This is a genomic window from Thauera sp. JM12B12 (assembly GCF_039614725.1).
GTDB lineage: Bacteria > Pseudomonadota > Gammaproteobacteria > Burkholderiales > Rhodocyclaceae > Thauera.
In genome coordinates this window covers 225,766-338,890 of the sequence record NZ_CP154859.1, presented here as the reverse complement: position 1 = coordinate 338,890, position 113,125 = coordinate 225,766, and the positions used below count along the sequence as shown (strand labels likewise).

Genomic DNA, 113,125 nt, shown 5'->3' with positions numbered 1-113,125 from the left:
GGCGGTCGATCGCGGCGTAGGCGCGGCATCGACGGATTTCGATGCGCCCGTGGTCCTTGATCGTGGTCTCATGCGTCGAGCTCGGCGTCAGCGGCCCGCGCGCATCGATGTCGGCAAACAGGATCGAATCGTGCAGGTTCGGATGGTTCTCCTTCACACACAGCACGTAATGCGCGCCGCGCTCGCGGATCGTGCGGGCGATCTTGGTCTGGGTGCCCATTGCATCGATCGTCACCACGCAGCCCTCGATCGCCAGCTTGGCGAGCAGTTCGGGAATCGCGGTGATCTCGTTCGACTTCTCGGCGGTCGCCGTCTGGCCCAGCACGACGCCCATGCCAGCCGCGAACGCGCTCACCAAGTGCAGCGGGCTGGCGTCGGTCTTGCCCTTGCCGCCCGAGCGCCTGCTGGTCTTCCCATCGATGGCCACGACCGTATCTCCGGCCAGCGCCGGCACCACCATGCCGACCCAGCGCCGGAACGCCGACTCGAACTCGTCCGGCGCGATCAGGCCGAACACGCGTCCGATCGTGTCGTGAGACGGGATGCCGTGCTCAAGCTTCATGAAGCCTCGCAGCCAGTCGATCTTGGCCTCGGCCCACAGCTCGATGTCGACGAAGTCGTCGACACCCGACAGCACCGCGCATACCGCCACCGTCAGCAACTCGGCCAAGTCGTGGCGCGCATGCCGCGCGCTGCGCGGGTCGGAAATCGAGACGAACACCTGCGTCAGCGGCATGACGTTTCCTGCCTTCATGGGATGCCCAAAAAGGTAGGAAACTACACAATTTATGACAATGTGAACAGGGGTCTCGCAAGGTCATGAAAGTTAACGAGTTATTGCATTAGCTTATGCGAAGTCGGTGCGATTGCCCTGGCCGTCGCCCAACCCATCATTCCACCGGACCTGCGCGAAAAACCGCGCAGGCCGGTGAATTCAGACGTTGGGCCGCAGAAATAGCGGAGCGCCATGCATTCTGAGCTTTATCAACGGGTCAGCCCGGCTTGCTGCTACATCACCGTCTTCTCTGGAGATGAAAAGATCAGCGAAGGAACAGGATTCGCTTTCAGTACGCAGGGTGAGGTGCTTACCGCCGCCCACGTTGTCACTGGTCGCTGGCCGATTCGCAAGAGTGACTACCAAGATCCGTCACAGAGAATTTTCTGCAAGTTCCCTGGTCTGCCAGTTCTGGAGTACGCCGTATTGGTTTGTGCAATTGACCTTGAAGTTTCTGCGTTCAAGAGCCCCGTGCAAATCGACTTGGCGGTGCTGCTCCTCAGATCGGACAACGCGACGATTCCGGCTGTGCCGTACATCCCTGCAAGAACCGCTGCACCACGCCTTGGCGAACAAGTTTTTATGGCGGGATACTCTGAAGAGCTGGAGCTTCCCTTTCGGGTGAATACATTGCTCCAGCCTGACTTCCCCGGAGTCGATCAGTTTCACATGGCCATGAGCAAGGGATATATGGCCGACATGATGGGCCCGCTTTTCAAACGCGGGGTTGTGGGAAACATCCGGAGCGTGGTTGCGGAGAACACGGAGGCTGGGGATAGGGTTCAGTGTGAGGTCATGTATATAGACAATGCTATGCACCCTGGTGCCAGTGGCGGCCCACTGTTCAACGCAAACGGGGAGGCAGTCGGTGTCGTGTCACAGCGTGCCGTGACGTCTGTGGACTCTGGGGATAAAGGAATGTTGCCCATCCCATCAGGGTGCACTGTTGCAGTGAGCCTTGCACCCATGATCCTTGTTGCGAAGCGAGCAGCAGAAGCGGGAATCAAAAGTTGAGTGGGCACGCTGCGGCCTAACAATTCCTATATGGACTCCCCCGTAAAGCAAGACGAATCGTGGTTTTGACTTTCCGGGGTGAATCACCTGCAGTCGTATATCCGGCATCTGTGGTGGGTTCTGAATGACCCGTGCCGACATGGAATCTGCCCGCGATGCGCCAATCGTTACAAGCGGCTGCTGGAGAGCCGGAAGAGTTATCGGCGTTCTGTCGCGTGGGTGTGACCCGGTTTGCCATGATGAGCGATCAGTCTCGGCGCAAGGGTCAGGGCAATCGCACCTTCATGTCATAACCCCAAGCAGCTCGGCGCGAAATTCGTCGATCGTCGCCGCCAGCATGCGCTTGGACTTGATGCTCGCCTTGCGGGTCGTGTTGAGCCGCAGCAGGTTCATCACGATGTGGCGAACGATGGCGAAATTGTTGGCAGCGTAGCGGGTGCGAACGCGTGACTGATCCTCGTTGAACTGTACATCCAGACACCAATGAAGCCGATTCTCGATCTCCCAGTGGCTGCGTACGGCCCGAGCGATGCGCTCGGCGTCGGCGGGCAGGCTGCTGATGTAGAAGACGCGCTCGGTGCTGGTGTGCTCGCCCACGGTGCGGATGCGCTCGACCGCCGCGAAGGTGGCCAGGTCCTGCCAGTCCTCGGACTTGTAGAGGCGGTCGATCGCGGCGTAGGCGCGGCATCGACGGATTTCGATGCGCCCGTGGTCCTTGATCGTGGTCTCATGCGTCGAGCTCGGCGTCAGCGGCCCGCGCGCATCGATGTCGGCAAACAGGATCGAATCGTGCAGGTTCGGATGGTTCTCCTTCACACACAGCACGTAATGCGCGCCGCGCTCGCGGATCGTGCGGGCGATCTTGGTCTGGGTGCCCATTGCATCGATCGTCACCACGCAGCCCTCGATCGCCAGCTTGGCGAGCAGTTCGGGAATCGCGGTGATCTCGTTCGACTTCTCGGCGGTCGCCGTCTGGCCCAGCACGACGCCCATGCCAGCCGCGAACGCGCTCACCAAGTGCAGCGGGCTGGCGTCGGTCTTGCCCTTGCCGCCCGAGCGCCTGCTGGTCTTCCCATCGATGGCCACGACCGTATCTCCGGCCAGCGCCGGCACCACCATGCCGACCCAGCGCCGGAACGCCGACTCGAACTCGTCCGGCGCGATCAGGCCGAACACGCGTCCGATCGTGTCGTGAGACGGGATGCCGTGCTCAAGCTTCATGAAGCCTCGCAGCCAGTCGATCTTGGCCTCGGCCCACAGCTCGATGTCGACGAAGTCGTCGACACCCGACAGCACCGCGCATACCGCCACCGTCAGCAACTCGGCCAAGTCGTGGCGCGCATGCCGCGCGCTGCGCGGGTCGGAAATCGAGACGAACACCTGCGTCAGCGGCATGACGTTTCCTGCCTTCATGGGATGCCCAAAAAGGTAGGAAACTACACAATTTATGACAATGTGAACAGGGGTCTCGCAAGGTCATGAAAGTTAACGAGTTATTGCATTAGCTTATGCGAAGTCGGTGCGATTGCCCTGGCGCAAGGGTGAGGAGAAAGGGTGAAGCGATCAGGCGGCAATGGCGAAGGCGGTGCGTTCGAGCTTCTTGTTCGGGCGCGGTTGCGGATTGCCATAGCCGGCATGGTCACGCAGTACGGCATAGCAGATGCGGGCAAGTTTATTGGCCAGCGCGCAGGCAGCCTTGTTGTGATTGGTGCGCTGCTGGACCTCGGTCGCCCAAGTGCGCAGGCCGTCCAGCGCCCTGCTCGCATTGCGGGCCAACGCCGCAGCCCGCAGTACGGCCCGGGCGCCATGGGTAAGCAACATCCGCAGATAGCGATCTCCGCGTTTGGAAATTCGACCGAGCTTCCGGGTGCTGCCCGAAGAGTATTCCTTGGGTGTGAGCCCGAACCAGCTCGCGAAATGGCGCGCATCCTTGAAGTGCGTGACGTCACCGCCGGTGGCCGCCACCATCGCCGTCGCGGTCAGCAGGCCAATGCCCGGTACCGACATCAGTTGTGTGCACGCGGTACTATGTCGTGCCATTTCGGTGAATTCGCGCTCCAGCTGCGCGATGCGCTGTTCGAGCAGGCGGATCTCTTCGATGAGCAGCCGCATCGTTTCGCGGATCAGCGCCGGCACCGGCGAGCGCGGGTCGGCCAGCACGCGGCTCATCGTCTCGACACCGGTGCGCGCACCTTGCGGGATGCTCAATCCAAACTCCCGGCAGAAGCCACGCAGTGCATTGATGCGCGAAGTACGCGTACTCATCCACAGCGAGCGAATCCGATGCAGGCCCTGCAGCGCCTGTTGCTCGACCGACTTCACGCGCACCGAATCGATGTCGGCCGCACGGGCCGCTTCGAGCAGCGCACGGGCATCGGCCGCGTCGGTCTTGTTGCGGCGGACGTAGGCGCGAACATAGGCTGCGGGGAGCAACCGCACCTCAATGCCAAGAGAATTGAGCCAGCGTGCCCAGTGATGCGCAGAACCGCAGGCTTCCATGATGACGAGCGCGACTTCGCGATTGGCGAACCAGCGTTCAAATTGAGCGCGGGTGAGACGATGGCTTTCGGTTACGCGCCAGGCCGAATCGGCCACCGCCAGTTGAAAGACGCTCTTGGCCAGGTCAACGGCAACGGTAGTAGCATGCATGACGGACTCCTCCTTCTGAAGACCGATCCCCATCCCCATGAGCACCGGTGGCGCCAATTGAGCGCCGAAAAGGAGGGGGAGTCCATCCCATCACTCAACCGGACCCATTGCGGCATGCGGCTAAAGGCCCGCCATTTCATTCTTGGCCTTTAGCCGCATTCCGCGATGGTCCAGTTGGCTCAAACGTTGAACGACAGCTTTCCCAAAAGCTCTACGGCTGCTCTGGGTCGCTCACGGAAGTCGGGGAACCGCGGAAACGGTCATTCCATATCGGTAATGGTGCTGCGGGCCGGATGACCGCACCGGCCGAGCTCCTTCCGTAGCCCTTCCGGCAGGTTTCAGGGCGCAGCAGCCGTTCAAGTGGCGGATCTCTTCAAAGGACGAATTCCCGCTCCTGCCCGAACTGAGCCGCCCCCCGCCGCCAACGCCCCATCCCCCTGCGGAACCCACCCGGCCGCCCAGCGCTCCATAGGCGACGCCTCAGTTCCTTCCCTCCAACAATGACCACCCTGCGCCTCATCCTCGGCGACCAGCTCAACGCCGCCCACTCCTGGTTCCGCGCCCCGCGCGCCGACGTGCTCTACCTGATGATGGAGGTGCGCAGCGAGACCGACTACGTACGCCACCACGCGCAGAAGGTACTGGCGATATTTGCCGCGATGCGCGCCTTCGCGGGGGCACTCGAGGCCGCCGGCCATCGCGTGCGCTATCTCAGGATCGGCGACGCGGACAACCGCCAGTCCTTCTCCGCCAACCTCGCACAGGTGGCCGCCGCGTGCGGCGCAACGCGCTTCGAACGCATGGAGGCCGACGAATGGCGGGTGGAGCGCGCGCTCGAAGCGGCCGCGGACGCGCTCGCGCTGCCGCATGCGGTGGTCGGCAGCGAGCACTTTCTCGCCGACCGTGCCGAGCTCGCCCCGCGCTTCGCCGCCAAGGTCCCGCGCATGGAGTTCTTCTACCGCGACATGCGCCGCCGCCATCGCATCCTGCTCGATGCGGAGGACGGCCCGGTCGGCGGGGTGTGGAACTTCGACGCGCTCAACCGCGAGAAATGGCCGGGCGATCCGCCCGCGCCGGAGTGGCCCTGGGGCGGCCACGACCTCGCCGCGCTGTGGGACGAGATCACCGTCGCCGGCGTGCAGACGATCGGCGCGCCGCATGCCGACTGCGTGCGCTGGCCACTCACCCGCCGCGAGGCGCGCGCCGGCCTGGCACACTTCGTCGAGCACGCCCTGCCCTGGTTCGGCCCCTACCAGGACGCGATGAGCACGCGCTCGACCACGCTGTTCCACTCGGGCCTGTCGTTCGCGCTCAACGTGAAGCTGCTGCACCCGCGCGAGGTCATCGACGCCGCGGTCGCGGCCTGGCAGGCGGGCAAGGTCGAGCTGGCGAGCTGCGAGGGCTTCGTGCGCCAGATCCTGGGCTGGAGGGAGTTCGTGCGCGGGGTGTATTGGGCGCGCATGCCGGGCTACGCGCAGACCAACGTGCTCGACGCCCACCGCCCGCTACCGGCCTGGTACTGGAGCGGCGACACGAAGATGGCCTGCCTGCGTCACGCGGTTTCGCAATCGCTGGACACCGCCTACGCCCACCACATCCAGCGTCTGATGATCACCGGCAACTTCGCGCTGCTCGCCGGCTGCGACCCGGACGAGGTCGACGCCTGGTACCTCGGCATCTACGCCGACGCCTTCGAGTGGGTGGAGATGCCCAACACCCGCGGCATGAGCCAGTTCGCCGACGGCGGCGTGATCGCCAGCAAGCCCTACGCCGGCGCGGCGAGCTACATCGGCAAGCAGTCGGACTACTGCAAAGGCTGCGCCTACGACCCCAAGCGCCGCCATGGGGCCAGCGGCTCGAAACCCGCCTGCCCCTTCAACAGCCTGTACTGGGACTTCCTGCTCCGCCACGAGGCCCGCTTCGCCCGCAACCCGCGCATGGCGATGCCGTACAAGGCGTGGGCCAAGATGGATGAGGCCGAACGCGCGGCGACCCGCAGCCAGGCCGCGACCTACCTGGCGCAGATCGACACCCTGTAGAACGGCGGTCGGCTGGAATGTGGCAGCGGCTCTTGTGGGAGCGGCTCTTGTGGAAGCAATTGTCTGTGGGAGCGGGCTTGCCCGCGAATGCCGCAAGATCAAGCGCCACTTTCGCGGGCAAGCCCGCTCCCACGGGATCTACCGCGATGACAGCGCGCGCACGTCGGCCAGCAGCGCGTCCACGCTCGCGGGCAGGGTGTCCCAGCCGCACATGAAGCGTGCGCCGCCGGCGCCGATGAAGGTGTAGAAGCGCCAGCCGCGCGCGCGCAGGCCGTCGAGCACCGCCGGCGGCAGTTCGCAGAACACGCCGTTGGCCTCGACCGGGAACATCAGCCTGGCGCCCGGCACCTCGGACAAGCCCGCCGCCAGGCGCTGCGCCATCGCGTTGGCGTGGCGGGCGTGCTTGAGCCAGACCCCGTCTTCCAGGATGCCGAGCCACGGCGCGGACAGGAAGCGCATCTTCGACGCAAGCTGGCCGGCCTGCTTGCAGCGGTAGGCGAAGTCCTCGGACAGCTTGCGGTCGAAGAACACCACCGCCTCGCCCACCGGCAGGCCCATCTTGGTGCCGCCGAAGCACAGCACATCGACACCCGCCTTCCAGGTGATCTCGGCCGGCGCCACGCCGAGCGAGGCGACCGCATTGGCAAAGCGCGCGCCGTCCATGTGCACCCGCAGGCCGTGCTCGCGCGCGCAGGCGGCGATCGCCGCGACCTCGTCGGGCGGGTATACCGTGCCGACCTCGGTGCTCTGCGTCAGCGTGACCACGCGCGGCTTGGGGTAGTGAATGTCGCTGCGGCGCGAGATCACCTCGAGCACCGCGGCAGGCGTCAGCTTGCCGTTGGCGCCCTGCGCGGGCAGCAGCTTGGAGCCGTTGGAGAAGAACTCCGGCCCGCCGCATTCGTCGGTCTCGACGTGGGCGAGCTCGTGGCACACCACGCTGTGGTAGCTCTGGCACAGCGAAGCGAGCGCGAGCGAGTTGGCGGCGGTGCCGTTGAAGACGAAGTAGACGTCGCAGTCGGTCTCGAACAGCTCGCGCAGGCGGTCGGAGACCTTGCGCGTCCATTCGTCCTCGCCATAGGACGGCGCGTGGCCGGCGTTGGCCGCCACGAAGGCCGCGAGGGCCTCGGGGCAGACGCCGGCGTAGTTGTCGCTGGCGAAATGCTGGGTCGGTTCCATGAGCGTTCAGGCACGGTCCAGGTTCAGGGGCTCACCGCTCTCGGCGGCGCAGGCGGCGGCGGTGAACAGCACGTCGGTCGAGGAGTTGAGCGCGGTCTCGGCCGAGTCCTGCACCACGCTGATCACGAAGCCGATCGCCACCACCTGCATCGCCACGTCGGCGCTCACGCCGAACAGCGCGGTCGCCATCGGGATCAGCAGCAGCGAGCCACCGGCCACGCCCGACACGCCGGCCGCAGCGAGCGAGGATACGATGCACAGCAGCAGCGCGGTCGGGAAGTCGACCGGGATGCCGAGGGTATGGGCGGCAGCCAGCGCCATCACCGAGATCGTGATCGCGGCGCCGGCCATGTTGATCGTGGCGCCGAGCGGAATCGAGATCGCGTAGGTGTCCTCGTGCAGGCCGAGGCGGCGGCACAGCTCGAGGTTGATCGGGATGTTGGCCGCCGAGCTGCGGGTGAAGAAGGCGGTGACGCCACTCTCGCGCAGGCAGGTGAGCACGAGCGGGTAGGGGTTGGCGCGCAGCTTCCAGAACACGATCAGCGGATTGACGACGAGCGCGACGAAGACCATGCAGCCGACGATCATCAGCAGCAGGCGGCCGTAGCCGAGCAGCGCGTCGAGGCCGGCCTCGCCCATGGTGGCGGCAACCAAGCCGAAGATGCCCAGTGGCGCGAAACGGATCACCACATGGACGATCTTCGACACCGCGTCGGCGAGGTCGTTGAGCACCTTGCGCGTGCCGTCGCCGGCGTGGCGCAAGGCGATGCCCAGGCCGATCGCCCACGCCAGGATGCCGATGAAGTTGGCTTCCATCAGCGCCTTGACCGGGTTCGAGACCGCGCTCAGCAGCAGGTTCTTGAGCACCAGCAGGATGCCGGCCGGCGGGTTGCCGCTGGCGGCTGGCGCGTCGAGCACCAGGGTGGTGGGAAAGGCGAAGCTGGCGAGCACCGCGACCAGCGCGGCGGCGAAGGTGCCGAGCAGGTACAGCATCAGCACCGGACGGATATGGGTCGGCTGGCCCTGCTTGTGGTTGGCGATCGCCGCCGCCACCAGCACGAAGACGAGGATCGGCGCCACCGCCTTGAGCGCGGCGATGAAGAGGTCGCCGAGCAGGGCGACCGACTTGGTCGCGCCCGGTGCGATCAGCGCCAGCGCGACGCCGAGCACCAGGCCGATGGCGATCTGGGAGATGAGGCTCATGCGCAGCACGCGCTGCAGGGCAGTGGGGTTTGCAGTGGTCATCGGGGTGTCTCCTCGTGGATGACTTTGTGGTTAGGGGCGCCCGGGTAGGGCAAGAAGCCGCTGCGGGAGGGGTGTTCCGCATGCGGCGGGGGTGAGTTGGTCAGCGTGGGAGCGGGCTCTTGTGGGAGCGGGCTCTTGTGGGAGCGGGCTCTTGTGGGAGCGGGCTTGCCCGCGAACATTGCGGGCGATGGGCGCTGCATTCGCGGGCAAGCCCGCTCCCACGGGGCCCCTCCCACGGGGTCGCGCCCGCGGGCGGCGCTCAGCATTCGGGGAAGCTGACCGCGAGGCCGCCGCGCGAAGTCTCCTTGTACTTGTCGAGCATGTCACGCCCGGTATCGCGCATGGTACGGATCACCTGGTCGAGCGACACCGTGTGCGCACCGTCGCCGCGCAGGGCGAGCTGGGCGGCGTTGATCGCCTTCACCGAGGCCATCGCGTTGCGCTCGATGCAGGGCACCTGCACCAGGCCGCCGACCGGGTCGCAGGTGAGGCCGAGATTGTGCTCGAGACCGATCTCGGCCGCATTCTCGACCTGCTCGGGCGTGCCGCCGAGCACTTCGGCCAGGCCGGCGGCGGCCATCGCGCAGGCGGACCCGACCTCGCCCTGGCAGCCGACCTCGGCGCCGGAGATCGAGGCGTTCTTCTTGCACAGCACGCCGACCGCGGCCGCGGCGAGGAGGAAGTTCTCCACGTCGCGCTCGCCGGCACCGGGCATGAAGTGCATGTAGTAATGCAGCACCGCCGGAATGATGCCCGCCGCGCCGTTGGTGGGTGCGGTGACGACGCGGCCGCCGCCGGCATTCTCCTCGTTGACCGCGAGCGCATAGAGGTTGACCCAGTCGAGCGCGGCCATGGTGTCGCTGATCAGGTTGCGCCCGGCGGCACGCTCGCTGAGCTTGCGATGCAGGGCGGCGGCGCGGCGGCGCACCTTGAGCCCGCCAGGCAGCATGCCCTCCTGGCTGATGCCGCGCTGCACGCAGCCCTGCATCACCGCCCAGATGCGCCTGAGCGCAGCCCGCGTCTCCGCCTCGCTGCGCCATGCGCCCTCGTTGGCGAGCATCAGCTCGCCGATGCTCAGCCCGTGGCGGTGGCACTGGGCGAGCAGCTCGGCGCCGGTCTCGAATGGATAGGGCAGCACGATCTCGGCCGCGCTCGCGCCGCCCGCCTGGGCCTGCGCCTCGTCGACGACGAAGCCGCCACCCACCGAGTAATAGGTGTTCTCGTACAGCACGCGGTCGTCGCCATGGGCGGTGAGGCGCATCGCGTTGGGGTGGTAGGGCAGGCTCACCGGCAGCAGGCGCATGTCGCGCGCCCAGTCGAAGGCGATGGTGTGCCGGCCCATGAGCGCAAGCTCGCCGTCGAGCTTGACCAGATCGACCGCCTCGACGACGAAGTCGGGATCGACCTCGTCCGGACGCGCGCCCATCAGCCCCGCCACCACCGCGCGGTCGGTGCCGTGGCCGATGCCGGTGGCCGACAGCGAGCCGTAGAGCTTGACCTCGACCCGGCGAACGCGCTCGAGCACGCCCTGCTGCGTCAGCGCGACCGCGAAGTCGTGGGCGGCGCGCATCGGCCCCACGGTGTGCGAGCTGGATGGGCCGATGCCGATCTTGAACAAGTCGAGGACGCTGATGGACATGGACGGCTCCTGTGGGAATGCGCTGCGTGCTTTAATCAGACTAATTGCGAAAAATACTTATCGCTGCATGAGCGTATTGTCCGGCCGCAACCAGGGCGGCTCAATCGATTGTTTTTCACGCTCGGTTCAGGAAATCTAAACCATGACGCCCTCTGCGCCCTCGCAGGTCCACACCCGGCTGCGCGTCTTCCTCGCCGCCGCCCGCCACCTGTCCTTCACCCGCGCCGGCGAGGAACTGCACATCACCACCGGCGCGGTGAGCCAGCAGATCAAGCTGCTCGAGGACTGGCTCGGCCAGCGCCTGTTTCGCCGCCTGCCGCGCCGGCTCGAACTCACCGACGCCGGCAACCGCCTGCTCGCCGCGGTCGATCCGGCCTACGCCGCGGTGGAACTCGCCATCGGCCGCCTGCGCGGCGGCGCGCTGAGCGGCGTGGTGCGGGTGCGCACCCTGCCCTCCTTCCTCGCCACCTGGCTGGTGCCGCGCCTGCCGCGGCTGATGGCGCGCTTTCCGCAGATCGAGCTGCAGGTCGAGGCCGAGGACAGCACCTATTCGCTGCGCGACGGCGAGTTCGACCTCGCCATCGACCTCAACGACGGCACCTACCCGGGCTTTCAGAGCACGGTGCTGCTGGAGGAGGAGATCTTCCCGGTGTGCTCGCCGCGCCTGTTCGAAGGCCGTCCGCCCCTGCGCACGCCCGACGATCTCGTCCACTACCCGCTTCTGCACGACATGACCGCCTGGCGCGGCAGCCCGCCCTACGCCGAATGGGAGCGCTACCTCAAGGCCATCGGCGCGCCTCAGGTCGGTGTGCGGCGCGGCTACATGTTCAACCGCAACCACATCACCATGCAGTGCGCGATCGCCGCCATGGGGGTGGCGATCGCGCGCCGCACGCTCATTACCGACGAGCTCGACAGCGGCCGCCTGGTGGCGCCCTTCGCGCAGTCGGTGCAGACCGGCAAGCGCTACTGCCTCATCTACTCGGCCGGCGCGCTCGCCGACCCGCGCGTGGCCACCGTGCATGACTGGATCGTGGGCGAGGCGCACGGTGCGCACGACGCAGGGGCCGCAGCGCAGCAGGCGTTCGGCGCCGCCCCCTGACGCAGCCGGCGCCGGGTGCGCGCGCGCGGGCGGCCGTCAGCCCACCATATGCCCCGGCAGCCAGGTCACCAGCCCGGGGAAGGTGTACAGCAGCACCACCGCCAGCACCATCAGCAGGAAGTAGGGCAGCGCGTAGCGCGCGATCACCGTCATGTCGCGCCCGGTGAGGCCCTGCAGCACGAAGAGGTTGAAGCCCACCGGCGGCGTGACCTGGGCCATCTCCACCACCACCACCACGAAGATGCCGAACCACAGCGGATCGATGCCGGCGGCCTGGATGGTCGGCATCAGCACCGCCATCGTCAGCACCACGATCGAGATGCCGTCGAGGAAGCAGCCGAGCAGGATGTAGAAGATCGCCAGCGCCACCAGCAGCATCGCCGGGCTCAGGCCGAGCGCGCCGATCCATTCGGCGAGATGGCGCGGCAGGCCGATGTAGCCCATCGCCAGGGTCAGGAAGGCCGAACCGGCGAGGATCAGCGCGATCATGCAGTACAGCCGCGTGGCGCCCATCAGCGCGCCGAAGAAGCTCTTGCGGCTGAGCGTGCGCTGGCTGGCGGCGATGATCAGGCTGCCGATCACGCCGATCGCGGCCGCCTCGGTCGCGGTGGCGATGCCGCTGTAGATCGAGCCGAGCACGCCGGCGATGAGCAGCACCACCGGGATCAGATTCTTCGAGGCGGCGAACTTCTCGCGCAAGCTGGTCTTGAGGTCGGCGGCTGGGATCTTGTCGGCGTTCACCAGCGACCACACCACCACCCAGCCCATGAACAGCGTCGCCAGCAGGATGCCGGGCAGCACGCCGCCGATGAAGAGCTTGGAGATCGACACGTCGGCCGCGACGCCGTACACGATCATGATGATCGAGGGCGGGATCAGCAGGCCCAGCGTGCCGGCGCCAGCCAGGGTGCCGAGCGCCATCGACTCGGGGTAGCCGCGGCGCTCGAGCTCGGGCAGCGCGATCTTGCCGATGGTGGCGCAGGTCGCCGCCGACGAGCCCGACACCGCGGCGAACAGCGTGCAGCCGATGATGTTGGTGTGGAGCAGGCGTCCCGGCAGGCGCTCGAGCCAGGGCGACAGGCCCTTGAACATGTCTTCCGAGAGCTTGGTGCGAAACAGGATCTCGCCCATCCACAGGAACAGCGGCAGCGCGGTCAGCGTCCAGCTCGAGCCGTGGCTCCAGATCGCCACCGCCATGCCGTCGCCCGGCGCGCGCGGGGTGAAGCCGAGCATGCCGAGGATGCCGATCGCCATCAGCGCGAGGCCGATCCACAGGCCGCCGGCGAGCAGCGCCAGCATGAGGCCGATGAGGACGGCCGCAGTCATCACTTCCATGATCCGTCCCTCACTCCATGCGCGCGGCTTCGCCGCTGTGGGTAGCCAGTCGCGCCGGCGTACGACCGCGCAGGGTCGCCACCAGGTCGTCGACGAGCGCGATCAGCAGCACCACCGAACCGATCGCCATCGTCAGCTGCGGGATCCACAGCGGGGTGGCGTCCACGCCCTGCGAGATTTCCTCGAATTCGTGCGACTGCAGCACCAGGCGCACCGAGTAGAACGCCAGCGTCGCGGCCACCGCCGTGCCGGAAACGAGCGAAAACAGCTCCAGCCCGGCGCGCAGGCGCGGGCCGGCGCGCTCGAGCAGCAAGCTCACGCGGATGTGCTCGCCGTGCTTGAAGGTGTAGGCGAGCGCGAAGAAGCCGCAGGCCGCCATCGCGTAGCCGGCATAGTCGTCGGTGCCCGGCAGGTAGATACCGAGTGGCCGGGTCACGACGCCGGAGGTGACCAGCACCAGCGTGGCGACCATGCCGACCGCGGCCAGCCCGCCGGACAGGCGATACAGGGAATCGAGGAACGCTCTCATGGGCGGTCTCCTGAAAGGGACGGCCCCGCTCGCGCGAGGCCTCGTGCGTCAGCGTCGGCTCACTTGAGCTTGCGATAGGCGTCGAGGATGGCCTGGCCGTCGGGGCCTGCCTTCTCCACCCACTCCGCGGTCATCTGCTCGCCGACCTTGAGCAGCTCGGCCTGCAGCGCCGCCGGGGCCGGCTGCACCTTCATGCCGTTGGTCTTGAGCTGGTCGATGTACCAGGCGGTCTTCTCTTCCGACACCTTCCAGCCGCGTTCCTCGGCGGCCGCTGCGGCCTTGAGAAGTGCGTCACGCGCAGGCTGGTCGAGCGCGTCGAAGGCCTTCTGCGAAACGAACACGATGTTCTTCGGCAACCAGGCCTGGAGGTCGTAGTAGTGGCTGAGCTGCTCCCAGCTCTTGGTGTCGTAGCCGGTGGCCGAGGAGGTCAGGTTGGCCGACACCACGCCGGTCGACAGCGCCTGGGTGAGGTCCGCGGCCTGCACGGTCACCGGCTGTCCGCCCATGAGTTGGATCATGCGCGCCACGGTCGGGCTGTAGGAGCGGATCTTCATGCCCTTGAGGTCGCCGATGGTGTTGAGCTCGGTCTTTGCGTAGAGCCCCTGGGGCGGCCAGGCCACCGAGTACAGGACCTTCAGGCCGTTCTTCGCCAGGCGCGCTTCGACCGCCTGCTTCGAGGCCTGCCACAACTTCTTCGAATCGGCGTAGCTGGTGGCGAGGAAGGGCACGGTGTCGAGCGCGTAGAGCGCGTCCTCGTTGGCCAGCCCGGAGATGATCAGCTCGCCGATCTGCGCCTGTCCGCCCTGCACCGCGCGCTTGATCTCGTTGGCCTTGAACAGCGAGCCGTTGGGATGGACGGTGATCTTGAGCTTGCCGCCGGTGGTCTCATCGACCTCCTTGGCGAACTGCTGGATGTTCTCGGTGTGGAAGTTGGTGGCCGGATAAGGCGTGGGCATGTCCCAGGCGGTCTGGGCCTGGGCGGCCGCGGCCAGGCCCAGACCGAGCAGGGAACCGGTGAGCGCCTTGAGGACGGGATGCGTGAAGGTCATGGCATGTGCTCCTGAGTGAAGGAGGGCGAGAGCCCCGAAACGCGATTCGACGGGCGGCGACCTGCTTCCGATAAGTCACCGTTATTGCACGATAGAGATTTTATGATTATCTTGTCAACAAAACGTAGACGTTTTTTCATCAAAACCTCATCAAAACGCTTCGACCCTCTATCCACCGCCGCGCAGCGCCCCCCTGGAGACAAGCATGAGCGAATCGAACCGCATCGTTTCTTCCCAGCACCTCGTATCCCCGAAGTCGCCGGAGCTGTCCGAGTTCGAGTTCGGAATGATCATCGCGTGGCATGCCTTCGCACGCTGGATGATGCGTTGCATGACCGCCGCAGGCGTCAAGGACATGACGCCGATCGACGTGCTGGTGCTGCATCACGTCGCCCATCGCGACATCGAGAAGCGGCTGGCCGACATCTGCTTCGTGCTCAATGTCGAGGACACCCACGTGGTCTCGTATTCGCTGCGCAAGCTCGCCGGCCTCGGCCTGGTGCAGAGCGCCAAGCGCGGCAAGGAGGCCTTCTTCTCGGTCACCGAAAAGGGCCGCGAGATCTGCCTCGCCTACCGCGACGTGCGCGAGTCCTGCCTGATGCCCGGCTTCACCGGCAGCGCCGAGGACAACGCCCGCATCGGCGAGCTCGCCCAGCTGCTGCGCACGCTCTCGGGCCGGTACGACCAGGCCGCGCGCGCGGCTTCCACCTCGTAGTCCTCGACAACGGAGCCCACCCCGTGAGCTATCGCATCCTCGACGCCGGCGACGCCGCGCTCACCATCGAGTTCGGCAGCGTCATCGACCCCGCCCTGCTGGCTGCGGTCAACGCGCTCGACGCCGCCCTCCTGCGCCTGCAGCACGCGGGCGCGCTGCCGGGCGTGATCGAGACCATGCCCACCTTCCGCTCGCTGACGGTGTTCTTCGACCCGCTCGCCACCGCGCGCGACGCCCTGCTCGCCGTGCTCGAGCCGCTGATCGCCGCCGCCGAGCACGGCACGCCGGTCGACGGCCGCCACTGGCGCCTGCCGGTGTGCTACGAGGGCGAGGCCGCGCCCGACCTCGCCGAGGTGGCGACCACGCTCGGCGTCGACGAGGCCGAAGTCGTCGCCCTGCACAGCGGCACCGAATACCTGGTCTACATGCTCGGCTTCCTGCCCGGCTTCCCGTTCATGGGCGACCTCCCCGAGCGCCTGCGCCTGCCGCGCCGCACCCAGCCGCGCGTGCGCGTGCCCGCCGGCAGCGTGGCGATCGCCACCGGGCTCACCGCCATCTACCCCTGGGAAAGCCCCGGCGGCTGGCACCTGCTCGGGCGCTGCCCGGTGCCGCTGTTCGACGCGCGCCGTCCCGCGCCCTCGCTGCTCGCTGCCGGCGACCGCGTGCGCTTCGTGCCGGTGAGCAGCGCGGAATGCCGCGCCATCGAGGCCGCCGCGCGCAGCGCCGACTTCGACCCGATGCAGTGGCTGGACAGCGCCCCGACCTCCGCGGAGAACGCAGCATGAGCACGCAGACCGAACTCGAGATCGTCAGCCCCGGCGCCTTCGCCTCGATCCAGGACGCGGGCCGCCGCGGCTTCCGCCGCATCGGCGTGCCCTGGGCCGGCGTGCTCGACCGCCGCCTGATGCGCATCGCCAACGCGCTCGCCGGCCAGCCCGAGGACGCGCCGGTGATCGAGTGCTTCGACGGCGGCCTGCACCTGGTGGCGCACGGCGGCGCGGTGAAGCTCGCCGTTGCCGGCGACGCGGCGGTGGAGGTGGATGGCCCCGACGGCCGCCGCCAGCTCGCGCCCTGGCGCTCGCTGACGCTCGCCGCGGGCGAGGCGCTGCGCATCCGCAAGATGGGCAGCGGCCGCATCGCCATGGTCGCCGTCTCCAGGCTGGAGGTGGCGCCGGTGATGGGCAGCGCCGCGACCTATGTGCGCGCCGGCCTCGGCGGCGCCGACGGCAGCGGCCGCGCGCTGGCAGCGGGCATGCGCCTCTCGCTGGCCGAGGCCGACGCCGCGGGCAGCGACCGCGTGCTGGCCCAGCCGCCGGCCGCCGACGCGCGCCCGATCCGCCTCGTGCCCGGCCCGCAGGCCGACCACTTCAGCGCCGCCGCGCTCGCGGCCCTGGTGGGCGGCGACTTCCGCGTCACCGCCGAGGCCGATCGCATGGGCGTGCGCCTCGAAGGCGCCAAGCTGGATCACGCCGGCGCCGCCGACATCGTGTCGGACGCCACCGTGCCCGGCTCGGTCCAGGTCCCCGGCGCCGGTCAGCCGATCGTGCTGCTCGCCGACGCCCAGACCGCCGGCGGCTATCCCAAGATCGCCACCGTGATCACCGCCGACCTCGGGCGGCTCGCCGCACTGCGCCCGGGCAGCACGCTGCACTTTGCCTGGGTGAGCGCCGACGAAGGCGCGCGCATCGCCCGCGCCGAAGAGGCCGAGACGCGCGCGCTCATCGCCGCGATCCGTCCCCTGCCGGCTGAGGGCATCGATCTGGTGGCGCTATACACCAGCAATCTGGTCGACGGCGTGGTGCACGCGCTCGGTGCCGAGAACCGCCCGCTGTATTGAAGAGGAACCCGTGGGAGCGGGCTTGCCCGCGAATACAGCCTTGCAGCAGGCGACTTTCGCGGGCAAGCCCGCTCCCACAAGACCCGCTCCCGACTCGAGGCCCTTTCGAATGAAAAAGACCATCAACCTCAACGCCGACCTCGGCGAATCCTTCGGCGCCTGGACCATGGGCGAGGACGAGGCCCTGCTCCAGGTGGTGCGCTCGGCCAACATCGCCTGCGGCTTCCACGCCGGCGACCCGGTGGTGATGCGCCACACGGTGCGCACCGCGCTCGCCGCCGGGGTGAGCCTCGGCGCCCACCCCGCCTACCCCGACCTGCAGGGCTTCGGTCGCCGCCCGATGAAGATGGCGCCCGCCGAGCTCGAAGCCATGGTCATCTACCAGGTCGGTGCCCTCGCCGGCATGGCCGCGGCCGAGGGCGGCCGCGTCACCCACGTCAAGCCGCACGGTGCGCTCAACAACCAGGCCTGCGAGGACGCCGCCCTGGCCGACGCGGTGGTGCGTGCGGTCAAGGCGATCGACCCGTGCCTCATCCTGCTCGCCCCGGTGCTGTCCGAGCTCCACAAGGCCGGCGAGCGCGCCGGCCTGCAGGTGGCCGGCGAGGTCTTCGCCGACCGCGCCTACACCGACCGCGGCACCCTGGTCCCGCGCGGCCAGCCCGGCGCGGTGATCCACGACCACGACGCGCTCGTCACCCACGTGCTGCGCATGCTCGACGCGGGCGGCGTGGTCAGCCAGAGCGGCAAGGTACTGCCGACGGCAATGGACAGCATCTGCGTGCATGGCGACACCCTGGGCGCGGTCGACAGCGCCCGCCGCCTGCGCGCCGCGCTGCAAGCGCGCGGATGGACGGTCGGCACCCTGCCCGAGGTCGTCGGCGCGCGCTGAGCGCAAGCGAACCCGCCCTCGCCTCGCCCCGGCGTCAGCTTCCCGCCGGAGCGGCTTTCCTGTGGGCACAACTGCCTGCGGGCGCGGGCTTGCCCGCGAATGTCGCAAGATCAAGCGCCACTTTCGCGGCCAAGGCCGCTCCCACGGGCGCTGGGCCCGAGATCCTCCTGGGAGCAACTGTCTGTGGGAGCGGGCTTGCCCGCGAATGCAGCCATCGAGCCTGAACCATTCGCCGGCCCCCACCCGAACGCCATCGCCCCTCCCGGGCTACAAGCGCGTCGATTCCGCCTAAACTCCACCGTTCCCATACGCAACAGAGCACTCAACGGAGGACGGAGACATGACGCAAGACTGGATCGCGGCGATCGACGCACGCAGCGCAGCCGCGCTCGCATCGGGGGCCTTGCAGCCGGTGGCCGCCGAGCAGACCGGAATGGAGGACGCCGGCCTGCACTTCATCGTGCGCTGGGTGTCCTCGCTCGCGGTCAAGGACGCCACCAAGGCCACCACATCGACTGCCACGCCGGCCGGCGCCTCCGCCGCCGCGCCGGTCGCCATCCCGGGCGGACCGCGCGACCCCAACTTCAACCCCTTTCTCAAGCCCGACCCCGAGCTCACCGTCGGCCCGATCGGTACCGAGCACGTCGCCATCCTCAACAAGTTCCCGCTCTGCGACCGCCACCTCGTGCTGGCGCGGCGCAGCTTCGAGGAGCAGCTGCTGCCACTGGCGCGCAGCGACTTCGCCGCGCTCGCCGAACTGATCGAGCGTGCCGGCGGCATCGGCCTCTACAACGGCGGCACCGCGGCCGGCGCCAGCCAGCGCCACAAGCACGTCCAATGGATGCCCGACATCGACGGCAACGCGAGCCTGCGTCTCTATGCCCCCGGGCTGCCGGCCGCGCTCGACGAGGGCGGCATCGCCCGCCACCCGGCGCTGGCCATGCAGCACGTGTTCGTGCGCGTTCGCTGCGGCCGGGGCGTGGCCGCAGCGACCACTGCCGACAGCCTGCACGCCGGTTTCCGCCTGGCTTGCGATGCCCTGCCGCTGCGCCCGGGCGCCGACGGCCTGCTGCCGCCCTTCAACCTCCTGGTGCACGAGGGCTGGATGCTGGTGCTGCCGCGCAGCCAGGAATGCTTCGAGGGCATCTCGATGAGCGCGGTGTGCTTTGGCGGCACGCTGTACACCCGCCAGCGCGAACAGATCGAGTCGATCCGCCGCGTCGGTCCGCTGCAGGCCCTCGCCGCAGTGGGCTGCCGATAGCCACTTGCCGAAGGCTGGGCCAGGGGCGCGTCCGCCAGGCGCAGCGGCGAACGCGCCCTCAGCCCGTCAGGCCCCCGTTCTCCGCCGGCGCAAGCCAGACGATCCGCCCCTGCCCGACCTCGGCCAGCCGTGCCTGCAGCGCCACGCCCGCATCCTCGGCCAGGCTGAAGTCGAGCACCACCTCCTGGCCGTGCGTCACCTGCAGCAGGCTCGCCCCCGCCACCTCGAGCTCGCGCCGCAGCAGGCCTTCGAGCGCATACGGCACCGCGCAGCGCAGCGTCGCGAGGCGCACGATCGGCACCTTCTCCGCCTGCAGCAGCGCCTGCGCCACCGCGTCGGTATACGCGCGCACCAGCCCGCCCGCACCCAGCTTCACGCCGCCGAAGTAGCGCACCACCGTGGCGAGCACGCCCTCCAGGTCCTGATGGCGCAGCACGTCGAGCATCGGCCGGCCGGCGGTACCGCTCGGCTCGCCGTCATCGACCGCCGCCGACTGCCCGCCCGCGAGCAGCGCCCAGCACACATGGCGCGCGCCCGGGTGCTGCGCCCACAGCTCGGCCACCACCTTCTGCGCGCGCGCCCGGTCGCTCATCGGCTGCACGCAGCCGATGAAGCGGCTCTTCTTGATGATCAGTTCGCTGTGGACGGGGGCGGCGAGGGTCAGCGGCATGGGTGTCAGGCGCCGGCTAGGCGCACATCCTCGATGTGCGCGAGCAAGGGCTGCAACACCGTGCGCGCAAGGCTGAAGAAGCGCTCGTCGGGCACGCCCTGCTCGCCGCGCAAGGCCAGGCGGTAGGCGGGGTCGGCGGACTCGCCGAAGGCGGGCTGCCGGCCGCCGGTCCATTTCGCCTGCGCACGCGCCACGCTCGCCCCCCCGACCATGAAGGCCCACGCCGACTTCGGGAAGAAATGCAGCGGCGCGCACAGGCCCTGTCGATAAAGGCGCAGCAGGGTCTCGAGTTCGGCACGCGCGGCAGCGGGGTCGAGCGCAGTGAAGCGGAACTCGCCGTCGCGCGACAGGCCGCGAGTCTCGCAGCGCACGCCGGCAGCGGGCGCGGCGCACAGCACGAGATGGGTGATCCAGGCGCCCAGATAGTCCGCCGTGCGGGTGTCGTCGTAGCGTGCGCGTACCAGCCCGGCGGGGCGCAGGTCGGTGACGGCGGCGGACAGCGACCACGCCTCGCCTTCGAGCGAGCACGCGAACCGCACTGGATGCGGCGGCAGGGGCGATCCGGCCTCGAGCTCGGCCACGCGGCGGGCGAAGGCCTGCAGGCGCAGCAGCTCGCGCGCGAGCGCCCCCTCGCCGATCGCCCCCGCCGGGTATTCGCCACCGGCACGGGCGAGCGCCCACAGCTCGGGCGCGCCGTCGCCGTCCGCCCCGCCACTCGCCCGCGCGCGCAGCGCCGGCAGCAGCCGGGCGGCGAGCGCCTGGCGCGCCGGCCACTCGGGCAGCAAGGGCTCGACGTCCGCGAGCGCCTCGCTCGACTCCGGCAGGTCGAGCCCGACCCGGGTGCGCAGCAGGTAGCGGCAGGGGTTCGCGAAGAAGCGGATGAGCTGCGTGAGCTCGACCTCGCGCCAGGCCGCCTCGGGCGGCGGCAGCGGCGCCGTGAAGAAGGGGGCGGCGGGGGCGCCAGCAGCTGCATCCTCGTCCTCGTCATCGCCCGCCTCTCCCCCGGTGCCGGCCTCACCACGGTCTTCCCCTGCTGTCGCGGAGGCCTGCGCGCGATCCGGCGCCGCCCCGGCCAGCCCCTCGCCGGTCGCATCGACCGCCGCGCCGAGCCTGCTGGCGAGCGCGCGTGCGTAGTCCTCGTCGAAGCTCACCAGGCGCGGGTCGCTGCGTTCGGCGGCGATGAAGTAGGCGGCCGAGAAGGCCTGCAGCGGATGCTCGACCACCAGCCGGCGGCGCGCGGCGGCGAGCGCAGCGGGCGATCCGGCCTCGCTGGCGCAGGCGCTCGCGAGCACGTCGAGCAGCTCGTCGACCAGCACCGAGGGCGGCAGCGCGCTGCCGTCACGCACGCTGCGCCCAACGTAGGACAGGTGCAGGTTCTCGCGCGCCGACAGCACGAGATCGAGGAACAGGTTGCGGTCGTCGAGCCTGCGCTGGCGGTCGCCCGCCTGCGGGCGGGCGGCCATGAGGTCGAACTCGGCCGGGCGGTCGCTGCCCGGAAAGGCGCCCTGGTCGAGACCGATCACGCACACCACGCGATAGGGCAGGCTGCGCAGCGCCGGCAGCGCCGAGAAGGTGACCGTGCCGCCGGGGACGCCGCCGCGTGCCGGGTCGTCGAGCAGCTCGACCAGGGCCGGATGCACGACCTCGAGCGGCACCGGCGTCTCGAGCTCGGCGGCGGCGATGTTGTCGGCGAGCGCGGCGATCGCGGCGCGTACCTCGCGCACGTCCTCGGCGTGGGCGACCGAATCGCCGACGAGGCGGTCGAGCACCGTGTTGAGCACGTTGCGCCAGCCCGCGCCGGTGTGCGCATGCCGCACCGCGTCGCGCACCGCGCGCAGGCTGTCCGCATAACGCCAAAGGCTGCCGAGCGCCGCCGCGGCCTGCCCTTCCGGCGCCGCTGCGCCGACCCGGCCAGCAAAGCTGGCGTGGTCGGCGGCATCGCCGGCCGCCCAGGCGAGGAACAGGCGGTGCAGGCCTTCATCGAGCGTGTGGGCAAGCGGCGGCGCCCCGGTCTCGGCGGTCACGCCGGCCTCGGCCGCGGACCCCGCATCCAGGCCCCAACGCACGCCTGCCGCGCGCAGCCACGCGTGCACCGTCTCCAGCGCGGCCTCGTCGAGCCCGAAGTGCGCCGCCACCGGCGCCTGCTGCAGCAGGTCGAACATGCGGCTGGCGGGAAAGCGGCTGGCCGCGAGCCGCAACGCCTCATCGAGCACGCGCGCGACCGCGTTCTCCCGGCTGCCGCCGAGGCCGGTCATCCGCCACGGGATCCTGCGCGCCGGCGGCATCGTCCCGAACACCGCTTCGATCAGCGGCGCGGTGGCCTCGAGGTCGGGCGTGAGCACGACCACGTCGGCGGGCTGCAGCGCCTCGGCGGTGCCGGCGTGGGCCTTGAACAGCGCAAGCAGACGATCGTGCAGCACCTCCAGCTCGCGCGTGCGCGAGTGACAGACATGGACCTCGACGCTGCGATCGGTGGCGGCGAGGCGCACGCTCGCCGGCGCCAGCTCCTGCAGCTCGAGGATCGCGTTCTGCAGGCGGGCGAGCAGGTGGCGACCCGGGTGGGCCGCGAAGGCGGCGTCCTCCTCGACCGCGTGCTCGCCCTCGAACAGCAGGCCGATGTGGGCGCGCGTCTGCTTGCCCCAGGCCGCGAGCAGGCTGTTGCCGGTCTCGAAGAACAGCGCCTGCTGGCGCGCGGCCAGCCAGGACAGGCGGCGCGCGTCGACGATGTCGAACCAGAACTCGCGGCAGGGGTTGAGCACGTAGAGCCGCAGCTCCATCACCCGCGACAGGGCGCGCAACAGGTCGAGGTAGAGCGGCGGCAGCGCGGGCAGCGCGAACACATGCACCGTAGCGGGCAGGCCGACCGCAGCGAGCTCGGCGGCCGACATCGCCTCGACGCGGTGCAGGAAGGCCTGCGCCGGGTGCTCCTGGCGCAGGCCCATGCCCGCGCGGATGCGCCGCCACAGCTCGGCCTGCCAGGCCTCGTCGGCGCGCTCGAGCGCGCTCGCGTCGGCGCCGAGCGCGGCGCCGTGGCCATCGGCCCAGCGCTCGAGCCAGTGCGGCCGGTAGGTCAGGTAGTGGTCGAACGCGCGCGCGATGCGCCCGGCGAGCTCGAAGCGCATGCGGGCGTCGGCCTGCGCCAGATAGGCGGCGAGGCGCGGGTGCGCCTCCACCCAGCTGCCGCCGTGGGCGGGATCGAGCAGGCCATGGATGCGCCAGGTCAGCAGGGCGGGCGCGAACGGCGAGCGCTGCGGCACCGGTATCACACGCCCAATCTGCTCCCACAGCCACTGCGCGAGATAGTCGAAGCGCAAGTTGGCGCTCACCCCCTCACGGTCGGCGACCGCCAGTTCCACCTTGCGCCGCAGCGCGCTGCTCGGCACCACCACCTGGCGCTGGCCGAACGGCCCCGGCTGCGTGTCGCCGAGGCGCGCGAGCAGGCTGTCGAGGAGGATTTCGAAGCGGTTCGAGAAGCTGAGGTGGAACATGGCTGGAGCCGGCGAGCGCGTGACCAGCGTCACGCGGCGGAAAGGGGAGCGCCATTATACGAAGCGGACGCGCCCTGCCTCAGACACCGCCTGCGCCCGCCCCCCCTGCACCGGCGCGGTACTCCAGCGCGCGCCCGCGCCCCTCGCGCTTGACGGTGTAACAGGCATGGTCGGCCGCGTGCACGATCTGCGACACGTTGTCGATCGAGCCGTCGATCATGGCGAAGCCGATGCTCGCGCCGATGCGGTATTCGCGGCCTTCCCACTGGAAGCGCAGTTCGCTCACGGCCTGGCACAGATCGTTGGCGATGCGGGCGGCGTCCTCGCTGGTGCAGCCGCGCAGGATGAGCGCGAACTCGTCGCCGCCGATCCGGCACACCGTGTCCTCGGTGCGCAGGCGCAGCCGGATCAGGTCCGCCACCTCGCGCAGCAGGGCGTCGCCCGCGGCGTGGCCGCCGGTGTCGTTGACCGGCTTGAAGTGGTCCAGGTCCATGAAGCACAGCGCACCGCGATCGCCCGCCCGGCGCGAGGCGGCAAGCAGCTCCTCGAGGGCGATCTCGAAGGCGCGGCGGTTGGGCAGTGCGGTGAGCGGGTCGTGCAGGGCCTGGTGGGCGAGGCGCGCGGTGGCCTGCTCGATGCGGGCCTGCAGGGTCTTGTGGGCGTTGGCGATCGCGCGCGCCATCGAGTTGAAGCCCTGCTGAAGGGCGAGCAGCTCCTCGCTGCCGGCGCGGCCGGTGACCTGCACCTCGAGATCGCCTGCCGCCATGCGCTGGACCGCCGCCGCCAGGCGCGCGACCGGCGCGCCCACCGCGCTCGCCAGCCGCACCGCGAGCAGCAGGGCGAGCGCCAGCGCGCCGCCGGCCAGGCCGAGCGTGGTCAGGATGGTCATCCGCCAGCGTGCGTCGTAGGGGCTGGTGTCGAGCTCGACATAGACCCAGCCCACCGGCAGCGGCGCCAGCACCGGCTCGCCATCGGCGAACTCGTCCACCGCCACCGGCGCCGACATCACCGGCGCGGCAAAGCCCACGCGCGCGCCATCGCGACCGAGGCGGCGCGCCTCGAGCGTGCTGCGCACCGCCATGCCGTCGAGCAGGGCGGGCTCGCCGAGGCTGGCGATCTCGCCGCCGCTGCGGTCGTAGAGGACCGCGGCGGCGACATCGGGCTGGGCCTGCAAGGCCTGGATGAGACCCTCCGTGCTGCCGCCGCTGCCGGAGATGACGCCGTACTCGGCGGCAGGAGCCAGAAAACTGACGATGGCCAGCCCGCGCTCGGTGATCTCGCGATCGGCGACCTGGGCGTCGCGGAACAGCGATACGCCGGTAAGCGCGATCGACAGCAGCAGCACCGGCAACATCGCGGTGAGCAGCAGGCGGCTGCGCAGCTTGAGGCGATCCACGTTCATGGCCGACCCTCCCCCGCAGTCAGGCGCAGCAGTTCGCCGTCATCGGCCACGCTGATGCCGAGCGCACGTGCGACCTGGCGGTTGACGGCGATCTCGAAGGAAACCGGGGCCTGCGGCGGCGGCAGCCGCTGCAGCTTGTCCCGGTCGTGGTTCCGCAACCAGTCGAGCAGATCGCCGGCGACCTGCTCGGGCGTGACGAACACCGCCGCCAGCGCACCCGCGGTCACGTAGGCGCGCGAGAACGCGATGATGGGTTTCTGGTGGCGGTAGCTGCTGAGCAGGATCGAGCGCGCCGCGGTGGGACTGGAGAGCTGCGGATCGGGCAGCGTGAGCAGCACCTCGCTCGTCCCCAGCACGCCCTCGAGGCTGGCGATGAGCTCGCGGTCACCGCTGACCCGACGCGTGACCAGCTCCAGGCCGAGCCCGGCGGCCGTGGCCTTGAGCGTCGCCTCCGCGTCCGCGTTGCTGCCGAGCAGCAGGCCCACCCGCGTGCGCCCGGGGAGCACCGCACGCAGCAGGCGCAGCTGGCGCTCGACCGGCTGGTCGAGCACCCAGGCCGACAGCGCGGCCTGCGGGTGTGCGCTGCGCAGTGCCTCGAAGCGGCTGCGCGCGATCATCGTCACCAGCGTCGGGCGCGCATGGCGCGCCAGCACGGCCGCGGCCGCCGCCTCGCCGCTGGCGATGACGAGGTCGGCACGGGCAATCGCCACCTCGTCCAGGCCCTCGGCGGGATTGCCGACCTCGAACACGCGATGTCCGAGGCTGGCCGCGGAACGCACGAAGGCGTCGGCAAAGGCCTGGTAGGGCCCGTCGCGCTGCGACACCGCGACCGCGATGTCGAGCGCGCGCGCGGGCGCGCACAACAGGGCGAGACCGAGCCCGACCAGGATCAGGCGCCAGCGCAGCCCGCCGACCCAGTCGCGCAGCATCCAGATCTCACCAGGACAGCCGCAGGCTCGCGAACAGCTGCGGCTCATGGCGGAACTGGCGCGCGTAGAACTCGGGGTACCGCCCGTTCACTGCCTGCGCCACGATCGCGAACTCGTTGTCGCTGCCCGCCGGCCCGAAGCGGTGCGCAAGGCGGGCGTCGAAGCGGTTGGTCACCGGTACGCGGTCACCCTGGTTGAGCCAGTACATCTCGCCGTGGCGGTAGTAGCCCAGGCTTGCCTGCCAGCGCTGCGGCAGCTCCTTCGTGAACAGCAGCGAGGTGATCGTGGTGGGCGAGCTCAGGTCGAAGTCGCGGTCCGAGGCCGCCGCCGCGGCGTCGATGTCGATGAAGGCCTGCGACAGCACCACCCGCCCCCAGCCCGGGCGCCGCCAGTCCACGCTGAACTCGGCACCATGGCGCGTGAGGTCGGCCGAGTTCACGAAGCGGAACTGCTTCGGCGGCCGCAGCGGATCGTGCGGGAAGGGATCGAAGGACTCGGGCGGATTGCAGCGGGGCTCGCCGATGATGCAGCTGCGGCTGTCCAGATAGCGGTCGAAGCGCTCGTGGAAGGCGCGCACGTCGAGGGCGAGCCCCAGTTCACGGAGGTGCGCGACGTAGCCCAGCTCGAAATGGCGGACGCGCTCGGGCTCGACCGGTACGGTCTGCCGCACGCCGACCCAGCGCACGGCGTTGCCGACCCGGATGGTCTCGTAGGCCATCGATTCGAAGAAGGAAGGCGCGCGGTACGACAGGCCGGCGGACGCACGAACGGCCGACTCCGGCGTCAGCAGGTAGTTCATCGCCAGCCGCGGCGAGAAGCTCGTCCCGCTGTAGTGATGGTCCTCGAGCGTGCCGCCGAAATCCAGCTTGAGCGCCGCCAGCGGGTTCCATGTCAGGGTGCCGAAGAGCTGGCTGCTGGTCCCCGAGAGCGTGGCATCGGAATTGAAATAGCGCAGCGAGCGCACCGCCTCACGGCGGACGCCCGCGCCGAGCAGCAGGCGCCAGTCTGCGGCGGGGCGGGCGGTGAACTGCAGCTCGAGTTCGTCGCGACGGCCGTCGCTGTTCTTGTCGATCGGCACCACCAGCGGGCCGATGGTGGACCACCGCGCGCGAAAGCGCTCGTCCTGATGGCTGAGGTTCACGCTGAGATCCGAGTCCGGACCGAAGCTGTGCCGCCACGACAGGTGGAGGAAGCGCGAGCGCGTCTCCTCGTCGCGAGGCTGCTCCTCCCAGTCTTCCGCGTTGCCGCGCTCGGCGACACCGTCGTTCAGCGCGACGTGCAGGCCGACCTCGTCGTGCGCGCCGAGCTGGGCCGTGGCGCTGAAGTTGAGCAAGGCGTTGCGCACATCCTCGGCGAAGGTCGGCGTGCCGGTCTTGTCGTCGTACCGCGCTCGGAAGAATTCGGTACCGCGCTTCGAGCCGGACAGGCGCCAGTCGATTCCGCCCGCGTCGTGACCGCTGAGCCGGAAACCATGGTCGTAGAAACCCCTGCGCCCGGCGCGCGTGATCACGGTCGCGCCATCCTCGGTCGCCGGCGACCGGGTGATGATGTTGATCACGCCGTCGAAGGCGTTGACCCCGTACGCTGCGCCGTTGGCGCCACGCACCACCTCCATGCGCTCGATGTCATCGACGCGGATGGGCAGGTCGAGCCAGGCGGTGTCGCCCCACAGCGGACGATTGACCGTGCGGCCGTCGATCATGACCTTGATGCGGCGATCGTAGGCATCGCCGAGTCCATGGCGCGCCACCATCGGCGACCCCTCCGGCCAGTCCGCGACCAGAAAGCCCGGCACCAGGCGCAGCAGGTCGTGGATCTCGGTGAAACCGGAGGCGCGGATCATCTCGCGATCGATCACCGTCACCGCCACCGGGGCGTCGAGCGGCGACTGCGCCATGCGCGAGGCCGTGAGCACGATCGGGATGTCTTCGAAGAACAGATCGGACGCCGCCGCGGGCTGAGCGCTGGCGGCGGCGAGAACGGCGGCGCACAGGGCGGCGCGGACGGGGAAATGGTGAGCGAGCACGGCAACGGGCCTGATCGGACGGACACAGAGGGTGCCCAAGCTTTGCATGCCCGAACCGGGAGCGTCCACCTCGGCGCGCTCGTGAGCGCGAGAATCCTCACACTCGGGCGGCGATCCTGCGCCGGGCAGCGCCCCCGGTCCCTTGCTACACTCGTCGCGACGCTTCCCGCAGCCCCCTGGACACCCATGGCCCGCACCCACCCCGAAGGCTGGCAGCATCTTCCCGCGGCCGGCGCACGCGGTCGCGAGCGCGCGACGCTGACCCAGCTCGCCGCCGCGCTTCCGCACGCGTGGACGATCTACCACGGCCTGCACTGGACGCGCGCAGAGGGCGCGCAGCTGATCTTCGGCGAGATCACCTTCGCAGTCGTCGGGCCGGGCGGCCGCATCCTGCTCATCGAGCAGCACGCGGGCTTCCTCGACGAGACCGCCGAGGGCCTGATGCGCCCCGGGCGCAGGCGCGCGCAGCACGTCAGCCACGAACTCGCGCGCAGCGCCGACCAGCTGCGCGCCCGCCTCCGCCCGCTGCTGGTCGGCGCCGAGCCGCTGCTCGACATCCTGCTCTACTGCCCCGACTACCACGTGCGCCAGCCCGGCAGCGCCGGCCTGGACCCGGCGCGCATCGTGGACGCCAGCCGCCGGGACGCCTTCGCCGCCATCGTGCTCGCCCTCACGCGCGCGCACGACGACGACCCGCCGGCGGACCCCGTCCGGCTGCAGGCACTGCACCGCTTCTTCGCCGACATCCTGGAGCTGGTGCCGGACGTGCAGTCCCACATCGGCCAGGTGGACGCGCTCACCACCCGGCTGTCGGGCGGCCTCACCGAGTGGGCGCGCCGCATCGACATGCAACCGCACCGCCTGCGCGTGACCGCCACCGCCGGCAGCGGCAAGACGCAGCTCGCCCTCGCTGTCTACACCGATGCGCTCGGCGCCGGCCGGCGGCCGCTCTACGTGTGCTACAACCGCCCGCTCGCAGATCATTTCGCGCACATCGCCCCGGCCGGCGGCGAGATCGCCACCTTCCACCAGCTCTGCGACCGCCGCCTGCGCGACGCCGGGCGCAAGCCGGCCTTCGGCGCCCCCGGCGCCTTCCGCCGCATGGAAGCCGACTTCGCCGCGCTCGTCGCCAGCCACGTCACCACAGACTGGCAGTTCGACGAGCTGATCATCGACGAAGGCCAGGACTTCCTCGAACCCTGGCGCGACGCCCTGCTCGCGCTGCTCAAGCCCGGCGGGCGCGCCTGGTGGCTGGAGGATCCGCTGCAGAACCTCTACGACCGCCCACCGGTGGCGCTGCCGGGCTGGGTCCGGCTGAACGCCGATACCAACTACCGCAGCCCGGCTGACGTGCTCGCGCTGCTCAACGCCCGCCTGCCACTGCCCGCACCGATCCGCGCCGGCAGCCCGGTGGCCGACAGCGAGCCCGAGGTGCTGAGCTGGGACGACGACGCCGGCCTGCTCGAGGCCACCAAGCGTGCGATCACGCGCGCGCTCGGCCTCGGCTTCAAGCGCGAGATGATCGTGCTGCTCACCTTCCGTGGCCGCGAGCACTCGCGCTTCACCGCGCTCGAGCAGCTCGGCCCTCACCGCCTGCGTGCCTTCACCGGCCGCTACGACCTGCTCGGCGAACCCGAGCATTCGCAAGGCGAGTTGCTGATCGACTCGGTGTACCGCTTCAAGGGCCAGTCGGCGCCCTGCATCATCTTCACCGAGATCGACTTCGAGGCCGCGGACGGCCGGATGGACGAGCTGACGATGCGCAAGCTCTTCGTCGGCGCAACGCGGGCGACCATGAAGCTGATCATGGTGGCGTCGGCGCGCGCGGCCGCGCAGCTTGCGCCACCTGGGCCGTGATACCGGGCCACGGGCAGACTACGATGTAAGCAGAGGCTCACGCTCGACCAGGGCCGAGGCCGGCGCAGAGGCCGACGCGCGCAGACACCCGGACACCCTTACCATGAGCACACCCGAACGCAAGCTCACCGTCTATTACGACGGCGCCTGCCCGCGCTGTGTGCACGAGCGGTCGCGGAAACCGGATCGACGGGGCCATCGCGCAGGAGACTCCCATGAAGAGCGCCACGACTTTGGTGCTGATCGCGTGTGTCGGACTGGTCGGATGCGCGACCCTGGATGCCGGACCGCCCGACACCGCCTACCAGGCGACGCTCGGCGAAGTGGCCGTAGTCGCGACCGAACAGTCGCCGACGTTGGGCTTCCACGGCTTTGCCCATGGCAAGGGAGAAGGCGCGCTCACCGGCGCAGGGGGCACGTTTGCCGCCTGCCTGTCGGGCGGCAGTGGTGGCTGCAGCGGATCGGCCTGCGGCGCGGCCTTGCTGCTGATGCTCGGCATCTGCGGCGTGGCCGGCCTGGTGGGCGGCATTGCCGGCGCGGCCGAAGCGCCTGACGCGAGCGTGGCAGCGGCGAGCGAGGCGCGCCTCGCGCAGGCGGTGGAGATACGGACCGTGCAGGCCGCCCTGCGCGACCAGGTCTTCGCCGCCGCCCAGCTACGCGGCGCCCATCTTCGCAATGTGCCCCCCGCGTTGGCGCAGGAGGCCGCGGCCACCGGGGACTACCGGTCGTTCGCCGAGTTCGGCGTCGACTCGGTGGTCGAGACCGGCCTCGTCGAGGCGGGTACGCGCGGCAGCGGGATCAACGCGCCCGTCGGCGTCCACCTGCGCGCACGCGTGCGGGTGCTGGCCACCGCGGACAATGGCGAACGCCTCGTGGCCGACTACCTGTACCAGGGCCGCCACCGCAGGCTCGCGGAATGGGCCGCCGACGACGGCCGCCCCTTGAAGACGGAGCTCGAGGCCGGCTACCGCGCGCTCGGCGAACACATCTACGAGCAGGTCTTCGAACTCCTCCCGCTGCCCGACCGTCGCGCCCATTCCGCCGGTGGCGCGCTGTCGACCGCCTTCGGGCTCGCACCGATCTCGCCCCCGACGCGCGGCCAGCTCAGCGGCGAGTCCGTCCTCGGTGACCTCTTCGAATGGACCGCGGTCGATACCCTGCGTCCGACGCTGCAGTGGCAGGCCTTTCCGCGCGCGGGCGATGTCGCCGTCGCACCGGCGGAAATGGCCCGCGTGCGCGAGGTCGGCTACGACCTCGTCATCGCGCAGGAGATGAACCAGGCGCCGGAGCGGATCGTGTATCGCCGCCAGGCTCTGCCTGCACCCGAGCATCGGCTGGAAACCGCGCTGCAGCCCGGCACCCGCTATTTCTGGACCATCCGCAGCCGCTTCCGGCTGGACGGCCGTACCCGCCTCACGGAGTGGGGCAGCACGCGCGCGCTCGGCGGCGATTCGGTCGTCGCGCCATCGGCCTTCGCCTACCGCTTTCGCACGACGAAAAGCGCCTATTGATGCGCCCCGCGCAGGCGAAATTTCCCAATGGCCCACCGCCAGGCGTCGCCCTGAAGGTCTACGATGAAGCAGTCGCCATTGCCTCGAGAGGTCTGCCATGAGCAACAAGCACCGTCATACCCTGGAGTCGATCTTCCGCGACCCCCCGGCCGGCAACCTGCAGTGGCGCGAGGTGGAGTCGCTGCTCCATCACCTCGGCGCGGTGGTCGAATCCGGCCACGGCGCGCGCTTTCGCATCGTCGTCAACCGCCACGAGTTCTACCTGCACCATCCCCACCACAGCAACGAGTTCAGCAAGCAGGCGGTGAAGCAGCTGCGCGAGTTCCTCGCCAGCGCCGGGGTCACACCCTCGCTCTACGACGCGTTGGGGCAATGAGCTCGCCAGGCGCAACGCCGCGCCTTCCCTGGACGGCAGGAGCGCAATGCGAGCGAGCGCGCGCTCACGATGCGGCCCGGACCGGCACGATGTGGAACACCGCGGCGTCGTCCCAGTGGTCGAGCAGGATGCGCGCCACCCGCTGCTGCCACAGCTCACCGAAGCGGCGCCGCGCATCTGCATCCGCCTCGCCGCGCAGGCACGGGCCGAGCAGTGCCAAGGCCTCCGGATGCGGCGGCACGCGGGCGAGCTCGGCGGCCGCATCGACGGACTTGCCGCTGTCCAGGCGCGTGAAGCGCAGCGACAGGGGCAGCTCCACCCCGAAGTGCTGCAGGTCGCGGCGCACGAAGTGGCCGCCGATGCCCTTGAAGCCGCCCTGCTGCGTGGCGCCCGTGAGTAGGGTGAGGACGCTGGCGATGACGCCGGTCACGCCAGCGTCCACAGGCTCGGCGAAGTCGATGCGCACGCCGCCGCGCTCGGGCAGTTCGCCCGGGTAGAGGGCGGCAAGGGCGTGACAGCCGAGCGCATAGGCCGAGGCCACAGTCGGGCAGGAGTGGCCGGCGAGCTTGACCGCGTCCTCGTAGCCGTAGTCCAGCACGCCGCCCTCGGCGGCGCCGAGGAAGTCGGCGAGCGGATCGCGCACACGCAGGCGCGGAACATCACGGTAGAAATCGGGCAGGCTCAAGACGGCACCTCGGGATCGGGGCTGGAGGGATCGGACTGGGGGAGGGGTCCGATTGTCCATGGCACCGCCCAGTGCGGCCTTGATCCAGCGCAGGGGGCAACGGGCGTCGTGCCGCGCAGCGACGCGGATGAAGTGCCGAGGGCCGCTGCAGCCCGCTCACACGCGCAGGTCGACCTGGCTCAGCGTGCCCACCCGACCGTCCTCGCGCAGGTAGACGCTGCTCGCGCGCATCATTCCCTGGGTGTCGTTGGCGGCGTCCTTGAGGCCGAACGAGGTGTCGACCCGGCCGAGATGGAAGGCGCCGACGCCGGCCTCGTTCAGGGTCTGCAGCCTGCCCTGGCCCTCGGCATCGGGCGACCACAGCCGCAACTGCGACCACGCCGCGTCCGCCTCGTCGATCCAGCCGTTGCCGTCGTCGTCGAGCGCGGCGAGTTCGGCGAAGCCGTCGCCGCTGGCCGGGCCGAAGAGCTCGCGGCCGTCGTCGATGCGCCCGTTGGCGTTGCGATCGAAGGCGAGGAAGCCGCTGCCGCTCAGCAGGGGCAGTTGCTCCTTGCGGCCGTCGCCGTCGAGATCGAAGTCGAAGCGCACGTCCGACAGCGCCGCCGCCGGGCCGCCGAAGTCCAGCACCAGCGGGTCCTTCAGGCGCTGGTCGCCGGCGCGCAGGCTGAACGACACCGACTCGGTGTAGCTGCGCGCCATCGTGAAGCCGAGCTCGAAGCGGATCTCGGCGCCGTCGGCGGTGCGCACCACGCCCGCGGCGCTGAAGCTCAGCTGCTCGGACTCGGTGTAGGTGGCGTTGAAGTCGTACGCCATGCCGAAGCCGACGCGGCGCGCCGCCTGCCCGGCCCCGCCGCCGGCCTCGCCCGTGCCTGCCAGATCGTCTGCAGGCAGCGCGACCGCAGCGCCCGGCTCGAGCGCGCGCAGATCGAAGCGACGCACCGGCTCGCCGGTCAGGAACTCGATCATGCGCACCAGCATGGCCAGGCGCGGATCACGGTCGATTGGGTCTTCCGCGACCGGGTCCACCGCGCCGGCCTCGGCCTCCGCGCTCAGTGCGGCCTGGGCGGCCGCGGAGATCTGCACCGCCCCGCGCCCGGACTGCCCCCCGGCTGCCGGGCCAGCCGGCGCATCGCGCCAGAACTCGAGGCGCTCGCTCGTTTCGAGCGTCTGCGAGAAGCGGTGGGAGGACTGGAGTTCGATGTTGAAGGCGGCGATCTTCACGGACGGACCTGTGCGCTGCTTGGGGACAGGTGCTTAACGGCATCTGCATCGAGGCCTTGAGTTCGCACCCCTGGATCAGTGACGCGTCCACGGCGCAATCGGCCCGAGCCGGCACCAATGAAAGCGCGCGCGCCTCAGGACCCTGAATCGATTTTCCTCATGGATGAATTCCATGACAAATGTCAAATGCTGCACCGCAAGGTCTCCGTATGGTGAGGACTCGCCACACGACGTGTTCCGCCTCGCCGGTGCACGATGACAGGAGCACCCGCATGAAGCCGATGATCACCATCGACGGCAACGAAGCCGCCGCCTCCGTCGCTTTCCGCGCATCCGAAGTGATCGCGATCTACCCGATCACGCCCTCTTCCAACATGGGCGAGCTCGCCGACGAATGGGCGGCCCACGGCAAGACCAACATCTGGGGCAGCGTGCCACGCGTGGTGGAGATGCAGTCCGAGGGCGGCGCTGCGGGCGCGGTCCATGGTGCGCTGCAGGCAGGCGCGCTGGCGACCACCTTCACCGCGTCGCAGGGCCTGCTGCTGATGATCCCCAACATGTACAAGATCGCCGGCGAGCTCACGCCGACGGTCTTCCATGTCGCGGCACGCGCACTCGCCACCCACGCGCTGTCGATCTTCGGCGACCACTCGGACGTGATGTCCACCCGCGCCACCGGCTTCGCCCTGCTGGCCTCGAACTCGGTGCAGGAGGCGCACGACTTCGCCGCCATCGCCACCGCGGCGACGCTGGCCGGGCGGGTGCCGGTGCTGCACTTCTTCGATGGTTTCCGCACCTCGCACGAGGTATCGAAGATCGACTTCATCCCGGACGAGGTCCTGCACGCGCTGCTGCCCGACGCGCGGATCGCCGCCCAGCGCGCACGCGCGCTGTCGCCCGAGCACCCGGTGATCCGCGGCACCTCGCAGAACCCGGACGTGTTCTTCCAGGCACGCGAGGCGCAGAACCCCTGGTTCGACGCCTTCCCCGCCGTGGTGCAGCGGGCGATGGACGAATTCGCGGCGCTCACCGGTCGCCGCTACCACCTCTTCGACTACGTCGGCGCACCCGATGCCGAGCGCGTGATCGTGATCATGGGTTCGGGCGCGGACACGGTGGAAGAGACCGTCGACCACCTCAACGCCCGCGGCGACAAGGTCGGCGTGCTCAAGCTGCGCCTGTTCCGCCCCTTCGCCCCGGCGGCCCTGCTCGCCGCGCTGCCGCAGAGCGTGCGCGCGCTCGCGGTGCTCGACCGCTGCAAGGAGCCCGGCGCCGACGGCGAGCCACTGTTCAAGGACGTGATGGTGGCGCTGGCCGAGGACCAGGCCGGCGAGGCGCCGCGCTTCGCGGCGATGCCGAAGGTGATCGGCGGCCGCTACGGCCTGGGATCGAAGGAGTTCAACCCGGCGATGGTGTGCGCGATCTTTGCCGAGCTGCAGCAGGCGGCGCCGCGCCGCCGGTGCACGATCGGTATCGAGGACGACGTCAGCGGCCTGTCGCTGCCCTGGGAAGCCGCCTTCCGCACCGACGCCGCCGCCAGCGCCTTCGCCGCGGTGTTCTACGGCCTGGGTTCGGACGGCACGGTGTCGGCCAACAAGAACTCGATCAAGATCATCGGCGACGAGACGGCGCTCTTCGCCCAGGGCTACTTCGTCTACGACTCGAAGAAATCCGGCGCGATGACGGTGTCGCACCTGCGCTTCGGCCCGCAGCCGATCCGCTCGGCCTACCTCACCGGCGAGGGCGACGCGAAGTTCGTCGCCTGTCACCAGCCGCTGTTCATCGAGCAGCACGACGTGCTCGCCCACGCCGCACCCGGCGCGGTGTTCCTGCTCAACGCCAGCGCGCCGGCCGACAAGGTGTGGGCGACGCTGCCGGCAGCGATGCAGCGCACCCTGGTGGAAAAGAAGATCGGCTTCTGGGTCATCGACGCCTACCAGGTCGCGCTCGAGGCCGGCATGGGGCGGCGCATCAACACCGTGATGCAGACCTGCTTCTTCGCCATCTCCGGCATCCTGCCGCAGGACCAGGCGATCGCCGCGATCAAGCGCGCGGTCGAGAAGACCTACGGCCGCAAGGGCCGGCGCATCGCCGAGCAGAACTACCGCGCCATCGACGCCACCGTGGCCGCGCTGCAGCGCGTCGACGTGCCGGCGACGCTGGCGGCGGCCACCGACGGCGCCGCGCCGATCGTGGCTGCAGGCCTCGATGCCTTCACCCGCCGCGTCAGCATCCCGCTCATCCAGGGCAAGGGCGACGCGCTGCCGGTGTCGCTGCTGCCGGTCGACGGCACCTGGCCCACCGGCACCGCCCGCCACGAGAAGCGCAACATCGCGCTCGAGATCCCGGTGTGGGACGAGAACCTGTGCACCCAGTGCGGCAAGTGCGTGTTCGTGTGCCCGCACTCGGCGATCCGCGCCAAGGTCTTTCCGGCTGAGCGCGTCGCCGACGCGCCCATTGCTTTCAAGCACGTTCCCGCGCGCAGCAAGGACTACGCCCCCGGCACCCACATGAGCTACCAGGTGGCGCCCGAGGACTGCACCGGCTGCACGCTGTGCGTGGATGTGTGCCCGATCCGCGACAAGTCCAACGTCTCGCACAAGGCGCTCAACATGGCGCCGCAGCCGCCGCTGCGCGCGCAGGAAGCCGAGAACTGGGACTATTTCCTCAAGCTCCCCGACCTCGCCCGCCGCGACGCCAAGCGCACTACCATCCCCGGCTCCATGCTGCTGCAGCCACTGTTCGAGTTCTCCGGCGCTTGCGTGGGCTGTGGCGAGACGCCCTACATCCGCCTGGCCACCCAGCTCTTCGGCGACCGCATGCTGGTGGCCAACGCCACCGGCTGCTCGTCGATCTACGGCGGCAACCTGCCGACCACGCCCTACTGCACCGACGCCGACGGCCGCGGCCCGGCGTGGAACAACTCGCTGTTCGAGGACAACGCCGAATTCGGCCTCGGCATGCGCCTGGCCACCGACCAGCTCGCCGCCGCCGCGCGCACGCAACTGCAGGCGCTGGCGGCAACGCACGGTGCGCAGCTGGGTGAAGATCTCATCGCCGCATTGCTCGCCGCAGACCAGCACGCCGAGGCCGGCATCCACGAGCAGCGCGAACGCGTGGCGCTGCTGAACCAGAGGCTGGCGCCCCTCGACACCCCGGCCGCGCGCCAGCTCACCGCCCTGTCCGAGTACCTGATCCGGCGCAGCGTGTGGATCATCGGCGGCGACGGCTGGGCCTACGACATCGGCTTCGGCGGCCTCGACCACGTCATGGCCTCGGGCGAGGACGTCAACATCCTGGTGCTCGACACCGAGGTGTATTCGAACACCGGCGGGCAGAACTCCAAGGCCACGCCGATGGGCGCGGTGGCCAAGTTCGCCGCGGGCGGCAAACCCGCGCACAAGAAGGACCTGGCCAAGATCGCGATGGACTACGACAACGTCTTCGTCGCCAAGGTGGCCTACGGCGCCAAGGACGTGCACACGCTCAAGGCCTTCCTCGACGCCGAGAGCTACCCGGGGGTGTCGATCATCATCGCCTACAGCCCCTGCATCGCCCACGGCGTGGACATGTCCTTCAACCACCACCAGCAGGACCTCGCGGTGAAGTCCGGCCACTGGCCGCTGCTGCGCTACGACCCGCGCCTGCGCGCGCAGGGCCGCAACCCGCTCTCGGTCGACAGCGCCGCACCGAGCGTGCCCTACCGCGACTTCGCCCGCAACGAGGCGCGCTTCACCGTGCTGGAGCGCCAGAATCCCGAGGCCTCGGAGCGCTTCCTCGACGAGGCCGAGCGCCACGCCCGCCACCGCCACCACGAGTACACCGAGCTGGCTGCGCTGCCGGGTATCGACGACGCCACCCCCGAGGGCGCCGCGAAAGAGGACGCTGCCTCGCAAGCCGCAGCCCGCAACGGAGACACGCAAAATGGCTGACCTGAACCTGCCCGACCTGCGCACCACCTACCTCGGACTGGCGCTGAAGAACCCGATCGTGCCCTCGTCCACCCCGCTCAGCCGTGCGCTCGACCCGGTGCTGCACCTGGAAGACGCGGGCGCGGCGGCGATCGTCATGCACTCGCTGTTCGAGGAAGACGTGGTGAACGACGAGCGCATGATGGATCGCTTCCTCGTCAATCCCGACACCTTCGGCGAATCCGCCGGCCACCTGCCCGCCGACGCCGGCTACCAGAGCAAGCTCGATACCTATCTCGAGCAGATCGAGCGCCTCAAGGCGCGGCTGTCGATCCCGGTCATCGCCAGCCTCAACGGCAGCTCGCCGTCGGGCTGGGTCGAGCTTGGCCGCGAGATGGAGGCGGCCGGCGCCGATGCGCTCGAGCTCAACGCGTGGTACATGGCGAGCGATCCGGCGCTGGGCGCCATGGCGCTGGAAGAGCGCTACCTCGCGCTGCTGCGCGAACTGAAGGCGGTGGTGAACATCCCGGTGACGATGAAGCTGTCGCCCTTCTTCAGCTCGCTGCCCAATTTCGTCGCCCAGGTCGAAGCGGCCGGCGGCGCGGGCGTGTCGCTGTTCAACCGCTTCTTCCAGCCCGACATCGACCTCGCCACCCTGCAGGTGGTCGATCGCGTGCAGTTGTCCACGCCCGCCGACGGCCTGCTGACCATGCGCTGGATCGCGCTGCTGCACGGTCACACGGGGCTGAGCCTGGCGGCGACCGGCGGGGTGCATGGCGCGGACGACGCGCTGAAGATGCTGCTCGCCGGCGCCGACGTGGTGCACATGGCGAGCGCGCTGCTGAAGAGCGGCCCCCAGTGCATCGCCACCGTGCTCGAAGGCATGACGCGCTGGATGGCCGAGCGCGAGTACGAATCGGTCGCGCAACTGAAGGGCTCGATGAGCCAGCGCAAGCAGGCCGACCCGAGCGCCTTCGCGCGCGCCGCCTACCTCAACGCAATCGATTCCTTCTCGCCGCCGCCGGGGGTGCGCTACTGAGGCGGTGCGGTGCGGCGCGCGCGGACGTCGGGCGAAGTCGGGCAAAGTCGGGGCGAGGCCGGTCGCAGGCCGACTGGCCGGCCACGGCCGCCTTCTCAGGCGAGCGTCTCCGCCAGATCTGCGATGGCCTCGTCCTTGCCCTCGTCGCCCTCACCCTGCGCCCATTCCGGGTGCGCACGTGCGCGCGCCAGCGCGCCGGGCAGGCTGCCGCTGCGCCACTGACGGGTCGCGGGATCGGTCGCCTCGGGCACCGGCGGCCGGCTCCCGCCGGCGCTCGCCGCACCGCCTACCTGGATCGGCGTCATCGCCGCATGCCCGCGGCCTTCCAGCGCCGCCAGCAGTTCGCGCTGGCGCAGCGCGACGATGCGCAGGATGGCGTCATCCACGGTGAGTTCGCGATGCCCGCGCAGCCTGGCTGCGATGCGCTCGCCATAATGGCCGAAGGTCTGCCACAGGCCGCCGGCGATCGCGCCCAGCGCGGCCGCGGCGCCGAGCGTGATGCCGCCCACCATCAGATCCACGCCGACGCCGGCCGCCGCACCGGCGGCAGCGCCGGTGCCCAGGCGCACGCCCATCTGGCGCAAGGTCTCGGGGTTGAAGAGGTCGTCGTCCCAGCGCCCGTCGGTCAGCGGCAGCGCGTCCATGCGCGCATCGTCGGGGCGGAAGCGGTACAAGCGCAGCAGTGCATCGACGCACGCCTGCTCGCGCGCACGCACCGCCTCGCGCAGGCGCGCCGCGGCGGCCTGCAGCACGGCCTCGCTGGCCTCTCCAGCGGGCTCCTCGATCCGGTCGCGACGGGCGGCCAGCGCCACCAGCATCTCCGCGACCAGCCGACGCGCGGCCTCGCGGCGGGCATCGGCCTCGCGCGCACGGGCGTCGATCAAGGCCTGCAGCCGGCCACGGTGGGCGTGGATCAGGGTGGCAAGCGTGTCGAACAGCTCGCGCTCGCCATCGAGCGGCGGCGCCACGGTGTCGAAACGCACCACCGCGTGCAGGCCGAGGCGGGCGAGCGCACCGCGCCAGTCATCCACCCGGGCCGTGGGGGCGGCAACGAAGTTGAGCACCGGCAGCAGCGGGCGCGCGCAGGCGGCGAGCAGTTCGAGCTCGTCGCGGTGCTTGGGCAGCACCGGGTCGCGCGCATCGATCACGTAGAGGGCGGCATCGCTCGCCAGCATCTGGCGCAGCACCTTGGCCTCCTGCTCGAAGCGGGCCGCCGCCTCGCCGCGGGCGAGGAAGCGCGCCACGCGCTCCGGACCGTCGACGCGTTCGCCGGGCGCAACCAGCCCGTCGATGAATTCGAGCAGCGCGATCGCATCCTCCAGCCCGGGGGTGTCGAAGAGTTCAGCCGCGGGCACGCCGTCGGCCATCAGGCGCAGGCCCTCGACGTGGCGGGTGGTGCCGGCGGAGTCGGACACCTCGCCGAAGCCGACGTCGCGCGCCAGCGTACGCAGCAGCGAGGTCTTGCCGGTGTTGGTGTGGCCGACCACGGCCACGCGCAGGATGTCGCTCATCGCGCCTCGTCTCCGTGTTCCAGCCAGGCCCGCGCCGCAGCGGCGTCCAGGAACGCGGCGTCGCCAGCTCGGGTATGCGCATCCGCCGCCAGGCCGATCCCGGCCAGGCCCTCGCGCCACTGGCGTACGCGCCCGGACGGAGCCGGCGCGGCGTCCGCATCCCTGCTTGCCCCCTCATCCTCGGGCGCGGCGATGCCGGCCAGCCACACGCGAGTCGCCTGCGCATGGCCGGCAAGCTCGGCGATCAGGCCCAGGCTGCCGCGATCGGGCGTCTGGCGCGCATCGACCGCCACCAGCAGGCGCCGGGGCGGATGCGCCGCGAAAAGTTCGCGCGCAGCGCGGCGCTGCTCGCGGCCGTCGAGGCGGCCGCCGTCCTCCCAGGCGGGCTGCGGCGCAGACGCGGACAGGCTCTGCGGCCAGGGCAGGTCGTCGCCGAGCTCGAGCGCAACCGCGACGGCCCCGCCCTCGCCACGCACCACGGGCACCTGCCGCGACAGGCGCGGCATCGCCGCGGGCTCGGGATCGCTGATGCCGATGCGCTCGCTGTCGGGCATCAGCAGCGGACGCAGGCGGGCGTAGCCGGGACGCGAGAGCTCGAGCGCCAGGCCGCGCACGCCGCGCCGCCACAGCGCCGCGCACAGCAGCGCCAGAAGGAGCCGCGGCAGCACGCCATAGACCACCAGCGCGCCGAGCAGCCAGCCCGCCCACGCGCGCCGGCCGGCCTCGCCGATCATCGGCGCATCGCCGCTGGCGGCCACCGTGGCGGCGTCGGGAACCGGAAAGCCGAGCATGGCGGGCAGCGCACCGAGCGCCGCGCCGAACGCGACGAAGGCGTCCGCGGGCAGGATGGTGGTCTCCCACACGAAGCCATAGCGGCGGGTGGCGAGCAGGGCGAGCACGCCCAGCATCGCGCCGAGCAACGCGGCGAACCAGAGCGCGTGATTGACCGCGCCGATGCCCCAGGCCGCGAGCCGCCCGCGGCCGAGCAAGCCACCCAGCGCCGCCGGCAGGTCGGCCGCGGCCTTGCTGCGATCGAACCAGGTGGTGAGCGCCAGCCAGGCGCGTCCGAGCACCCCGCCGTGGTGGAATCCGCCCCCCATACGGCCCTGCAACGCCATGCCCAGCGCCCACAGCAGCACGCCGAGGACATGCACGCCGAGCAGCCCGCCCAGCGTCCACACCACGTTCACCGGCCGTGCGCCGTCGCCGAGCACACCCGCCGCCGCGCCGAAACCGAGCACCAGCGCCAGCAGGATCGCCAGCGCGAACACCACGCGCGCCCGCCCCTGCCAGCGCAGGATCGCCTCGCGCCAGCCCTGCTGCGCGCCCAGCACCTGCGCGCGATAGAGCAGGCGCCCCTCGAAATCGGTCGCCGCGGCGCGCGCATCAGCGTGCACGCGGGCATCGTCGAGCACGGCGTGGCGCTCCTCGTGACGGCGGACGAGCTCGGCGAGCCAGCGGCGAGCCAGGGGATCGCGCGCATCCGCTGCGGCTGGGGTGCCAGGGCGTCGGGCAGCGGAAGACGACAAGGATGAGGGCGAGGGCACGCTTGTGGACGGGGCGTTGTCGGGACCGGATCGCATACCGAAGGATAGCAACCTTCCCCGCCGCGACGCACGGCGAGGAAGGGCACGTGCCCGGCAACCGGCGCGTCCGGCCGCGTCCGCTCTCATGGCGGATGAATGCGGACTGGGCTCAGGTTGATCCGAGTCAAGTTCGTTGCGTGGAAACAGGTTAGCCTTTCGGCTGTTCATTCCGGCCAGGATGCGACCATGACCACCGACCTCTTCCATTGGTCCGACGAGTTCAGCGTCGGGCTGCAGGAGATCGACGAGCAGCACAAGGAGCTCGTCGACCTGCTCAACCAGCTCCACGTCGCCATCCAGGAGCATCATGGCTCGGCGACCTCGCGCGAGATCCTCGACAAGCTGGCGGACTACACGCGCACCCACTTCGCGGTCGAGGAGAGCCTGATGCGGGTATCGAACTACCCGGATTTCGCCGCCCACAAGCAGAACCACGAAGAGCTGATCGGCCAGGTGAAGGCGCTGCAGGACAAGCTCGACTCCGGGCAGGCGACCATCACCTTCGAACTCCTGCACTTCCTCAAGGTCTGGCTCACGCGCCACATCAACGAGGCGGACAAGCGCTTCGGCGCGTATTTCCTCGAAGCCGGGGGCGCCAGCAAATGGTCCGACCACGTCGAGGACGCGATGAAGAAGCGCAAGTGGTGGTGGAAGTTCTGGTGAGCCGCACACCCTTTTCATCCTTCCATCCCGCAGACAGAGTCCATTCACCCGAGACCATGACGATGCCGCTCACCAACCGGGCCCGCGCGGCCCTGCTTGCCCTCGCCCTTCCTGCCGCCCTGTTCGCCAGTGCAGCGCACGCCGATACGCTGTCGTGCCCGGCGCTGGACAAGGCCGTGCAGGTCGCCGCCTGCCCGAGCGACGCCGAACTGCAGTACACCTTCCTGGGCTTCTGCGGCGACAACGCCCGCCTCTACGGCCGCGACGTGCTCACCTGCGCGAGCTTCGAGAACTACAAGGCGGTCAAGAACACCGCGATGTGGGAGTCGGACAACGCCCGCTTCAGCGGCTACCTGAACTGCAACCTCGACACCGCCGCCCTGCGCGGCTCGCGCGCCCTGAAGATGAGCGTCGAGAAGAAGAACGGCCTCACCCGCCTGATCTGCGACTACGAGAAGGACCAGCGCATGGTGATGCGCACGAAGGGCACCTGTACCGTCGAAGCGGCCGACTGCAGCGGCGGCGAATGCCGCGCGCGCTGCGAGTGAACACCGTCCCGAGCACGGCAACGCGATGAAGCACACCCCTCCACCCGGCTCGGCGCCACCGTCCGGACACGCCACGGCAGCCGCCGGCGCACGCGGCGCGCGGCTGCTGGTCGGCCTCATCGGCGGCGTCTTCCTGCTGCTGATCGCCGCCTTCGTCGGCATGATCTTCCTCGTCCATGACGAGGTCCGCCTCAACGCCGTCGGCCCGATCGCCGCGGCACCCGGTGCAGAGCGCGGCGGCGTGGTCTTCCACGGCACCGCCAACATCTGGGAGGTGCGCGGACGCATGACCCAGGACGGTGCGCGCCAGGTGCGCTTCGCGATCGACCTCGTCGGACCGACCGCACAGCCGGCGCCGGCCGGGCTGCAGCTCAACCTGAGCCTGGAGCGCGCCGACGGCAGCGGCGCGCCGATCACGCTCGACCATCGCCTGGTCCGGCCCGGCAGCCTGGTGGCGACCAGCGCGCCGCTCGAGGCCGGCCAGTGGCGGCTGCGCATCGCCTTGCCCGAGATCGAAGCCGTGCAGGCGTTCAGGGTCGAACCCTGAGGCGCCGTGCCCGGCCCGCCCGGTGGGCGACGGACAGGAGGGCGTCCCTCAACCCCCGCTGTCCGGCTCCTGGCCGGTGAAGCTGCCGAGGATCGAGACCACCTCGTCCCGCGCCAGCTCGCGCACGATGAACACCAGCCGGCTGCAGCGATCGTCGTAGGGCGGTTGCTCCGGCCAGGCCGGCAGGCTGCTCGCCGGATAGACGCTGTGCTGCACGCACTGCAGCACGCGCGGCAGCGGATCGCCGACGACGTTGAGCAGCCCCTTGATGCGCAGGATGCGGCCGCCATACACCTGCAGCAGCAGGGCGAGACCGTCTGAGAATCCGAACCAGTCGAGCGGTTCGTCGAAGCGCAGTACGAAGCTGGTCACGCCTGCATCGTGGCGCGCGGGTGCAGCGCTTGCTGCGGACTCGGCATCGGCCGGCGCGCCGGCGCCATGCGTCGGGGCGGATTTCTGTGCACGCGCACGCGACCACGCCGGCGCGGCCGGCGCCTGGCGGGCCGCTCGGACCGCCTCCTCGCCCAGCCAGGCGGCGACGTCGGGCAGCTTGCCGGTCGGGTCGTAGAGGCCACAGCCGAACACCGCGTCGGCAGCGACGGCACCGCCCGCTACCTCCACCTGGCGCGCACCCGGATTGAGCCGGGCGATGCCGGCGGCGACCGCCGCCCGCTGCTCGGCCGAGGCCAAGTCGCACTTGGTCAGCAGCAGCCGGTCGGCCATCGCCACCTGGCGCACGGCCTCGTTGTGCGCGGCGAGCTGGTCGAGCGCGTGGGTGACATCGACCGCGGTGACGACGCCATCGAGCCGGTAGCGCTCGGACAGGAAAGGCTCGGCCATCAGGGTATGGATGACCGGCGCGGGATCGGCCAGACCGGTGGTCTCGATCAGCACCCGGCGCAGGCCCTTGAGCTCGCGCCGCAGCGCGCGCATGAACAGACCCTTCAGCGCCCGCACCAGGTCGCCCTGCACGCTGCAACAGATGCAGCCGGAATCGAGCACGACCAGGCTCTCGTCGACCTTCTCGACCAAGTGATGGTCGACGCCGACGGCACCGAACTCGTTGATCAGCACCGCGCTGCCCGCCATCTGCGGCTGGCGCAGCAGGTGGTTCAGCAGCGTGGTCTTGCCGGCGCCGAGGAAGCCGGTCAGGAGCGTGACCGGGATGCGGCGGTCAGCGTCGGGGGCGGCGGCGGCGTTCCGCGACGCGTCGGCGGGTTCGTGTGGGGTGCTCTGGGCGTTCATCCCGGGCAGTGTAGCGCAGCCGACGGCGGGCCTTCGCGGGCAGGCCCGCCCCCACGGTGCGCTCCGGCGCACGGCCCCGTGGGAGCGGGCTTGCCCGCGAAGCCGGCCGCGCCCTCAGCGCTGCGCCTGGCGCCGGATCACTGCCAGCCGCCGCCCAGCGCCTTGTACAGCGCGACGCGGTTGGTGGCGTCGGCCAGCCGGGTGGCGATCAGCTCGAGCTCGGCGCCGTACAGGCTGCGCTGGGCATCGAGCAGGTTGAGGTAGCTGTCCACCCCGCCCTGGTAGCGCGCCTCCGACAGCTCGAAGCTCTTGTTCGCCGCCTCGACCAGCTTGCGCCGGGCGTCAAGCTGCTCGGCCAGCGTGGCGCGCTCGGCGAGCGCGTCGGCGACCTCGCGAAAGGCGGACTGGATCGCCTTCTCGTACTGGGCGACGTTGATGTCGCGCTGGATCTCGGCCACGTCCAGGCTGGCCTGCAGGCGCCCAGCCTCGAAGATCGGCAGGCGGATCTGCGGCACGAAGCTCCACGCCCCCGAGCCGCCGTCGAACAGGCCGTCGAGCGCGCTGCTCGCGGTGCCGGCGCTGGCGGTCAGCGTGATGCGCGGGAAGAAGGCCGCGCGCGCGGCGCCGATGCTGGCGTTGGCGGCCATCAGCGCGCGCTCGGCCTGCAGGATGTCGGGGCGGCGGGCGAGCACCTCGGCGGGCACGCCGGCGGGCAGCTCGCCGACCGCGGCGACGCGGGCGCCGAGCGCGTCGGGCTGCAGTTCGGCCGGCACGCCGGCGCCGACCACCAGCGCGAGCGCGTTCTCGTCCTGCGCCACCACCGCGGCATAGCGCGCGGCGTCGGCGCGTGCGGTCTGCATCAGGGTCTCGGCCTGGCGCAGGTCGAGCGCCGACACCGCACCGAGCTCGAAGCTGCGCTGGGTGAGCTCGAAGGACTTCTTGCGCGTCTCGAAGGTGTTGCGCGCCAGCGCCAGGCGCTCGCGGTCGGCGGCCAGGCGCAGCCAGCTGCTGGCGACCTCGGCGACCAGGCTGATCTGCGCGCTGCGCCGGGCCTCCTCGGTGCCGAGATAGGTCTGCAGCGCCTGCTCCTCGAGGCTGCGCACACGGCCGAAGAAGTCGAGCTCGTAGCTGGCGAAGCCGAGGTTGGCCGAGTACTGGCGGGTGATGTCGGCCTGTCGGGTGGCGCTCAGGTCGGCAGGCACGCGCTGCGCGCTCTGCCCACCGCTGACCGCGATCGACGGGAACAGGTCGGCGCGCTGGATGCCGTACTGGGCGCGCGCGCGCTCGATGTTGAGCGCGGCGACGCGCAGGTCGCGGTTGTTGTCGAGCGCGAGCGCGATCACGCTGCGCAGGCGCTCGTCGGCGAAGTAGTCACGCCAGGCGAGGGCCTCGGCCAGCGGCGCGGCGGAGGCGGAGGCGGCCGGCGCGGCCTGCGGAAAGCTCGCCGGCACCGGCGCCGCAGGACGCTCGAAGACCGGAATCATCGAGCACGCGCCGAGCAGGGTGGCGGCCATCGCCACCACCAGGCCGCGCAGCGGCAGCCGTGTGGGGTAGTTACTCATCTCAACGTCCCTCCTGGGCGGTCGGGGCCACGGCCTCCTCGCCCGGCTTGTCGGGGAATACGCGCTTGATCACGACGTAGAACAGCGGCACGAAGAAGATGCCGAGCACGGTCGCGGCGATGGTGCCGCCGAGCACCCCGGTGCCGATCGCGTTCTGGCTGCCGGCGCCGGCGCCGGTCGCGATCGCCAGCGGCAGCACGCCGAAGCCGAAGGCGAGCGAGGTCATCAGGATCGGACGCAGACGCATGCGCACTGCGGTGAGCGTGGCGGCAACCAGGTCCTTGCCCTCCTCCATCTGCGCCTTGGCGAACTCCACGATCAGGATCGCGTTCTTCGACGACAGGCCGATGGTGGCGAGCAGGCCGACCTGGAAGTAGATGTCGTTCGACATGCCGCGGCTGGTCGCCGCCAGCAGCGCGCCGAGCACGCCGAGCGGCACCACCAGCATCACCGCGAAGGGCACCGACCAGCTCTCGTACAGCGCCGCCAGGCACAGGAACACCACCAGCAGCGACAGCGCGTACAGCGCGGGCGCCTGCGAACCGCTGCGGCGCTCCTCGTAGGAGGTGCCCGACCAGTCGTAGCCGATGCCAGGCGGCATCTTCGCCATGATCGCCTCGACCGCCTGCATCGCCTCGCCCGACGACAGCCCGGGCGCGGACTGGCCGAGGATCTCCATCGACGGCTGGCCGTTGAAGCGCTCCAGGCGTGGCGAGCCATAGGTCCAGTGCGCGGTGGCGAAGGCCGAGAACGGCACCATGTCGCCGGCCTTGTTGCGCACGTACCACTTGTCGAGGTCCTCGGGCGTCATGCGCGCGGGGGCGTCGCCCTGCAGGTAGACCTTCTTGATGCGGCCGCGGTCCAGGAAGTCGTTGATGTAGCTGCCGCCCCAGGCGGTCGACACGGTGTCGTTGATCTCGGCGATCGACAGTCCGAGCGCGCCGGCCTTGGCGTGGTCGATGTCGAGCTTGAGCTCGGGCATGTCCTCCTGGCCGTTGGGGCGCACCCCGACCAGGCGCTTGTCCTGCGCCGCCATGCCGAGGAACTGGTTGCGCGCGGCGAGCAGCGCCTCGTGGCCGAGGCCGGAGCGGTCCTGCATCTGCACCGTGAAGCCGCCCGAGGTGCCGAGCTCGATCACCGCCGGCGGCACGAAGGCGAACACCATCGCCTCGCGGATCTGCGCGAAGGCGCCCATCGCACGCCCGGCGACCGACCTCACGTCCATGCCGGGCGCCTGACGTTCATCCCAGTGCTTGAGGTTCACGAAGCCGATGCCCATGTGCTGGCCGCTGCCGCCGAAGCTGAAGCCGGCCACGGTGAAGACCGCGCGCACGGTGTCCTTCTCGTTCACCAGGTAATGCTGCTCGACCTTCTCGAGCACCGCGAGCGTGCGCTCCTGGGTGGCGCCGGCGGGCAGCACGACCTGGTTGAACATCACGCCTTGGTCTTCCTCGGGCAGGAAGGAGGTGGGCATGCGCACGAAGAGCAGGCCGAGCACCGCGACGATGGCGATGTAGATGGCGAGGAAGCGCACGCTGCGCTTGAGGATGCCGCCGACTGCCGACTCGTAGCCCTTGGTGCTGCGATCGAACTTCAGGTTGAACCAGTGGAAGAACTTGCCGAACAGGCCGCCTTCGCCGTGCTCGTGACCTTTTTCCACCGGCTTCAGGATGCTCGCGCACAGGGCCGGGGTGAACACGATCGCCACCAGCACCGACAGCGCCATCGCCGACACGATGGTGATCGAGAACTGGCGGTAGATCACGCCGGTGGAACCGCCGAAGAAGGCCATCGGCACGAACACCGCCGACAGCACGAGGCCGATGCCGATCAGCGCGCTGGTGATCTGGTCCATCGAGCGCTTGGTGGCCTCCTTGGGCGGCAGGCCCTCCTCGGTCATCACGCGCTCGACGTTCTCGACCACCACGATGGCGTCATCCACCAGCAGGCCGATCGCCAGCACCATGCCGAACATGGTCAGCGTGTTGATCGAGAAGCCGAAGGCGGCCATCAGGCCGAAGGTGCCGAGCAGCACCACCGGGATCGCCATGGTGGGGATCAGCGTGGCGCGGAAGTTCTGCAGGAACAGGTACATCACCAGGAAGACCAGCACCACCGCCTCGATCAGCGTCATCACCACCGACTCGATCGAGATCTTGACGAAGGGCGTGGTGTCGTAGGGGACGACGTACTCCACGCCCTCGGGGAAGTAGCGCTGCATCTCGTCGAGCTTGGCGCGCACCGCGGTCGCGGTGTCGAGCGCGTTCGCGCCCGGCGCGAGCCGGATCCCCATGCCCGAGGCGACCTGCCCGTTGTAGCGCGCCAGGGTGCCGTAGTTCTCGGCGCCGATCTCGACGCGGGCGACGTCGCGCAGACGCACCTCGCCGCCCTGGGCGTTGCTGCGCAGCAGGATGCCCTCGAATTGGGCCACCGTCTGCAAGCGGCTCTGCGCCGTGATCGTGGCGGTGAAACCCTGCCCCGGCACGGCGGGGGTGCCGCCGAGCTGACCGGCCGAGACCTGGGCGTTCTGCGCCTGCAGGGCGGTGCGCACGTCGCCCGGGGTGAGCCGGTAGTTGGTGAGCTTCGCCGGGTCGAGCCACACGCGCATGGCGTACTGCGCGCCGAAGACCTGCACCTCGCCCACGCCCTCCACGCGCGAGAGCGGATCCTGAATCGTCGATACCAGGAAGTCCGAAAGGTCCGAGCCCGTCAGGCTGTCATCCGTCGATACGAAACCGACCACCATCAGGAAGTTGGCCCCGGACTTGGCGACCGTCACCCCCTGCTGCTGCACGGCCTGCGGCAGCAGCGGCAGCGCGGTCTGCATCTTGTTCTGCACCTGCACCTGGGCGATGTCGGGGTCGGTGTCGGCGGAGAAGGTGAGCGTGGTCGAGGCGTTGCCGTAGGCGTCGCTGGTCGACTTCATGTACAGCAGGCCGTCGAGGCCGGTGAGCTTCTGCTCGATGATCTGCGTCACCGAGTCCTCGACCGCCTTGGCCGAGGCGCCCGGGTAGCGGGCGTTGATGACGATCGCGGGCGGCGCGATCGACGGGTACTGGGACACCGGTAGCTGCTGGATGGACAGCGCGCCCGCCAGCATGATGACGATGGCGATGACCCACGCGAAGATGGGTCGGTCGATGAAGAAACGGGCCATGGTCGGCTACCTCAGCTGGCCTTGGCCGCGGGCGCCTGGCCGGCAGCCGGGGGGCTGGCCCCCGCCTCCTGCGCCTGCACCGTCGCACCCGGGCGGATCTTCTGCAGGCCCTCGACGATGATGCGCTCGCCGGCCGCCAGGCCGCTGGTCACCACCCAGTCCGAGCCGAGCGACTGCGCGACCTGCACCGGACGCGCCTCGACCTTGCCCTCGGCATCGACCAGCATCACCAGCGCGTTGCCGCGCGGGTCGCGCGACAGCGCCTTGTGCGGCACCCGGATCGCCTCGCTGCGCGTGCCCTGGGGCAGGCGGGCGCGCACGTACATGCCGGGCAGCAGCACGCCGTCGGCGTTGGGGAACTGGGCGCGCAGGGTCACGCTGCCGGTACCCTCGTCCACGGTGACTTCCGACAGCGCCAGGCGGCCCTCGGCGGCGTACTCGCTGCCGTCCTCGAGGATCAGCTTCACCGGCACCTCGCCCTTCGCCCCCGCCTGCAGGCGGCCGGCGGCGATCTCGCGGCGCAGGCGCAGCATCTCGGCGCTGGACTGGGTCAGGTCGACGTAGATCGGGTCGAGCTGCTGCACGGTGGCGAGCGCCTGCGCCTGGTTGGCGGTCACGAGCGCGCCGGCGGTGACCGTCGAACGGCCGATGCGGCCGGAGATCGGCGACTTGAGCCGGGTGTAGTCGAGGTCGATCCTGGCCTTGTCGAGCGCGGCCCGGGCGGCGGCGACCTCGGCCTGGGCCTGCTTGAGCGCGGCCTGGGCGTCGTCGTTGGCCTGCTTGCTGACCGCCTCGATCTTCGCCAGCGCGGCGTGGCGCTCGGCCTTGATGCGGGCGACCTGGGCATTGGCCTCGGCGCGCGCGAGCGCGGCCTTGGCGCTGTCGTGGGCGGCCTGGTAGGGCGCGTCGTCGATGCGATAGAGCACCTGGCCCGCCTTGACCTCGCTGCCTTCATTGAAGGCGCGCTGGGTGACGATGCCGGTGACCTGAGGGCGCAGCTCGGCGATCAGGTAGGGCGTGGTGCGGCCGGGGAGTTCGACGACCATCGGGACGGAGCTGGTCGCCACCGTCATCACCGTCACCGCAGGCGCCTGCGGCGGCCCGCCGGCGCCCTGTTCCTTGCCGCCACTGCACGCGGCAAGGAACAGGGCGCCCAGCGCCACCACGGCAGCGGACCTGAATCGGGGTTGGGGTGTGATCTTCATTGGAGCCTCGTGAACGCGAAGCGCGGCAATCACGGCGAGCGATGGGTGATCGCGGCCTGATTTCCCGCTCATTAGAATGGTTATTCTAGATCGAACGCTCATTCTATGTTATCGTTTGCTGCATCGCAAGATATTTCAAGACACCGGGGGGTGCCACCCGTTCCGCGAACGGCACCCGGCACACCCCCTCAGGACAGCATGCAGATCACGGATTCCAGCCCTCAAACCACCGACGCTCCGCGCGCCACCGCCCGCCGCCAGCAGATCCTGAACGCCGCCGCGCAGTGCTTCCGCGAGCACGGTTTTCATGGCGCCAGCATCGCACAGATCTCGAAAAGCGCGGGCATGAGCGCCGGCCACATCTACCACTACTTCGAGAACAAGGAAGCGATCATCGCCGCGATCGTGGCGCAGGACCTCGAGAGCCTGCTGACCCTCACGGCCGAACTGCGCGCAGCCTGCAACGTGCGAGCGGCGTTGATCGAGCGCGCCGCCGAAGGCGTCGCCGACCAGCTCGACCCGATCAACGCCGCGCTGAAGGTCGAGATCGCCGCCGAGGCCGCACGCAACCCGCGCGTGGCGCAGATCGTGCGCGAGGCCGACGCTACCTGCCGTCGCGAGCTCGCGGCGACCATCCGCGCGATCCGCCATGGCGCCGGCCACGAAGACTCGCCGACGGCGATCGGCGACATGGTCGAGGTGCTCGCCAGCCTGTTCGAGGGCCTGCTGCTACGCACCATCCGCAACCCCGGGCTCGACCGCAGCCGAGTCGCGCAGCGCATCCAGATCGCCATCAACGACCTGCTCGACCAGCCGGGCTGAGGTGACACGCATCGGGGTTGACGTTTGCATGGCGGAGCTCTAGATCAGAAAGACGGCATGCAAACGCACGTCGTATGACAGCAAGAACCACAACAACGTCCCGACGGAGACTCTCATGAACAGACTGCTCGCCTGCGCGTCAGCCGCGCTCCTGCTTGGCGCCTGCGCTTCCACCGAGAAGGAACTCACCGACAAGGGCATGCAGCCCGTCGCCGCAGCCAAGGCCCAGACCCTGCTCTCCGGCAACACAACAACCGGCACCACCGCGTCGGGCAGCGGCTTCATGGTCTACAACGCCCCCGACGGCACCATGCGTGGCAAGAGCGGCAACAGCAGCGACACCGGCACCTGGGAAGTCATCGCCGACGGCCAGCATTGCAACCAGTGGAAAACCTGGCGCGGCGGCGCGCGACAATGCGCTCGACTGTATGAGGTGGACGGCGAAATCCGCTACTTCGAGGACGGCAACTACCGCGGCCGCTACAAGATCGAGCAGGGCAATCCCTACAAGCTCTGAACATCAGAGATAAATAGATCAATGGGGTCTGACCCCATTGATCTCTTGATTCGGTTGATTTCTACAGGTAGCCGAGCTTGGCCGGCAGCCACAGCGCGAGCTGCGGGAACACGATCATCAGCGTCAGCCCGGCGCCCATCGCCAGCACGAGCCAGATCACCCACTTGAAGGTCTCCTCCATGCCGATGCCGGCGATGCGCGAGGTGATCATCAGCGAGATGGCCATCGGTGGCGTGAACTGCCCGATGGCGAGGTTGATCGTCATCATCACGCCGAACCACACCAGGTCCCAGCCCATCGCCACCGCGATCGGCACCAGCAGCGGCAGCAGGATCAGGAAGATCGAGATCGCGTCGAGGAACATGCCGGCGACGAGCAGCAGCAGGTTGATCGACAGCAGCATCAGCCACTCGCTGGAGTGCAGCCCGACCAGCGCCTTGGCCGCGGCATCGAAGATGCCGAGCGTGTTGCCCGCCCAGGCGAACACCGAGGCGATGCCGATGATCATCAGCACCACGGCGGAGAGCTCGGCGGCCTCGACCAGGATGCGGAACAGGCCCGCGAAGCTGATGCTGCGGTACACCACCATGCCGACGAAGATGCCGTAGGCCACCGCCACCACCGCCGCCTCGGTGGGCGTGAAGATGCCGGTGCGCAGGCCGCCGAGGATGATCACCGGCGCCAGCAGCCCCCAGATCGCGTCGATGAAGCTCTTGCCCAGCGGCGGGCGCTCTGCTTTGTAGTCGCGGCCGAAGCCATGCTTGCGGCTGATGATGATCGCCGGCACCAGCAGGCAGAGCGCGGCCACCATGCCCGGGAACAGGCCCGCCGCGAACAGCGCCGGCACGGTGGCGGCCGGCACCATCACGCTATAGACGATGAAGGCCACCGAGGGCGGGATGACGATCGCGGTCGAACCCGAGGCGGCGATCAGGCCGGCCGAGAAGCCCTTCGGATAGCCGCGCGCGATCATCGACGGCAGCATCACCGCCGCCACCGCCGCGGCATCGGCCGGGCCGGAGCCCGAGATGCCGCCGAGCAGCATCGACACCAGTACCGCCACCACCGCGAGCGAGCCGGTCCATTCGCCGACCATCGCGGTGACGAAACGCACCAGGCGCACCGCGACGCCGGAGCGCTCGAAGATCATGCCGGCAAGGATGAACATCGGGATCGCCAGCAGCGGGTACTTGGCAATGCCGGCGTAGATGTTGGTCGGTACCGCGAGCTGGTCAAAGCCGGCGAGCGCCAGCACCGCGATGCTCGCCACCCCGAGGCCGGTGGCGAGCGGCATGCCCGCGACCAGCGCGAGCAGGAAGAGGCCGATGAGGACGGAGCCGATCATGCGCGCCTCCGAATGCGCGTGATCACCAGCCGCAGCACCAGCGCCACCGCCAGCACCGGCATCCACACCGTGTACCACCACTGCGGCACGCCGAGCGCGGGCGAGGTCTCCTCGAAGCGGTACTGGTCCCAGGTGAGCCGGCCGGCGTAGAAGGCGATGAAGGCGAACAGACTGGCAGTGACCGCAAACGAAAGCCAGTCGGCGAACGCGCGCAAACCCGGCGGCAGCTTGCGCACGAAGAAATCGACGCGGATGTGGCGGTCGAAGGCAAAGGCCGCCGAGGAGCCGAGGAAGGACAGCACGATCAGCAGCGCGATCGAGAACTCCTCGGTCGCGGCGAAGGACTGCGAGGTGAAATAGCGCGCCAGCACGTTGCCGAAGGTGATCAGCACGATCAGGCCCATGACGATGCCGGAGAGGATCTGCTCGATCGTGTAGGGCGACTGTTCAGCGCGCGCGGGATCTGGGATTTCGGGAGTCATGGAACGCGTCATCCGCGGGCATCAAGGGGCCCGCCGGAATGGGTCGGCTGGTTATGGTCAAAAACATTCGCGGGCAAGCCCGCTCCCACACGGCTGAGCGGCGCACGCGGCACCGTGGGAGCGGGCTTGCCCGCGAAAACGAACCTGCATCGGTTGCGGGAGGCGCCCGGCTCCGCCCGAGAGAGCAAAGCCGGACATAGCGCAGGATCAACGCTTGGCGATGTCTTCCTCGGCCTGCTTCACCAGGTCGGCGCCGATCTTCTCGGCCCATTCCTTGTACACGCCGGCGGTGGCGGTACGGAAGGCGTCGCGCTCGGCATCGGTCAGACGCACCACAGTGACGCCGTTGGCCTCGATCTCCTTCAGCAGCGCGTCGTCGCCCGCCGAGATGCCGGCGCGGGCGCGGGCGATCTCTTCGGTCGCGGCCTGCTGAGCAGCTTCCTGCACCGCCTTGCGGTCGGCCTCGGACCACGCGTTCCACACGTTCTTGTTGACCACGAAGATCAGCGGGTCGGCGACGTAGCCCCACAGGGTCAGGTTCTTCTGGCCCACGGTGTGCAGCTTGGCGGCGTTGAACACGGCGAGCGGGTTCTCCTGACCGTCGACCGCGCCGGTCGCCATCGCCGGCTGGGCGTCGGCCCAGCTCATCTGCGTGGGGTTGGCGCCGAGCGCGTTGAAGGTGGCGAGGAAGAGCGGCGAGCCTACCACGCGCATCTTCATGCCCTTCAGATCTTCCGGCGTGCGGATCGGCTTCTTCGAGTTGGAGACCTCGCGGAAACCGTTCTCGCCCCAGGCCAGCGGCACCACGTCGCGCTCGGCGAGGATCTCGAACATCTTCGTGCCGACGCGGCCCTGCGTGAGCGCGTCGATCGCCTTGTGGTCCGGCATCAGGAAGGGCAGCGCGAAGAGGTTGAGTTCCTTGACCTGCGGCGACCAGTTGATCGTCGAGCCCACCGCCATGTCGATGATGCCCTGGCGCAGCGCGGTGAATTCCTTGGTCTGGTCGCCCGACACCAGCGAGGTGCCCGGATAGACCTTGATCTTGATCCGGCCCTCGGTCTTCTCGGCCACCAGGTCGGCCCAGCGCTTGGCGCCCCAGCCCCAGGGGAAGGCTTCGCCGAGCACGGTGGAGAGCTTGTACTCGTCCTTGTACTGCTGGGCCGTGGCAGGCAGCGAGAAGCCGAGCGCGGCGGAGGCGGCGAGGCCGGCGATGAGGGCGGTGAAGCGGCGTTTCTGCATGAGACGTCTCCGTTTTCGTGGTTTTGAGATGAGACGCGCGGCGGCGGACGCGGCGCAAGGGGAGGGCCGATTCTACAAACCGGGGCGCCCCGCGGCCAGCAGGGATTCCCCCCGCCTGAAAATCAATGGGGTCTGACCCCATTGATTCATTGATTTCGTTCAGCGTGAGGCCAGCGTACGGTCCAGGAACGCCACCAGCCGGCCCATATGGTGCTCGAGGTCGGCGAAGGATTCGTGGTCGCCCGTCAGCGTCATCAGCTCGACCGGGGTGTCGCCGCGCATGGCGTAGATCTGCATCGCCTCGTCGATCGGCACCACCGCGTCATCCGCGCCATGCACCAGCAGCACCGGGCGGCGGATGCGCGCGATCGTGGACACCGGCGCGATGTCGTCGAAGCGGTGGCCGATGGTCTTCTGCACGTAGTCGAGGATGTAGCGGCCGACCGGCTTCTCCGGGATGTGCTTGGCCGCCAGCCAGCGCCGCATCATCGCCGCCGGGTGCGAGAACGCCGCCACGCTGACCACGGCCGCCACCTGCGGCGTGCGCGAGGCCGCGAACAGCACCGCGCCGGCGCCGACCGAATGGCCGAGCAGCGCGATGCGCGCGGGGTCGACACCCTCGTGCGTGGAGAGCCAGGCGAAGGCGTGCTCCACGTCCTCGGCAAAGCGCGGCAGCGAGGCGAAGCTGTCGTCGTCGCTGGCGCCGTGGCAGCGCGCGTCGACGAACAGGGTCGCGTAGCCGGCCTCGCGCAGCGGGCGCGCGAGCGGCAGCATCAAAGCCGCGTTGCCGCCCCAGCCGTGCATCACCACCACTGCCGGCACGGCCGCGGGCGGCGCCTCGGCATCGTCTTGAGCCACAGGCGCAGACACCGCCGCGCCGGCATCGGCAAGGGCAGCGCGCCGCGGCGCAGGGATGAACCACGCATGCAGCGACTTGCCGTTTTCGGTACCGATGCGCAGCGTCTCGAACGCCAGCCCATGCGCGCCCGGATCGGTGTGATGCGGCACCCGCGGCGCCGCCAGGCCCTTGCGGATCCCCCAATGCACCAGCGCCCGCCCGCCGGCGAGCGTGGCGGCGCCGGCGGTGAAGGCGGCGATCAATCCGGGGGCGCCCATACTTCCGTCCTCACGAACTCAAGCCCGCCCACCACAAGCGCGCGCGCAGGCCCCAGCCGGTGGTATATCCGAGCGACACCGAGCGGATCTGACCGGTCGGGTCGACGATGACGAAGGCCGGCACGCCACGCAGGCCGTAGGACTGGGCGATGCGGCCGTCGGCGTCGATGGCTGTGGCCCAGGCCAGACCGCGATCGGCGAGCACCTTCTCCACTGCCGGCGCGCCACCCGACTGCATGGCGACGGTGAGCACCGGGTAGTCGGCCTGCACGCCGTCGATCGTGCCCTCCTGCGCGGTACAGATCGGGCACCACTCGGCCCAGAAATACACCCCGACCGCCTCGCCCGGATGCGCAGCGCGCCATTCGGCGAGGCTGAGCGCGCGGCCGTCGGCGGCGACGGTGGCGAAATCCGGAGCGGGGCCGGCAGGCACATCGCGCGCCATCCAGGCCTGAATGGCGAAAAAGATGGCCAAGAAGATGCCGATCTCGACCGCCCAGCGCCGCCAGCGTGGCGGTTTGCGGGGAGGCTCGGCGGTTTCGGGCACGCCGTTCGCGGGCAAGCCCGCTCCCACAGTGCCCGCTCCCACAGTGCCAACCACGCTGAGCACATCGGTTCCTATGCCATTCGCAGCGGGGTGCACGCCGGCCGCATCCGATTCCGCCTGCGGCGCGGGCGCAGGTCGTGGATTGCGCATGTCGTCCGTAGGTGTGGTCATCGCGGATCGATCCAGCGCAGGCCGCCGGCCTCGCGTTCGAACAGGCGCCAGCCGCCGGCGGCGTTGCACAGGCCGTAGATGAAGGGCTGCCGATCACGCCCGGGGGTGAGGAAGCGCAGGTCCTTGAAGCTGGCGCACACCTGGCCGTCGGCCTCCTCGCCGGCGTGGTCGAGCACCGGGAACATCGCGAACCAGCGGTAGAAGGCGAAGTCCTCGGCGTTCCACACCTGCTCGGCGAGCGCGCGCGTGCTGCCGTTGCCGAAGCGCTCGCGCACCTCCCACTGCGCCATCGCCACCGGCAGGTAGGGCGCGGAAAAGCGGCGGATGAAGTTGTCGTCGGCGGTGGCGACGAGCGGTTCGCTGCGCCGGGTGTTGAGGTGGGCGTAGTGGTAGCGCTCGCCGTCGAACACGATCGCGGTCCAGTTGAAGGGCGAGGCCGGGCGCGGCGCGGCGTCGACCTCGACCGCTTTGATCCCGTGGGCGGCGGCGTAAGCGCGCGCGGCGTCGATCGCCTCGGCGCGGCCCATCGCCTGCACGCCCACCCAGCCGGCGAGCAGCACCAGCGCCGCGGTGGCCGGTAGCCGGCTGCCGCGCCACAGCGCGCTGGCGAGCAGGCCGACGAGGATGATGCCGGTGAAGGGCAGATCGATGATGAAGGTGGTGCCCCAGCCGAAGCGCTGGTCCGAGAACGGCGCCAGGATCATGGTGCCGAACTGGGTGATGAGGTCGCCGAGGATGTGCACGAAGATCGCCGCGCACACCACCGGGTAGAGGCTGCGCCAGCCCGCCGCCACCCGCCCGCCGCGCTGCCAGAAGCGCGCCAGCAGCCAGGCGATGAGCAGGCCCCACAGCGGCAGCAGGATCAGCGAGTGGGTGACGCCGCGGTGGCCACGCAGGTAGGTGAGCTCGGAGATCCAGCCGAGCACGAAGTCGAGGTCGGGGAAGGTCGCGGCGACGGTGCCGGCGGCGACCATCTGCCAGACCGGCGGCGTCGCCCGGGCGCCGGGCGCGGCGGCGGCGTCCGCGCCGCCTGCCGGTACGCGCCGCCCCGCGAGCACGCGGCCGACGAGGGCGCCCGAGAGCGCATGAGTCAAGGTGTCCATCGAATCCTGAAGTCTGCTAGGTGGTCATCGGCTTGCCCGCCGTCGCGCCCGGCCACAGGCGCGCGAGCGTCGGAAGGACGCTGCGCCAGTCCGGCGTCGAGGCGGTATCGATCCGCACCACGCAGGCGAGTTCCTCCGCTTCGAACGGTTCGCGCGCGCGAAGTTGCGTTTCCAGCACCGCGACGTCGGCCTCGGAAGCGTCCGTGCCCGCCTCGGCACGCTGGCGCACGCGGGCGCGCAGGGTCTCGACCGGCGCATCGAAGGCGAGGATCGCGAAGGGCACGCCGAGCGTCGCCGCCAGCTCGGCAAAGGCCGCGCGCTGTGTGCGCTTGAGGAAGGTGGCATCGACCAGCACCGGGTAGCCGACCTCGACCACCGCGCGCGCCAGCTCAGCCAGGCGCGCATAGGTGCGCGCGCTCGCCTCGGCGGTGTAGAGCCCGCCGCCGAGCGCCGAGCCGCTGCGCGCCTCCGCGTCGAGGCCGGCCAGGCGCTTGCGCTCGACGTCGGCGCGCACGCGCACCACCCCGCAGCCCTCCACCAGCGGCTGCGACTGGCTGGTCTTGCCCGAGCCCGACACCCCGCTGGCGATCAGCAGCGCCGGTGCGGACGGCCGGGTCTGCGCCGCCGCCAGCGCGAGATAGCGCGCACATTCGGCCAGGCTGTCGGCACGCGCCGCGCCCTCCACCTGGCCGGCGCGGATGGCCGCGATCTTGGCGCGCACCATGGCGCGGTAGCTGAGGTACCAGGGCAGCAGCTGCAGGCCGGCGTAGTCGCCGCTGCGCTCGAGCCAGGCGTTGAGGAAGCGGCGGGCCAGGTCCATGCGCCCGCGCGCCTGCAGGTCCACGACATTCGCGGGCAAGCCCGCTCCCACGGCACTGCCCGCTCGCCCGCGCGCCTGCAGGTCCATGACCAGGAAGGCGATGTCGGCGACGACGTCCGTCCAGCGCAGTTCGGCGCTGAACTCGATCGCATCGAACAGCCGCGGCTCGCCGTCGAGCACGATCAGGTTGCCCAGGTGCAGGTCGCCGTGACATTCGCGCACCCGCCCCGCTGCCAGGCGCGCGTCGAACACCGGCGCCAGCGCGGCGAAGCGCGCCTCGGCCCAGGCCTCGATGTGCGCGAGCTCGGCGAGCAGCGCCGCATCGGCGACCCGTTCGCGGATCTGCGCGAAGTTCTGCCGCACCGGCGCCATCACCGCCGCTGCGTCGCCAAAGCCGTCGCCCGGCCGCGCCACCGCCGCGTCCTCGTGGAAGGCGGCGACGTGGCGGGCGAGGCGGTCGAACAGCGCCGGCTCGAGCTGCCCGGCGGCGAGCCGCGACTCGAACAGCGCGGACTGGTCGAAACGGCGCATGCGCACCAGGTAGTCGAGCGGGGCCGCGCCAGGGTCGGACGCATCGACGGGGCGCTCGCCGACGCTCACACCCGCCTCGGTCCGCCACACCGGCACCACCGCCTCGTAAAGCTCCGGCGCCGTGCGCCGGTTCAGGCGCAGCTCCGCCTCGCAGGCCGCACGACGGCGGTCCACCGTGCTGAAATCGAGGAAACCAAGGTCGAGCGGCTTCTTCAGCTTCCACGCCTGCTCGCCCGCCAGCAGCACCCAAGAGATGTGGGTCTCGATCACGCTCACGCCCCCCGCCGCGCCGGGCAGCACGCCGGGCTGGCGCAGGCGGGCGAGCAATCCTGCGGATGCGTTCATGGAATGGTCCTGTGGGGTCATCTGGGCAATGTTAGCCCGTGACGCCGCAGCTGCAGCGCTTCGCCGCGGGTGACCCGGAAGACAAAGGTCGATGCATGCGGCCATGCGGAACCCCATGAGGGCAGCGTCATCGACCGCACACAAAAGCTACGAAACACCCGATTCGTGGGTCCCGCCGCATGAGAACTTTCCAGCCTTGGAGCATACTGTGCGCGCCCCCAGACTCGATGCAGATTGGACGGACCCACTTGGAGCCGCGCTGAGCGCACGTTCGCAGCAGCAGGATGCTCCGTGCGCGAGAGCGCCTTTATGCCGGTTTGAACACAAGCATGGACATCGCCGAAAACCAACGCGACCCGCTGACGGGTCTCCTGAACCGCCTGGGGCTGGAGGCAGCACTGCAGGAGTTCGATACGCTGGGCCGACGGGGCCTGACGCTGTTCTCCGTCCAGATCGCCCGGTTCGGCCACATCAACAGCAGCCTGGGCGGTGAAATCGCCGACCGCATCATCACGCTGACGGCCAGACGATTGCAGAAGACCTTTCCGAACGCCCTGCACATCGCCCGAACGCACGGCGACCATTTCTGCCTCTTGTTCGAAGGGCTCGACGCGGTCGAAGAGACGATCGAGCGCCTCGACGACTTCACGCGGCGGCCGTTCGCAGTCCTGGGCGAGATCATCGTGCTCAGCGTGCGTAGCGGCGTTGCACGCATGGACGACTCCCTGCGTAGCGCCGGCATGCTGCTCCACGGCTCGGAGACCGCCTTGCAGGTGGCCAAGGAGACCAAGACGCGGGCGAGCTTTTACAAGCCCGAGATGGAAGAGCAGGCGCGCCAGGCTCACAGATTCGAGAACGACCTGAGGGTCTCGATCGTCCATAACCATGCCGATCTTCATCGTGCGCTGGCAAACGACGAGTTCCAGATTCATTACCAGCCCATCATCGACTGCGACACCGGTCAGCTCTACGCATTCGAAGCCCTGATGCGCTGGTCGCACCCCACGAATGGTCCCGTCCGCCCGGATCTGTTCATCCCACTGGCCGAGCAGATCCAGGTCATGCACATACTGGGGAGCTGGGTCATCCAGAAGGCCATTGCCGACGCGGCGACCTGGCCCCCCCGCGCCGATGGCCAGGCGGTCGGGGTCAGCATCAACATCAGTGCATGCCAGTTCATCGAGCCCGCGATCCTGCTCGATACCGTCTCCCGGGCGCTCGATCAGACGAAGCTCGACCCCGCGTTGGTCAAGCTCGAGATCACCGAATCCAGCGCCTTCGTCGACACGATGAGCGAAACCCTTCAGCGGCTGAAGGACATGGGCTGCAGGATCGCACTCGATGATTTCGGCAAGGGCTATTCGTGCCTGACCCAGCTTCATGAGCTGCCGCTCGACTACATGAAGCTCGATCGCTCCTTCCTCAAGGATCTCGAATCGGAAGATCCCGCCAAGGCGATGCGAAGCCGCAAGCTGATCCAGGCGATCCTCGCCCTGTCAGGGACGTTCGACATTGCGGCCATAGCCGAGGGCGTCGAAACCCGGCAACAGCTCGACGAAGTCCGACAGATGGGCGCCAAGCTCGTCCAGGGCTTCTTGTATTCCAGAGCCCGGCCTGCCAGCGAGATTCCCGACTACATCAAGAACTTTGTTCCCGGATCATGATGATGGGTGCGCTCTACAGATTGGCCTACCTCAGCAAGAACACCGTCAAGGGCAACCGTGAAGAGATCGAGGCCGAGATCAGATCCATCCTTGCAAGCTCCCACAGGAACAACCCGGCACTCGGGATAACGGGTGCGTTGCTGTATTCGGGTGGCTATTTCTGCCAGGTGATCGAAGGCCCGCAGGATGCGCTGGAAGACCTGTTCGAAACCATCCAGATGGACGAGCGCCACGGCCAGGTGACCGTGCTGCAGTTCGAGCCGATCGAAGCGCGCAGCTTCGGTGAATGGGCCATGGCCTTTGCCGGTATCGAGGACGAGATGCGATTCGACGGCGCGAAGATCCTCGATTCGAAGGACGAAATCCAGGCGGCAGAGACGGGCCGCAACCTGGTCAGCACCCTGGACCGGCTGGTGAGGCAGCATCAGGGCGTACTGAAGCCGTCCTGAAGAGGCGCTGACGATCGACACGAAGGCCCCATGAGCACCGAGAACCGTCTCACCGACACCCCGCCGCGTGTCGAGAACCGCGCGCAGATCCAGGACCAGGCCGTGGTCGCCCCCATGCTGGCGAAAGACGGCCGCGAAGGCCTGAGCACGCACCGTGCGCCCTTCACCGCGCTCGCCTGTCCGCTCGACGGCGCGCCGCTGGAGCGCCAGGGCGGCAGCCTGCGCTGCGCCGACGGGCACTGCTTCGACCTCGCCGCGCAGGGCTATGTGAACCTGCTGCCGGTGCAGAACAAGCGCTCGCGCGACCCCGGCGACAGCAAGGAGATGGTTGCCGCGCGCCGGCGCTTCCTCGAGGCCGGGCACTACAGGCCGATCGCCGCCGCGGTGGCGCAGGCGGTGCTCGCCGACGCCGCGCCGGGCTGCGCCCTCGCCTGCCTCGACGCCGGCTGCGGCGAGGGCTATTACCTGCGCCAGCTCGCCGCCGCCGCGGCGGCCGAAGCGCGCCCGCTCGCGCTCGCCGGCCTGGACATCTCGAAATGGGCGGTGCAGGCGGCGGCGAAGCGGGATCTTCAGGACGCCCGCGGCCAGGCCGGCGCTAATGCCCAGGCGAGCACCACCTGGATCGTCGGCAGCAACGCCGGCCTGCCGGTGCTGCCAGCCACGCTCGACCGCGTGCTGTGCATGTTCGGCTTTCCGGTCTATCCCGAGTTCGCCCGCGTGCTGCGCGCCGGCGGCGTGCTGCTGCAGGTCGACGCCGGCCCCGATCACCTGCGCGAGCTGCGCGAAGTCATCTACCCCACGCTCAAGCCCGAACGCCCTGCCGCACGCGAGGCGCCGCCCGGCTTCGAGCACCTCGGCAGCGACAGCCTGCGCTTCCAGATCCACGTGGATGGCGCCGCCGCCATCGCCGACCTGCTGGCGATGACGCCCCACCTCTACCGTGCCAGCGCCGAAGGCCGCGCCCGCGCGGCGGCGCTTACGGCGCTGACGATGACGGTGGACGTGCGCCTGGCGCGCTACCGGCGCCTGCCGGGCTGAAGCCACACGGCGGCCGCCGCCGCACCCACGCCGCCACAGCAATCGCCAGAATCTGCCCGTTCGCCATTGCTGCAAAGATGAACGCCCGGTGAACGGCGCCTTCAGCATCGATTCAGGCAGCGGGGCGCAGCATGGCATCACGGTCAAGACAGGACCGCCCACCCAAGCAAGGAGATGCCATCATGCGTGCCACCACCCTCATCGCCACCCTGGCCCTCACCGGCGGACTCATCGGCGCCGGCGCCGCCATCGTCCCCGCGTTCGCCCAGAACGCCCCCGCCACGACGACCCCGGCCACCGCGACAGCCCCCGCGGCCCAATCCAACTGGATGAGCCTGAAGGACGTGCAGACCAAGCTCGAAGGCGCCGGCTACACCGACTTCCGCGAGATCGAGCGCGACAAGAACAAGTACGAGGTCAAGGCCACCGACCCGCAAGGGCAGCGCGTGGAGCTGGATGTCGATCCGGTCACCGGCAACGTCCTAAAGACCGAAGTCAAGCGCAGCAAGTAAGCACTGCCGAGGGGCCGGCACCAGCGCCGGCCCCCTTTCGCCGCGCGGCCGCCACATACGCGTCTGCCGCCCTCGCCTGACACCCTCCAATCTGCAACGCCGGGAGCCCGCGCCATGATCCCCGCCCTCTCTACCCTGCCCGCCCTCGCCGCCTTCATCGCCCTGATCGCCGCGGCCTGGGGCCTCAACGTCGCCGCCCTCGACGGCGGCACCGCCTCCCTGCCCTGGCTGATCCGCGAACAGGGCCTGTACCTCAGCGGCCTGCTCGCCATCGGCCTGATGTCGCTGGCGATGATGCTCGCCACCCGCCCCACCGTGCTCGAGCGCCCGCTCGGCGGCATGGACCGCATCTTCCGGCTGCACAAGTGGGCCGGCATCGCCGCCGCGGTGTTCGCCGCGCTGCACTGGCTGATCGAGATGTCGGACGACGTCATCAAGTCGCTCTACGGCAAGGCCGGGCGGCCGGCGCACGACGAGTTCGGCGGCCTCTACGAGATGCTGCGCGACGCCGGCGAGGAGCTCGGCGAATTCGCCATCTACCTGGTGCTGGCGATGGTCGTGCTCAGCCTGTGGAAGCGCTTCCCCTACAAGTTCTGGCGCCACCTGCACCGCGCGATGCCGGCGTTCTACCTGCTGCTCGCCTTCCACGCCGCCGTGCTGGCGCCGCCCGACTACTGGACGCAGCCGGTCGGTGTGCTGCTCGCGCTGCTGCTCGCCGGCGGCACGGTGGCCTCGCTGATCGCGCTGACCGGCCGCATCGGCCATGACCGCAAGGTGCAGGGCGTGGTCACCGCCGTGTCCTCACCCGCCCCCGACGTTACCGAGATCGTGTGCCGGCTCGACGGCGCCTGGCGCGGCCACCAGGCCGGGCAGTTCGCCTTCGTCGGCCTCGAGCGCTTCGAGGGCGCGCATCCCTTCACCATTGCCAGCGCCGACCACGGCGACCGCAGCCTCACCTTCCAGATCAAGGCCCTGGGCGACTACACCCGCCAGCTCGCCAGCCGCGTCGCGGTCGGCCAGGCGGTGACCATCGAAGGCCCCTACGGCCGCTTCGTGCTCGGCCGCCAGGACCACAAGGCGCGCCAGATCTGGATCGCCGGCGGCATCGGCGTGACGCCCTTCCTGGCCTGGCTCGACGCGCTGCGCGCCGACCCCGCCGCGGCCCCGGCGGTGGAGCTGCACTACAGCACCCGCGGCGCGGCGCACGACCCCTTCGTCGAACGCCTGCGCAGCCTGTGCGCCGAGCTGCCGAGCGTGCGCCTGCACATCCACGACCGCGCCGCCGGCGACGACCTGACGCCCGAGCACCTCGCCGCCACGACCACCGACGGCCAGCGCGCGGAAGTCTGGTTCTGCGGCCCGCGCGGCTTCGGCGACCAGCTCAAGGCCGGGCTGGCGCGGCTGTGGGGACGGCGGCTGAGCTTCCGGCGCGAGGCGTTCGAGATGCGCTGAGGCAGATGGCGGGCGCGGCAGCACTGCCGAACTGCTAATGTGAAATGGCTCGGCATCGCGCTTGTGGCGGATGCCGAGTCAGCACTTCAACCGCGAGGAGGCCGCCATGCTGGTCAAGCGAAGCAGCGAACGCGAATGGACGCCGTCCGGTTTCCCGGGCATCGACCGCAGCCTGTTCCGCAACAACGACGCCGGCGGACGTTCCTCGGTGGTCCGCCTCGCGGCCGGCAGCCGCTTCCCGCGCCATAGCCACCAGGGCACCGAGGAAGTGCTGGTGCTCGCCGGCAGCGTGCGCATCGCGGAGCAGGATCTGCTGGCGGGGGACTACCTGTTCACCGAGGCGGGCGAGGAGCACGACGTGCTGGCGCTCACGGAGGCGATCATCTTCGTGTCATCGCAGAAGGGGACGCCGATCGTGGAGTGAGAGGCGGCGGGCGCGGCGGCCGCGGTAGTCGAGCGCTTCGCGATGCACCAGCATTCTCGAGCTTTGTTCGAGACGTAGTTCGCGAACGTCATTGCTTCGGGCATGCCGTCTGGATTCACGGCAAGCATAATCGGGGCATGTCCCGCCGTTACCGAAAATCCCGCCGCGATCCGGGCCTGTTCGAGATCGCCACCACGTCCGACTGGAAGGTCTCTGCCGCGATGGCGGCCGTGTGCTTCCTCGCCGCCACCGTGATCATCCCCGCCCTGTTCGGTAGCAGCCGCGTGCTCAGCGGCCTGGTGCTGGTTTTCGTGCCGCTGGCCTCGCTGATGGCCGTCCTCTTCGGCAGCATCTCGCTGATCCGCTTCTTCGCGCAGAACCTGCAGGCACCCACAGCCCCGCCCCGCCCGCCCGCAAGCCGCCCGATACAGCCAGCGGTTCGCGCAACCGAGGCCTCGTTGTCGGAACTCGACAAGGCACCGCTTGCGACATCATTCGTAAGCCCAACCAACGCCGCAGCGCCCGCGGCTCGTCCGACCGCCTGGTCGCGCGAACTCATCGACCGCATCGAGTGGAAGCGCTTCGAAGATCTGTGCTGCGAGTTCTATCGTGTGAAAGGCATCCGGGCCGAAACCACCCGGCTCGGCGCGGACGGCGGCGTAGACATCCGCCTGTTCCAGGACGACGCCGATCCCCAGCGCTGCACGGCGGTCGTCCAGTGCAAGGCCTGGAACCAGGCCGTCGGCGTCAAGCCGGTGCGGGAACTGCGGGGCGTGATGGCCCACGAGCGCGTTGAAAAGGCCTTCTTCATGGCGCCGAACGGCTTCACCGACGAGGCTCGCGCCTTCGCCACCGAGAACCGGATCACCCTGCTCGACGGCAAACTTTTCCTCGCGATGCTCGAGCGCTTGCCCGAGGCCCTGCGCCAACAACTGCTCGACTTTGCAACCACGGGCGACTGGACGACGCCCACCTGCCCGTCCTGTGGCGTAAAGATGGCTGCGCGTGACAGCAAGCGTGGGCGATTCTGGGGGTGTGTGAAGTTTCCGAGATGCCGGGCGACGCTGCAGATGCGCGCTTCCACGCAGTGATCCAATTCGAGAACTTGCAGTCACCGGCCGAGCCTGACAACGCCTGGCTGCAACTCGGCCTGAACGGCCGACCAGCCTGCACCGATTGATCGGCAGAGCTGCGATGACAACCTGTCCTCCAGCACTCAGATCGTGCCCCGAGGCACGCGTGGGGACAGGGCATTTGGCTGAACGTATCAATCCTGGTACATTTCAAAGACCATGAAGAGCCCCATCCTGGACGTTCGTTTTTTCGCTACCGGAAGCGGTAACGAGCCGGTTCGCGAGTGGCTGAGAGCGCTACCCGCCACAGAACGCCGCACGATTGGCGAAGACATCAAGACCGTGCAGTTCGGTTGGCCGCTGGGAATGCCCTTGGTGCGGAAGCTGGCAAAGGACCTGTGGGAGATCCGCATTCACCTCGCAGACAGAATTGCACGGGTGCTATTCACCGTGATCGGCCATACGATGATCTTGCTTCATGCCTTCATCAAGAGATCCCAGGCCACACCAGCCGACGATCTGGATGTGGCCAAGCGTCGTTTGCAACAACTGAGGAGTGGCGCATGAACACCCACATTGGTAGCCGTTTTGATGACTTCCTGGCTGAAGAGGCCATGCTCGAGGAAACCACCGCTGTGGCCATCAAGCGTGTCGTGGCCTGGCAGATCGCGCAGGAAATGAAGGCGCAGCACCTGACCAAAACCGCCCTTGCCGCGAAGATGCACACCAGCCGCGCGGCGCTCAATCGGTTGCTGGATGAGACCGACACCAGCCTCACACTGACAACGCTTACCAGTGCAGCGAAGGCGCTCGGCAAGAATCTCCGCATCGAGCTGGCCTGACCCATGATTCCTTGAACGACATCGTCTGTCCGACCGCTACACGTGCGACGGGCGCATGATGCAGGGACACACGGCGAGAAAAGTGAGGAGCAAGCGCATCAGGATCCATGCTTGACGGCGCGCTGACCCTTCAGGCTGTCCGGGCTGACGTTGTGATTGGCGGTTTCGATGGCGAAGTTCTGCGCCGCAATAAGCTAGCCGGCCAACGGACGGAGCACGATCATGCCGAACCGGCTCTTCATCGCATGTCCTTGTCGGCGTTTGCTACCAGAGAGGCGGCCGCAGGCCTCGCATCCTGCGTGGACAAGCCCGGATCACAATTCTTGTCGGTACGAACGACGGAGGCAGGAATGATGACGTCGGTGGTCGTTGAATGTGCAGATGGCGTCGGCCATCTGCAGCTCAATCGCGCGGACGCGCTGAATGCGCTGGACGTGCAGTTCTGCAAAGAGATAGACGCGTCACTTCTCGCCCTGGACGCACGCGACGACGTGCGCTCGATTCTCATCTCCTCGTCATTGAGGCACTTCTCTGCCGGAGCCGATATCCGGGAGATGCTGGACATGAGCGCTGAACAGGCGGAGGCGACGGGATTCACCGGATGCGTTTCGGCACCAAGCCAGATCCGGAAGCCCTTGATCGTCGCCGTGAGAGGGCTGGCGGCGGGGGGCGGCTGCGAGCTGGTGGAGATGTGCGACATCGTTGTCGCCGCAGCTTCCGCGCGATTCAGTCATCCCGAGATCACGCTCGCGGCCATGCCGGGTGCTGGCGGAACGCAGAGACTGGCGCGCGTCGTCGGCAAGCACCTCGCGATGGACCTCCTGCTCACCGGGCTCGCCTTGAGCGCAGATGAAGCGCTTGCCGCCGGCCTGGTGTCACGCGTGGTTGCCGACGAAGCGCTTGAAACCACTGCAATGTCCATCGCCCGGCAGGTGGCGTCGTACTCGAACCCCGTTGCCTGCAGGATCAAGGCCTCGGTCAATCAGGCACAGGTCCAGCTCGAGGCAGGGCTTGCACTCGAGCGCAGCCTGTTCCACGCGTGCTTCTCCGAACAGGATTTTCGCGAAGGCCTTCGCGCTTTCCTCGAAAAACGAGCGCCGCGATTCGGACATCGCTAGCACGCAAGACACGATGGTCCTTTCACGCGGACTGCAGCTGGCGGCCCTCCGCTTCAGCCGGTATGCTGTCCGCCTAGCGCTAGGCAATAGCGGGATCGAATCACGCCGCTTTGTCATCGGGAGCGGCTTTTGCTTTCTCGTTTTTCCCGCGCGCGTCGTCTCTGCCCCCAAACAGCAATCTGCACCGCATGTTCGCCGGCGTCCCGATGTTGCGCGGACGAACCGTCGCCACGGAACAGCACTGGACATCTCGTATGCGCATCGAAGGCACGCTCTCCAAGTGGAATGACGACCGGGGCTTCGGATTCATCACGCCGACCCTGGGCGGCCAGGAGATCTTTGTCCATATCTCCACGTTTCCCAAGGACGGGGTACGCCCTACGCTCGGAGAAAAGCTCACCTTCGAGATTGAAACCGACAGCAACGGAAAGAAGCGGGCGAAGAACCTCGCCTGTCCAGAGCGTCGAACCGTCAGCCGTCCGTCTCCTGCACCGTCCCGCAGACCGGCCTCCGACCGCCGTAATGAACGCCCTGGCTTCTTCGCACGGGTCATTCCGCTGCTCGTCGTGATGGGATTGGTGGCGTATGGCTATGGTGAATACAACCGCCGTGCGGCGCCGTCGTCGGCAAGCTCCGCGATGACAGACGTTCAGGCCTCCTCGCAGGCCTACGCCTGCGACGGACGCACCCATTGTTCCCAGATGACGTCCTGTGCTGAAGCCACGTTCTTCCTTCGCAACTGCCCCAATGTCCAGATGGACGGCAACAATGATGGCGTGCCCTGCGGGCAACAGTGGTGCACGAGTCCTTTCGCAAGATGAAAGAGTCATCTCGCCAGCACCAATTCTTCGTGGTCGACGCAAGGTCCAAGCGTCGCCGGCAGCACCCACTCGGTGGGCTGGTACGTTGGCTATGTCGAAGCAAATGACGACGTTTGGGTGTTTGCACTGAACCTTGCTACCCGCGACGCGACGGACCTCCCCTTGCGCATCCAGATAGCGAAGGACGCACTGCTGACGGTAAAGGCCTTGCCCCCGAAGTAATCGATGCTCATGCCATGCGCGACTTCAGATTTGTGTCGGCTCGGGACAGCCGTAGTCGCTTCTTCCCCGCTCCCGGACAGGAGTGGTGCTGACAGTCTCAGTTCGGCCAGAAGCGGACCATCACTACTCCGGCAGCGAGCGGCGGCTCTCTTCCTACCTGCGGAAGTGCCGTCGAACGGAGAAGCGCGTCTCGACTGGGCGCGAGAGCAAGTCTCGTGTCGGATTTTCTTACAGTCAGCGAACCTAGGTCGAGCGCCGAGAGTCTTGTCGCGCCTCCAAAGGCGCTCCTTCACGTTGCACAAACGGGTTTTCCGACCAAGCGGTTTGGCCCAAGTTCGGGCGTGCAGCTTGGATGGTGAATCGGAAGACGGAGCTAAGTTGTCTCGATGCTTCGCTCCACAAACTGGCGATCACTTCCCCGCCGCACCATTCCGCGATCTCAGACTTGGCGTTCATTGCGTGCAAGCCGCGCATTGCGCTTGGCTGACAAGCCCGAGTGATGGCGCGCCGAAAGGTGACCTTGGTGCCACTCGACTGAGTCAGGGAGATGGTGTGTCGGTATTTTTTACATAGGATGCCCTAGGGATAAGAGTAACCACCACGAATTCAATGAATTACCTTTCTGGTCCGCGATTTGCTTCCAAAAATGCGGCTAATTCTTATTACGCTGCAAAGTGCGGCTCTTGCTCCGTTGGAGGTTTGCCATGCGTGGACTAAATGTGGTGCGTCAGGCGGCCCGGCTCGCGTTGGCTGGCGTGGCGGCGGTGGTAATGCATACGGCCCAAGCGGCCAGCGTCGCGGTGACGGCGGACCCCACCTATCCGTTCGCGGAGGACCAGGATCAGCTTTCGGGGCAGGGTTTCGTCGAGTCCGCACACGCCCGAGCAGAGGCCGGATACGGATTCGGGAAGGTCGTCGCCAACGCCACCGTGGACTGGGACATCCAACCCGGTGCGTTGGCGGGTGGCCGCAACTCGACGGCGTCGGCCATGGCGTCATACATCGACAACCTAACGATCACCAGCACCGCTGCCACGGCCGGCGATGCGGGTGTGCTCTGGTTCGACGTTCTGCTGACCTTCGACTCAGCCTTTGATGAAGCCGTGCGTGGGACCAACGCCTCCAACACCGGCACGGTCAGCTTCTGGAACTACTGGGATTCCTATGCATTCGGCAGTATCCAGACACAGGGTGGCTCTTGCCTCATATACAGGGGCAACTTCGTCGATCCAGGCATCTCCTGTTCAGGCGTCAATCTCGTCGAGGTCGCGCCCGGCAGCTACGAGGCCCGGGCCCGGTACGGATTGGCCTTCGCGTTCGGCGTGGGCTTCGATCTTGGCATGCGAACGCAGGCCGTGGTCAACGCCGCCGTGGGCCTGCAAGCTGCGGACTCTGGAGGTTACGCCGACATGCTTTTCGACGCAGGGAACTCGATTTATTGGGATGGGATCGCCGAAGTCACTTTGAATGGCCAGTCGGTGCCTTACACCATCGTGTCGAGATCTGGAAGTGACTACCGCGGCAGCTTCGCTCCCAGTTCTCAGCCGATTCCCGAACCATCGTCGATTCTTCTCGTCGCCGTCGCACTAGGACTGCTGTTGCGCTCAACCGGGAAGAACTACCGTGCGCTGTCAGCGCCATGACACTCCGTTGATGACTGAGTGCGGCTAAAGCCGTTCGATGGTCAAAGTTGGGTAGTAGCCTGCTGGAGAACGTAAAGGATCGTGAACGGCGGGTTCGCCCGGGAAGGAGCCCCAAGACTTTGCCTCAGCGACCGGCGGTTCAGGGTCGGCCTGAGACGGTCCGCGTCAGGTTTCGCAGCGATCGCTTCGGTCAGCCTCCGCGCGAAGCGCTCCGGACTGCCTCTCTGGTGACTCGCAAGGCGGGCAACGTCTTGATTCGACAAGATCTCCACTGGGGTTCCGACAGCGCCTCGGTCGGACAAGGCCTGGGGTATCTTATCCGTCATGATGAACGGCGCCGCCGAGCTCACGCCCTCAACCCTATCTAAGCTTCAGACTGCCTTGCCCTTTTTTCTGCGAACCTTCGCTCGAATCCGAACAACATACGGGCCGGTCGCCCCATGACCAGACCGGCCCGCCGCCACAGCGATCTACAAACTTGAAAAGCGCTCTCTTCGTCGATTTCGACAACGTCTACTCCGGCCTCCGCAAACTCGACCAAACCATCGCTGACCGCTTCGCCCGCCAGCCTCTGGAGTGGATGAACTGGATCATCGCCGAGCTCGAGCTGCCTGATCACACACCCGAGGGTGCCCGTCGGCGCGTCCTGGTCAGGCGCTGCTACCTGAACCCGCAGGCCTACCAGCGCTTTAGGCCGTCGTTCAACCTCGCCGGGTTCGAAATCATCGACTGTCCCGCGCTGACGAGCGAAGGCAAGACGAGCACCGACATCCACATGGTGCTCGACATCATCGACCTCCTCCAACACGAGACCCATTACGACGAGTTCATCGTCTTCTCGGCAGACGCGGACTTCACGCCTGTTCTGCGCAAGCTGAGGCGATGGGATCGTCGCACGACGGTGCTGGCGATCGGCTTTCCATCAGCGGCGTATCGCGCGTCTGCCGACCTTCTGATCGATCAGGATGAGTTCGTCCGCAACGCCCTTGGTTTCAAGGACGAGGACGAGCCATCGATCACGGAATCCGTTGCGGCCCCGCCGAAGCCAGCATCGGATGCCAGCACCTTGTCAGCCGCCGCGCGAGTGCTCGTGGAGGAGGCGGTTCGAGAGTCTGCGGTCGCCGTGCCCATGGCGAAGGTTGCCGCGCACATCTTGGACACCCTTGAGGGAATGGACGCATCGACCTGGGCGGGACATGGGAGCTTTCGAGGACTCATCGAATCTTGGGACGCCGAGTCGGTTCGTTTCACCACGGCGGGAGGGGGCGTCATCTACGATCCACGCCGCCACACCGCCCCGACCGCAACACCCGTCACCAGTGCAAAACCGCATGACCGAGATACCGACGGCGTGATCGAGGCCATACGAAAGGAGGTCGCGCGATCCTCCACCGTCGTCCCCTGCAGTCGCCTCGCCAAGCACCTCACAGAGCAGTTCAGCACCATCGCAGCGGACTGGAACGGCAAGGGCAGCTTCCGAAAATACGTCGAAGGTCTCGATCTCGCGCCACTGTGCTTCGATTGGACCAGCGCAGGCGGGGTGATCTACGACCCAACCCGGCCCGAAGCACGCACTCGAAACGGGAACGGCACCACCGACTGGGGTAACGATCGGGACATCTTCGTCGTCGCCACCCAGATCCATGAGGTCTCCGACGCGCCCCTGCTCAGGCCAAACGACTACCGCGCGCTATTTTCGATCATCGAGCAGGACACCCGCGCGTACCCCTTCGATCTCAAGGAAACCGGCAAGCGGGTTCGCGATGGTCTGCGAGAGCGCGGGCACGGGGGAAGCCGCCTCGACGTCAACTGGGTTCTACGCGGTCTGCTCATGCGTGGTCATGTTTTCGGCGAGGGGCAGGACGATGCCGAAACCCTCGCGATGAAGACAGCCGACAACCTCAGGTCGCTCTGCCTCAGGGAGCAGATGATCCTGGACAAGACAACCGAGGCGGCGATCGCAAGGTGGCTCGGTACGAGCAGAGATGCTAGACGTACCGGACAGTAAGCGACGTCCCGTGTCATAACCCTACGACCAGCTGCGAACTGCTTGCGCGTCTTCTATTGTCAGTGTCGGCCTGCCTGCGGTTGCAGCCTGACATGCGCTCCTGCCAAACCGGAGACGAAGACCCGCCGACCGCTTCTGCTGACGCTTCTTACACCACGTCCCGGGACACGATCCGTTCAGCCTTGAAAGATACGGCGCGCCGTGCGACGCTAGCCCCAATAAGAAATAGGCCGTATGAATGATAGAAATCGCTGACTACATCCTCCGAGCAGCCAAGTCGATCCTCGACAACGGCAAGCAAGCGCTTCCGGCACAGATCCCCGAAGCACCGACGTTCTATATTGCCGAGGAGAATGATCAAGCAGTACTCGCCTACGGCACGGTTTTTCACGAAAGACGAATGTATAAAATTGGCGTGCTACGTCAGCAGCAATCGAGCATCAAGGAATGATGCTTGAACGCTTGAAGTGAGCGAGAGAAAGTCTTTTTCGACCAGAGGAATCGCACCTTCATGTCATAACGCCAAGCAACTCGGCGCGAAACTCATCGATCGTCGCAGCTAGCATGCGCTTGGACTTGATGCTCGCCTTGCGCGTCGTGTTGAGCCGCAGCAGGTTCATCACGATGTGGCGAACGATGGCGAGATTGTTGGCGGCGTAGCCGCTGCGCACCCGTGACTGATCCTCGTTGAACTGCACATCCAGACACCAGTGAAGCCGATTCTCGATCTCCCAGTGACTGCGTACGGCCCGCGCGATACGCTCGGCGTCGGCGGGCAGGCTGCTGATGTAGAAGACGCGCTCGGTGCTGGTGTGATCGCCCACGGTGCGGATGCGCTCGACGACCGCGAAGCTGGCCAGATCCTGCCAATCTTCCGACTTGTAGAGTCGATCTGTCGTCGCGTAGGCGCGGCATCGACGGATTTCGATGCGACCGTGGTCCTTGATCGTGGTCTCGTGGTCTCGTGGGTCGAGCTCGGCGTTAGCGGCCCTCGCGGATCAATGCCGGCAAACAGGATCGAGTCGTGCAGGTTCGGATGGTTCTCCTTCACGCACAGCACGTAATGCGCGCCGCGCTCACGGATCGTGCGTGCGATCTTCGTCTGGGTGCCCATCGCGTCGATCGTCACTACGCAGCCCTCGATCGCCAGTTTGGCGAGCAGTTCGGGAATCGCGGTGATCTCGTTCGACTTCTCGGCGGTCGCCGTCTGGCCCAGCACGACGCCCATGCCAGCCGCGAACGCGCTGACCAGGTGCAACGGACTGGCATCGGTCTTGTTCTTGCCGCCCGAGCGCCTGCTGGTCTTTCCATCGATCGCCACGACCGTATCCCCGGCCAGCGCCGGCACCACCATGCCCACCCAGCGCCGAAACGCGGACTCGAACTCGTCCGGCGCGATCATCCCGAACACACGTCCGATCGTGTCGTGAGAAGGGATGCCATGCTCAAGCTTCATGAAGCCTCGCAACCAGTCGATCTTGGCCTCGCCCCACAGTTCGATGTCGACGAAGTCGTCCACTCCCGAGAGCACCGCGCACACCGCCACGGTCAGCAACTCGGCCAAGTCGTGGCGTTTGTGCCGCGCGCTGCGCGGGTCGGAAATCGAGACGAACACCTGCGTCAGCGGCATGACGTTTCCTGCCTTCATGGGATGCCCAAAAAGGTAGGAAACTACACAATTTATGACATTGTGAACAGAGGTCTCGCAAGGTCCTGAAACTTTAAGATTTATTCGAATGTTTTATGCACAAATCGGTGCGACTGCCCTGGCTGACGCCCCGTGGTTTCTCTGGGAGGAGCAAGAAAAATGCAAGGCAACAAGGACGGCGCGTCTCAGCCTGAAAAACCGGTGTCCTGGATGGCTGAAATGCCCGGGCTGCTGGCTTTATTATTCACGCCCGCGAAGGACTGGACGACACGCGCTGCTGCTTGCTCAATGGCAGAGGCCCGGGAATATCTCGCCTGGTTGCGTGTATGGTTTATCCGAACGGGCGTTGTCCTACTCATGGCCATCGCCTTTGCCGGCGTTGGGATTTCCATGGGATACAGTCGCGCAGTCCCTTTCGCCCTGATTTGCGCCGCCCTTTCGCTTGGGGTTCTGACGCTTCTCTCGTTCCCGATACTGGTCATCGCGGCGACCTTTTCTCAGTTGCAGCCTGTAGGTGTAGTCTTTCGCTACGCTCTTGGGGTCTTAACATGGCTATTTGGGCTAGCTCTGCTGTTTCTCGTGGTGCCAATGAGTCCCGCTGGCGTATTGGTCGTAATGGTTGCCAGTCTGTTCCTGAGCGTACTCTACTTGGCAAACGGCCAGGCTCCGAACATCACCGCTGTCCGCACGCGTGCAGTGTCGGTAGTGGTCGTCACCGTTGGCATGGCCTTCGCCGCGAACGCCCTCCCCCAAGTTGCCGCGACGGCTACGCGGGTCGTGGAGTCGATAGACGCGACCGCCACCCGATTCATCAGCACGTCGGTGCTTATACCGAACGTCGTCAGCATCGAGACCGCTGCAGAATGCTGGAACACCGCATTCTTCGGTCCTGATGGCGAGCCGCTCTACTGGACGGAGAGAGACTCCCGGGGACAACCGAAACTCTTTACCAAATCTGGCCCGAGTCCACAGACAGGTCAACAATTGATTCCGGTAACTCGGGAATTACGTGAGACCTATTGTAAAGGCCTTGAAGACCGCGAGACGCGTTCGGCCGCCTCTCGCGAAACTGTCCGCACTCCACTACCCAGCACACTGGCACAGCCTGCTCAGCTTACCGAAAGCGCACCGCTCGGCGCACTCGTACAGCCCGTCCGTCCCGCCGAACGCCGACCGCCCAAGCAAGCGACCCCATCTGCGGCAGATGCACGAGCAGCATACATCGCGCAGGAGCGGGCTGCAGTGGAGGCTCTCATGCGCTCGGCTCCTGCCTCCGCCGTTGAGCTTAGACCGGAATGGACTCGCGAACTGAAAGGCAAACAGGCCATCATCAGCTTTTCTCCCAGCACACGCAGCGTGGCGGCCGCCGCCGCGCGGCGGCTTCAAATGGCGGGAATGTCTCTCGCTCTCGAGCCACTTGTCGCAGAGGGGGCATTAACACGGCCGACCATCAAATACTCTCAACACGATATCCATGCCGCTTCAGCGCTCAATGCTGTCTTGGCGGATATCTCGCGGTTCGATCTGGACTCGTATGCGGCATCGGTGCCGCTTAGTGTCACACTGCCCTAAAGGAGATCCAGACATGCGTCCCTATACAAGATTTATCGTAGCCATAATGGCGCTTCTGCTTGCCGGCTGTGTTTCAACCGGCCCCGTCACTTCGAGATCACTGCCGATGCCGACCGTTACGACCGCCAGAATGTTTAACCCGGCCAGTTATCCGACAATTGGAGTTTACATAGAAGATCTGTCGGGCGGCCGTCTGCAGCCGGGTACGATCAGGTTGATCGAAGATGCATTCATGAGGCAGATTCTGGCGAACGGATATGCGCTGGCGGCGCGCTCCGATATCGAGAAAGTGATTCGCGAACAACGGCTGCAGGCATCGGGCGTTACTGAAGAAACCATCGCCAGGGTTGGTCGGGTACTCAATGTTCCAGCAATCATATTAGTGAGCATCAACTCCCTTACCTCTGAAAGAACCCGGCCTCCCAGTATTTACGATCCGAAAATGCAGTACTACCAACTTGGAGTAACGATGAGCGCTCGACTTATTGCGGCTGAACGCGCCGAAGTGCTTTGGCTCTCATCTTACGGTGAAGACTGGAAGGCCGCGTCCCAGCGTGGCCATCCGCAGGATCAATGGCCACGGGTGCTGCAGCATGTTGCAGATGTGGTTGCCCGTGGTCTCCCACCCCGGCGCTGAGTAGGATTACGCTTATCCACCCCGGTAAACTGGTACAACCGCCTGTTGGTGCTCAAGGCCTGCACGCGTCCGATTCCCTCTGGGCGCAGTGACTCAAATTAATCTTTACCGAGCCGCCGCGGTTGCGGTTGCGGTTAGATGAAGGGCTCGGATGCAGGATTTTCCAGTTACATCAATTTTTTAGCATGGATTCCGTGGGTGCGCAAACAAGACTTCCGTTCGCATGCGTGCATTAAATAAAATTAGTTCGCAAAAACACAAGTGGAGCCATTAATGAACGCCGATCACACAAGAAAAGCAAAATTTAATACTCTCAAATACGTGCCGGGCGTCCTTCTCTTTGCTGTAGTCGCTTTTATTGTTTATTTTGGATTTACCTGGCGAATCTCAAACTCCAGTCTGGATCAATATGTCCAGGTCTCAAATGTTTTTAATGTGGCATCGGGTATATTCCAACTCGAACTTGGCTTAGACTTTTCCAAAATTATAAGGAAGGACAGCCTTGATTGGTACGATGCGCTTTTCAACGCAGTAAGCTTATACATCTCCAGTTTCACTATATTGCCTTTTTATATCGCAGCATTAATTGGATCGTTTTTCTATGCAATTTTTGCGGGCGAGTTTTTTGGTGCAGTTTTAATCGCTATTATTGGTTCAGTAGTTTGTGTATTTATTCCATTTTATCCGATTGCATTGTGGGGTTTGATGTTTTTCCAGCCGGGCTCCGGGAGTTACCACGTAGTGTGGTTATTGATCGGCCTCCCAGTGATCTCCCTTGGAATGGCTTCAATTTACCCCGCTGTTAGAATGATCATAATCATAATTATTCCAAAATGACCGATCGATGCACGGTATATTTTATGCCGCCCTTCAATGCATTTTCCCCATTTGATTAGAAGACAAATTAGAGGATGCGTAACTCCTGTGTGAACGGCCGCTCTCTTCAATGCTCGATGTCGCCGTTGGGTCGGATTTCCAGTTCGCAGCATGGAAAGGCTGCCGTTCGCTGACGGCTGAACGGCAGGTGACCGGCGGCGGCCCGACGTCACCTATCAGGCCAGCGTCAGGTGAGGCCGACGACCTGCAATTCGTCGCGGTCCCTTCGATGGCCGCTCCGCCCGGAGACTTGCCGCTCAGGTCGTGCAGGGCTGGATGGCCGCATTGGGTCGTTAGGGTGAGTTGGGGATTTCGGCAACCGGTCATTCCTCTCGCATATCGCAGAGCGGAATCGAGCGACACCATTGGCCGACCTTCAGTCGCCGAAGGATCATCACTGAATCCGTTGCCGATGCGCTCGAACTGAGCTTGAAAAGATAATGTGGGCCTGCTCCAGCCGGGGATAGTAGTCGGGCCGGTGTCTATCAGATACTGCGAGGTAGCCCCCACGCGTTGTTGGCGAGGATCTTCCCCGCGCAGGCCTTCAACTATTCAGCCAGTTCGGACCTTTGCGCCCGCTAAGTGGATTCCGGGCGCCGGTAGTCGGGGCATGTTTAACCATCGCTTGAATCACCATCGGAGTACGCGCCGCTTTTCCTTTTCATAGTCTTTGCTGACCAGACCGATGGTCTGAAAAATCACCAGCAAGGGCAATATCCAGTGATACGCTCCCAATGCCCCGATTACCGCGTCCGTTATAGGGTTTGCCGAACCCGCATGCTTCGCGATCAGTAGCCAACACATAAGCCAGACGCAGCCGGCGAGCGCAGTGCCGAGACCGAGCGTGAACTGCAGCCGGGCCGAGCACTGCAATACCAACAGCCATTCCGATGCGGCTTCCTTCATGATTCAAGCTCCTCTGGTGTGACGTTGTCGGGAAATGCCTTACAGAGCCGACGCGCGAGCCCGCTGGCCCAACTTCGGACTGCAGCCCCGGCGACAATGACGATGCCGTGACTTGTGGTGTGTATGGGCGCGGTCACGCGCAGACCGTGGTCACCCGCGTCGGCTGTAATCTGATGCAGAATCTGCTCCTGCAGCGGCAGACTCGCTGTGCAGGCCCAGACTCCTGCGGTGGTGGCGACATTGACGACGACCTGACAGCCGAGAACCTCGAACTGATCAGGCCCTGTCTGAGCCCTCAAGGGGGACGAGTCACCTCGGCGACGATCGACCTCCGTAAAGAGATCGGTCGTGCCGTCGGACAACATTGGCTGAAGCTCTTCTTGTCTTGCTTTCTGCTCATCCTGCAATTGATGTAATGCAGCCTCGACCTCGGCTTCCAGCTGAAGCCGCAGCTCCGCCTCCTTGGGATGAAAGATCCACTCGGGGGTCGATTCGCGCAGGCGTTGCTCCAACTCCGCTGCTTCGGCACTCGAGTCATCCGCCAGGTCGATCGAAAACTGGATCATCGGCAGCGCATGTTCGGCGACGCGTTGCTGTTTCGCGCGACTGACCTTGTGAGTGACGCACACCTCGATGGCGAGCAACTCCCCCTTCGGGCCGTGTAGCAAGACATCAGGAACAAATCCGTCGCACCGCGCCTCAATGACGCCTTTTTCAGCGACGAAACGCGTTCCGGGAATCGTTACGTCGCGGGCGAGGGTTTGTCCGGTTACACTGCGCTGGGATACTCGGACCTCAAGTGGCGGAAGGGTTACATCATCCCATTGGGCTATGATCTGCTTTGCCATCCGATGCAATGCGGTTTCGGCACCGGTCTCGCAGGCCACGAACCCCGGCGCGTGGGAGAAGTGCCAGCGGCGAATCGCGCCCTGACGGGCGATGAGCGGCGCGCGACACGCCGCACACACGCATCCGCATTCGAGCCCGTTCGCCACCTCGTTGATACCGACCATCATTCCCGTTGCCAACATGCCGAAATCCAACCTGTCCGCCATCGCCATTTCATCTGCTCCCGTTGCTGAATGCGACACCAGCATCGATCCGGACGCCGCGCAAAACCACGGAAAACCGGGGGGAACGGTGTTTGCAGGAGAGAATGAGCTGCTGGCGATAAGGAAGTGGTTGGAGCATGACCACTCAATGTCCACGTCATGGCTGGTCGTTCGCGCCTTGGTCGACGAGTCGCTCAAGAAGGTTTCTCGCTCGGGAGATCTGAGGCGCTTCACTGACGCTGAGCTTCGCGACGCGGCAGGAGTGGATGAGTTCGAGTGGAGAAACGTCAGAACGTGGTGGATGAAGCGAAGGGACGACGCCCGGACTTTCCTGCGGAGTGAAAATCAGGATGGGGTGTTGCTCGACATGGAGCGTTTTCCTGGCGGTGGGCGCGGTATCACGGCGTCGACGGGGATCGTCGTCCGGAAGCCCGAGGGAGCCTTGGCTGATCAGCGCGAAGACGAAGAGGAGGATGCGGGGGCAAGCGGCCCGGTTCGCTATGCACCCAGGAATGCGGACTCGATACGGCTCAGCGGTCCGTGGCGACGCTGGCTCTTCTCAGCAGGCGAGATCGAGGTGGGCTCAACACGCCACGCGCTCCTTCGCTGGCGAGTGATGACACCAGCGATCTTCATCCTCTTGCTCAGCGTCGTCTTCTTTGTCGATCTGGTTCTACGCAACCGCCCGATCGAAACGCAAAACCTCGCCTATCTACTCGGCATCGTGGTGATCGGAAAATTCTGGTGGCAGGAATGGCGCCCCATCTACCACGCGCGCCTCGACAGGATCACCGCGCTACCGGAAGAATGGCTGACGGACGACGAGCTTCCGACGCAACTCGAACGCAAACGCACAAGGTCGGGGGAAGTTCTTCGCCTGGTTCGTTATCAGGCGGCCTGTCCGATCTGCGGAGCCGATGTCCATCTGGGAGAGGGCGTACCGAGCGATCCAAGGCGCGTACTGGGCCGGTGCATCGATGCGCCACGGGAGCATGTTTTCACGTTCGACCCTGTCAGCCACGATGGACGTCACGTTAGAAATGAGCGCCCTGGCGTTTCTTGAGCAGGCTGAAGTCAAGGAGCTGGTTCGGCCGTCCCAGCAGTCTTGGTTGGACAGCAGCCGTCCGACACTCATTACCTGTAGCAGGGTCCGGCCAATAGCTGTCCGTGGCTGTTACACTCTACCCGTTCAGATTTCAATCTTGTAGATCCTTGGGAACGCCTCTGATCACCCGGAGGATTTAGTCGCGGATTTGGGTACGTTTCTAAATCGGCGCCGAAAAAGATCGCTATAGGGCAGAATTTTGCGGGCGCTGGATTTATTGGAGTTGAGCCCCACTCTCACAGGCCAGTCAGCAGCGTTGCAGGCTAAAACACGTTAGGACTTCCAATGGCGCCCCCTGTCACGAAAGAGTTCATCATTGATTGCCCGTGGTGCAAGGCCAAGGTCGCGGCGACCGAAACAGGCCGCGCTGAACAAAGTGGCTTTGAAGACTACACGTGTGAGCCCTTCGCGTACAAAGTGCTCGTCGGCATTTGCCCGAGCTGCCGTTCCATCCTTGCGGGAGAAACCCAGCAAATCTCGTTCGAGAACTACGACTCGGATGAAGATCGCTGGAGTGACGTCGTACGCATATATCCGAAACCGCCAAAGGTCTTTTCGAGCTACCGGATTCCTCGTGTCGTAAAGGACTCACTCAACGAAGCAGATCGTTCAATGCAGGCCGGAGCGAATATCGCGGCCTGTGTCATGTTGGGTCGGGCTCTTGAAGCGCTCTGTCGAGACATACTTGAGCCAAGGGCGGAAACGACTACTCCCGCCGCTGCTGGCGCACCTCCGGCCAAAAACAAGAAAAAGGTCATGCTAGGCGAGGGCATCAAGAAGCTTCATGATATGAAAATGATTGATGATCGCCTGTACGATTGGAGCCAACAACTTCAAGCCTTTCGCAACCTCGCAGCACACCCCGAAGACATAAGCATCTCTAGGGACGACACTGAAGACCTCCAAACCTTTGTAAATGCAATCGTCGAGTATATCTACGATCTTTCTGACCGTTACGAGGAGTTCAAGGCTCGTGCTGGCGCCCGTTCCAAGCGCAAGAAGTCCTAACACTGCGGTAGTGGGGACGGCCTGCAAGCCCCCTCCGCGCTACGCGCTGGAGTCGCCTCTCACCTTGGAGTTAGATGCTTTCATCATGGCCGGGACGGGTAGCACCAGGAAGGTTTTCTACATTCGGGCGAGGAAGGTAAGAGGGGCTGGGGCCGTTTAGGATGGACTCGCACATTCAGCCAGAAGGCGACGGTGAGGGTTGGCGCCCGTAGGCGGACATCCACAAATTGCATCAGGTATGCTTCTCGCGTACCGACTAAAAAAGGAAGATCTGACCCCGCAACTGGGAAAATACAGGAGAAAGCGGTGATCGTTCACACAATGAGCAGAAAGTAATGTGGCAGCTCATGGTTTCTATTTTGATTCTTGGGGTAATAGGCTCGGCGCTTAAATGGATCGGCGTTGCGCTGAATATTATATTTTTATATTTTATTCTGCCTGTTGCCGGCCTTTCAATCATATACGTTGTTGGTCGGAGTGTTTATCATGCATTTAATCCCGAGGCGAAGCAAGCTTATTTGGAAAGAAGAGCGAAAGATGCAGAGAGGTATCGAAGGGAAAAAGACCGAGACGAGGCTGAGGCGAGAGCAAAAAAGGAATTAGAAGAGGCTGAGAGGCGAAGAGAGGAGCTTGAGCGTCAACGTCACCGAGATGCCGATCAACAAGTCACGCCATATACATACAAAATTGGCAAGCATGGGAATGAGTCACTTGCTATCAGATATGGGATTGCCAATCAAGAAAGAAAGGTAAAAGAGTATTGGTACTATGCAAAAGGTGGTGAACAGAAAAGGAATCCTAGCAGGGACAGGGTATTATATGAGCCGGCAAATGCAATTCGTTTGCAGAAAACGAGAAGAATAAGCAAGGATTTATATGAGGTGCTTTTAACCGACTTCAGAGACCGCAAAGCGCGGGCAGTTATTGAACCAGGAGCAGAGTATGTTAAGACCTTCTATCCACTTGATGATGATTGGTTTGTGAAAAATTCTGATCTTGAGGAAGCACTAAAGGGCAATAATTCATTTACTTTAAAAGAGTTGGCTACATTTCATATTCAAAAAGCAGTCGGCCTTTAGCCAGCAAGATCCCGCTGACAAGGCACTCCATGGGACGGAAGTTCGCTGTGCTCAATTGCTGCCGGTGAGATTTGCCCTTGAGCGGCGAGGCTCCTCAAACCCATCGGCAGCAATGGGTCGAAACCAGTCAGGGATGAATGAGCAGGTGAAAGAACTGACCCCGCAGACTCTCATGAGCAGCGCTAATAGGCTCATTGAAATTCACATCACCCAGGCAAGGCTTCGTGCGCTTCGCCTCGTTGCGTTTACTGGCGCGGTATTTCCTGGCGAGTGGAGTGTGCAATGGAACGAAGCCATCGTTCCAGATCTGCTCGAGTTCGGCTTCCACGCCAGAAAGGTGAACGAGTTTTGCGGCTTGATGGACGAGGAGTTTGGACCAATCGACGTGAGGATCGTAAAAATCTCGGAAGGCGACCCCGGAATCTGGGAAACGAACTATCGGAATGCCTTGAACGCGCTCATGCACATGCAGACATTCTCTATCGGACACGTGCACGCCGATCATCGACGAATCTTCCTAGCATCGGAGTCGAACCTGATCGCCACGTACATCAAGGTATCGACGGATCGCTTTCCTGAAGTCACGATCAGCCTCTTCGGCTTGGTCGATTGTTTCTTGAACCGAGTTCTTCAAAAGGTGCGTGAGAAGCATCCCCAACTTCGGTTCTAAAGGTTGAAGCCGTGGTGTTGATGCGCTCGGCGCCCAACCACTCGCTCAGGCTGCACCGTTCCAGGACCTGCTTCCGGCACGGCCTATTAGCACGTTGAACGACAGCTTTCCTAAAAGCTCGACGGCGGCAACGGGTCGAACCCAGCCCGTGAGGGATTAGAGAACCACAGATCGATCCTATCCCGTAGGTTTATCCGCCCCAGAACATAGCCATGATCCTCACAAGCAGGTCGTAGAATGAGCCAGACGGTCATTCCGCAATTGCGCATTACCAGTGCCGCGAGCAGCCTGGCTTTCTACGTCGACGGACTGGGCTTCGCCGTCGATTGGAAGCATCAATTTGGACCGGGCTATCCGTGGTTCTTCCAACTTACGCGAGAAGGGCAAACGATCTTTCTCACGGAGCACGCGGGCGATTGCCAGGTCGGCGGGGCCGTCTATTTCAAGGTGCCTGACGTAGACCAACTCGCTGTCTCCATGCGTGAGAAAGGCGTCTCTCGAGTTGAGGGGCCAGACAACACGCCGTGGGGCACGAGAGAAATGGTGGTCACGGACCCGGATGGAAACCGCCTGCGCTTTGCAGCCGAGCTTGACGCATGACATCCCGGTCACCCCGGAGCCGTAGCAGCGTCGCTTAGTCGATCGTTGCAGCCGACTTACGAGAAGCGCCGTTCATCCGCGGGGAAACCGGCGATAATCGCGCCCACTTCACTCAGCGCGCCGCTTCAGCCTCCCCCATGGAAATCAAGGTCAACTTCCTCGACAAGCTTCGTCTCGAAGCCAAGTTCGACGACTTCACGGTCATCGCCGATCAGCCCATCCGCTACAAGGGCGACGGCTCGGCGCCCGGCCCGTTCGATTACTTCCTGGCGTCGTCGGCGCTGTGCGCGGCCTACTTCGTGAAGCTGTACTGCGACACGCGCAACATCCCCACCGACAACATCCGCCTGTCGCAGAACAACATCGTCGATCCGGAGAACCGCTACAAGCAGATCTTCAAGATCCAGATCGAGCTGCCGGCCGACATCTCCGACAAGGATCGTCAGGGCATCCTGCGCTCGATCGACCGCTGCACCGTGAAGAAGGTGGTGCAGACCGGGCCGGCGTTCGTGATCGAAGAGGTGGAGAACCTGGACGCCGATGCCCAGGCCCTGCTGACGCTGAATCCGGATCCGGACGCCCACACCTACATCCTCGGCAAGGATCTGCCGCTGGAGCAGACGATCGCCAACATGTCGAAGGTGCTGGCGGACCTGGGCATCAAGATCGAGATCGCGTCGTGGCGCAATCTGGTGCCCAACGTGTGGTCGCTGCACATCCGCGACGCGCATTCGCCGATGTGCTTCACCAATGGCAAGGGCGCGACCAAGGAGAGCGCGCTGGCCTCCGCCCTGGGCGAATACATCGAGCGGCTCAATTTCAACCACTTCTACAACGACCAGTTCTGGGGCGAGGACATCGCCAACGCGCCCTTCGTGCATTACCCGAACGAGCGCTGGTTCAAGCCCGGCCGCAAGGATGCGCTGCCGGCCGGACTGCTCGACGACTACTGCCGGGCGATCTACGACCCCGAGGGCGAGCTGCGCGCCTCGCATCTGTACGACACCAACTCGGGCAACACGGAGCGCGGCATCTGCGCGCTGCCCTATGTGCGCCAGTCGGACGGCGCGGTGGTGTATTTCCCGACCAACCTCACCGACAACCTCTTCCTCAGCAACGGCATGAGCGCCGGCAACACGCTGGCCGAGGCCCAGGTGCAATGCCTGTCGGAGATTTTCGAGCGTGCGGTGAAGCGCGAGATCATCGAGGGCGAGATCGCGCTGCCCGACGTGCCGGCCGAGGTGCTGGCGAAGTATCCCGGCATCGTCGCCGGCATCGAGGAGCTGGAGCGCCAGGGCTTTCCGGTGCTGGTGAAGGATGCGTCGCTGGGCGGGGTGTATCCGGTGATGTGCGTCACCCTGATGAACCCGCGCACGGGCGGGGTGTTCGTGTCGTTCGGCGCGCACCCGAGCATGGAGGTGGCGCTCGAGCGCAGCCTGACCGAACTGCTGCAGGGGCGCAGCTTCGAGGGCCTGAACGACCTGCCGCCGCCCACCTTCGAGACCGCCGTCGTCACCGACCCGCACAACTACGTCGAGCACTTCATCGATTCCAGCGGCGTGGTGTCGTGGCGCTTCTTCAGCGCGCGCGCCGATCACGAATTCGTCGAGTGGGATTTCTCCGGTCACGGCGAGAATTCCAACGCCGACGAGGCCGCGACCCTGTTCGACATCCTCGCCGACATGGGCAAGGAGGCCTACATGGCGGTGCACGACCAGCTCGGCGCCATCGCCTGCCGCATCCTGGTGCCGGGCTATTCCGAGGTCTATCAGGTCGACGACCTGATCTGGGACAACACCAACAAGGCGCTACGCTTCCGCGACGACATCCTCAACCTGCACCGCCTCGACGACGACGCGCTGGAGGCCTTGCTCGACCGCCTGGAAGAGAGCGAACTCGACGATTACACCGACATCATCACGCTGATCGGCATCGAGTTCGACGAGAACACGGTGTGGGGCCAGCTCACGATTCTGGAACTGAAGCTGCTGATCCACCTCGCCCTGCAGCAGTTCGAGGAGGCGAAGGAGCGCGTCGAGGCCTTCCTGCAATACAACGAGAACACGGTCGAGCGCGTGCTGTTCTACCAGGCCCTGAACGTGGTGCTGGAGGTGGTGCTGGACGACGAGCTGGCGCTGGACGACTACGTCGCCAACTTCCGCCGCATGTTCGGCAACGCGCGCATGGACGCGGTGCTGGGCTCGGTGGACGGCAGCGTGCGCTTCCACGGCCTGACGCCGACGAGCATCAAGCTCGAAGGGCTGGATCGACACCAGCGACTGATCGACAGCTACCGGAAGCTGCACGCGGCGCGGGCGAAGGTGGCAGCGCGAACTGCATCAGCTGCCGCCTGACACTCGCAGCCCCGACTACGGAAACCGCCCGCCCTCGCCGAAATACGCCACCAGCCGGTCGAACACCAGCCGTATCCGCGCCGCCACCGGGCCGCGCTGCGGGCGGTACACCGACAGGCTCCACGGCTCGGGCGCCAGCTCGGGCAGGACCTCGACCAGCCGGCCCGCGCGCAGGTGCGGCGCGGCCAGGTAGGCGGTGAGCTGGCCGAAGCCGACGCCGGCGAGCACCGCCTCGGCCTCGGCGCCGGTGTCGTCGGTGGCGAAGGTGGGCGCGCGCGGCAGCCACTGCTGGCCGCCGGCGAGGAACCACGCCCACGGCCGCCCGGTGTTGGGGTCGATGGCGACCGTCGTCGGGCGCTCGGCCAGATCCTGCAGCGTCTTCGGCGCGCCGCAGCGCGCAAGCAGCTCGGGCGCGGCGACGATGTGGAAGGACACGCTCGACACCGCGCGCGCGACGAAGCGGCTGTCGCGCAGCACGCCGACGCGGATGCCGATGTCGATCTGCTCATCGACCACGTCGGCGAACTGGTCGGAGGAGCGCAGGTCGAGCTGCAGCCCGGGATGCTGCGCGCACAGCTCGCCCAGCACCCGCATCAGCCCGTGACGGCCGAGCGCCCGCGGCGCGGTGATGCGCACCAGGCCGGCGAGCTCACTGGCGTGCGCCTGCTCGGCGCCCTGGAAGATCGCGTCCACGCCCTGCAGGCTCAGCCGCGCGCGCGCCGCGAGCTGCTCGCCGGATTCGGTGATGCGGTTGTGGCGGGTGTTGCGATGGAAGAGCAGCTCGCCAACGTGGTCTTCCAGCTCCTTCACCGCGCGCGTCACCGCCTGCGGCGAAACGCCCAGGCGGGTGGCGGCTTCCTTGAAGTTGCGCGACTCGGCGGCGGTGCAGAAGATGCGCAGCATTTCGAGGCGGTTCAGAATTGGGTACTCCTGACAAGACGGAAGGGGATGGCCGACTATTCCAGCACTAGGAATACTGAAATCTGAAATTATCCATTTATCGGATTTAGCCGCATACGGATACTTTCAGGGTCGCGGGCCCTGCGCCCGCTTGCCTCCAGGATTCCCGCCATGACCATCAAGTCCCGTGCCGCGGTCGCCTTTGCCGCCAACCAGCCCCTGCAGATCGTCGAAGTGGATGTCGAACCGCCGAAGAAGGGCGAAGTGCTCGTGCGCATCGTCGCCACCGGCGTGTGCCATACCGACGCCTTCACGCTGTCGGGTGACGACCCCGAGGGCATCTTCCCGTCCATCCTCGGCCACGAGGGCGGCGGCATCGTCGAGGCGGTGGGCGAAGGCGTAACCTCGCTCGCGGTCGGCGACCACGTGATCCCGCTGTACACGGCCGAATGCCGCGAGTGCAAGTTCTGCAAGTCGGGCAAGACCAACCTGTGCCAGGCCGTGCGCGCCACCCAGGGCAAGGGCCTGATGCCCGACGGCACCACCCGCTTCTCGTACCAGGGCCAGCCGATCTACCACTACATGGGCACCTCGACCTTCTCGGAATACACCGTGGTGCCAGAGATCTCGCTCGCCAAGATCCCCAAGGACGCACCGCTGGACAAGGTCTGCCTGCTCGGCTGCGGCGTCACCACCGGCATCGGCGCGGTGCTCAACACCGCCAAGGTGGAAGAAGGCGCCAGCGTGGCCATCTTCGGCCTCGGCGGCATCGGCCTGGCGGCGATCATCGGCGCCAAGATGGCCAAGGCCGGGCGCATCATCGCGGTCGACATCAACCCCGCCAAGTTCGACATCGCCCGCGAGCTGGGCGCGACCGACTTCGTCAATCCGAAGGACTACGACAAGCCGATCCAGGACGTGATCGTCGAGCTGACCGACGGCGGCGTGGATTACTCCTTCGAGTGCGTGGGCAACGTCAAGCTGATGCGCGCCGCGCTCGAGTGCTGCCACAAGGGCTGGGGCGAGTCGACCATCATCGGCGTGGCCGGCGCGGGGCAGGAGATCAGCACCCGCCCCTTCCAGCTCGTTACCGGCCGGGTGTGGCGCGGCAGCGCCTTCGGCGGCGTCAAGGGCCGCACCGAACTGCCGAGCTACGTGCAGAAAGCGCAGAAGGGCGAGATCCCGCTCGACACCTTCATCACCCACAACATGCCGCTCGAGGACATCAACCAGGCCTTCGACCTGATGCACGAGGGCAAGAGCATCCGCACGGTGATTCATTTCTGATCGGGGAGAAACGACGGTGAGCCTGGAAATCCTCAGCACCCAGAAGAGCTTCGGCGGCTGGCACAAGCGCGTCCGCCACCACTCGAAGGTGCTCGGCTGCGACATGGTGTTCGCGGTCTACCTGCCGCCGCAGGCCGAACAGCCGGGCGCCCGCCTTCCGGTGCTGTACTGGCTGTCCGGGCTCACCTGCACCGACGAGAACTTCATGCAGAAGGCCGGCGCGCAGCGCATGGCGGCCGAGCTCGGCCTCGTCATCGTCGCCCCCGACACCAGCCCGCGCGGCGCCGACGTACCGGGCGACCCCGACGGTGCCTGGGACTTCGGCCACGGCGCCGGCTTCTATGTCAATGCCACGCAGGCCCCCTGGTCGCGCCACTACCGCATGCACGACTACGTGGTCGAGGAACTCCCCGCGCTGGTCGAGGCCAACTTCCCCGCCTCCGACCGCCGCGGCATCAGCGGCCACTCCATGGGCGGCCACGGTGCGCTGGTGTGCGCGCTGCGCAACCCGGGGCGCTACCGCTCGATGTCGGCCTTTGCGCCGATCGTCAATCCGATGCACTGCCCCTGGGGCGAAAAGGCCTTCTCGCGCTACCTCGGCGAGGACCGCGCGCAGTGGCGCGAGTGGGATGCGTGCGAGTTGATCGCACAGGCCCGCGAACGCCTGCCGCTGCTGGTCGACCAGGGCGAAGCCGACGGCTTCCTCGCCGAGCAGCTCAAGCCCGAGGCTCTGCAAGCCGCCGCTGCAACCGCCGGCCACCCGCTGACGCTACGGCTGCAGCCGGGCTACGACCACAGCTATTACTTCATCGCCAGCTTCATCGAGGATCACCTGCGGCATCACGCGCGGGCGCTGGGGAGATAGGCTCCTGAGTCTGAAAAGGCATCAAAATCCGCATCTCATGATGCTATATTTGGTGCGCACGTACAGGAGGCTCCCATGCGTACCACTCTCGCGCTCGACGACGACTTGCTTGCCAAGGCACAAGCCCTCACCGGCATGACGGAGAAGACCCAACTGGTTCGCGAGGCCTTGCGCGCGCTGATACAACGTGAAAGCGCAAAACGCCTCAGCCTGCTCGGCGGCTCCGAACCGCAGCTCCGGGATGTCCCGCGGCGCCAAACGGCGCCTTGAGCATGATCCTGGTCGATACCTCGATCTGGATCGATCACCTGCGCGCGGGCGACGAACACCTCTGCGCGCTACTCGACCACAGCGGAGTGCTCTCGCACCCGTCAGTCGTGGGAGAACTCGCCCTCGGCAACCTGAACAACCGCAGTGCCATCCTGGACGCAATGCGCCAACTGCCCAGAGCGCAGGTCGCGACGGATGATGAGATCTTGTGCTTCATCGAGGCGCACACACTCTTCGGCCTCGGGATCGGCTACGTCGATGTGGGTCTCCTGGCTGCAACCCGGCTTACGCCCGGCGCCAAGCTCTGGACGCGTGATAAGCGACTGCTCGCGGCAAGCAGTCGTCTTGAGCTGGCCTACTTGCCCGCACATTGATCAAGACGTGCGCACGCGCACCCTGCTCCCCTGCGTCACCTGGGTCGGTGCGGCGATCCGTTGGTTCATCTCGTCGACGACCAGAGCGGGCGAGGCATCAGCGGTGGGCTCGAGGCGGCTCGACGTCATTGCCGGCTTCCAGCTCAGCCAGCCAGGCATCCGCCTCGGCGCGGGTCACATGCAGGCCGGTGCCCACGTGATGCGCCCATGCTTCGAGTGCGGCCTCGCGAAAGGCATCACTCGGCCTCCTCGACATCTGGTCTTGTTCGAAAGCCGCACGCATCAGCCCTCCTCGCGTCAGCGCCCAGCCGTGCCATCCTTCTGGTAATTCGGCGAACGCGGCCCGTACAGGATGCCGTTCGGCCGCCCCGCCGCCAGCAGCCGGGTGCTGGTGATGCCGGCGACGGGATGCGACTGGTTGGTCACGCTCTCGACGATCTGCGCGACCACCGCCTGCACCAGCAGGCCGACCAGCCCGCCGCTCGAGCTGCGGCCTTCGGCGCTGGAGGCGGTGGCCTCGCCCTGCCACAGCAGCTGCTCGCTGCGCAGGTCGATGAGCTTCGCCTCGGCGGTGACGCGGCTCTCGCTCGCGAGCACGGCGTAGCTGGTGCCGTACTGCTTGATGTTGATGTAGAGCGCGGCGTCGGCGCCGAAGATCTCGCGCAGCTTCTGCAGCCCGACCTCGTGCATCTCCGGCGGGTTGTAGAGCCCGTTCTGGCGGAAGGTCTCGTCCACCAGGCTGACCGGCAGCACGTAGTAGCCGGACTCCGCCAGTGGCTGGGTGACCTGCGCCAGCATGCTGTAGGTGGCGGCGACGTCGGGCGAGCTGTTGAGCGGCGGCAGGACCAGGATCGAGGTCGGGCGGCTCTGCTTGAAGGCGCTGTAGTCGTAGGGCGTGGGCGTGGCGCAGCCGGTGGCGACCAGGGCCGCGACCGCAGCGACGGCCAGCCCGGCGCGCGAAAGGCAGAGGGAGGGGATTCGGAATCGCATCGTCGTTCGCCTCATTGCGCGCGCTTGAACTTGGCCAGCAGGAAGTCCATGTAGGACGCGCTCTCGGGGTAGAGCGCCTTCTCGGCCTCGAAGTACTTCAGCATCTGGTCGGTCTGCTCGCCCTCGGCGTAGAGCAGGCCGAGGTGGGCGTTGTATCCGGGCGGCACCGGCTTGCCGGCGGCACGCGCCTTCTCCAGGCCGGCTTCCAGGCTGGCGATCTGCTCCTGCGGCCCGGTCTCCTTGGTGAAGTGCCCGTAGAGCGCCGGCTGGTAGTCGCCCCAGTAGTAGAGCGGCCCGGGCCCGGTGGCGCAGCCGGTGAGCAGCAAAGTGGCGGCGAGCGGCACGCCGGCCGCCAGCCGTGAAAGGGAGGAACGCTTCATCGTCGATGTTCCGGTTCGGGTGGATCAGCGACCCGGCTGCCAGGCGCCGGACTCGATGCCCTCGACCAGGCGATTGACCGCCTCGCGCATGGCGAGGTCGAGCACCTTGCCGTTGAGCGTGGAGTCGTAGCTCGCGGTGCCGCCGAAGCCGATCACCTCGCGGTTGTCGAGGCTGTATTCGCCGGCGCCCTGGGTCGAATAGACGACCTCCGAGGTCTCGACGTTGACCACGTTGAGATTGACCTTGGCATAGGCGACCTGCGACTTGCCGCGGCCGAGGATGCCGAACAGCTGGCGGTCGCCGGTTTCCTTGCGGCCGAACTCGGTGACGTCGCCGGTGATGACGAAGGTGGCGCCCTTGATGTTCTGCGCCGACTTGGCGAGCGCCGCCTCCTGCTTGATCTCCGGCATGTTGTCGCGGTCGAGCACGTTGAAGCGGCCGGTCTGCTGCAGGTGGGTGATCAGGATGGTCTTGGCCTGGCTGCCGAGGCGATCGACGCCGTCGGTGAAGATGCCGCGCATGAAGCTCGAGCGGTTGTCGAACTTGCCCACCGCGATGAGGCTGCGCGGACCGTTGTACGTGGTACCGGCAGAAGCGACCTTGGCGACTTCGAGCGTGCGCGATTGTTCGGTGGCGCAGCCGGACATGAGGGCGACGCCGCCGAGCAGCACGACAGCGGCAGCGACTTTACGGAGGGCGGATTTGCGAGGCATGGCGTCGGACTCCAGGTTATGCCAAAAAGATAGAAGACGGCATTCTAGCGCGCAGACGTGCTGGCATGCCATGGGCTTGTGTCGGTCTTCACGCCCGCACCCTCACCCGGCTCCCCCGCACCCCCTGCACCACCTCGATCGCCACGTCGATCTGCTGCTTCATCTCCTCGACGTGCGAGATCACGCCCACGGTGCGGCCGCGCTGCTGCAGGTCGATGAGCGCCTTCATCGCCATGTCGAGCGACTCGGGGTCGAGGCTGCCGAAGCCTTCGTCAATGAACAGGGTGTCGAGCTGCACGCCGCCGGCGTAGGCCTGGACGACGTCGGACAGCCCGAGCGCAAGCGACAGCGAGGCCATGAAGCCTTCGCCGCCGGACAGCGTGCTCGCCGGGCGAGTGCGGCCGGTGTATTCGTCGAAGACCTCGAGGTCGAGACCGCCGGCGCGGCGGGCATCGGCGAGATCCTCGCGGCGCTGGAGCTCGTAGCGGCCGCGGCTCATCGCCGCCAGGCGCAGCGAGGCGGCGCGCAGCACGTCGTCGAGCAGCGCGGCGAGCACGTAGCGCTGGAAGGTGAGGTTGCGGCCGTTGGCGCCGTTGGCGATGTCGGCGAGATGGCCGACGACGCGGTATTCGGCCTCGATGGCGCCGGATTGGCGGGCGATGTCGTCGAGGCGGGCGAGGGTTTCGCCGAGCGTGGCGAGCGCGCCGCGGGCGTAGGCGAGGCGGGCCAGCACGGCCTCGACGGCGGCGCGGGCAGTGGCGGTGCGGGCGTCGAGCGCGGCGAGGTCGGGGCGGGTGAGGTCGGCGATGGCAAGCGTGGCGCGCTCAGCGCGTTCGCGGGCGGCGGCGCGGCGATGGTCGGCGTCGCGGATGGTGGCTTCGAGCGCGGCGATGCGCTCGGCGGGGATCAGCGCCGCGCGCCACGCCGCCTCGGCCTGCGCGAGCTCACGATCGGCCCGCTCGCCCCCGGTGGGCGCGGGCTTGCCCGCGAACGAAGACAGGCTCACCGCCGCAGCATCGCCTTCCTCGAAGGCCTCACTTCCGATACCTGCATCAACGCCCGCCGACCAGAAGCCCGCTGCCTGCAATGCAATCCCGAACTGCGCAAGCGCCTCGTCGACCCGCGCCCCGGCCGCCTGCACGGCCTCGCCCAGCGTGGCGTGCTGCGCGCGCAGACCCGCCGCGCGGCTGGCCGCTTCGCCGTGGGCGCTGTGCGCCTGCTGCAAGGCCCGATCGAGGCGCTCGCGCGTCGCCTGCGCGCCAGCGAGCGCTGCCTGCAGCGCGGCGGGCGTGCGCAAGGCTTCGGGCACGCCGGCACGCCGCTCGTCGGCGACGTGTTGCGCCGAGCGCGCCGCGCTCGCCGCCTCGACGGACTGCGCGCGCGCCTGCTCGCAAGCGGTGGCGGCGCGGGCGAGTTCGGCGTCGAGCGCGATCACCTGCTCGCGCAGCGGCGCGAGCGCCGCCGCGGCGGCGCGGGCGGCGTCGAGCTGGCGGCGCAGCTCGGCGAGCTCGTCTGCCGCGACCACCGGCGTATCCGCCGGTTGAAGCGCCCCCGCGCGGGTGTCGACCTCGGCGGCGGCCTTGGCGCGCGCGAGCTCGGCGGCGTTGAGTGCCTGGCGCGCGCCATCGAGCGCCGCCTCGGCTGCGCGCGCAGCGTCCGCCGCGTCCTGCAGCGCCTGCTCGGTGGGCAGTTCGCCTTCGTGGCGCGCGGGCGCGGGGTGCTCGGCGCTGCCGCACACCGGGCAGGGCGCGCCCTCGTGCAGGTGGCGGGCGAGGATGGCAGCCTGGGCCTGGCGCCAGCGGGTGTCGAGCGCGGTGAAGGCGGCGCGGGCTTCAGTCGCGGCGCGTTGCGCACCATCGCAGGCCTGGCGCGCCTTGGCCTCGCTGGCCTCGCGCTGGGCGAGCTGCGCGCGCGCGGCGGCCAGTGCGGCGAGCGCCTGGGCGCGCTGCTCGGCCTGCTGCAGGCGCAGCGCGAGAGCGGGGACGTCGGCGGCGAGGGGCTGAATCACCTCGATGCGGGCCGCAAGCTCGCTGCGGCGGTTGGCCAGCGTCTGCTGCTGCGCGGTGGTGGTGGCGAGCGCCTTGTCGGCGGCGATGCGGGCGGCCTCGCAGCGCTGGGCCTCCGTGTCGGCCTGGGCGAGGCGCGTCACCGTCTCGGCGAGCGCCTCCAGACGCAGCAGTTCGCGCTGCGCCGCCTCGCGCTCGGGCGCACGCGCCACTTCGGTCTGTAGCGCGGTTTCCGCTGCGCTCAGGCGGCGAGCGGCTTCGGCAGCTTCGTTCGCGATTCGCGCTTCGCGCTCGCGCGCCTCTTCGGCGCCACGGCGCGCGGCGGCCAGCGCGCTGTCGGCGGGCACCACCTGTAGCGCGCGCCGGGCCTGCTCCAGGCGCAAGCGCTGGGCGTCGAGTTCGGTCCTCCCGGCCTCGAGCGCTTCGAGCGCCACACTCGCCGCGGCCGCTTCGGCAAACTGCGCCTCGACCGCCTGCCCCTGCTGCAGCGCGGCGCGCGCGGCAGCGTCCTCGGTGCGCGCCTGCTGCTCGGCATCGGCCAGCGTCGCCAGTTCGGCCTGCAGCGCATCGCGGCGGGCGACGAGCGCCTCGATCGTGTCCGCCCCCGCCTGCTCGAGCAGGGTCCGGCGCTGCAGCGCGGCCTGCTCGCCACGTTCGCGCAGCGCGGCGGCCTCGGCCTTCAGCGCGTCCTGCAGGCGCTTGTAGGTGGCGGTGCCGAACAGGGTCTCGAGGATCTTCTCGCGCTCGGCCGAGCTCGCCGCCAGCAGCTTGCGAAACTGGCCCTGCGGCAGCAGCACGACCTGGCGGAACTGTTCGGCCTTGAAGCCGAGCAGTTCCTCGACGAGCGCGGTGACCTCGGTGGTCTTGTGCGCGAGCGGCATCCACGTCTCGTCGTCCGCTTCCAGCCGGTAGAGCTCGGCCTTGGCGAGCACCTTGACCAGCTTGTCGCCACGCAGCGCGGCGCGCTCCTGTTCGGGAATGCGTTTGACGCGGTAGCGACGCTCGCCGAGCGCGAACTCGAATTCGACCTCGGTCTGCACGCTGGCGTCGGCATGGTGGCTGCGCATCTCGCGCGCGCTGCGCTCGCCGCCCGAGGTGTCGCCATAGAGCGCGTAGGTGATGCCGTCGAGGATGGAGGTCTTGCCCGCGCCGGTGGGGCCGGCGATGAGGAACAGGCAGCCTGACGGCAGCAGGGTGAAATCCACCCCTTCGCAGCCGGCAAACGGCCCGAAGGCCTGCAGGGTGAGCTTGAGCGGCTTCATGCGGCGCGCGCCTCCTGTTCGAGGCGGTCGACGACGCGATCGAGCGCGGCCTGTGCGGCGGGTTCCAGCGCCACGCCGGTGGTCTCCTGATGAAAGCTGGCGAAGAGATCCTGGATGCGGGTGCGGCGGTGGTCGGCGGCGGCGCGCCCCGGACCGTCGCCGATCAGCGCCGGGCGCTCGATCGCGAGCGCGTTGGGATACGCGCTGCGCAGCTTGCCCATGGCGTCGAGCAGCGCGCCCTGGTCGGTGAGGCGGGCGAGCAGGTAGTCGTCGCGCGCCGGGTCGGTGGCGGCGGCGGCCACCAGCGCGGCGAGCTCGCCCTCGAGGATGCGCAGGTCGCGGCGCGGCACCAGCGCGATGCGCTCGACCGTGCAGTTGCCCTCGGCGCCCATCTCGACGAGGTTCGCCGATTTGGCGTGGTCGGCCTCGGCGAAGGAGTACTTGAGCAGCGAGCCGGCGTACTGGATGCGCGCGTTGCGCCAGGGTTCGGCGCCCTCGCCCCCCAGCGCCTGCGGGCGGTGCAGGTGCCCAAGCGCCACGTAGTCGAAACCGACGAACACCTCGGCGCCGACCGCGCCCGTTCCGCCGACCGACAGCGGGCGCTCGGACTCGCTCTCCGCCCCGCCCTGCACGAAGGCATGGGCGACCACCACCGCACGCCGGCCGGGCGCGCGTGCGGCGCGTACCGCTGCGGTCTGGGCGGCGAGCGCGGCGTGATGATCGGTGATCGACTCGTCCCCGCTGGCGCTGCGCACCAGCGCCGGCTCGGCATACGGCAGGGCGTGGATCTCGACCTCGCCGTGCGCGTCACGCAGCACCAGCGGCGCGGCGTCCATCTCCACCGGCCCGCGCACCACCAGCCCGGCACGCTGCAGCAACCCGGAGCCGAATGCGAGGCGGTCGGGGCCGTCATGGTTGCCGGCGATCAACACCACCGGGATCTTCAGTTCCAGCACCAGCTGCTCGAGCACCAGGCCGAGCAGGCGCACCGCGTCGGCCGGTGGCACCGAGCGGTCGTAGATGTCGCCGGCGAGCAGGATGGCGTCGGGCCGGGTGTCGGCGGCGATGCGCACGAACTGCTGCAGCACGTGGGCCTGGTCTTCGAGCAGGGAGACGCCGTGATAGACACGGCCGAGATGCCAGTCGGCGGAATGAAGGAAGCGCATCGGGACGGGAAGGTACAGATCGGGGCGGGGATGCCGTGCGGGAATTGTCCTACAGCGCAATCCGCACTGTCGGACAGCGTGCAGGCGGCGGGGAGCATACATTTGAATCGCATCGCAGGGGCGACGACGCCCGTCCCGCCCCGAACGACAGATCCACCAAGGAGACCACCATGAAACACACCGCCGCCACCCTCGCCCTGTCCGGCCTGCTCGCCTTCACCGCAGTCGGCTGCGCCGTCACCCGCGACCAATCGACCGTCGGCGAATACGTCGATGACGCGACCATCACCACGCGGGTGAAAGCCAAGTTCGCCGAAGACCCGACCGTGAGCGCGATGGCGATCAGCGTGGAGACGCTGAAGGGCACGGTGCAGCTGTCCGGCTTCGCCAAGAGCACCGCCGAGCGCAATCGCGCGGTCGACATCGCCCGCAGCACGCCGGGCGTGAAGGCGGTGAAGAACGACATCGCGATCCGGCCCTGAGCGCGCGCAGCGGCCCCGGCATGATGACGAGGCCGCTGCTTGCCGAGGGCGCGGACTTGCGCACAGCCGGCACGTGCGCCGGACTTTCGCGCAGGCGTGGGCTAGGATAGGACAGGTTCATGGATTCGATGCCGGAGCCCCTGCCCTTGCCCCCTGCGCCCTCCCGCCTGCCGCGCCCACGCGCGGGCCTGCTGATCGCCGTGCTGCTGCTGAGCTTCGTGCTCGGGCTGGCGTGGCTGGTCGCGGGCCAGTGGCAAACCGAGTCGAGCCGCGCCGCACTCGAGGACTTGCGCGCGCGCTCGGTTCGGCTCCATCACCTCGACACCCTGCTGCTGCAGATGCTCGACGCCGAGTCGAGCGTGCGCGGCTACCTGCTCACCCGCAACCCGGTGTATCTCAGGCCCTACCAGGAGGGCCAGGCCGGGCTCGAAGCCACGCTGGGCGCGCTGCGCGCAGACGCGTGGACGGACGAAGGCCAGCGCGAGACCGTCGACCATCTGGCGCTGCTGATCGACATGCGCTGGAGCCTGCTCACCCAGGCGATCGAGCGCGGCGTGCCACCCACGGCCGTCCAGCCCGACGGCGGCACCGGCAAGCAGGTCACCGACGACATCCGCGCCCGCATCCTGACGCTGCGCGCCGCCACCCAGGCCGAGATCGACGCCACCCAGGACGGCGCCTTCGCACGCTTTGCCGACGCGCGCACGATGAACCGCGTGCTCGGCGCCAGCGTGCTGGCGCTGCTGCTGGTGCTGGTCGTGGTGCTGTACCGTCAGGACCGCCTGCGCGAACGCATGGCGCAACTGCTGCACTCGGAGAACGAGCGCCTGCACACCGAGGTCGCCCACCGCACGCAGGAACTCAGCAGCCTCGCCAGCTACCTGACCAACGCCCGCGAAGCCGAGAAGGCACGCCTGGCGCGCGAGCTGCACGACGAGCTCGGTGCCCTGCTCACGGCCGCCAAGCTAGACGCCGGCTGGATCGTGCGCACGCTGCCGGCCGACAGCCTGGCGCCGCTGCGCGGCCGCTTCGACCGCCTGCTCGACACACTGAACCAGGGCATCGCGCTCAAGCGCAAGGTGGTGGCCGACCTGCGCCCGCCCCTGCTGTCCGAGCTCGGTCTGGTCGAGGCGCTGCGCGCGCTGCCCGACAGCGGCGACATCGGCGAGCACGGCGGCGCGCTCGAGATCGACCTGCCCGAGTCCCTGCCCGAGCTGCCGCCTCCGACCGCACTCGCGCTCTACCGCATCGCGCAGGAGGCGCTGACCAACGTGCGCCGCTATGCGCAGGCGACGCGCGTGCGCCTGCGCCTGCGCATCGAGGGCGACGAGCTGGAACTGACGGTGGAGGACAACGGCGTCGGCTTCGACCCGGCCGCGCGCGGCGACGACCGCCACGGCCTCGCCGGCATGGCGCACCGGGTGCAGATGCTCGCCGGCCGTCTGGACATCGACAGCGCGCCGGGCCAGGGGACGCGCATCACCGCGCGCGTACCGTTCGCGCGCATGCACTGAAGGGGCTCAGCCCGCAACCGCGGCCTGGACGAAGTCGATCAGCTCGTCGAGCTGGAAGGATTTGTCGAAGAAGCGCTCGACGCCGAGCTGCGCGCAGCGCGCGCGCACCGGCGCGTGGCCGTAGTTGGAGAACACCACCGCGCGCGGACGTCCGAAGCGCGCCGGCTCGGCCTGCAGCTGGCGCAGCACGCCCAGGCCGCTGCCCGCGCGCAGTTCGAGATCGACGATCGCCAGGTCGGGGCATTGGGTCTCGAGCGCGGCGAGCGCGCCCTGCTCGTCCTCGGCCTCGGCCACCACGGCGACGCCGTCGAGCTCCTCGAGCATCTCGCGGAGCATGCCACGCAGCATCGCCGAGTCCTCGATCAGCACGACGCGCAGCCCCGGCGCGGCGGATTCGGATCGAAGCGGCGCCGTCATCGCTCCGCCTCCCTACTCCAGGATCAGCCCGTGGCGCAGCGCGTAGGTGGCCAGCTCGGCATTGCTGCCCACGCCGAGCTTCTCCAGCAGGCGGGTGCGGTAGGTGCTGACGGTCTTCACGCTCAGGTTCAGCACCTCGGCGATGTCCGACACCGACTCGCCGCGCGCCAGGCGCAGGAAGACCTGCAGCTCGCGGTCGGACAGCTTCTCGTGCGGCGCGCCCCCGCCCCCGCCGCCGAGCTCCTCGGCGAGCAGCTCGGCGGTGCGCGCCGACACGTAGCGCCGGCCCTGCGCCACGGTGCGGATGGCCTGCAGCAGTTCCTCGCGCGAGCAGTCCTTGCACAGGTAGCCGTCGGCGCCGTTGCGGATCATCGCCAGCGCGTAGCGTTCTTCCGGAAAGCCGGACAGCATCAGCACGCGCACGCCATCAAAACGCTGGCGCACCGCGCGCAGCACGTCGACGCCGCTCTGGCCGGGCAGGGACAGGTCGAGCAGCAGCACGTCGACCGGCTGCGCGCGCAGGGCTTCGAGCGCGGCCTCACCCGAGGCCGCCTCGAACGCGATCTCGAGGCCGAGCTCGTCGGCCAGCAGTTCGCGAAAGCCGGCGCGCACGATCTGGTGGTCGTCGACGATGGCGATGCGCAGCATGGGCGAAGGTCCGGAGTGCGGTGAATGGGCGCCAGCATAGCCGAAGCGGGCCGGTGAGGCTGGCGCCGTCCGCGACGCGGGCCATGGCCTCATCGCCCCTTGATGAGGTTGATGATGAAGCTGGCGATCGCCATCACCAGGAAGACGACGAACAGCACCTTGGCGATCTCGGCGGCGCCGGCGGCGATGCCGCCGAAACCGAGCACGGCGGCGATGAGGGCGATGACGAAGAAGACGACGGCGTAGTGCAGCATGATGTTCTCCTCGCTGGGCTCCGGGCGGAGCAGCCCCGGATCACGCCTTCACTCTAGGCGCCGGCCGCGCTGGCGCCCATCGGCCCGCTCCGAAACCGGCGTCGGACGATTCCGACACGCGCCCGCGGCGGCGGCGAGGCGAGACGCCGGGATTGGGTACAAGCAATTCAGCAGATCTTGATGTTGCGTGGCAATATCGCGAACTTCTTCAAACGTATGATTCATAACAAAAATGCCAGATTCATCCCCTGCAACGGACGAGACGATCCAGAAGGATTGGTCCGATATTTTCGATCACGCGCCCGAACGGTCGCGGACGGCCGTGCGCGACATCGTCGAGACCCACAAGGCGTCGATGGCTGACAGCTTCTACACGCGGATGATGCAGGACCCCGAGGCGCAGGCCTTCCTCGACAACGAGACCGTCCACGCCCGTCTGCATGCCTCGATGCAGCGCTGGCTGAGCACGCTGTTCTCATGCGAGACGCGCGCGCAGTTCCTGACCGCGATGGCGATGCAGCGCCACGTCGGCGAGGTCCACGCGCGCATCGACGTGCCGGTGAACATCGTCGCGCGCGGCGCGCGCCTGCTGAAGAACCGCATCGGCAGTCAGCTCGCGCAGAGCACGCTGAGCCGCGACGATCTGGTCGAGGCAGTGATCTACGTCGACAGCCTGATCGACCTCGCCTTCGAGGTCATGAGCTCGGCCTTCGTCGCCTCGCACGAGCGCACGGCGCGCATCGACGAGGCCTATCGCGCCTTCTCGACCGGGCAGAACATGTCGCTCGAGCGCGAGCGCCAGCGCAGCGCACTGCTCGACTGGGAGAACCGCTACCTGCAGGCCATGATGACCGCCGCGCCCGGCGACAGCCTCCCGCGCGTGAGCCAGTCGTCCTTCGGCTTGTGGATGCAGCACAAGGCGTCGGCGATGTTCCGCGGCGCACCGGAGATGAGCACGATCCGCGCCCTGATGCGCAGCATCGACGACAGCCTGCTGCCGCTCTGTACCCAGCAGCTCGACAGCGACGACCTCGCCGAGACGCGGCGCCTGATGCGCGAGATCCAGTCGGCGACCGGCGAACTCAAGTTCCTCGTCGAGAGCATGTTCGAGCACCTGGTCGATCTCGAGTCGGGCAAGGATGCGCTGACGCAGCTGCTCAACCGGCGCTTCCTGCCTGCGATCCTGGCGCGCGAATCGGAGATCGCGCGCACGGAGGGCACGCCGTTCGCGCTGCTGCTGATCGACGTCGACCACTTCAAGCGCATCAACGACGAGCACGGCCATCAGGCCGGCGACCGCGTGCTGCAGCAGGTGGCGGCGATCCTGCAGAACACCGTGCGTTCGGGCGACTTCGTGTTCCGCTACGGCGGCGAGGAATTCCTCGTGCTGCTGGTGGAGATGGATCCGCAGCATGCGAAGCGCGTGGCCGAGAAGATCCGCACGCGCATCGCCTCCGAGGCGCTGATCATCGCCGGCGGGCCGCAGCTCAGGCTTACCGTGAGCATCGGCGCCGCGATGCACGACGGCCACCCCGACTACCAGCGCCTGGTCAATCGCGCCGACGACGCGATGTATCGCGCCAAGCAGGGCGGGCGCAACCGCTGCGAGTTCGACCTCGGCGACGCCCCCGCCGGACGCTGACCGCGCACGCCGGCGAGCCCGCCCGCGCCAGCCTGCGCTATAATCCAAGGCTTTGTTTTATCTGAAAATCAGGACGCTTCCGTGCTCGTCGCAGCCAATATCACCCAGCAGTTCGGGGCCAAGCCCCTGTTCGAGAACGTCTCCGTCAAGTTCGGCGACGGCAACCGCTACGGCCTGATCGGAGCCAACGGCGCCGGCAAGTCGACCTTCATGAAGATCCTGTGCGGCATCCTCGAACCCAGCGCAGGCAACGTCTCCAAGGATCCGCACGAGCGCATGGCCTACCTGCGCCAGGACCAGTTCGCCTACGAAGACATGCGCGTGCTCGACGTGGTGATGATGGGCCACGAGGAGCTGTGGGCGGCGATCAAGGAGCGCGACGCGATCTACGCCAACCCGGACGCCACCGAGGACGACTACATGCACGCCGCCGAGCTCGAGGGCAAGGTCGGCGAGTACGACGGCTACACCGCCGAGGCGCGCGCCGGCGAGCTGCTGCTCGGCGTGGGCATTCCCACCGAGCTGCACAACGGCCCGATGAGCGAGGTCGCCCCGGGCTGGAAGCTGCGCGTGCTGCTCACCCAGGCGCTGTTCGCCAACCCCGACATCCTGCTGCTCGACGAGCCGACCAACAACCTCGACATCAACACCATCCGCTGGCTCGAGGACGTGCTCAACAACCGCGACTGCACGATGGTCATCATCTCGCACGACCGCCACTTCCTGAACCAGGTCTGCACCCACATGGCCGACCTGGACTACGGCACGATCACGATCTACCCGGGCAACTACGACGACTACATGGAAGCGTCGACGATGGCGCGCGAGCGCCAGTCGTCGGCCAACGCCCGCGCCAAGGACAAGATCCAGGAGCTGCAGGCCTTCGTGCGCCGCTTCTCGGCCAACAAGTCCAAGGCCAAGCAGGCCACCAGCCGCCTCAAGCTGATCGACAAGCTCAAGCCCGAGGACGTCAAGCCGTCTTCCCGCCAGTACCCGTGGATCCGCTTCGACTACGACGAGAAGGACAAGCTGCACCGCCTGGCCTGCGAGGTGGACAACATCTCCTTCGCCTACGAGGGCATGGACAAGCCGCTGATCAACCGCTTCTCGATCGCCATCGAGGCCGGCGAGAAGGTGGCGATCATCGGCGAGAACGGCGTCGGCAAGACCACGCTGATGAAGCTGCTGATGGGCGAGCTCGCGCCGCAGAAGGGCGCCATCAAGTGGGCGGAGAAGGCCAAGCCGGGCTACTACGCGCAGGACCACTCGAGCGATTTCGCCGAGGACGTCAGCCTCACCGACTGGATCGCGCCCTATTCGCGCATCACCGCCGCCGCCACCGGCGAGGACAACGAGACCCTGCTGCGCGGCACGCTCGGCCGCCTGCTGTTCTCGGGCGACGAGGTGAAGAAGTCGGTGAAGGTGATCTCCGGCGGCGAGCAGGGCCGCATGCTGTTCGGCAAGCTGATGCTGTCGCGCCCCAACGTGCTGCTGATGGACGAGCCCACCAACCACCTCGACATGGAATCGATCGAGTCGCTCAACAGCGGCCTCGAGAAGTTCTCCGGCACGCTGATCTTCATCTCGCATGACCGCGAGTTCGTGTCCTCGCTCGCCACCCGCATCATCGAGATCAAACTCGACCACCAGATCGTCGACTACCGCGGGACCTACGAGGAATACCTTTCCTCGCAAGGCCTGGACTGATCCGAAGCCCGCCGTGGGCGCGGGCTTGCCGTGGGAGCGGGCTTGCCCGCGAAAGCGGCGGTCCAGGAAGCGCTGTTCGCGGGCAAGCCCGCTCCCGCAGACAGTTGCGCCCACGGGGGCGAATCAGCGCCACAGCTCGCGCAGCGGCGTCTCCGGCGCGAACCGGTGCGCCACCTGCGCCTGCAGCAGCTCGGCGGTGGCGAGCGCGTCGGTCAGCGCGTGGTGGGCGCGGTAGCGCGGCAGGCCATAGCGCTCGCGGCTGTCGGCAAGGCGAATCGACACCTGCGCCGGCTTGCGCCCGAAGAGGCGCGCGAACAGGCCGGGCGGCGGCTGGCGATGCAGGCGCGCCTCCAGCTCCATGGTGTCGATGACCGGGAACTCGAGCCCCTCGCCGAGACGCGCCTGCAGCGCCACGTCCAGGAAGCTGCGCTCGATCTCGCGGCAATGCACCACCACCACGCGGCCGGCCAGCGCCGGCAGCAGCGCGTCCACGATCGCGCCGAAGTCGGGCGCGGCCTCGATCTGCGCATGGGTGATGGCGTGGATGGTGACCGACTCGGGGTTCAGCTCGAGGCGCGGGCGCACCACCCAGTAGCGCGAGGCGCTCGAGCGGATGCGGGCGCCGTCGATCGGCACCGCGCCGATGCTGACGATCTCGTCGCGCGCGGGATCGAGCCCGGTGGTCTCGACGTCGAGCGCGACCATCGGCACGTCCTTGATCGGCGTGTCGCCGCCCACCGCGCCGGCGGCGTAGAAGGCGCGCAGGCGGGCATCGCGGGCGGCGGCGGCGAGCGCGGCAAAGCGCGCCGGCCAGTCCGGGACTGCCCGTGCGCCGCCAAGGCGAAACACGGGGGCATCCTTCCTGAGGTCGCCCAGGTGCAGCATGGTCGCGGCCTCAGTTCGCCCGCCCGGGCTGGTAACGGTACTTGAGGAATTTCTGCGCGTTGCCGAGGATCAGGAAGGCGTCGCGCAGGCTCTTGCGCTCGAACTCCGACAGCTTCTCCGGAACGATGCTGTTGTCCGGCTCGGCACCCGCGGCGAGCGACTCGGCCTGGTGGCGGGCGCGCACCATGCAGATGAATTCGAGCGCGTCGTAGAGGTCCTGCCCGCGCCCGAGCGGCAGGATGGCCGCATCGATGATGTCCTTGAGGCGCTCGAAGGAGTTCAGCGCCATCGAACCGATCGCCAGGGAATGCACCCGCACCAGGTCGGCGAGCGGCGCGGTGCCGCGGCGCTTGATGTTGATCGCGCCGGTGTGGCGGCCGTCCGATTCGACCACGAAGTCCTTGAAGAAGCCGAGCGGCGGCGTGCGCAGCAGCGCGTTGCGCGCCATGCAGGCGAGAAAGCGCGCGTTGCCGCGGGCCTTGCGGGCGATCAGCTCGCGCAGCCGCGTCGCCCACTCGGTGCGCCCCCACACGCCGTCGAGGTCGAAGAAGATGCCGGCATTGAGCAGCGACTCGGGGGTCGGGCGCTCGATCCACTCGATGAAGGTGCGCTCCCACACCCGCAGCGGCTGCCGCCAGCGCGCGTTGGTCGCCATCACCCCGCCGCTGCAGTAGCTGTAGCCGCAGCGCGCCAGGCCGTCGCTGACGAAGGCGGCGAGCGCCTTGAAGTAGGCGTCGTGCTGCGCCGGGTCGAAGCGGTTGTCGAGGACCAGGGCGTTGTCCTGGTCGGTGACGATGAGTTGCTCCTGGCGTGCCATCGAGCCGAGCGCCAGGAAGCAATAGGGCACCGGCGGCGGGCCGAGCTCGGCCTCGGCGAGTTCGAGCAGGCGCTGCTTGAAGCTGCGGCCGATCGCCGCCATCGCGCTGCCGATCATGTTGGCGCTGGCGTCCTCGGCCACCATGCGCGCGAAGCAGGCGCGCACCTCGGGCACGAGCGCCGCGAGCTCATCCTGCGACTGCTGGCGGAAGATGCTGCCGACCACGAACAGGCTGTTTCGCGACTCGTAGCGGATGATGTCCGACAGCGCGATCACGCCCAGCGGTCGCTGGTTCTTCAGCACCGGCAGGTGATGCACGTTGTGGCGCAGCATCGCCAGCATGGCCTCGAACACGAGCTGGTTGTGATTCACCGCCACCACGCCGCGCGACATGATCTCGCCCGCCGGGGTGTCGTAGGGCAGGCCGGGGGCGACCAGGCGCGTGCGCAGGTCGCGGTCGGTGACGATGCCCGACAGAACGGGCAGCTCGGGCACCTCGGGGTTGTCGTCGACGATCAGCAGCGAGGACACACCCTCTTCGCTCATGCGCTGGGCAAGCTCGCGCGCGCTCGCCGTGCTCGGCAAGGTCACCGCGGCGCGCCCCACCAGGGTGTCGACGGTGGCCGAAAGCAGGTCGTTGGACTCCTCCCGGCGCGACACCACCTGGCGCAGGCGGGTGCGGTCCTCGACCTCGACGTAGTCGGCGAAGCTCTCGTGCTGCTCGAAGAGCTCGGTGAAGACGGCGGCGGGGATGAGGTAGATCAGCGCGTCCTCGAGCGCGGTGGCCGGAAAGCGCACGCGACCGTTGCGCAGCAGGCCGAACTCGCCGAAGTAGCCGCCTTCGGTGAGCCTGTTGTACAGCGTACCGTTGCGGCGGAAGACCTCGACGGCACCGCTACGCACCACGTGCCAGAAGGCGGCGGGCTCGCCGAACGCGACGATGCCCTCGCCGGCCTTGTAGTAGCGCACGTCGACCGCCGCAGCGGTCCGCTGCAGCACCTCCTCGGGCAGGTCGGCGAAGGGCGGGCGGGCGCGCAGAAAGTCGAGGATCTCGAGTTGTTCGATCTGCATGAAGGCCTGACTCGCTAGGACGGGGTGGAATCGCGGCTGCACTCGCGGGCAAGCGCGCCCTTGCGGCAGTCCTCGGGAAGAGGCCGCCCGCCGCGGGCGCGGGCTTGCCCGCGAAGCAGGCGCTCAGCGCAAGCGCGGCTCCGACATGAGCCCCTTGACCACCGCCACCGCCGACATCAGCAGCACGATCGTGAAGGGCAGGCCGGTCGACACCGCCATCGCCTGCAGCGCCACCAGGCCACCGCCGAGGATCAGCGCGATTGCGACCAGGCCCTCGAATGTGGCCCAGAACACGCGCTGCGGCAAGGGCGCGTCGACCTTGCCGCCGGCGGCGATGACGTCGATCACCAGCGAGCCCGAGTCGGACGAGGTCACGAAGAACACCACCACCAGGACGATGGCGATGAACGAGGTGATCTGCGCCAGCGGCAGCGCCTCGAGCATCGCGAACAGCTGCAGCGGCAGCTCGGCCTTGGTCGCGGCCTCGTAGCCGTCGCGCACGACCTGCAGGATCGCGGTCTCGCCGAACACCGTCATCCACAGCACGCAGGCCAGCGAGGGCACGATCAGCACGGCGAAGATGAACTCGCGCACCGTGCGCCCGCGCGACACGCGCGCGATGAACATGCCGACGAAGGGCGACCACGAGATCCACCATGCCCAGTAGAAGGCGGTCCAGCCCTGCGAGAAGTTGGCGTCGTCGCGCCCGATCGGGTTGGCCAGCGCCGGCAGGTGTTCCAGGTAGGCGCCGAGGTTGCCGAAGAAGCCCGAGAGGATGTCGAGCGTGGGGCCGACCCCGATCACGAACAGCATCAGCAGCAGCGCCAGCACCATGTTGATCTCGGACAGGCGCTTGACGCCCGCGTCCAGACCCGCCACCACGGACACCAGCGCGATCGCGGTGATGCCGATCACGAGCACGATCTGGGTGGTGTTGCCGAGGGGTACGTCGAAGAGGAAGTTGAGGCCGGAGCTCGCCTGCGCGGCGCCGTAGCCGAGCGAGGTGGCGAGGCCGAACAGTGTCGCCAGCACGGCGAGGATGTCGACGACGTGACCCGGCCAGCCCCACACGCGCTCGCCCAGCAGCGGGTAGAACACCGAACGCACGGTGAGCGGCAGGCCCTTGTTGAACGAGAACAGCGCCAGGCCGAGCGCCATCGTGGCGTACATCGCCCACGGGTGCAGTGCCCAGTGGTAGATCGTGGCTGCCATGGCGAGCCGGGTGGCCGCCTCGGCGTCCCCGGCGGCCGCGCCCAGCGGCGCCCAGTCGGTGCGCACGCCGTTCTCCACCGCGGTGCCGCCGAAGGCACTACCGAAGTGCGAAAGCGGCTCCGACACGCCGAAGAACATCAGGCCGATGCCCATGCCGGCCGCGAACAGCATCGAGAACCAGCCCAGATAGCTGTAGTCGGGCGTGGCCTCGGTGCCACCCAGACGGACCTTGCCAAGCGGAGAGACCGCCAGACCGAGCATGACGAGCACGAAGATGTTGCCGGCGGCGATGAAGAACCAGTCCAGACTGGAGGTCAGCCAGCTCCGCATGCCGCTGAACAGCGGCTCGACCTGGTTCTGGAAGGCCAGCGTGAGCACCACGAAGGCGACCACCAGCAGGCCGGACACCGCAAATACGCGGTTATGGATGTCGAGCCCGAAGGGGCCCACGTTGACGACGATGTTGTCCTGACCAACCTTGTAGTCGGTCTCGATCGGGTTGACGGCCCCGTCCGGGGCCATGGGGTCCCTGGTGTCTGTCATCTGGTTTCCTTGTATTTATGGTCATCGCTGCGCACGAGAAGGCAGCGGAAATGATGCGCGCGAATGCGACGGGCCCGAGATTGTATCATTTCTCGACAATCTTATTTGTACAAATTCTTTTCCGTGGCCGAATGCCGCGCATGCGGGCCTCATCCTGCGCGCGCAGCCTCTGGGCTAGAATCGGGGCCTGCGGAGAATCACATGATCGGCATCTTCCTCATCACCCACGGCACCCTCGGCGAATCCCTCATCCAGTGCACCTGCCACGTGCTCAACAAGCGCCCCGTGCAGATCGCCCAGCTCGGCGTCTCGGCACAGGACGACCCGCTCGACGTGCTGCCGCTCGCGCGCAGCATGCTCGGCTGGGTCGACAGCGGCGACGGCGTGCTGCTGCTCACCGACATCTACGGCGCCACCCCGAGCAACATCGCGGCCAAGCTCATCGTGCCCGACCAGGTCGAGCTGGTCGCCGGGGTGAACCTGCCGATGCTGCTGCGGGTGCTCACCTACCGTGACCGCGACCTGCCGACCCTGCTCAAGCGCGCCGTCACCGGTGCCTGCGACGGTGTGCTGCACGTCACGCCCAGCTGATTCCCCCGCCACGCAACGCCGCGACATAACCAGAACCGATCGGAGACACCCGCACCATGCCGCGAGGAGACGCCGCCATCATCAACAAGCTCGGCCTGCACGCGCGCGCCTCGGCCAAGCTCACGCAGCTCGCCAGCACCTTCCCGTGCGAAGTCTGGCTCGAGCGCAACGGACGCCGGGTCAACGCCAAGAGCATCATGGGCGTCATGATGCTGGCCGCCGCCAAGGGCAGCACGATCACCATCGACACCCAGGGCGAGCGCGAGGACGAGGCCCTGCAGTCGATCCGGGACCTGATCGCCGACCGCTTCGGCGAAGGGGAGTGAGATGCCCTTCACCCTTCACGGTCTGCCGGTCTCCCAGGGCATCGCGATCGGCCATGTGCACCTGGTCTCGCACGCGCTGCTCGAGGTCAACCACTACCACGTCGCGCCCAAGTACCTCGACGAGGAACTGAGCCGGCTCGACGAGGCGCTCGCCACCGTGCAGGGCGAGCTCGTCGGCCTCAAGGCGGTGACCAGTTCCGGACAGGGGCACAGCGAGGTCGGCGCCTTCGTCGACCTGCAGCTGATGATGCTCGCCGACCCGATGCTGATCGACGCCGCGCGCAAGCTCGTCACCGAACGCCGCTGCAACGCCGAATGGGCGCTGGTGCAGCAGATGGAGCACGTCGTCGAGCAGTTCCGCCAGATCGAGGACCCCTACCTGCGCGAGCGCCAGGCAGACGTCGTGCAGGTGGTCGAGCGCCTGGTCAAGGTGCTGCTCGGCCACCCCGGACGACTGCCACCGAAGCGCCGCGACGGGCTCGGCACCATCGTCGTCGCCCACGACCTGTCGCCCGCCGACACCATCGGCTTTCGCGACCACAATATCGCCGGCTTCGTCACCGACGTCGGCGGCCCCACCAGCCACACCGCGATCGTTGCCCGCAGCCTCAAGATTCCGGCGGTGGTCGGCCTGCATCATGTGCGCGATCTGCTCGAGGACGACGAGCTCGTCATCGTCGACGGAACCCGCGGCGTCATCATCGTCGCCCCCGGCGACGAGATCGTCGAGGAATACCGCCTGCGCCGCAGCGAGCTCGAGATCGAGCGCTCCAAGCTCAACCGCCTGCGCGACACGCGCGCCGCCACGCTCGACGGCGAGACCATCAACCTGCTCGCCAACATCGAGGGGCCCAAGGACCTGCCCTCGGTCAAGACCGCGAACGCCGACGGCATCGGGCTCTACCGTACCGAGTTCCTCTTCATCGGCCGCGACGTGCTGCCCGACGAGGAGGAGCAGTACGAGGCCTACCGCGCGGTGGTCAAGGCGCTGCCGAACAAGCCGGTCACCATCCGCACCTTCGACGTCGGCGCCGACAAGGCGCTCAACGGCGCCCATGCGCGCATGGAGCCCAATCCCGCGCTCGGCCTGCGCGCGGTGCGCTACTCGCTCGCCGAGCCGAAGATGTTCCTGACCCAGCTGCGCGCGCTGCTGCGCGCCTCGGCGCACGGCAAGCTGCAGATCATGATCCCGATGCTGGCGCACGCACAGGAGATCGACCAGTGCCTCGCCCTGGTGGAGAAGGCGAAGGCGGAACTGCGCGCCGAGAAGGTGAAGTTCGACGAGGGCGTGCAGATCGGCGGCATGATCGAGATCCCCGCCGCCGCGTTGTCGCTCGGCATGTTCATCCGCCGCCTCGCCTTCCTGTCGATCGGCACCAACGATCTCATCCAGTACACGCTGGCGATCGACCGCTCGGACGAAGCCGTGGTGCACCTGTACGACCCGCTCCACCCCGCCGTGCTCAAGCTCATCGCCGGCACCATCGCCACCGGCGCGCGCTACGGCCTGCCGGTGTCGGTGTGTGGCGAGATGGCGGGCGACACGCTGTACACCGAGCTGCTGCTCGGCATGGGGCTGCGCAACTTCTCGATGCACCCGGGCAACATCCTCGAGATCAAGCAGCAGGTGCTGCGCGCCGACCTCGGCGACCTGGCGCCCAAGGTGCAGCGCATCCTCAAGATGGATGAGCCGGCACGCATCCGCGAGGCTGTCGAGCGGCTCACCACCTGAGGCGCGCCACCGCCCGCCTGCATCCGTCCGCATCCTTCCGAGTTGAAGCGGCTCGGCGCTGAGGCTACAATTCGCGGGCTATTTCGATTGCGCCCCGGGCGCCGGTCGATTTATGCGGGTGTCGTATAATGGCTATTACCTCAGCTTCCCAAGCTGATGACGAGGGTTCGATTCCCTTCACCCGCTCCAAGAGATTTCAAGCACTTACGCCAATCCTACGGGGTTGGCGTTTTGCTTTCCGGGGTCGTGTAGCCACCGTGTAGCCAGATTTTGAGGGGTTACGCGGCCTCAAGGATCATCCGCATCGCCTCGGTAGCGGTCCCGGCCTCGCCCACCAGCCCCACAAGCATTCGTGCCTCTGCCACATCGGCGCAGGCGCGCACCGCGTAGCGCGAGGGGTTGCGGCCGATGTTGCGCGCGGCCAGATCGAGCATGCGGCGGCGTGCGCTTGCGGGGATGCCCTGGTATCGGCGCATGCACGCCACGCACAGGCAGGCGGCGAAGGGCGCCCCGTCGACGTGGTGCGCCAGCGCCCCGCCTGGTCGTGCGGCCATCGGCAGGCGGCAAACGCAGCAAAGGGGCGCGGTCATCGCTGATAGCTCAGCTTGATTTCGAGAAAACTTGCGGCGCCCGGTCCTTGCGCCGGGATCGGCCGCAGATCGGACTCCTTCAACCATCGAAGGTCGCTCACCAGCACATCCACGCCCCGCCCGTGGACGCGGTGTGCCGTGCCGCCGAAGGGTTCCAGGCGCAGACCGCGCTCTGTGATCGCAGTGCGGGCGTGTTGCGGACTCATTGCGATACCTCGTCACGAATGGCGCGGCCGGTTGCCGGGTCGATGCGCGGCGCGGTGATGATGATGTCGAAGGTTTCCGGGCCGTCGGGGTGGCTGGTCGTTTGCGCGTCCTTCACCAGCTCGCCGGCCTCGTTGTAGTGGCCTTGGAAGATGCGGACCACGCGCGAGGAATGCGCGGGCCGTGCGCGAGCCTCCAGGCGTTGCAGGCGGCGTTTCATGGTGGCGGTCATATTCTTGCCTCCAGGTCGGCGCAGATCGCGCGGAACTCGTTTAGGGGCAGCTCACGCACTTCCACCGCGCCGAGACCTTGCGCCGGCTCGCCATTGTCGTAGCGGCGCAGCTCGCCGGCCTCGTCACGAAAGCACCAGCACACCGCAGGCACAGCGCAGCGGGCGGGCTGCAATCGGCTCTCCAGCTTGGCGAGCCGGCGTTTCATGGTCGCGCTCATTGCGCCCCCTTCAGGGCAGCTTGGCGAGCCCTGAACGCCTCTTCTCGCATGGCGAGTGCGGCGGCCTGGTGCGCGGCTTCCTCCTTCGCCTTCCAGGTCTCCACCAGCGCCCCGAAAACCTCCCTCGGGTCTTCGCCCTTGGCGCAGCGCATCAGGGCGGCCGTGGTATCGCGGCGCAGCTCGGGGCTGTAGTCCTTGAAGTCGGTAAGGATTCGCTCCATCAATTCCGGCCAGGCTTCGCGCATCATCGCCAGCAGCGGGCCGGCGCCTTGTGCGCGTTCGATGCACTCGCGCGCGAGTTGGTCGGCGCGGTCGAGGTCGTTGATATTCATGGTCACACCCCAAGCAGCATCTTCAGGCCGTCCGCATTCACCCGGACTTGGATGCTCTTCAAAATCTCCCACATGAACGCCTCCAAATGGGGCTGCAGTCCCGCCCCGTCGATCTTGATGAGTCCGTCACCCTTCTCCATCGCGTCGACTTGGGCCTCCATCACCTTGATTTGCGCTTCGGTCAGGTCCTTCTGCAGCTTCAGGGCTTCATCCCGGCGCTTCGATTCCTTGGCGGCCTCGGCTTCCAGCTTGAACATTTCGCGGAAACTCAGCTTGTCATTGCCCATCAAGCCGAAGAGGGTCCCGAGCGTGGTCCCGGTCGAGTCGATTGCGTTGCTGATGCTCTCGAAGGCGGCGATGGTCTTCTGCGCGTCGGCTTCGATCTGCGCGACGTTGATTTGCACGTTCGCCTCAATGAGTGCGATTCGCTCATTCGAGGCCAGCTTCTCGAGCTCCAGGCGCATCCGCTCGGCAGCCTCCTTGGCCTTGTCCGCCTCCTTGGCGGACTTGTCGAGCGCGGCGGCCTGCTCCTTCGATTGCGCTGTCGTGCGCTGCATCGCTTCCCAGGTGCCGGTCTCCTTGGCTTCGAGGGCGCCGATTGCGGCCGCGTACTGGTCCGCGCTGATGCGGCCGTCCTGAAACGCCTTGTCGGTCAGGGAAAGCACCGCGGCGAGTTGCCCGCCGTCCTTGATCTTGTCCAGGGTCACAAGCAGGCCGGACAGGAACTGTTCGCCCGATACGGCCGGATTGCTCGCAAGGCTCTCGAAGGCGTTCATCACGGTTTCGATCGGATCAACGAAGGATTTCGGATCGATCCCGAGTTCCTTCAGCGCGCGGTCGACTTCCTTCGATGCCTTGGCGAGTTCGTCGGCGGACAGCGCGCCTTTCTCCATGCCCTCTGCGACCGCCTCGCCGGCTTGCTCCCCGCTGTACTTCAGGTCGACGGCGGCCTGGTCGGCACCAGTCAGGGCAGCGGTTGCGCGCGCTGTCGATTCGGCGGCCGTCGCCATCGCGGCATCGATCGCCGGGCCGATGCCGGAAAAGTCGCCAGTCGCCAGGGCCTTCGAAACGGCCGTGGTCGCGGCGTCGAGCACCTGAAACAGCCCGATCAGCCCCGTAATCGAAGCAGTCGCGGCCTGCACGCCCTTGGTGATCGCATCGAAGAGGCCGGCTTTGCCCAGGACGATGAACGCTTCATCCATCGTGTTCTGCAGCCGGTTCCATGCCGCGGTGTAGCCGTCGACATACTCGGTCTCTCCGAAGGTCTCACGCAGTGCTGCGGCGAACTTC

Annotated in this window: 102 protein-coding genes, 1 tRNA gene and 2 pseudogenes (2 of these 105 running past the window's edge); 54 read left to right on the top strand and 51 right to left on the bottom strand. The window is 67.6% G+C overall.

Going from position 1 to position 113,125, the window contains the following annotated elements; translation table 11 throughout:
* On the bottom strand, positions 1-754 hold the 5' portion of the coding sequence (locus tag AAG895_RS01515; protein ID WP_345793803.1) for an ISAs1 family transposase. 377 nt of this gene lie to the left of the window's left edge; 754 of the gene's 1,131 nt are visible here — the first part of the coding sequence; it begins with the start codon at positions 752-754; the stop codon falls past the left edge of the window.
* A 213-nt stretch (positions 755-967) separates the two neighbouring features.
* Here AAG895_RS01515 and AAG895_RS01510 point away from each other — a divergent pair, with 213 nt between their 5' ends.
* The gene (locus AAG895_RS01510; RefSeq protein ID WP_345793804.1) at positions 968-1,789 is read left to right on the top strand and encodes a trypsin-like peptidase domain-containing protein; all 822 of its coding nucleotides are present in this window, start codon (positions 968-970) and stop codon (positions 1,787-1,789) included.
* Positions 1,790-2,071: 282 nt separating this feature from the next.
* Here AAG895_RS01510 and AAG895_RS01505 read toward each other — a convergent pair whose 3' ends face one another.
* Entirely contained in the window at positions 2,072-3,202 is a 1,131-nt protein-coding gene (locus tag AAG895_RS01505; RefSeq protein WP_345793803.1) for an ISAs1 family transposase, read from the bottom strand.
* A 150-nt stretch (positions 3,203-3,352) separates the two neighbouring features.
* The gene (locus AAG895_RS01500; RefSeq protein WP_345793802.1) at positions 3,353-4,438 is read right to left on the bottom strand and encodes an IS110 family transposase; all 1,086 of its coding nucleotides are present in this window, start codon (positions 4,436-4,438) and stop codon (positions 3,353-3,355) included.
* Between the two features lie 500 nt (positions 4,439-4,938).
* Between AAG895_RS01500 and AAG895_RS01495 the strand changes: the two genes are divergently transcribed.
* Positions 4,939-6,477, top strand: a complete 1,539-nt coding sequence (locus tag AAG895_RS01495; RefSeq protein WP_345793801.1) for a cryptochrome/photolyase family protein — start codon at positions 4,939-4,941, stop codon at positions 6,475-6,477.
* Between the two features lie 138 nt (positions 6,478-6,615).
* Here the strand turns inward: AAG895_RS01495 and AAG895_RS01490 are convergent, their stop codons facing one another.
* The 3 genes from AAG895_RS01490 to AAG895_RS01480 all read right to left on the bottom strand — a co-directional run bounded on the left by AAG895_RS01490 (position 6,616) and on the right by AAG895_RS01480 (position 10,537).
* Positions 6,616-7,653, bottom strand: a complete 1,038-nt coding sequence (locus AAG895_RS01490; RefSeq protein ID WP_345793800.1) for a low specificity L-threonine aldolase — start codon at positions 7,651-7,653, stop codon at positions 6,616-6,618.
* 6 nt (positions 7,654-7,659) lie between these two features.
* Positions 7,660-8,898, bottom strand: coding sequence for a serine/threonine transporter SstT (gene sstT, locus AAG895_RS01485; protein WP_345793799.1), 1,239 nt, complete (start codon positions 8,896-8,898; stop codon positions 7,660-7,662).
* Between the two features lie 259 nt (positions 8,899-9,157).
* Complete coding sequence (locus AAG895_RS01480) at positions 9,158-10,537, bottom strand: L-serine ammonia-lyase (protein ID WP_345793798.1); 1,380 nt, start codon at positions 10,535-10,537, stop codon at positions 9,158-9,160.
* Between the two features lie 142 nt (positions 10,538-10,679).
* On the opposite strand from AAG895_RS01480, the gene AAG895_RS01475 reads away from it, so the two are divergent.
* Positions 10,680-11,639 carry a LysR substrate-binding domain-containing protein gene (locus tag AAG895_RS01475; protein ID WP_345793797.1) on the top strand — a complete coding sequence of 320 codons (960 nt, stop codon included), beginning with the start codon at positions 10,680-10,682 and terminating at the stop codon, positions 11,637-11,639.
* A gap of 36 nt (positions 11,640-11,675) precedes the next feature.
* On the opposite strand, the gene AAG895_RS01470 is transcribed toward AAG895_RS01475, so the two are convergent.
* From AAG895_RS01470 to AAG895_RS01460, 3 genes are read right to left on the bottom strand one after another with little or no spacing between them, the layout of a single operon-like run.
* Positions 11,676-12,974, bottom strand: coding sequence for a TRAP transporter large permease subunit (locus AAG895_RS01470; protein ID WP_345793796.1), 1,299 nt, complete (start codon positions 12,972-12,974; stop codon positions 11,676-11,678).
* A 10-nt stretch (positions 12,975-12,984) separates the two neighbouring features.
* Positions 12,985-13,503, bottom strand: coding sequence for a TRAP transporter small permease (locus AAG895_RS01465; protein ID WP_345793795.1), 519 nt, complete (start codon positions 13,501-13,503; stop codon positions 12,985-12,987).
* 59 nt (positions 13,504-13,562) lie between these two features.
* Positions 13,563-14,552 carry a TRAP transporter substrate-binding protein gene (locus AAG895_RS01460; RefSeq protein ID WP_345793794.1) on the bottom strand — a complete coding sequence of 330 codons (990 nt, stop codon included), beginning with the start codon at positions 14,550-14,552 and terminating at the stop codon, positions 13,563-13,565.
* Positions 14,553-14,757: 205 nt separating this feature from the next.
* On the opposite strand from AAG895_RS01460, the gene AAG895_RS01455 reads away from it, so the two are divergent.
* From AAG895_RS01455 to AAG895_RS01435, 5 genes are all read left to right on the top strand, one after another.
* The gene (locus tag AAG895_RS01455) at positions 14,758-15,267 is read left to right on the top strand and encodes a winged helix DNA-binding protein (RefSeq protein ID WP_345793793.1); all 510 of its coding nucleotides are present in this window, start codon (positions 14,758-14,760) and stop codon (positions 15,265-15,267) included.
* 23 nt (positions 15,268-15,290) lie between these two features.
* Entirely contained in the window at positions 15,291-16,052 is a 762-nt protein-coding gene (gene pxpB / locus AAG895_RS01450) for a 5-oxoprolinase subunit PxpB (protein WP_345793792.1), read from the top strand.
* Positions 16,049-17,104, top strand: a complete 1,056-nt coding sequence (locus AAG895_RS01445) for a biotin-dependent carboxyltransferase family protein (protein WP_345793791.1) — start codon at positions 16,049-16,051, stop codon at positions 17,102-17,104. The genes pxpB and AAG895_RS01445 overlap by 4 nt, the downstream gene beginning before the upstream one ends.
* A gap of 109 nt (positions 17,105-17,213) precedes the next feature.
* Positions 17,214-17,993, top strand: a complete 780-nt coding sequence (locus tag AAG895_RS01440; protein ID WP_345793790.1) for a 5-oxoprolinase subunit PxpA — start codon at positions 17,214-17,216, stop codon at positions 17,991-17,993.
* Positions 17,994-18,333: 340 nt separating this feature from the next.
* Positions 18,334-19,254: a phosphorylase gene (locus tag AAG895_RS01435; protein WP_345793789.1), complete on the top strand. Its 921-nt coding sequence runs from the start codon at positions 18,334-18,336 to the stop codon at positions 19,252-19,254.
* Positions 19,255-19,312: 58 nt separating this feature from the next.
* Here the strand turns inward: AAG895_RS01435 and AAG895_RS01430 are convergent, their stop codons facing one another.
* The 5 genes from AAG895_RS01430 to AAG895_RS01410 form a co-directional block, all read right to left on the bottom strand.
* Positions 19,313-19,924, bottom strand: a complete 612-nt coding sequence (locus AAG895_RS01430) for a YigZ family protein (protein WP_345793788.1) — start codon at positions 19,922-19,924, stop codon at positions 19,313-19,315.
* 5 nt (positions 19,925-19,929) lie between these two features.
* Positions 19,930-23,412, bottom strand: a complete 3,483-nt coding sequence (recC, locus tag AAG895_RS01425; RefSeq protein ID WP_345793787.1) for an exodeoxyribonuclease V subunit gamma — start codon at positions 23,410-23,412, stop codon at positions 19,930-19,932.
* A 79-nt stretch (positions 23,413-23,491) separates the two neighbouring features.
* On the bottom strand, positions 23,492-24,814 hold the full coding sequence (locus tag AAG895_RS01420; protein WP_345793786.1) for a GGDEF domain-containing protein: 1,323 nt from the start codon (positions 24,812-24,814) through the stop codon (positions 23,492-23,494).
* Positions 24,811-25,743 (bottom strand): ABC transporter substrate binding protein, encoded by a 933-nt coding sequence (locus AAG895_RS01415; RefSeq protein WP_345793785.1) that lies wholly within the window; start codon positions 25,741-25,743, stop codon positions 24,811-24,813. Before AAG895_RS01415 ends, AAG895_RS01420 begins: the two co-directional genes overlap by 4 nt.
* 7 nt (positions 25,744-25,750) lie before the next feature.
* Positions 25,751-27,769, bottom strand: coding sequence for a TonB-dependent receptor (locus AAG895_RS01410; protein WP_345793784.1), 2,019 nt, complete (start codon positions 27,767-27,769; stop codon positions 25,751-25,753).
* Between the two features lie 186 nt (positions 27,770-27,955).
* Here AAG895_RS01410 and AAG895_RS01405 point away from each other — a divergent pair, with 186 nt between their 5' ends.
* From AAG895_RS01405 to AAG895_RS01395, 3 genes are all read left to right on the top strand, one after another.
* Positions 27,956-29,626 (top strand): ATP-binding domain-containing protein, encoded by a 1,671-nt coding sequence (locus AAG895_RS01405; protein ID WP_345793783.1) that lies wholly within the window; start codon positions 27,956-27,958, stop codon positions 29,624-29,626.
* Positions 29,627-29,841: 215 nt separating this feature from the next.
* Positions 29,842-31,137 carry a hypothetical protein gene (locus AAG895_RS01400; protein WP_345793782.1) on the top strand — a complete coding sequence of 432 codons (1,296 nt, stop codon included), beginning with the start codon at positions 29,842-29,844 and terminating at the stop codon, positions 31,135-31,137.
* Between the two features lie 97 nt (positions 31,138-31,234).
* Complete coding sequence (locus tag AAG895_RS01395) at positions 31,235-31,513, top strand: type II toxin-antitoxin system HicA family toxin (protein ID WP_345793781.1); 279 nt, start codon at positions 31,235-31,237, stop codon at positions 31,511-31,513.
* 64 nt (positions 31,514-31,577) lie between these two features.
* Here the strand turns inward: AAG895_RS01395 and AAG895_RS01390 are convergent, their stop codons facing one another.
* Entirely contained in the window at positions 31,578-32,198 is a 621-nt protein-coding gene (locus tag AAG895_RS01390; RefSeq protein ID WP_345793780.1) for a hypothetical protein, read from the bottom strand.
* A gap of 156 nt (positions 32,199-32,354) precedes the next feature.
* Positions 32,355-33,419, bottom strand: coding sequence for a hypothetical protein (locus tag AAG895_RS01385; RefSeq protein ID WP_345793779.1), 1,065 nt, complete (start codon positions 33,417-33,419; stop codon positions 32,355-32,357).
* A gap of 272 nt (positions 33,420-33,691) precedes the next feature.
* On the opposite strand from AAG895_RS01385, the gene nifJ reads away from it, so the two are divergent.
* Together nifJ and AAG895_RS01375 are read left to right on the top strand one after the other, a co-directional pair.
* Positions 33,692-37,351 carry a pyruvate:ferredoxin (flavodoxin) oxidoreductase gene (gene nifJ / locus AAG895_RS01380; RefSeq protein WP_345793778.1) on the top strand — a complete coding sequence of 1,220 codons (3,660 nt, stop codon included), beginning with the start codon at positions 33,692-33,694 and terminating at the stop codon, positions 37,349-37,351.
* Positions 37,344-38,369, top strand: coding sequence for a dihydroorotate dehydrogenase-like protein (locus tag AAG895_RS01375; protein WP_345793777.1), 1,026 nt, complete (start codon positions 37,344-37,346; stop codon positions 38,367-38,369). The genes nifJ and AAG895_RS01375 overlap by 8 nt, the downstream gene beginning before the upstream one ends.
* Positions 38,370-38,464: 95 nt before the next feature.
* Here the strand turns inward: AAG895_RS01375 and AAG895_RS01370 are convergent, their stop codons facing one another.
* Together AAG895_RS01370 and AAG895_RS01365 are read right to left on the bottom strand one after the other, a co-directional pair.
* On the bottom strand, positions 38,465-39,880 hold the full coding sequence (locus AAG895_RS01370) for a GTPase/DUF3482 domain-containing protein (RefSeq protein ID WP_345793776.1): 1,416 nt from the start codon (positions 39,878-39,880) through the stop codon (positions 38,465-38,467).
* Entirely contained in the window at positions 39,877-41,295 is a 1,419-nt protein-coding gene (locus tag AAG895_RS01365) for a DUF2868 domain-containing protein (protein WP_345793775.1), read from the bottom strand. Before AAG895_RS01365 ends, AAG895_RS01370 begins: the two co-directional genes overlap by 4 nt.
* A 357-nt stretch (positions 41,296-41,652) precedes the next feature.
* On the opposite strand from AAG895_RS01365, the gene AAG895_RS01360 reads away from it, so the two are divergent.
* The 3 genes from AAG895_RS01360 to AAG895_RS01350 are packed head-to-tail and all read left to right on the top strand — an operon-like array spanning position 41,653 to position 43,224.
* Positions 41,653-42,129, top strand: a complete 477-nt coding sequence (locus tag AAG895_RS01360) for a bacteriohemerythrin (RefSeq protein WP_345793774.1) — start codon at positions 41,653-41,655, stop codon at positions 42,127-42,129.
* 56 nt (positions 42,130-42,185) lie between these two features.
* Positions 42,186-42,677, top strand: coding sequence for a hypothetical protein (locus AAG895_RS01355; RefSeq protein ID WP_345793773.1), 492 nt, complete (start codon positions 42,186-42,188; stop codon positions 42,675-42,677).
* 25 nt (positions 42,678-42,702) lie between these two features.
* Positions 42,703-43,224 carry an AAA family ATPase gene (locus AAG895_RS01350; RefSeq protein WP_345793772.1) on the top strand — a complete coding sequence of 174 codons (522 nt, stop codon included), beginning with the start codon at positions 42,703-42,705 and terminating at the stop codon, positions 43,222-43,224.
* 48 nt (positions 43,225-43,272) lie between these two features.
* Here AAG895_RS01350 and AAG895_RS01345 read toward each other — a convergent pair whose 3' ends face one another.
* From AAG895_RS01345 to AAG895_RS01330, 4 genes are all read right to left on the bottom strand, one after another.
* Complete coding sequence (locus AAG895_RS01345) at positions 43,273-44,469, bottom strand: GTP-binding protein (RefSeq protein WP_345793771.1); 1,197 nt, start codon at positions 44,467-44,469, stop codon at positions 43,273-43,275.
* A gap of 137 nt (positions 44,470-44,606) precedes the next feature.
* Positions 44,607-46,031, bottom strand: coding sequence for an AdeC/AdeK/OprM family multidrug efflux complex outer membrane factor (gene adeC / locus AAG895_RS01340; protein WP_345793770.1), 1,425 nt, complete (start codon positions 46,029-46,031; stop codon positions 44,607-44,609).
* Position 46,032: 1 nt separating this feature from the next.
* Positions 46,033-49,188: an efflux RND transporter permease subunit gene (locus tag AAG895_RS01335; RefSeq protein WP_345793769.1), complete on the bottom strand. Its 3,156-nt coding sequence runs from the start codon at positions 49,186-49,188 to the stop codon at positions 46,033-46,035.
* Positions 49,189-49,199: 11 nt separating this feature from the next.
* A complete protein-coding gene (locus tag AAG895_RS01330) occupies positions 49,200-50,393 on the bottom strand; it encodes an efflux RND transporter periplasmic adaptor subunit (RefSeq protein ID WP_345793768.1) in 1,194 nt (397 codons plus the stop codon).
* 198 nt (positions 50,394-50,591) lie between these two features.
* Between AAG895_RS01330 and AAG895_RS01325 the strand changes: the two genes are divergently transcribed.
* Positions 50,592-51,215 (top strand): TetR/AcrR family transcriptional regulator, encoded by a 624-nt coding sequence (locus AAG895_RS01325; RefSeq protein ID WP_345793767.1) that lies wholly within the window; start codon positions 50,592-50,594, stop codon positions 51,213-51,215.
* 115 nt (positions 51,216-51,330) lie between these two features.
* Complete coding sequence (locus AAG895_RS01320) at positions 51,331-51,732, top strand: DUF995 domain-containing protein (protein WP_345793766.1); 402 nt, start codon at positions 51,331-51,333, stop codon at positions 51,730-51,732.
* A gap of 61 nt (positions 51,733-51,793) precedes the next feature.
* Here the strand turns inward: AAG895_RS01320 and AAG895_RS01315 are convergent, their stop codons facing one another.
* From AAG895_RS01315 to AAG895_RS01285, 7 genes are all read right to left on the bottom strand, one after another.
* Entirely contained in the window at positions 51,794-53,077 is a 1,284-nt protein-coding gene (locus AAG895_RS01315; RefSeq protein ID WP_345793765.1) for a TRAP transporter large permease, read from the bottom strand.
* On the bottom strand, positions 53,074-53,559 hold the full coding sequence (locus AAG895_RS01310; RefSeq protein WP_345793764.1) for a TRAP transporter small permease: 486 nt from the start codon (positions 53,557-53,559) through the stop codon (positions 53,074-53,076). Before AAG895_RS01310 ends, AAG895_RS01315 begins: the two co-directional genes overlap by 4 nt.
* Before the next feature lie 207 nt (positions 53,560-53,766).
* Positions 53,767-54,798 (bottom strand): DctP family TRAP transporter solute-binding subunit, encoded by a 1,032-nt coding sequence (locus AAG895_RS01305; protein WP_345793763.1) that lies wholly within the window; start codon positions 54,796-54,798, stop codon positions 53,767-53,769.
* 159 nt (positions 54,799-54,957) lie between these two features.
* Positions 54,958-55,914, bottom strand: a complete 957-nt coding sequence (locus AAG895_RS01300; RefSeq protein ID WP_345793762.1) for an alpha/beta fold hydrolase — start codon at positions 55,912-55,914, stop codon at positions 54,958-54,960.
* 10 nt (positions 55,915-55,924) lie between these two features.
* Positions 55,925-56,476 carry a redoxin domain-containing protein gene (locus AAG895_RS01295; RefSeq protein ID WP_345793761.1) on the bottom strand — a complete coding sequence of 184 codons (552 nt, stop codon included), beginning with the start codon at positions 56,474-56,476 and terminating at the stop codon, positions 55,925-55,927.
* Positions 56,477-56,628: 152 nt separating this feature from the next.
* Complete coding sequence (locus AAG895_RS01290; protein ID WP_345793760.1) at positions 56,629-57,735, bottom strand: metal-dependent hydrolase; 1,107 nt, start codon at positions 57,733-57,735, stop codon at positions 56,629-56,631.
* Between the two features lie 16 nt (positions 57,736-57,751).
* Complete coding sequence (locus AAG895_RS01285) at positions 57,752-59,431, bottom strand: AAA family ATPase (RefSeq protein ID WP_345793759.1); 1,680 nt, start codon at positions 59,429-59,431, stop codon at positions 57,752-57,754.
* A gap of 329 nt (positions 59,432-59,760) precedes the next feature.
* Here AAG895_RS01285 and AAG895_RS01280 point away from each other — a divergent pair, with 329 nt between their 5' ends.
* The 15 genes and pseudogenes from AAG895_RS01280 to AAG895_RS01210 all read left to right on the top strand — a co-directional run bounded on the left by AAG895_RS01280 (position 59,761) and on the right by AAG895_RS01210 (position 73,148).
* The gene (locus AAG895_RS01280; protein ID WP_345793758.1) at positions 59,761-61,095 is read left to right on the top strand and encodes a bifunctional diguanylate cyclase/phosphodiesterase; all 1,335 of its coding nucleotides are present in this window, start codon (positions 59,761-59,763) and stop codon (positions 61,093-61,095) included.
* Between the two features lie 2 nt (positions 61,096-61,097).
* Positions 61,098-61,544: a BLUF domain-containing protein gene (locus AAG895_RS01275; RefSeq protein ID WP_345793757.1), complete on the top strand. Its 447-nt coding sequence runs from the start codon at positions 61,098-61,100 to the stop codon at positions 61,542-61,544.
* 114 nt (positions 61,545-61,658) lie between these two features.
* Positions 61,659-62,582: a putative RNA methyltransferase gene (locus AAG895_RS01270; protein WP_345795352.1), complete on the top strand. Its 924-nt coding sequence runs from the start codon at positions 61,659-61,661 to the stop codon at positions 62,580-62,582.
* A 182-nt stretch (positions 62,583-62,764) separates the two neighbouring features.
* The gene (locus tag AAG895_RS01265) at positions 62,765-63,094 is read left to right on the top strand and encodes a PepSY domain-containing protein (protein WP_345793756.1); all 330 of its coding nucleotides are present in this window, start codon (positions 62,765-62,767) and stop codon (positions 63,092-63,094) included.
* Between the two features lie 114 nt (positions 63,095-63,208).
* Positions 63,209-64,546 (top strand): ferric reductase-like transmembrane domain-containing protein, encoded by a 1,338-nt coding sequence (locus AAG895_RS01260; RefSeq protein ID WP_345793755.1) that lies wholly within the window; start codon positions 63,209-63,211, stop codon positions 64,544-64,546.
* Between the two features lie 106 nt (positions 64,547-64,652).
* Positions 64,653-64,970: a cupin domain-containing protein gene (locus tag AAG895_RS01255; protein WP_345793754.1), complete on the top strand. Its 318-nt coding sequence runs from the start codon at positions 64,653-64,655 to the stop codon at positions 64,968-64,970.
* Positions 64,971-65,107: 137 nt separating this feature from the next.
* On the top strand, positions 65,108-66,061 hold the full coding sequence (locus tag AAG895_RS01250; RefSeq protein WP_345793753.1) for a restriction endonuclease: 954 nt from the start codon (positions 65,108-65,110) through the stop codon (positions 66,059-66,061).
* Between the two features lie 201 nt (positions 66,062-66,262).
* Positions 66,263-66,610, top strand: coding sequence for a type II toxin-antitoxin system RelE/ParE family toxin (locus AAG895_RS01245; RefSeq protein ID WP_345793752.1), 348 nt, complete (start codon positions 66,263-66,265; stop codon positions 66,608-66,610).
* Positions 66,607-66,885, top strand: coding sequence for an XRE family transcriptional regulator (locus AAG895_RS01240; RefSeq protein ID WP_345793751.1), 279 nt, complete (start codon positions 66,607-66,609; stop codon positions 66,883-66,885). Before AAG895_RS01245 ends, AAG895_RS01240 begins: the two co-directional genes overlap by 4 nt.
* A 350-nt stretch (positions 66,886-67,235) precedes the next feature.
* Complete coding sequence (locus AAG895_RS01235) at positions 67,236-68,003, top strand: enoyl-CoA hydratase-related protein (RefSeq protein WP_345793750.1); 768 nt, start codon at positions 67,236-67,238, stop codon at positions 68,001-68,003.
* Positions 68,004-68,191: 188 nt separating this feature from the next.
* The gene (locus AAG895_RS01230) at positions 68,192-68,824 is read left to right on the top strand and encodes a cold shock domain-containing protein (protein ID WP_345793749.1); all 633 of its coding nucleotides are present in this window, start codon (positions 68,192-68,194) and stop codon (positions 68,822-68,824) included.
* Positions 68,825-68,887: 63 nt separating this feature from the next.
* Positions 68,888-69,046, top strand: a pseudogene (locus AAG895_RS01225) (penicillin-binding transpeptidase domain-containing protein); the annotation flags it as partial.
* A 704-nt stretch (positions 69,047-69,750) separates the two neighbouring features.
* Complete coding sequence (locus AAG895_RS01220) at positions 69,751-70,689, top strand: hypothetical protein (protein WP_345793748.1); 939 nt, start codon at positions 69,751-69,753, stop codon at positions 70,687-70,689.
* Positions 70,690-71,167: 478 nt separating this feature from the next.
* Positions 71,168-72,697 carry an NYN domain-containing protein gene (locus AAG895_RS01215; RefSeq protein ID WP_345793747.1) on the top strand — a complete coding sequence of 510 codons (1,530 nt, stop codon included), beginning with the start codon at positions 71,168-71,170 and terminating at the stop codon, positions 72,695-72,697.
* 238 nt (positions 72,698-72,935) lie between these two features.
* On the top strand, positions 72,936-73,148 hold the full coding sequence (locus AAG895_RS01210) for a hypothetical protein (protein ID WP_345793746.1): 213 nt from the start codon (positions 72,936-72,938) through the stop codon (positions 73,146-73,148).
* A 58-nt stretch (positions 73,149-73,206) separates the two neighbouring features.
* On the opposite strand, the pseudogene AAG895_RS01205 reads toward AAG895_RS01210, so the two are convergent.
* Positions 73,207-74,345 (bottom strand): annotated as a pseudogene (locus AAG895_RS01205) (ISAs1 family transposase).
* 159 nt (positions 74,346-74,504) lie between these two features.
* Here AAG895_RS01205 and AAG895_RS01200 point away from each other — a divergent pair.
* The 3 genes from AAG895_RS01200 (at position 74,505) to AAG895_RS01190 (ending at position 77,391) form a co-directional block, all read left to right on the top strand.
* Positions 74,505-75,917, top strand: a complete 1,413-nt coding sequence (locus AAG895_RS01200) for a hypothetical protein (RefSeq protein WP_345793745.1) — start codon at positions 74,505-74,507, stop codon at positions 75,915-75,917.
* Between the two features lie 13 nt (positions 75,918-75,930).
* Positions 75,931-76,554: a hypothetical protein gene (locus AAG895_RS01195; RefSeq protein WP_345793744.1), complete on the top strand. Its 624-nt coding sequence runs from the start codon at positions 75,931-75,933 to the stop codon at positions 76,552-76,554.
* Between the two features lie 273 nt (positions 76,555-76,827).
* Entirely contained in the window at positions 76,828-77,391 is a 564-nt protein-coding gene (locus AAG895_RS01190) for a hypothetical protein (protein ID WP_345793743.1), read from the top strand.
* A 669-nt stretch (positions 77,392-78,060) separates the two neighbouring features.
* On the opposite strand, the gene AAG895_RS01185 is transcribed toward AAG895_RS01190, so the two are convergent.
* Positions 78,061-78,336 carry a hypothetical protein gene (locus AAG895_RS01185; protein WP_345793742.1) on the bottom strand — a complete coding sequence of 92 codons (276 nt, stop codon included), beginning with the start codon at positions 78,334-78,336 and terminating at the stop codon, positions 78,061-78,063.
* Positions 78,333-79,397 (bottom strand): competence protein CoiA family protein, encoded by a 1,065-nt coding sequence (locus AAG895_RS01180; RefSeq protein ID WP_345793741.1) that lies wholly within the window; start codon positions 79,395-79,397, stop codon positions 78,333-78,335. The genes AAG895_RS01185 and AAG895_RS01180 overlap by 4 nt, the downstream gene beginning before the upstream one ends.
* On the opposite strand from AAG895_RS01180, the gene AAG895_RS01175 reads away from it, so the two are divergent.
* The 6 genes from AAG895_RS01175 (at position 79,366) to AAG895_RS01150 (ending at position 86,204) form a co-directional block, all read left to right on the top strand.
* Positions 79,366-80,451, top strand: a complete 1,086-nt coding sequence (locus tag AAG895_RS01175) for a hypothetical protein (RefSeq protein ID WP_345793740.1) — start codon at positions 79,366-79,368, stop codon at positions 80,449-80,451. The two genes, AAG895_RS01180 and AAG895_RS01175, sit on opposite strands and share 32 nt — an antisense overlap.
* Positions 80,452-80,778: 327 nt before the next feature.
* Positions 80,779-81,501, top strand: a complete 723-nt coding sequence (locus tag AAG895_RS01170) for a DUF4145 domain-containing protein (protein ID WP_345793739.1) — start codon at positions 80,779-80,781, stop codon at positions 81,499-81,501.
* A gap of 335 nt (positions 81,502-81,836) precedes the next feature.
* Entirely contained in the window at positions 81,837-82,580 is a 744-nt protein-coding gene (locus tag AAG895_RS01165) for a hypothetical protein (protein ID WP_345793738.1), read from the top strand.
* 145 nt (positions 82,581-82,725) lie between these two features.
* A complete protein-coding gene (locus AAG895_RS01160) occupies positions 82,726-83,250 on the top strand; it encodes a hypothetical protein (RefSeq protein ID WP_345793737.1) in 525 nt (174 codons plus the stop codon).
* 237 nt (positions 83,251-83,487) lie between these two features.
* Complete coding sequence (locus tag AAG895_RS01155; RefSeq protein ID WP_345793736.1) at positions 83,488-83,850, top strand: VOC family protein; 363 nt, start codon at positions 83,488-83,490, stop codon at positions 83,848-83,850.
* 137 nt (positions 83,851-83,987) lie between these two features.
* Entirely contained in the window at positions 83,988-86,204 is a 2,217-nt protein-coding gene (locus AAG895_RS01150; protein ID WP_345793735.1) for an OsmC domain/YcaO domain-containing protein, read from the top strand.
* A gap of 15 nt (positions 86,205-86,219) precedes the next feature.
* Here the strand turns inward: AAG895_RS01150 and AAG895_RS01145 are convergent, their stop codons facing one another.
* Positions 86,220-87,107: a LysR family transcriptional regulator gene (locus AAG895_RS01145; RefSeq protein ID WP_345793734.1), complete on the bottom strand. Its 888-nt coding sequence runs from the start codon at positions 87,105-87,107 to the stop codon at positions 86,220-86,222.
* Between the two features lie 168 nt (positions 87,108-87,275).
* On the opposite strand from AAG895_RS01145, the gene AAG895_RS01140 reads away from it, so the two are divergent.
* From AAG895_RS01140 to AAG895_RS01125, 4 genes are all read left to right on the top strand, one after another.
* Positions 87,276-88,391 carry an S-(hydroxymethyl)glutathione dehydrogenase/class III alcohol dehydrogenase gene (locus AAG895_RS01140; RefSeq protein WP_345793733.1) on the top strand — a complete coding sequence of 372 codons (1,116 nt, stop codon included), beginning with the start codon at positions 87,276-87,278 and terminating at the stop codon, positions 88,389-88,391.
* Positions 88,392-88,407: 16 nt separating this feature from the next.
* Positions 88,408-89,256 carry an S-formylglutathione hydrolase gene (fghA, locus tag AAG895_RS01135; protein WP_345793732.1) on the top strand — a complete coding sequence of 283 codons (849 nt, stop codon included), beginning with the start codon at positions 88,408-88,410 and terminating at the stop codon, positions 89,254-89,256.
* A 75-nt stretch (positions 89,257-89,331) separates the two neighbouring features.
* Positions 89,332-89,526 (top strand): type II toxin-antitoxin system VapB family antitoxin, encoded by a 195-nt coding sequence (locus tag AAG895_RS01130; RefSeq protein WP_345793731.1) that lies wholly within the window; start codon positions 89,332-89,334, stop codon positions 89,524-89,526.
* Between the two features lie 2 nt (positions 89,527-89,528).
* Positions 89,529-89,900, top strand: coding sequence for a VapC toxin family PIN domain ribonuclease (locus AAG895_RS01125; RefSeq protein ID WP_345793730.1), 372 nt, complete (start codon positions 89,529-89,531; stop codon positions 89,898-89,900).
* 97 nt (positions 89,901-89,997) lie between these two features.
* Here AAG895_RS01125 and AAG895_RS01120 read toward each other — a convergent pair whose 3' ends face one another.
* The 6 genes from AAG895_RS01120 to AAG895_RS01095 all read right to left on the bottom strand — a co-directional run bounded on the left by AAG895_RS01120 (position 89,998) and on the right by AAG895_RS01095 (position 96,418).
* Positions 89,998-90,183: a hypothetical protein gene (locus tag AAG895_RS01120; protein ID WP_345793729.1), complete on the bottom strand. Its 186-nt coding sequence runs from the start codon at positions 90,181-90,183 to the stop codon at positions 89,998-90,000.
* 14 nt (positions 90,184-90,197) lie between these two features.
* A complete protein-coding gene (locus AAG895_RS01115; RefSeq protein WP_345793728.1) occupies positions 90,198-90,890 on the bottom strand; it encodes a DUF799 domain-containing protein in 693 nt (230 codons plus the stop codon).
* An 11-nt stretch (positions 90,891-90,901) separates the two neighbouring features.
* Positions 90,902-91,270, bottom strand: a complete 369-nt coding sequence (locus AAG895_RS01110; protein WP_345793727.1) for a DUF4810 domain-containing protein — start codon at positions 91,268-91,270, stop codon at positions 90,902-90,904.
* 24 nt (positions 91,271-91,294) lie between these two features.
* On the bottom strand, positions 91,295-91,984 hold the full coding sequence (locus AAG895_RS01105; protein ID WP_345793726.1) for a CsgG/HfaB family protein: 690 nt from the start codon (positions 91,982-91,984) through the stop codon (positions 91,295-91,297).
* Positions 91,985-92,072: 88 nt separating this feature from the next.
* Positions 92,073-95,252, bottom strand: a complete 3,180-nt coding sequence (locus AAG895_RS01100) for an SMC family ATPase (protein ID WP_345793725.1) — start codon at positions 95,250-95,252, stop codon at positions 92,073-92,075.
* Entirely contained in the window at positions 95,249-96,418 is a 1,170-nt protein-coding gene (locus tag AAG895_RS01095) for an exonuclease SbcCD subunit D (RefSeq protein WP_345793724.1), read from the bottom strand. The genes AAG895_RS01100 and AAG895_RS01095 overlap by 4 nt, the downstream gene beginning before the upstream one ends.
* A 170-nt stretch (positions 96,419-96,588) precedes the next feature.
* Here AAG895_RS01095 and AAG895_RS01090 point away from each other — a divergent pair, with 170 nt between their 5' ends.
* Positions 96,589-96,900: a BON domain-containing protein gene (locus tag AAG895_RS01090; RefSeq protein WP_345793723.1), complete on the top strand. Its 312-nt coding sequence runs from the start codon at positions 96,589-96,591 to the stop codon at positions 96,898-96,900.
* 119 nt (positions 96,901-97,019) lie between these two features.
* Positions 97,020-98,414 (top strand): CHASE3 domain-containing protein, encoded by a 1,395-nt coding sequence (locus AAG895_RS01085; protein ID WP_345793722.1) that lies wholly within the window; start codon positions 97,020-97,022, stop codon positions 98,412-98,414.
* Between the two features lie 6 nt (positions 98,415-98,420).
* Here the strand turns inward: AAG895_RS01085 and AAG895_RS01080 are convergent, their stop codons facing one another.
* From AAG895_RS01080 to AAG895_RS01070, 3 genes are all read right to left on the bottom strand, one after another.
* A complete protein-coding gene (locus AAG895_RS01080) occupies positions 98,421-98,831 on the bottom strand; it encodes a response regulator (protein WP_345793721.1) in 411 nt (136 codons plus the stop codon).
* Between the two features lie 12 nt (positions 98,832-98,843).
* A complete protein-coding gene (locus AAG895_RS01075) occupies positions 98,844-99,479 on the bottom strand; it encodes a response regulator transcription factor (protein ID WP_345793720.1) in 636 nt (211 codons plus the stop codon).
* 89 nt (positions 99,480-99,568) lie between these two features.
* Positions 99,569-99,733, bottom strand: coding sequence for a DUF1328 domain-containing protein (locus AAG895_RS01070; RefSeq protein ID WP_345793719.1), 165 nt, complete (start codon positions 99,731-99,733; stop codon positions 99,569-99,571).
* Between the two features lie 232 nt (positions 99,734-99,965).
* On the opposite strand from AAG895_RS01070, the gene AAG895_RS01065 reads away from it, so the two are divergent.
* Both AAG895_RS01065 and AAG895_RS01060 read left to right on the top strand, forming a co-directional pair.
* Entirely contained in the window at positions 99,966-101,375 is a 1,410-nt protein-coding gene (locus AAG895_RS01065) for a diguanylate cyclase (protein ID WP_345793718.1), read from the top strand.
* 81 nt (positions 101,376-101,456) lie between these two features.
* Positions 101,457-103,082 (top strand): ABC-F family ATPase, encoded by a 1,626-nt coding sequence (locus AAG895_RS01060; protein ID WP_345793717.1) that lies wholly within the window; start codon positions 101,457-101,459, stop codon positions 103,080-103,082.
* 123 nt (positions 103,083-103,205) lie between these two features.
* Here the strand turns inward: AAG895_RS01060 and AAG895_RS01055 are convergent, their stop codons facing one another.
* The 3 genes from AAG895_RS01055 to AAG895_RS01045 all read right to left on the bottom strand — a co-directional run bounded on the left by AAG895_RS01055 (position 103,206) and on the right by AAG895_RS01045 (position 107,610).
* Positions 103,206-103,967 carry a 3'-5' exonuclease gene (locus AAG895_RS01055; protein WP_345793716.1) on the bottom strand — a complete coding sequence of 254 codons (762 nt, stop codon included), beginning with the start codon at positions 103,965-103,967 and terminating at the stop codon, positions 103,206-103,208.
* 10 nt (positions 103,968-103,977) lie between these two features.
* Positions 103,978-105,855, bottom strand: a complete 1,878-nt coding sequence (locus AAG895_RS01050; protein ID WP_345793715.1) for a DUF294 nucleotidyltransferase-like domain-containing protein — start codon at positions 105,853-105,855, stop codon at positions 103,978-103,980.
* A 123-nt stretch (positions 105,856-105,978) separates the two neighbouring features.
* Complete coding sequence (locus AAG895_RS01045; RefSeq protein ID WP_345793714.1) at positions 105,979-107,610, bottom strand: BCCT family transporter; 1,632 nt, start codon at positions 107,608-107,610, stop codon at positions 105,979-105,981.
* A gap of 201 nt (positions 107,611-107,811) precedes the next feature.
* On the opposite strand from AAG895_RS01045, the gene AAG895_RS01040 reads away from it, so the two are divergent.
* The 4 genes from AAG895_RS01040 to AAG895_RS01025 all read left to right on the top strand — a co-directional run bounded on the left by AAG895_RS01040 (position 107,812) and on the right by AAG895_RS01025 (position 110,448).
* Positions 107,812-108,201: a PTS fructose transporter subunit IIA gene (locus AAG895_RS01040; protein ID WP_345793713.1), complete on the top strand. Its 390-nt coding sequence runs from the start codon at positions 107,812-107,814 to the stop codon at positions 108,199-108,201.
* Between the two features lie 56 nt (positions 108,202-108,257).
* The gene (locus AAG895_RS01035; RefSeq protein WP_345793712.1) at positions 108,258-108,527 is read left to right on the top strand and encodes an HPr family phosphocarrier protein; all 270 of its coding nucleotides are present in this window, start codon (positions 108,258-108,260) and stop codon (positions 108,525-108,527) included.
* A gap of 1 nt (position 108,528) precedes the next feature.
* Positions 108,529-110,259, top strand: coding sequence for a phosphoenolpyruvate--protein phosphotransferase (gene ptsP / locus AAG895_RS01030; protein WP_345793711.1), 1,731 nt, complete (start codon positions 108,529-108,531; stop codon positions 110,257-110,259).
* A 114-nt stretch (positions 110,260-110,373) separates the two neighbouring features.
* Positions 110,374-110,448 (top strand) — tRNA-Gly (locus AAG895_RS01025).
* A gap of 89 nt (positions 110,449-110,537) precedes the next feature.
* Here AAG895_RS01025 and AAG895_RS01020 read toward each other — a convergent pair.
* The 6 genes in view from AAG895_RS01020 to AAG895_RS00995 are tightly spaced (at most 2 nt apart) and all read right to left on the bottom strand, a layout consistent with a single transcriptional unit that may run on beyond the window.
* A complete protein-coding gene (locus tag AAG895_RS01020; protein WP_345793710.1) occupies positions 110,538-110,849 on the bottom strand; it encodes a hypothetical protein in 312 nt (103 codons plus the stop codon).
* Positions 110,846-111,055, bottom strand: coding sequence for a hypothetical protein (locus AAG895_RS01015; RefSeq protein WP_345793709.1), 210 nt, complete (start codon positions 111,053-111,055; stop codon positions 110,846-110,848). Before AAG895_RS01015 ends, AAG895_RS01020 begins: the two co-directional genes overlap by 4 nt.
* The gene (locus tag AAG895_RS01010) at positions 111,052-111,285 is read right to left on the bottom strand and encodes a hypothetical protein (protein WP_345793708.1); all 234 of its coding nucleotides are present in this window, start codon (positions 111,283-111,285) and stop codon (positions 111,052-111,054) included. The genes AAG895_RS01015 and AAG895_RS01010 overlap by 4 nt, the downstream gene beginning before the upstream one ends.
* The gene (locus AAG895_RS01005) at positions 111,282-111,503 is read right to left on the bottom strand and encodes a hypothetical protein (RefSeq protein WP_345793707.1); all 222 of its coding nucleotides are present in this window, start codon (positions 111,501-111,503) and stop codon (positions 111,282-111,284) included. The genes AAG895_RS01010 and AAG895_RS01005 overlap by 4 nt, the downstream gene beginning before the upstream one ends.
* The gene (locus AAG895_RS01000; RefSeq protein WP_345793706.1) at positions 111,500-111,835 is read right to left on the bottom strand and encodes a hypothetical protein; all 336 of its coding nucleotides are present in this window, start codon (positions 111,833-111,835) and stop codon (positions 111,500-111,502) included. Before AAG895_RS01000 ends, AAG895_RS01005 begins: the two co-directional genes overlap by 4 nt.
* Before the next feature lie 2 nt (positions 111,836-111,837).
* Positions 111,838-113,125, bottom strand: partial view of a tape measure protein gene (locus AAG895_RS00995; RefSeq protein WP_345793705.1) — the 3' portion only. 686 nt of this gene lie beyond the right edge of the window; 1,288 of the gene's 1,974 nt are visible here — the last part of the coding sequence; its start codon lies off the right edge, out of view — the gene reads right to left on this strand; its stop codon occupies positions 111,838-111,840.

Bases quoted from the DNA above. Each gene is read 5' to 3' on its own strand.
- AAG895_RS01320 (WP_345793766.1), top strand. From the start codon at position 51,331: ATGAACAGACTGCTCGCCTGCGCGTCAGCCGCGCTCCTGCTTGGCGCC.
- AAG895_RS01050 (WP_345793715.1), bottom strand. From the start codon at position 105,855: ATGCAGATCGAACAACTCGAGATCCTCGACTTTCTGCGCGCCCGCCCG.
- AAG895_RS01400 (WP_345793782.1), top strand. From the start codon at position 29,842: ATGAAGAGCGCCACGACTTTGGTGCTGATCGCGTGTGTCGGACTGGTC.
- AAG895_RS01290 (WP_345793760.1), bottom strand. From the start codon at position 57,735: ATGGACACCTTGACTCATGCGCTCTCGGGCGCCCTCGTCGGCCGCGTG.
- AAG895_RS01150 (WP_345793735.1), top strand. From the start codon at position 83,988: ATGGAAATCAAGGTCAACTTCCTCGACAAGCTTCGTCTCGAAGCCAAG.
- AAG895_RS01510 (WP_345793804.1), top strand. From the start codon at position 968: ATGCATTCTGAGCTTTATCAACGGGTCAGCCCGGCTTGCTGCTACATC.
- AAG895_RS01115 (WP_345793728.1), bottom strand. From the start codon at position 90,890: ATGCGATTCCGAATCCCCTCCCTCTGCCTTTCGCGCGCCGGGCTGGCC.
- AAG895_RS01275 (WP_345793757.1), top strand. From the start codon at position 61,098: ATGGGTGCGCTCTACAGATTGGCCTACCTCAGCAAGAACACCGTCAAG.
- AAG895_RS01000 (WP_345793706.1), bottom strand. From the start codon at position 111,835: ATGAATATCAACGACCTCGACCGCGCCGACCAACTCGCGCGCGAGTGC.
- AAG895_RS01300 (WP_345793762.1), bottom strand. From the start codon at position 55,914: ATGGGCGCCCCCGGATTGATCGCCGCCTTCACCGCCGGCGCCGCCACG.
- AAG895_RS01040 (WP_345793713.1), top strand. From the start codon at position 107,812: ATGATCGGCATCTTCCTCATCACCCACGGCACCCTCGGCGAATCCCTC.
- AAG895_RS01090 (WP_345793723.1), top strand. From the start codon at position 96,589: ATGAAACACACCGCCGCCACCCTCGCCCTGTCCGGCCTGCTCGCCTTC.
- ptsP (WP_345793711.1), top strand. From the start codon at position 108,529: ATGCCCTTCACCCTTCACGGTCTGCCGGTCTCCCAGGGCATCGCGATC.
- AAG895_RS01285 (WP_345793759.1), bottom strand. From the start codon at position 59,431: ATGAACGCATCCGCAGGATTGCTCGCCCGCCTGCGCCAGCCCGGCGTG.
- AAG895_RS01230 (WP_345793749.1), top strand. From the start codon at position 68,192: ATGTTCGCCGGCGTCCCGATGTTGCGCGGACGAACCGTCGCCACGGAA.
- AAG895_RS01165 (WP_345793738.1), top strand. From the start codon at position 81,837: ATGTGGCAGCTCATGGTTTCTATTTTGATTCTTGGGGTAATAGGCTCG.
- AAG895_RS01130 (WP_345793731.1), top strand. From the start codon at position 89,332: ATGCGTACCACTCTCGCGCTCGACGACGACTTGCTTGCCAAGGCACAA.
- AAG895_RS01105 (WP_345793726.1), bottom strand. From the start codon at position 91,984: ATGCCTCGCAAATCCGCCCTCCGTAAAGTCGCTGCCGCTGTCGTGCTG.
- AAG895_RS01495 (WP_345793801.1), top strand. From the start codon at position 4,939: ATGACCACCCTGCGCCTCATCCTCGGCGACCAGCTCAACGCCGCCCAC.
- AAG895_RS01100 (WP_345793725.1), bottom strand. From the start codon at position 95,252: ATGAAGCCGCTCAAGCTCACCCTGCAGGCCTTCGGGCCGTTTGCCGGC.
- AAG895_RS01085 (WP_345793722.1), top strand. From the start codon at position 97,020: ATGGATTCGATGCCGGAGCCCCTGCCCTTGCCCCCTGCGCCCTCCCGC.
- AAG895_RS01080 (WP_345793721.1), bottom strand. From the start codon at position 98,831: ATGACGGCGCCGCTTCGATCCGAATCCGCCGCGCCGGGGCTGCGCGTC.
- AAG895_RS01210 (WP_345793746.1), top strand. From the start codon at position 72,936: ATGATAGAAATCGCTGACTACATCCTCCGAGCAGCCAAGTCGATCCTC.
- AAG895_RS01110 (WP_345793727.1), bottom strand. From the start codon at position 91,270: ATGAAGCGTTCCTCCCTTTCACGGCTGGCGGCCGGCGTGCCGCTCGCC.
- AAG895_RS01455 (WP_345793793.1), top strand. From the start codon at position 14,758: ATGAGCGAATCGAACCGCATCGTTTCTTCCCAGCACCTCGTATCCCCG.
- sstT (WP_345793799.1), bottom strand. From the start codon at position 8,898: ATGACCACTGCAAACCCCACTGCCCTGCAGCGCGTGCTGCGCATGAGC.
- AAG895_RS01460 (WP_345793794.1), bottom strand. From the start codon at position 14,552: ATGACCTTCACGCATCCCGTCCTCAAGGCGCTCACCGGTTCCCTGCTC.
- adeC (WP_345793770.1), bottom strand. From the start codon at position 46,031: ATGAGTAACTACCCCACACGGCTGCCGCTGCGCGGCCTGGTGGTGGCG.
- AAG895_RS01245 (WP_345793752.1), top strand. From the start codon at position 66,263: ATGAAGAGCCCCATCCTGGACGTTCGTTTTTTCGCTACCGGAAGCGGT.
- AAG895_RS01505 (WP_345793803.1), bottom strand. From the start codon at position 3,202: ATGAAGGCAGGAAACGTCATGCCGCTGACGCAGGTGTTCGTCTCGATT.
- AAG895_RS01500 (WP_345793802.1), bottom strand. From the start codon at position 4,438: ATGCATGCTACTACCGTTGCCGTTGACCTGGCCAAGAGCGTCTTTCAA.
- AAG895_RS01280 (WP_345793758.1), top strand. From the start codon at position 59,761: ATGGACATCGCCGAAAACCAACGCGACCCGCTGACGGGTCTCCTGAAC.
- AAG895_RS01490 (WP_345793800.1), bottom strand. From the start codon at position 7,653: ATGGAACCGACCCAGCATTTCGCCAGCGACAACTACGCCGGCGTCTGC.
- AAG895_RS01350 (WP_345793772.1), top strand. From the start codon at position 42,703: ATGAAGCACACCCCTCCACCCGGCTCGGCGCCACCGTCCGGACACGCC.
- AAG895_RS01405 (WP_345793783.1), top strand. From the start codon at position 27,956: ATGGCCCGCACCCACCCCGAAGGCTGGCAGCATCTTCCCGCGGCCGGC.
- AAG895_RS01375 (WP_345793777.1), top strand. From the start codon at position 37,344: ATGGCTGACCTGAACCTGCCCGACCTGCGCACCACCTACCTCGGACTG.
- AAG895_RS01465 (WP_345793795.1), bottom strand. From the start codon at position 13,503: ATGAGAGCGTTCCTCGATTCCCTGTATCGCCTGTCCGGCGGGCTGGCC.
- AAG895_RS01270 (WP_345795352.1), top strand. From the start codon at position 61,659: ATGCTGGCGAAAGACGGCCGCGAAGGCCTGAGCACGCACCGTGCGCCC.
- AAG895_RS01430 (WP_345793788.1), bottom strand. From the start codon at position 19,924: ATGCCGCTGACCCTCGCCGCCCCCGTCCACAGCGAACTGATCATCAAG.
- AAG895_RS01310 (WP_345793764.1), bottom strand. From the start codon at position 53,559: ATGACTCCCGAAATCCCAGATCCCGCGCGCGCTGAACAGTCGCCCTAC.
- AAG895_RS01480 (WP_345793798.1), bottom strand. From the start codon at position 10,537: ATGTCCATCAGCGTCCTCGACTTGTTCAAGATCGGCATCGGCCCATCC.
- nifJ (WP_345793778.1), top strand. From the start codon at position 33,692: ATGAAGCCGATGATCACCATCGACGGCAACGAAGCCGCCGCCTCCGTC.
- AAG895_RS01010 (WP_345793708.1), bottom strand. From the start codon at position 111,285: ATGACCGCCACCATGAAACGCCGCCTGCAACGCCTGGAGGCTCGCGCA.
- AAG895_RS01415 (WP_345793785.1), bottom strand. From the start codon at position 25,743: ATGCTGCGCGACTGGGTCGGCGGGCTGCGCTGGCGCCTGATCCTGGTC.
- AAG895_RS01065 (WP_345793718.1), top strand. From the start codon at position 99,966: ATGCCAGATTCATCCCCTGCAACGGACGAGACGATCCAGAAGGATTGG.
- AAG895_RS01250 (WP_345793753.1), top strand. From the start codon at position 65,108: ATGTCCCGCCGTTACCGAAAATCCCGCCGCGATCCGGGCCTGTTCGAG.
- AAG895_RS01075 (WP_345793720.1), bottom strand. From the start codon at position 99,479: ATGCTGCGCATCGCCATCGTCGACGACCACCAGATCGTGCGCGCCGGC.
- AAG895_RS01420 (WP_345793786.1), bottom strand. From the start codon at position 24,814: ATGAACGTGGATCGCCTCAAGCTGCGCAGCCGCCTGCTGCTCACCGCG.
- AAG895_RS01240 (WP_345793751.1), top strand. From the start codon at position 66,607: ATGAACACCCACATTGGTAGCCGTTTTGATGACTTCCTGGCTGAAGAG.
- AAG895_RS01220 (WP_345793748.1), top strand. From the start codon at position 69,751: ATGCGTGGACTAAATGTGGTGCGTCAGGCGGCCCGGCTCGCGTTGGCT.
- AAG895_RS01185 (WP_345793742.1), bottom strand. From the start codon at position 78,336: ATGAAGGAAGCCGCATCGGAATGGCTGTTGGTATTGCAGTGCTCGGCC.
- AAG895_RS01045 (WP_345793714.1), bottom strand. From the start codon at position 107,610: ATGACAGACACCAGGGACCCCATGGCCCCGGACGGGGCCGTCAACCCG.
- AAG895_RS01190 (WP_345793743.1), top strand. From the start codon at position 76,828: ATGAACGCCGATCACACAAGAAAAGCAAAATTTAATACTCTCAAATAC.
- AAG895_RS01200 (WP_345793745.1), top strand. From the start codon at position 74,505: ATGCAAGGCAACAAGGACGGCGCGTCTCAGCCTGAAAAACCGGTGTCC.
- AAG895_RS01475 (WP_345793797.1), top strand. From the start codon at position 10,680: ATGACGCCCTCTGCGCCCTCGCAGGTCCACACCCGGCTGCGCGTCTTC.
- AAG895_RS01445 (WP_345793791.1), top strand. From the start codon at position 16,049: ATGAGCACGCAGACCGAACTCGAGATCGTCAGCCCCGGCGCCTTCGCC.
- AAG895_RS01305 (WP_345793763.1), bottom strand. From the start codon at position 54,798: ATGCAGAAACGCCGCTTCACCGCCCTCATCGCCGGCCTCGCCGCCTCC.
- AAG895_RS01145 (WP_345793734.1), bottom strand. From the start codon at position 87,107: ATGCTGCGCATCTTCTGCACCGCCGCCGAGTCGCGCAACTTCAAGGAA.
- AAG895_RS01155 (WP_345793736.1), top strand. From the start codon at position 83,488: ATGAGCCAGACGGTCATTCCGCAATTGCGCATTACCAGTGCCGCGAGC.
- AAG895_RS01035 (WP_345793712.1), top strand. From the start codon at position 108,258: ATGCCGCGAGGAGACGCCGCCATCATCAACAAGCTCGGCCTGCACGCG.
- AAG895_RS01255 (WP_345793754.1), top strand. From the start codon at position 64,653: ATGCTGGTCAAGCGAAGCAGCGAACGCGAATGGACGCCGTCCGGTTTC.
- AAG895_RS01265 (WP_345793756.1), top strand. From the start codon at position 62,765: ATGCGTGCCACCACCCTCATCGCCACCCTGGCCCTCACCGGCGGACTC.
- AAG895_RS01055 (WP_345793716.1), bottom strand. From the start codon at position 103,967: ATGCTGCACCTGGGCGACCTCAGGAAGGATGCCCCCGTGTTTCGCCTT.
- AAG895_RS01325 (WP_345793767.1), top strand. From the start codon at position 50,592: ATGCAGATCACGGATTCCAGCCCTCAAACCACCGACGCTCCGCGCGCC.
- AAG895_RS01120 (WP_345793729.1), bottom strand. From the start codon at position 90,183: ATGCGTGCGGCTTTCGAACAAGACCAGATGTCGAGGAGGCCGAGTGAT.
- AAG895_RS01345 (WP_345793771.1), bottom strand. From the start codon at position 44,469: ATGAACGCCCAGAGCACCCCACACGAACCCGCCGACGCGTCGCGGAAC.
- AAG895_RS01015 (WP_345793709.1), bottom strand. From the start codon at position 111,055: ATGAGTCCGCAACACGCCCGCACTGCGATCACAGAGCGCGGTCTGCGC.
- recC (WP_345793787.1), bottom strand. From the start codon at position 23,412: ATGTTCCACCTCAGCTTCTCGAACCGCTTCGAAATCCTCCTCGACAGC.
- AAG895_RS01095 (WP_345793724.1), bottom strand. From the start codon at position 96,418: ATGCGCTTCCTTCATTCCGCCGACTGGCATCTCGGCCGTGTCTATCAC.
- AAG895_RS01180 (WP_345793741.1), bottom strand. From the start codon at position 79,397: ATGGCGATGGCGGACAGGTTGGATTTCGGCATGTTGGCAACGGGAATG.
- AAG895_RS01370 (WP_345793776.1), bottom strand. From the start codon at position 39,880: ATGAGCGACATCCTGCGCGTGGCCGTGGTCGGCCACACCAACACCGGC.
- AAG895_RS01195 (WP_345793744.1), top strand. From the start codon at position 75,931: ATGCGTCCCTATACAAGATTTATCGTAGCCATAATGGCGCTTCTGCTT.
- AAG895_RS01170 (WP_345793739.1), top strand. From the start codon at position 80,779: ATGGCGCCCCCTGTCACGAAAGAGTTCATCATTGATTGCCCGTGGTGC.
- AAG895_RS01020 (WP_345793710.1), bottom strand. From the start codon at position 110,849: ATGACCGCGCCCCTTTGCTGCGTTTGCCGCCTGCCGATGGCCGCACGA.
- AAG895_RS01360 (WP_345793774.1), top strand. From the start codon at position 41,653: ATGACCACCGACCTCTTCCATTGGTCCGACGAGTTCAGCGTCGGGCTG.
- AAG895_RS01355 (WP_345793773.1), top strand. From the start codon at position 42,186: ATGACGATGCCGCTCACCAACCGGGCCCGCGCGGCCCTGCTTGCCCTC.
- AAG895_RS01435 (WP_345793789.1), top strand. From the start codon at position 18,334: ATGACGCAAGACTGGATCGCGGCGATCGACGCACGCAGCGCAGCCGCG.
- AAG895_RS01125 (WP_345793730.1), top strand. From the start codon at position 89,529: ATGATCCTGGTCGATACCTCGATCTGGATCGATCACCTGCGCGCGGGC.
- AAG895_RS01470 (WP_345793796.1), bottom strand. From the start codon at position 12,974: ATGGAAGTGATGACTGCGGCCGTCCTCATCGGCCTCATGCTGGCGCTG.
- AAG895_RS01335 (WP_345793769.1), bottom strand. From the start codon at position 49,188: ATGGCCCGTTTCTTCATCGACCGACCCATCTTCGCGTGGGTCATCGCC.
- AAG895_RS01260 (WP_345793755.1), top strand. From the start codon at position 63,209: ATGATCCCCGCCCTCTCTACCCTGCCCGCCCTCGCCGCCTTCATCGCC.
- AAG895_RS01440 (WP_345793790.1), top strand. From the start codon at position 17,214: ATGAAAAAGACCATCAACCTCAACGCCGACCTCGGCGAATCCTTCGGC.
- AAG895_RS01140 (WP_345793733.1), top strand. From the start codon at position 87,276: ATGACCATCAAGTCCCGTGCCGCGGTCGCCTTTGCCGCCAACCAGCCC.
- AAG895_RS01235 (WP_345793750.1), top strand. From the start codon at position 67,236: ATGATGACGTCGGTGGTCGTTGAATGTGCAGATGGCGTCGGCCATCTG.
- AAG895_RS01175 (WP_345793740.1), top strand. From the start codon at position 79,366: ATGCCGAAATCCAACCTGTCCGCCATCGCCATTTCATCTGCTCCCGTT.
- AAG895_RS01070 (WP_345793719.1), bottom strand. From the start codon at position 99,733: ATGCTGCACTACGCCGTCGTCTTCTTCGTCATCGCCCTCATCGCCGCC.
- AAG895_RS01315 (WP_345793765.1), bottom strand. From the start codon at position 53,077: ATGATCGGCTCCGTCCTCATCGGCCTCTTCCTGCTCGCGCTGGTCGCG.
- AAG895_RS01005 (WP_345793707.1), bottom strand. From the start codon at position 111,503: ATGAGCGCGACCATGAAACGCCGGCTCGCCAAGCTGGAGAGCCGATTG.
- AAG895_RS01395 (WP_345793781.1), top strand. From the start codon at position 31,235: ATGAGCAACAAGCACCGTCATACCCTGGAGTCGATCTTCCGCGACCCC.
- AAG895_RS01330 (WP_345793768.1), bottom strand. From the start codon at position 50,393: ATGAAGATCACACCCCAACCCCGATTCAGGTCCGCTGCCGTGGTGGCG.